We start from the raw sequence: 111,693 nt of genomic DNA, 5'->3' as shown, positions 1-111,693 counted from the left end.
TGATGCAGGACGACGACCGCGCCAGCGAGCTGGCCGAAGTGGATTCCGCGCTGCTGACGGGCGATCTCCCTCCGGCCGCCTATACCGACCCCGGTTTTGCCCAATTTCTCAAGGCCGAAAACGCCTCCGACTGAACCTTCATCGATCGAATGCGACGCCGTTCCACTTCCAGCGCGAACAGCCCCCGCCCGTTGCGCCCGCTTCCGGCGGGCGCAGTCGTTTGGGCAGGGGCGTTTGTTGTCGCGGCCTTCAGCCTGACGATTGCCTGCGCCCAGCCTCACTCCGAGGCGGCCTCGAAAGCGGCTGGGAGCTCTGCGCCGGCCTCCAGTCCCAAGGCGGTCTCCACGACCAAGCCGCTCTGGAGCGAGCTCACGGCCGAGCAACAGCAGGCGCTCAAACCCCTGGGTACCCACTGGAACACGTTGAACATCGGACAGAAGCGGAAGTGGCTGGCGCTTTCGCGCAACTTCGGGAGCATGTCCGCGGACGACCAGTCCACCCTGCATAGCCGCATGATCGAATGGGCCGCCCTGAGCAACCAGCAGCGCGCCCAGGCCCGCCTGAACTTCGCCGAGGTCAAGCGCATTCCGGCTGACGAGCGCAAGGTCAAGTGGGAGCAGTATCAAGCCTTGAGCGAAGAAGAAAAGCGCAAGCTCGCCGAGCGCGCTCCGCCCAAGCCACGCGGCGCCGCCATTCCCGTGCGGCCGGTGTCGTCCCAGAAGCTCGTGCCGGTACCCGCCATCACCCCAGGCGGGCAGCACACGCCGCGCATCCTGCTGGCCCCGCCGCCCGCGCCTGCCGCCGCGCCGGCCACGACCGTGCTGGTGTCGTCACCGCCCGAGCGTGCACCCGCCGCCGCGGCGGCGACGCCAGCGGTTTCTGTGGTGCCGGCAGCCTCTGCCCCGTCGTCCAGCTCGGCGACTCCACCGGTTCCCGCCGAAGCCCAGGTGCCGGCGCCGTCGTCGGCAGCAGAGCAGCCGCCTTCCTCCTCTGCCCCCTGACCGCAAGGCTTCGATGGTTTCCAGCTCTTCCGAAGCCTCAGGCTCCGACCAGCCCGCCTCCTCCACCCCTCCCGCAGCCAGCGCTCCTGTTTCCGTAGTGCCCGGCCTCTGGCGCCGCATGGCCTGCTGGCTGTACGAGGGCATGCTGCTGTTCGCGGTGGTGTTCGTCTCGGGCTGGCTCTTCAGCACCCTCGGCCAGATGCGCGACGCCATGGATTCGCGGCGCCATCTGCTGCAGGCTTTCCTTTTCGTGGTATTCGGCGTGTACTTCGTCTGGTTCTGGACCAAAGGCCAGACCCTCGCCATGAAAACCTGGAACATCCGCATCGTCGACATGCTCGGCCGGCCCGTGAGCCAGCGCCGCGCGCTCGCGCGCTATCTGCTGAGCTGGGTTTGGTTCCTGCCGCCGCTGGCCGCCATCGCGCCCTTCAAGCTGTCGGGCGGCGAATCGACCGTGCTGATCTTCGGCTGGGTGGCCGTCTGGGCCGTGCTGGCACGCTTTCACCCCGACCGCCAGTTCTGGCACGACGCCTGGGCCGGTACACGGCTCATCACCTCCAAACCGATGAGCCGCCGATGAGTGCCGTGCCGAAGCTTCCCGATCCCGCCGTCAACCCGCAGAAGGCCCGCAAGGGCTTCGAGCGCGTCTGGCATGCCACGCTGATCTCGCTGCACGGCCTGCGCGCCGGCTGGAGCGAGCCCGCATTCCGCCAGGAAGCCATCCTGTCGATCGTCATGATCCCGGCCGCCTTCTGGCTCGGGCGCAGCTGGGTCGAGGTCGCACTGCTCGCAGGCAGCGCCGTCCTCGTGATGATCGTCGAGCTGCTCAATACGGCCGTGGAAGCCGCCATCGACCGCATCGGGCCCGAGTGGCACGACCTCTCCAAGCGCGCCAAGGACATGGGTAGCGCCGCCGTGCTGCTGTCGCTCACGCTGTGCGGGGGCATCTGGGCCGCGGCACTGTGGCAGCGCTTCATGTCATGAGACGGCCCACCGCCTGCGGCATGATGGCGGGATGACTCCTGAATTTTCGATCTGTGTGTACTGCGGCTCGCGCCCCGGCGAGCGTCCCGAATTCACCCAAGCCGCACAGGCGGTCGGCCAATGGATCGGCCAGCATCGCGGTCAACTTGTCTACGGCGGTGGCCGAACCGGCCTGATGGGCACCGTGGCCGAGGCCACTCGCCAGTCCGGCGGCCGCGTCGTCGGCATCATCCCCAAGGCGCTGGTCGACAAGGAACTGGCCAACCCCCTGTGCGACGAGTTGCATGTGGTCGACACCATGCACGAGCGCAAGGCCATGATGGGCGAGCGCGCCGACGCTTTCATCGCCTTGGCGGGCGGCATCGGCACCTTCGAGGAGCTGTTCGAGATCTGGACCTGGCGCCAGCTCGGCTACCACGACAAGCCCACCGGCATCCTCAACACCGCCGGCTACTACGACGGCCTGCTCGCCTTCCTGGCGCACAGCGTGCGCGAGGGCTTCATGGGCGACTGGCAGATGGACCTGATCCGCACAGGCACCGACGCGCCCGAACTGCTCACCGCACTGCGCGCCGAGGTGCCGCTGCACCCGCGCGAAGACCGCCTCTCGGAAAACCTCTGACCCTCAGGTAACCCCGGAAAAGCCATTCCAGAAACACCGAGGAACCGGCTCCGCCGGGCCTCAGGTGTTGCCCCCGGGAGGGGGTTGGCGCAGCGACACGAAGTGCACGCAGCTTGGGGGCGAACCAATCAGACAGCGTTCTCGTTCTCTTCGCCGGTACGGATGCGCACGATGCGCTCCACGCCCGTCACGAAGATCTTCCCGTCGCCGATCTTGCCGGTGCGCGCGGAACTGACGATGGCCTCGATGCAGCGCTCCACGTCGGCCTCGTTGACGACCACTTCGACCTTCATCTTGGGCAGGAAATCGACCACGTATTCGGCGCCTCGGTAGAGCTCGGTATGCCCCTTCTGGCGGCCGAAACCCTTGACTTCGGTCACGGTCAGGCCGGTGACGCCCACTTCGGCCAAGGCCTCGCGCACGTCCTCGAGCTTGAAGGGTTTGACGATGGCGGTGATCTGCTTCATGGTTTTTGCGCTCCGGCGGTTTCGTTGAATTTGCTGGTGATAGGGTAACGCCAATCCTTGCCGAAGCTTCGATGGGTGACCCGGATGCCTACCGGCGCCTGGCGCCGCTTGTATTCGTTGATCTTGATCAGCCGCGCGACCCGCTCGACCACCGCGCGCTCATAGCCGGCCGAAATGATCTCGTCGATGCCCTCGTCGTCCTGCATGTAGCGTGCCAGGATTCCGTCGAGGATGTCGTAGGGCGGGAGGCTGTCCTGGTCGGTCTGGTCGGGCCGCAGCTCGGCGCTGGGAGGACGCGTGATGATCCGCTCGGGGATCGGCTCGCTGCCCGTGCCGTACGGGTCGTGGGCGTTGCGCCAGCGCGCCAGCGCGAACACCGTGGTCTTGAGCAGGTCCTTGATGACCGCGAAGCCGCCCGCCATGTCGCCGTACAGCGTGCAGTAGCCGGTGGCCATCTCGCTCTTGTTGCCGGTGGTGAGCACGATGGAGCCGAACTTGTTCGACAGCCCCATCAGAAGCGTGCCGCGGATGCGGGCCTGGATGTTCTCCTCGGCCGTGTCCTCGGGCAGGCCCTTGAATTCCTCCGCCAGCGCGCCCTTGAATGACTCGAAGGTGTGCCTGATCGAAATCTCGTCGTAGCGCACGCCCAGCCGGCCAGCCATGTCGCGCGCGTCGATCCAGCTGATGTCGGCGGTGTAAGGCGAAGGCATCATCACCGCGCGGACCTTGTCCTTGCCCAGCGCATCGACCGCGATCGCGAGCACCAGGGCGGAATCGATGCCGCCCGAAAGCCCCAGGATGGCGCCCGGAAAGCCGTTCTTGCCGATGTAGTCGCGCACGCCGAGCACCAGGGCGTCCCAGAGCTGGGCTTCGGCATCGCGTGGCGGCGCCACGGCAGCAGGGTCGGCCACGAAGCCCACGCCGCCCTGCGGCTTGCGCTCCAACTGCGCGAAAACCAGCTTCTCCCGGAAGCTCTCGGCCTGCATCGCCGTGGAGCCGTCGGCCTGCAGCGCGAAGGAGGCACCGTCAAACACCACCTCGTCCTGCCCGCCAACAAGATGCGCATAGACCAGCGGCAGCCCGACCGCGCGCGCCCGGTCGGCCATGCGCGCGACGCGCTCGCCCTCCTTGCCCACGTGGTACGGCGAGGCGTTGATCACCGCCACCACCTCCGCACCACTTTCGCGCGCCAGCTCGGCCGGCTGGTCGAACCAGGCGTCCTCGCAGATCAGCAGTCCGACCGAGACACCCTCCACCTCGAACACGCAGGTGCCCTGCCCCGGCGTGAAGTAGCGGCGCTCATCGAACACCTGGTAGTTGGGCAGCTCGCGCTTGGCGTAGGTTTCGAGGATGCGGCCTTCCTTGATGACGCTGGCGGCGTTGTGGCGCATCTGCACGGCCACCGAGCGGCTGCGCAGGCTGCCGCCGGTCGGATGCCCCACCACCACGACCATGTCTTTGAGGTCGGCCAAAGCGGCGGCGATGCCTTTCACGGCATCATCACAGGCTTCGGTGAAGGCGGGGCGCAGGAACAGGTCCTCCGCCGCGTAGCCGGCAATCGAGAGTTCGGGCGTCAGCAGGAGGCGCGCACCCTGGGCATGGGCATCGCGTGCGGCATCGACGATCTTTTTCGCGTTGCCGGCGAGGTCGCCCACCACAAAATTGAGTTGCGCGATGGCGAGCTTGAGCGTCATACAGAAGGAAGAAAAAGGCTTGGACGATTATGTCATTCGGGTTCTGCCGTCTCCGTCGGAGGTGAGCCCGCAAGCGTGGAACGCGCTGCTTGCCGCCGAGGCCGAGCCTTCGCCTTTCATGCGCCACGAATACCTCACGGCCCTGAACGACAGCCGAAGCGCGACGCCGGACAGCGGCTGGCTGCCGCAGTTCGTCACGCTGTGGCAGGGCGAGCAGCTGCAGGCCGCGTGCCCGCTCTACGTCAAGGACCACTCCTACGGCGAATACGTCTTCGACTGGGCCTGGGCCAATGCCTACGAGCAGCACGGGCTCGCCTACTACCCGAAGGCGGTGGTGGCGGTGCCGTTCACGCCCGTGCCTGGGGCACGGCTGCTGGCGCGCGATGCTGAAAGCCGCACATTGCTGGTGCAAGGGCTCATTGCGCTGTGCAAGCAACTCGAGCTGTCGTCGCTGCACCTGCTGTTCGGCGCCGATGCGGACATCGCCGCCTGCACCGAAGCGGGCCTGATGCTGCGCAACACGGTGCAGTTCCACTGGACGAACGCGCACTACGCCGACTTCGACGCCTTCCTCGCGAGCCTCTCCCACGACAAGCGCAAGAAGATCCGCCAGGAGCGCCGCAAGGTGGCCGATGCCGGCGTGAGCTTCCGCTGGTCGCGCGGCGCTGACATCCGCAAGGCCGACTGGGACTTCTTCTACCGCTGCTACGAACGTACCTACCGCGAGCATGGCAACCCGCCCTACCTCACGCGCGACTTCTTCCGGCGCATGGCGGACACGATGCCCGAGGCGTGGCTGCTCTTCATCGCCGAGCGCAACGGCAAGCCGATGGCGAGCAGCCTGATCGCGCTCTCGACGGATACCGACAGGCCGCTGGTCGCCTACGGCCGCTACTGGGGTGCGCTGGAGCGCGTCGACTGCCTGCACTTCGAGGCCTGCTACTACCAGCCGCTGGCCTGGTGCATCGAGCACGGCGCGCAACGCTTCGAGGGCGGCGCCCAGGGCGAGCACAAGATGGCACGCGCCCTGATGCCGGTGAAAACCACCAGCGCCCACTGGCTGGCGCATCCGTCCTTCGCAGACGCGGTGGAGCGCTTTCTCGAACGCGAGGGGGCGGGCATCGAGAACTACATGGACCACCTGGGCGAGCGCAGCCCCTTCAAGTCAGCCTGAGTGCCATGGCGCGCTGCTATAAAAGCGCCCGCCATCCACAACAACTCAGAGAGAAATCGATGCCATTCCTGGGACTGGGCCTGCACGTCCTCATCGCACTGTTCTTCGCCGTGCATGCCATGCGCCACGGCAAGCAGATGTACTGGCTGCTCATCCTCTTCAGCTTTCCGCTGCTGGGCAGCATCGTGTACTTCGTGGTCGAGTACCTCCCTGCCTCGCGCATGCAGCGCACCGCGGGCAAGGTGGCGAACGCGGCCATCGGCTTCATCGACCCCGAGCGCGAGTACCGCGCGGCCGCCGAGGCCTACGACCTCGCCCCCACCGCCCAGAACAAGCTGCGCCTCGCCAAGGCCGCGCTCGACAGGGGCCAGGCCTCCGACGCCGTCGGACACTACCGCGATGCGCTGAAGGGCCCGCTGGCCTCCGACCCGGAACTGCAGTTCGGCCTGGCCAGCGCCCTGCTCGCCGCAGGCGGCGCCACCGCCGGGCGCGACGCCTTGCAGGCCCTGCATACGCTGCGCTCCACGCGCGACGACTACCGCAAGGACGAAGTGGCGGTGCTCACCGCACGCGCCCTCGCCGCCGACGGCCAGCAGGCGGAAGCCCGCCAGGCCTTCGAGGACGCGCTCGGCCGCTACAACACCATCGAGGCCCGCGCCCGCTACATCGCGTGGCTCGCGCAGCAAGGCGACACCGCCGGCGCGCAGCGCCAGTGGGACGAGCTCCAGCAGGCCGCGCGCCACTGGAACTCGCACGCACGCTCGGTCAACCGCGTATGGATGCGGCTGGCGGGCGACGCCGTCCGGGGCTGAGGCTTCTCTCTGTCCAAGGGCATAGCGCCCTTGTCCGTTTGGCACATCGACGGCGTGCCGGGCCTCTCCTAGCATCGGCTTCGAGGAGATCCCCGCATGCCGACATACACACGCCGAGCAATTACGGCACTCTGCTTCATTGCCGCCGCACCGCTGGCAACGGCCGCCAGCTTCGACTGCGCCAAGGCCGGCAACGCCACCGAGAAGGCGATCTGCGCAGACCCCGGCCTCTCGCGCCAGGACGAGGCGATGGCCGCGCTCTACAAGCGGCAGGTCGAGATGCCCGATGCGGGCCAGTGGCCCACCCTATTGAAACGCGACCAGCGCGACTGGATCGTCGTTCGCAACCGCGAATGCAAGGGCAACGCCGATTGCCTGAAGCAGGACTACGAGCGGCGCATCAGCTACCTCGGCCACCCTCTTCTGCAGTGGATGGGCCGCTACGTGGAGGGCCGATGCCCCAAGGACGGCCGCTTCCTCGACGTGACGCCGGAGGTCGGCGGCACGCTGAGCATCGATCTGTACATCTGCCCCGATTCGCGCGGGAACATGCTGCTGCAGGGAAAGAACGTGCTCGACGGGCAGCGGCGCCTCGTGGTGCGCGAGGCCGGCGGCTGCACCCGCACGCTGCGGTTCGACGCCGACCGCGTCACCGTATCGGACGGACCGGGCTGCGCACCTGCGCTGGCCGGCAGCTTCGTGCGCGACCCGCGGCGCTCGCCCTTCCTGAACGAATAGGCGAGCTTGCCGCTTTCACTTTCAGTTTCTTACTTCTTGTAGTTGGCCACGCCGTCCAGGATTTCCTTCCTGGCCGAGTCGATGCCTTCCCAGCCCAGCACCTTGACCCACTTGCCCGCTTCCAGGTCCTTGTAGTGCTCGAAGAAGTGGCTGATGGCCTTCAGGCGCATCGGGTTCACGTCGTCCACCGACTTCCAGTGGCTGTAGATGGGCAGCACCTTGTCGGTGGGCACGGCCAGCACCTTGCCGTCTACGCCGGCTTCGTCTTCCATCATCAGGATGCCCAGGGGACGGCACGGCACCACCACGCCCGGCAGCAGCGGGTACGGGGCGATCACCAGCACGTCGACCGGGTCGCCGTCGCCCGACAGGGTCTGCGGCACGTAGCCGTAGTTGGCGGGGTAGTACATGGCCGTCGTCATGAAGCGGTCGACGAAGATGGCGCCCGATTCCTTGTCCACTTCGTACTTGATCGGATCGGCGTTCATCGGGATTTCGATCACGACGTTGAAGGCATCGGGCAGGTTCTTGCCGGGGGAAACTTTGTCGAAGGACATGACGTTTTTCGAGTAGTTGAAAAGTATGAGAGAGACGGGGACAAACCCTGAGTTTACTTTCCGTGTCACCGGCCGGTCGCACACGCATCTGTTTTTGCCTGTAAATTGCAACCGTTGGCCAATCGGCTCCGCCCCCCCGGTGCAGCGAGCTTCGAGGAAGCAACGCGGCGGAAATCACGGTCCCGTACGCGTTGCACGCTGAGGGCCCGTGCTGTCCGTCTCCACTAGTCACAACGAACGAATGGAGAAGCAAAGCATGATCGGCAACACCCCCCTGATACTGGCCATCGTCTGCGGTCTCGTCGCCGTGGCCTACGGTTTCTGGGCCCGAAGTTGGATTCTCTCGAAGGACGCGGGCAACGCCCGCATGCAGGAGATCGCGGCGGCCATTCAGGCCGGCGCCTCCGCCTATCTCGCCAAGCAGTACAGCACCATCGCCATCGTCGGCATCGTGCTCGCGATCCTGATCGCCGTCTTCCTCGACCTCACCACCGCCGTCGGCTTCATCGTGGGCGCAGTGCTCTCCGGTGCCTGCGGCTTCATCGGCATGAACGTGTCGGTGCGCGCCAACGTGCGCACCGCGCAGGCGGCCACGCACGGCATCGGCCCGGCGCTCGACGTCGCCTTCCGCGGAGGCGCCATCACCGGCATGCTGGTGGTGGGGCTGGGCCTGCTGGGCGTGTCGGCCTTCTACTGGGTGCTGATCGGCAGCGGCACGCCGGCCGCGGGGCACAGCCTGTCGGCGGTGCTCAATCCGCTGATCGGCTTCGCGTTCGGCTCCTCGCTGATCTCGATCTTCGCGCGGCTGGGCGGCGGCATCTTCACCAAGGGTGCCGACGTCGGCGCCGACCTGGTGGGCAAGGTGGAAGCCGGCATTCCCGAGGACGATCCGCGCAACCCGGCCGTGATCGCCGACAACGTGGGCGACAACGTCGGCGACTGCGCCGGCATGGCGGCCGACCTGTTCGAGACCTACGCCGTGACGCTCATCGCCACCATGGTGCTGGGCGCGCTGATGGTCGCGGCGGCGCCCACCAACGCGGTGCTGTACCCGCTCGCGCTGGGCGGGGTGTCGATCATCGCGTCGATCATCGGCTGCTTCTTCGTGAAGGCCTCGCCGGGCATGGTCAACGTGATGCCGGCGCTCTACAAGGGGCTGGCGGTGTCGGGCATCCTGTCGCTGATCGCCTTCTGGTTCGTCACCAGCTGGCTGATTCCCGACAACGCCATTGCCGCCAGCGGCAGCCAGCTGAAGCTGTTCGGAGCCTGCTTCGTGGGCCTCGCGCTGACGGCCGCACTGGTGTGGATCACCGAGTTCTACACCGGCACACAGTACAAGCCCGTGCAGCACATCGCGCAGGCCTCGACCACCGGCCACGGCACCAACATCATCGCGGGCCTGGGCGTGTCGATGCGCTCCACGGCCTGGCCGGTGATCTTCGTCTGCATCGCGATCCTGGCCGCCTACTCGCTGGCGGGCCTCTACGGCATCGCGGTGGCCGCCACGTCGATGCTGAGCATGGCCGGCATCGTGGTGGCGCTGGACGCCTACGGCCCCATCACCGACAACGCCGGCGGCATCGCCGAGATGAGCGAGCTGCCCGACAGCGTGCGCGCCGTGACCGACCCGCTCGACGCGGTGGGCAACACCACCAAGGCGGTGACCAAGGGCTACGCCATCGGTTCGGCGGGCCTGGCCTCGCTGGTGCTCTTCGCCGACTACACGCACAAGCTGGAAAGCTTCGGCCAGGCGATCAGCTTCAACCTGAGCGATCCGATGGTGATCGTCGGCCTCTTCATCGGCGGCCTGATTCCGTACCTGTTCGGCGCGATGGCCATGGAGGCCGTGGGCCGTGCGGCCGGCGCGGTGGTCGAGGAAGTTCGCCGCCAGTTCCGCGACATCCCCGGCATCATGGAAGGCACCGGCAAGCCCGAGTACGGCAAGGCCGTGGGCATGCTGACCGGCGCGGCCATCAAGGAAATGATGATCCCGTCGCTGCTGCCGGTGCTGGTGCCGATCATCGTCGGCCTGGTGCTCGGGCCGAAGGCGCTGGGCGGGCTGCTGATGGGCACCATCGTGACCGGCCTGTTCGTCGCCATCAGCATGTGCACGGGCGGCGGCGCCTGGGACAACGCCAAGAAGTACATCGAGGACGGCCACTTCGGCGGCAAGGGCAGCGAGACGCACAAGGCCGCCGTCACCGGCGACACCGTGGGCGACCCCTACAAGGACACCGCCGGCCCGGCCGTGAACCCGCTGATCAAGATCATCAACATCGTGGCGCTGCTCATCGTGCCGCTGGTGGTGAAGTTCCATGCGGGCGATGCGGCTGCGGCAGCTCCGGCGAAGGTGGAGACTCCGCCCGCCGCCACGGCACCGGCAGCCATGGCACCGTCGACGCCTGCAGCGGTGGTCGCATCGGGCGCCGTATCGGCCGCCGAAGCCGCCGCCGTGAAGGTGGAGAACGGCGTGGTGAAGTTCTACTTCGCGAGCGCCAGCTCCGAAGTGGCGCCGAACGCCAAGGAGGCCCTGGCCGACGTCATCAAGGCCGTGCAGAGCGGCAGCACCGTGCTCGTGAGCGGCTACCACGACGCCAGCGGCGACCCGGCCAAGAACGCCGAGCTGGCCAAGCAGCGCGCGATGGCGGTGAGCGATGCGCTCAAGGCCGCTGGCGCGCCCGAGGACAAGATCGAGCTGGCGAAGCCGGAGCAGTCGCAGGCCGACGGCCCGCCTGCCGAGGCCCGCCGCGTCGAAGTCAAAGTAAAGTCCTGAGAATGCCCACGCCCGAACGACTCGAATCATTCATCGCCGCCGTCGAAGGCGGCGCGCATGCCAAGGCCATCGAGGACTACTACACCGAAGATGCCACCATGCGAGAGAACCAGGCCGAGCCCCGGCGCGGGCGCAGCACGCTGGTGGCGCAGGAAAGCGCCGTGCTGGAGCGCACCGAGTCGGTGGCCTCCACCTGCGTGCGGCCGGTGCTGGTGAACGGCGACCACGTGGCGATCCACTGGATCTTCGAGTTCACGTTCAAGGGCGGCGGCAGGATGCGCATGGAAGAGATCGCCTGGCAGCGCTGGGAGGGCGACCGCATCGCAGAGGAGCAGTTCTTCTACGACCCCGCGCAACGAAAGCCGGGCTGACCAGCGCCTTTCTCGCGCGCCCCACCGCCATGGCGCTGCTGGTAGCCTCCTAGCCCCATGCGATACCTCCAAGCACTGTTCGCCGGCACCTGGGCCATCGCCCGGGCCGAGCTGGCGATCGTGCGGCGCTTTCCACGCATCCTGCTGGCCGTGGTGGCGGTCGGCGTGGTGCCGGCGATCTATGCGCTGATCTATCTGTCGAGCGTGTGGGACCCGGCCGGCCATACGGCCGACCTGCCCGCCGCCATCGTCAACCAGGACCAGGGCGTGACCTACATGTCGCGCACGGTCAACGTCGGCGACGAGCTCACGCAGACCCTGCTCGACAAGCGCGCCTTCGGCTTTCGCACGATGACCGACACCGAAGCCGCGCGCGCCGAGGTACGGCGCGGTACGCTGGCCTTCGCGCTGCTGATCCCGCCCGACTTCAGCGCCAACGCGGTGCCCGGCACGCAGCGTGGCGCGGGGCAGATCGTGGTCTACACCTCCGAGGGCAACAACTACAGCTCGGCCGGCCTGGCGCGGCGCTTCGCGGGCGAGCTGGGGCACCAGGTCAACGAGATGCTCAATGAGCAGCGCTGGGGGCTGGTGCTGAGCGCAGCCTCCGGCTCGCAGGCGCGGCTCGACAAGCTCAAGCAGGCCCTGCTGGAGCTGCGCGACGGCAGCCAGACGCTGGCCAGCGGCGCGGCCCAGTACAGCGCGGCGGCTCAGCAGCTGGGCAGCGGGTTCAAGCAGGTCAACGGCGGCATCCGCACCATCGAATCGAAGCTGCCGGCCGACGCCGACCTGCGCGCGCTCAAGGCCGGCTCGCAGCAGCTTGCGTCGGGCCAGCGCGAACTCGGCAGCGGGCTCGCGCAGATCGGCGACGGGCTGGAGCAGCTGGAAGGCGGCGCCGGCCAGCTCGGCGACGGCGCGCGCAAACTGCAGAAGGACACGGCCGACATCCCCTTCGTGGGCGATCGCATCGCCAAGGGCGCGGGCGAGCTCGCCACCGGCGCCGACAAGCTGCGCGGCGGCATCGAACAGGCGCAGGCGGCCATGACCAAGGCGCAGGACGGCAACCACAAGCTCGCGACCGGCGCAACGGCCCTCGACGGCGGCGTGGTCAAGCTCACCGACGGCATGACGGCGCTTGCGGCCGGCATCCACACCATGTCCGGCAAGCTGCCCCCCGACCGGAAGCTCGACGAATTCGTGCAGGGCGGCGCGCAACTCGCCCAGGGCGCGGAGCGCCTGTCGACCGGCGTGCGCACCATCGAGGCCGCCCTGCCCGCCTCGATCACCCGCATCCAGGGCAGCGCCTCGGGGCTGGCCGACTCGGTCGAGCCCAAGGTCGAAGTGGTGGCGCCGGTGGCCAACAACGGCAGCGCCTTCGTGCCCAACATGGTGTCGGTGGCGCTGTGGATCGGCGCGGTGATGGCGGGCTACCTGTTCAACATCCGCATCGTGCTGTCTGAGCACAGCCACTACCCGAAGCTCGCGAAGACGCTTGGCAAGATCACCATGCCGGCGCTGGTCGTGCTGCTGCAGGTGGCGCTGGTGCTGGCCACGCTGGTGGGCGTGCTGCGGGTGCAGGCCCCCGACGTTCCGGCCCTGGCGTTGACGATGGCGCTGGCCTCGCTGGTGTTCCTGGTGGTGCTGTTCGCGATCCTTCACGTGTTCGGCGACTTCGGCCGCATCCTCACCGTGCTGCTGCTGACGCTGCAGCTGTCGGCCGGCGGCGGCGTGCTGCCGGTGGAGCTTTCGGCGGGCTTCTTCCGCGACGTGCACGGCTGGCTGCCCTTCAGCTGGGTGGTGCAGGCCTTCCGCGCCGTGATGTTCGGTGCCTTCGACAACGGCTGGGCGCATGCCTGCGGCGCGGTGCTGCTGTCGGGCGCGGTGGCCGTCGGGCTGATGGCCATCTTCGGCAAGTGGAACGAAGTGCTGCCGGCGGACTACAAGCCGACGATCCAGGTCTAGGCAAGGCTATGTGACATCGATGATGTAACATTCAGCCCGTCACATGAACAACTCAGCCGTCACCGATGCCGCCCGGGAACTCTCCGTCGAGGAGCTGGCAACGCGCACCGGCGTGACGGTGCGCAACATCCGCGCCTACACCACCGCCGGCCTGCTGCCGCCGCCCAGGCTGCGCGGCCGCCTCGGCCTGTACGGCGACGAGCACGCGCAACGCCTCGCGCTGATCCGCGAACTGCGCGACCAGGGCTTCGGCATAGAAGCCATCCGCCGCATCTTCGGCCGCGCGCCGGCCTCGGCCTGGCGCGACCTGGTGGCCGTGGCCCGCTCCGTCTCGGGCAGCCTCTTCGCGGAGGAAACGCCGGTGGTGGTCTCGGCCGATGCGCTGGCCGCCAAATGGAAGGGCCAGATGACACCCGCCCTGCTCGCCCGCGCCACCAAGGCCGGCCTCATGCGCGAGCTGCCCGACGGCCAGGTGCAGATGCTCAGCCCCGCGCTCGGCCAGATCGCCGAGCAACTCGCCGCACTCGGCCTGCCGCTGGAGGCTGCGATCAGCATGCAGGAAACCATGGTCCGCACGCTGCGCACCGTGGCGCGCCACTGGCTGCGCGCGCTGGCGGACAACCTGCTGAGCGGCGACGCCATCGAGGCCGGGCGAACTGCCCAGTTGCTCGAACAGGCCCGAGGGCTCGCCACCGGTGCGGTGCAGGCCGCGTTCCCCGTGATCCTTCAGCAGGAACTCGACGTCCTGCTGCGCAAGACCACCTGAAACGATGACGACACGAACCTGCCACGCCGCAAGCCCCATCAAGCTGAGCCTGTTTCCGGCATTGCTCGTGCTGTGCGGCGCCGCGTTCGCACAGACCGGCGAAGACAGCCTTTCCCTGAGCTTCGACGCGGCCCGCGCCCGCATGCTCGACCGCTCCGACAAGCTGGCCGCGGCGCGCGCGGCCGTCGACGCCAAGGAACTGCAGAGCCAGGGCCTCAAGAGGCTGGGCGGCCCGTCGATCAGCGTCTCGGGGCTGGCCTATGCCTACAACGCGAACCTGAACCTCGACCTCGATCCGCTCAACCAGCGGCTTGGGCAACTCGGCTCCTCGCTGCCGACTTCCATCCAGAGCGTGATCGCGCGCGTGCCGATTCCGCAGCTGCCCAACAGCTACACGCTCAACCGCCACGACACCGGCGCCAACGCGTCGATCTCGGCCGTGTGGCCGCTCTACGTGGGCGGCGCGACCGACGCGGTGCGCGGCTTCGTCTCGGCCCAGACGCGCGAGGCGCAGGCCGACGCCGAACAGGCCGGCCACGAGGTCGACACCCTGCTCGTGCAGCGCTACTTCGGCGCGCAGCTCGCCCGTCGCGCTGCCGCCCTGCGCCTGCAGGCCGAGCGCACCATCGCACAGCACGACTCGGCGGCGCAGAAGATGCTCGCGGCCGGCGTGATCTCGCGCGTCGAGCGGCTGCAGGCCAGCGCCGCATATGAAGAAGCCCGCCGCAACGCGCGCAAGGCCGAGAACGACGCGGCGCTCGCCTCGGTGGCGCTGGCCCGCACGGTGCGCGCCGACGGCAGCGTGGCACCGCAGACGCCGCTCTTTCTCATCAGCACGCCGATCGAGCCGCTGAACTACTTCATCGACTCGGCGCTCACGCGGCACCCGGGCCTGGACAAGGTCGCGGCCAGGAAATCGCAGGCCGAGCAGCTGCACGAAGGCGAAGAGGCGCTGCGCAGGCCGCAGGTGATCGCCTTCGGCACGCGCGAGCTCAAGAGCGGCAACGCCGACTGGGTGGCCGGCGTCGGCGTGCGCTGGACGCTTTACGACTCGGTCGACCGCGACAAGCTCTCCGCCGCCTCGCTCAAGCAGGTCGAGCAGGCCGAGCGCACCGATGCGCAGGCGCGCAGCGACATCTCGCTGCTGGTCGAGCGCAACTGGCGCGCGCTGGAGAACGCGCGGCGCCAGTACCTGGAGATGAAGGCCTCGGTCGAGCTGGCCCAGGAGGTCGTGAAGCTGCGCACCGCCGGCCTGCGCGAAGGCACGAGCACGACGCTCGACCTGATCGACGCCGAGACCAACCAGGCGAAGGTGCTGACCGAACGCGCGCAGGCCGCCAACGACTACGTGCAGGCGCTCGCGCAGTTGCTCGAGAGCGCGGGGCTTTCCGAGAAGTTTTCCGACTACATCGCGCGTGCCGACGTGAAGGTGAATTGATGATGAGTGCCAAGACCCGAAAACTGATCGCGATATTCGCCGCCCTGCTCGTGCTGGCGCTGCTCGCCTGGGGCTTCTGGCGCGCCTCGCGCCCGGCGCCCGAGGTGTTCCAGGGCCAGATGGAAGCGCGCGAGACCGACGTCGCCGGCAAGGTGACGGCGCGCATCGCCGAGGTACCAGTGAAGGAAGGCGACCGCATCCAGGCCGGCACGGTGCTGGTGCGCATGGACAGCCCCGAGGTCCGCGCCAAGCTCGCACAGGCCACCGCCGCCGAGCAGGCCGCGCAGGCCGTCGCCGAGAAGGCGCAGAACGGCGCCCGCCCGCAGGAGGTGGAAATGGCGCGCATGCAGTGGCAGCGCGCCGAAACCGCGGCCCAGCTCGCGCAGACCTCGTTCCGCCGTGTCGACGGACTGGCGCGCGAGGGCCTGGTGGCCGACCAGAAGCGCGACGAAGCAGAAGCCAACTGGAAAGCCTCGCGCGACGCCGCCATCGCGGCCAAGGCGCAGTACGACATGGCCCGCACCGGCGCCCGCCCCGAGGACAAGGCGGCAGCCAGCGCGCAGGCCCGCCAGGTTGCCGGCGTGGTGGCCGAGGCCGAAGCCGCCAAGGCCGAGACCGAGCTGCGCAGCCCGGTCGGCGGCGAAGTGGCCAAGGTGCTGGCGAAGGTCGGCGAGCTCTCGCCGCAGGGCGTGGCGGTGGTCACGGTGGTCGACCTGAGCGACCAGTGGGTGGTGCTGAACGTGCGCGAAGACCGGCTCTCCCGCTTCGCGCTCGGCAACGAGTTCGACGCCCATCTGCCCGCGCTGCCCGCGCTGCCCGAAGGCAAGCGCACCGTCCGCTTCAAGGTCTACTACAGCGCCGTGCTGCCCGACTTCGCGACGTGGCGAGCCACTCGCGGCGGCACCGGCTTCGACGTGCGCACCTTCGAGGTCCGGGCACGTCCGCTCAAGCCAATCGAAGGCGCGCGGCCCGGCATGAGCGTGCTGGTCGACTGAGACCATCCGCGATGAGCCTCCGCGGCTTCTCCACCGCCAGCGCAAGGCGCGAGTTCGCGCTGCTGCGCACGCGGCCGTGGGACCTCGCGATGATCTCGTGGGTGCCGCTGCTGGCGGTGTTCCTGATCTGGTGGATCTTCTCGGCCGGCCTGCCCGAGCGGCTGCCGATCGGCGTGCTCGACCAGGACCACTCCTCGCTCTCGCGGCAGGTGGTGCGCTTTCTCGATGCCACGCCCGGCCTGCGCGTGGCGCAGCGCTACAGCGACGAAGCCGAGATGGCGCGCGCGCTCACAAGCGGCGACGTCGACGCGGCGGTGCAACTGCCGCGCGAGCTGAGCCGCGACGTGAAGCAGGGCCGCGTCGGGCAGATCGTGCTGCTGCACAACGCACAGCTCGGCACGCACTCGAGCCTGATCCAGCGCGACGTGCGCACCGCTGTGGGCACCGTATCGGGCGGGGTCGAGCTCACGGTGCGCAGCAAGCGCGGCGAGTCGATGAAGGCGGCGCGCGTGAGCATGGAGCCGATCAAGGCCAGCATGGTGGCGCTCTTCAACACGTCGACCGACTACGAGCAGTTCCTCGGGGCCGCGCTGATTCCGGCGCTGCTGCACATCCTCGCGATGACGGCCGGAGCCTGGGCGGTGGGCCGCGAGCTGCGCGACCGCAGCATCGGCGAATGGCTGGGCGCCTCTCCCCGCTGGCACGAGGCGCTGGCCGCGCTGGCGGGCAAGCTGGCACTGGCGTTCGCGAGCCTGTCGGTGGTGGCGCTGGCGGCGACGCTGTGGATCACCGCGGGCCGGGGCTGGCACCCGGCCGGCTCGCTCGGGTGGACGCTCTTTGCGCTGCTGGTTTTCCTGGCGCTGTCGATCGCGCTGGGAGCTTTCGTGGCGGCACTCACGCGCTCGCTGCGTACCGCCCTGTCGGCCACGGGTTTCATCACGGCGCCGGCCTTCGCGTTCGGCGGTGTCGGCTTTCCGCTGGTCGCGATGCCGCTGCTGGCGCAGGCCTGGGCCAAGCTGCTGCCCTACACGCACTACATCCGCGTGCAGATGGAGCAGCTGCAGATGGGCGCGCCGGTGGCGTACTCGGTGGCCACGCCGCTGTGGATGGTGGTGGGCACGGGCGTGCTGATGGCCGCATGCGCCGGGGCGCTGGTGAAGGCGGCCAAGGCGCCCGAAAGCTGGGGAGGACGCTGATGGCTGACGAAGCCCTTCGCTTCGGCTCCGCATGGCGCGAGACGGCGCTCGCGGTGCTGCGCGACAAAGGTGTGCTGCTGATCATGCTGCTCGCGCCCGTCATCTACGGTTTCTTCTATCCGTGGCCCTACGGCACGCAGGCGGTGACGCGTGTGCCGGTGGCGGTGGTCGACCAGGACCACACCGGCCTCTCGCGGCAGATCGCGCGCTTCGCGCTGGCCAATCCGAGGCTGGACGTGCGCATGGTCACGGGCGACGTGGGCGAGGCGCAGCAGGCGCTGTGGCGCGGCGAGATCGAGGGCTATGCGCTGCTGCCGGCCGACCTGAAGCGCAACGTGCTGCGCGGGACCTCGGCGGTGGTCACCATCGAGGGCAACGGCGCCTATGCGCTGCTGAACAAGGCGGTGCTGTACGGCTTCTCGGAGGCCGTGGGAACGGTCTCGGCCGGGGTGGAGATCCGCAAGCTGCAGGCCGGCGGCCAGAGCGCGGTGCAGGCGGCACGCAGCCGCAGTCCGCTCAACACACAGCTGGTCGCGCTGTTCAACCCCACCGAGGGCTACGGCAGCTACGTGGTGCCGGCGGTCGCCTTGCTGATATTGCAGCAGACGCTGCTCATGGGCGTGGCGATGCTGGCCGGCACCTGGGCCGAGGCCGGGCGGCTGCGCGCGTCGATGGGCGCCTGGCTGGGGCGGCTGGGGACGCTCTCGGGCTTCGGCTTCCTGAGCGGGATCTTCTACTTCGGCTGGGTGTTCTTCCTCCAGGACTACCCGCGCGGCGGCAATCCCCTGGGGGCGCTGGTGCTGCTGGCGTTCTATGTGCCGGCGATCTGCACGGTGGGGCTGCTGCTGGGCTGCTGGTTCCGCGATCGCGAGCGGGCCCTGCAAGTGCTGCTGTTCACCGCGCTGCCGATGGCATTTCTCTCGGGGTTCTCGTGGCCCGTGGAGGCCCTGCCGGAGCCGCTGCAGGCTCTGCGCTGGCTCTTTCCGAGCACGACGGGCATCCAGGCCTCGCTGCGGCTCAACCAGATGGGCGCGCCGCTGCATGACGTGCTGCCCTATCTGGGCGTGCTGCTGTCGCTGACGCTGGCGGGGCTGCTGGTGCTCCGCCTCGTGGCCACGGTGCCGGCGAAGCCGACCTAGCGCCGGCTCTCTGCGGCCACGGCGCGCACCAGCCGCGTGGCGGGCTCCACCAGCTCGCGCAGGTCGCCTGCGCGGTTCTGCTCGATGGCCTGCAGCACCAGTTCGTTGATGCCGCCCACCACCGTCATCGCCATCTGGTTCGTGAGATGCACGGCGGGGCCTTCCGCGTCGCCGTTGCCGCTGCTGTTGATGGCGGCCTGGATGAAGTTGGCGATTTCATCGTTCACCCTGCGGCGCACCGCGAGACCGGGAAGACCGAGTCCGAGGATCTCGACGAAGAGCGTGCGCAGCAGTACCGGGTCCTGGGCGAGATAGTCGAAATACGCCGTCATGGCCTGCTCGACCTGCGCATGCCAGGGCTGCGCCGGATCGAAGGCCTCACTCACCGCCTGCAGCGCGAGCCGGCTGGCGGCTTCATAGAGCGCGATCAGGCATTCGGTCTTGGTGCTGAAGTGCTCGTAGAAAGTGCGGCGCGACACCGCGGCCTCGCGCACGATGTCGGCGATGGTGGTCTCGGCGTAGCCCTTGGCCGCCACGGCATGCGCCATGCCCTGCAACAGGCGCGCGTAGTGCTCGCTTCCGGGGCCGTCGCCAGACTTGGAGGGCGCTGCTTTTTCGATGGTTTCGCTCATGGACGACACATTTTCCTACGCACGGGTACTTGACAGTACCAATTCACAATTGCAACATGGCAGCATGCGGTACGCAGATGTACCAGCATTCCAGCTCCACGCAATCAGTGCTTTTTCCGAGGCTTGTTCTCATGACCGATCTTGTCGTACGCCGCCTTCTGATCGACCTGCAACCGCCCTTCGCCCGCGACTGGTGCGGTGGCGACGCATTCTCGACCGCCTTCTTCAACGCCCTGTCGATGAGCTTTCCCTTCGGCGAGCAGTTCTTCATCGACGCGGTGCGCGATGCCGTCGCCACGCTGCCGCCCGAGGTCCAGGAGCAGCACAAGGCCGACGTGCGCGGCTTCATCGGGCAGGAAGCCACGCATCGGCGCATCCATTCGCTGTTCAACAACCATCTCGAGAAGCAGGGGCTGGTCGACCGCTGGACCGCCCGCGCCAGCAAGCGCATGGAGCTGATGGAAGGCGCCGATCCGCGCCACGCGCTGGCTGTGACTGCAGCCACCGAGCATTTCACGGCCATGTTCGCCGAGTGGCTGCTGGCGCACCCCGCCGTCCTCGACGGTGCCGAACCCCGGCTGCGCACCATGTGGCTGTGGCACAGCGCGGAGGAACTCGAACACAAGAGCGTGGCCTTCGACATCTACAGGGCCGCGGGCGGCTCCGACGAATGGCGCACGCGCTGGTTCCGCCGCGTCACGATGATGTTTTTGGGCGACCTGATGCGCCAGACCATCGACAACCTGCGCCAGGAAAAGCAGCTGTGGAAATGGTCGACCTGGAAAAGCGCCGCGCGCATCCTGCTGAGCCGTGATGGCCTGCTGCGCGGCAATCTCGCCGGCTGGCGCAGCTACTTGCGCCCGGATTTCCATCCGATGCAGCAGGACAGCAGCCTTTCGACGCGCTGGCTCGCGGACAACCGGGCGCAGTACACGCCGGTGGGCGCGGCACCCGAGGCGGCGGCGGCGCGCTGACGGCGCCGGACCGCGCCCAATCGCTCAGAAGAAGGTGGCGCGGGTCGTCGTGTTGCCGCCGGCCTGCTGGTGCTCGGGGCGCATCTGCAGGTCGTGCAGGGTGTCGAAGTCGGACGGGGCATCCGGCACGCGCATCACCACTTCCAGCTCGTGCATCGACGCGACCCAGCGGCCGGCCGGGGAGTCGGCTGGCTCGTCGTTGGCGAACACGCCGTCACGGATGTAGAGGGTCTCGCCTTCCGGGCGCTCGGCGTGCAGTTCGACCAGGCGGGCGATCGAGAAGTTGTACGTCACGAGCTTCTCGCGCGTCTTGCGGTCCTTGCCGCCGCAGTTGAACGAGCCTTCGGCGGCGATGACGATGCAGGAGCCGTCCACGCCGCCGTCCATCTCGATCTCGTTGCCCGAGCGCCAGATGGCGTTGGGCAGGCGCACGCGCACCTTGTCTATGACCAGGTCGCGCTGCTTGTTGAGGCTGCCCAAGGGAGGCACCAGCGAGCGCAGCTGGCGCAGGCGCTCGGCAAAGGTGTCGTCCATCAGGAATTCGACGTGGTGCGTGGCGCTGCCGGAGGAGCGCTTGACCACCTGCATGATCACGTGACGCGACTTAGCCATGGCGGAACCCTTCTGGAAAGGTCGAATTCCATGTCCCGCATTGGGTGTGGACAGCGTGGCAGCAATTCATTGGAAATCAGCTACTAGTAGAACCTTTGATTACATGCAATTACATGCATCATTTGTGTCCAACTGTATAGCGATTACCGGGAATGTGGAAGGCCAATCCGTGACTTATGCACGAGGAAATGTCTCCAAAATGCCTCTCCGATGTGGTAGCAGCCAGCCCGCACCAGAGGCAGGACGCCCTTACTCCAGGGCTTCGTCGAGCGCTTTGCAGGAAGGCGCGCAGACGGTCTGCGACTTGCCCAGCACCTGACGGGTGCGCAGTTGCGAGCGCACCCGGTGCTTGCCGCACATGAAGCACGACATGGTCGCCCCGCTGAAGGAGGCCGAGGCGCGAAATGGCGACCCCGGCGCCTTCGACTTGTAGCGCAGGCCATCCGCCACCACTGCCGTCTTCACTTCACCCTTCGCCATGCATTTGATCCTTGCTGTTCGGTTCTGCACGGCGCATCGCGCGTGCAATGGCTTCCCGGGCGCTGATTTCGGCCGCCAGGGAAGCGTCCAACGCCGAGCGGCAAAGCCCGGCGTGCTGGTAGTTGAGGTTCTCGTACACCTCTGCCGCGGCCGGATACGCATCGAGCAGGCGACCGAGTTCGGCCCCCTGCCCTATGTCCTCGAACTCGTGCACGAGGTGTTCGACCACGGAGCGGTACTGCTCTGCACCCACGGGTACAGGGCTGTGCTCGAGCTTTTCCAGCAGTTGCGCCAAAACATGGGTCACCGCCAGATCGGCCTTGGAAGACGGATTATCGGTCGTGTTCATGATCGGCATCTGGGGGCAGCATACGCCTATGCAAGTGGCTGCTCGTACAGGGTTGTCTCCGGCTGGCCGGCAGTTTCGTCCTTTCCGGCCTTCTGCTGAGCCACCTGCATCCGCTGAAGCAGGCTGTGGAGCATTTCGGTGGACAGCCCGTGGATCACCAGCCGGTGCCCCGCCCGCAGGGTCGACAGCGGCACCAGCGGGTGCTTGTTGTTGACCAGGATCAGGTGCTCCGGAGCGTTCAGGATGGTCGCCGCGTAGATGCCGATGGTCTCGTCCAGTTGCAGGGAATTGGCCGCGCGCCAGAAATCGTTGTCCGTGAGCATCAGCTGGTACAGCGGCGTGAAAAGCTCGATGGCGCTTTGCAGGTCCAGAAAGTTGAGCCTGCCCTGCGGCATGTCCTCCAGCCGCAGCCCCGGCTCCCTGATCATCGAGAAATCGACCTTTTCCGCCTTGCACAGCGCCAGCCCCCTCTCGCGCAGCGCTGTGTTCAGCCTGATCACGAAGTTGAAGAGGTTCAGGTCGTGCTTCAGGAACATCTCGTCCTTCAGCGCGTCGATGTCGGCCGGCTCCAGCGGATTGGTGGCCACGGGCGCCGGCGAATTTCGCCCAATGAAGGCCAGGATCTGCGAGCCCAGGTGAAAGTGCCGCAGGATCAGCCAGTTGGCTTCCGGCGACACGAAGCGCTTCAGCCCCCAGGCCAGCAGCCGGTGCAGCAGGATCGAATGCGACCAGTTGCGCGGCACGAACACCTTGGCGATCTGGATCAGGATGATCGTCAGCCGCGCGATCGGCCGCAGGAACGGCAGCAGGTACTGCCGCGAGCCCGAGCTCGAATCGGCCAGCCAGGCCGACTTGACGTCGTCCGGCAGCGGCGTGCTCTGGTCGAGGTACAGCGCCAGCCAGGGGCTGGGGTCGCGCTCGTCGTGGGCTTGCTTCAGGAATTCAGGCGTTCGATCCATGGGGCATCCGCTGCGTGATGTGTTGGAACTGCATCAGGTACAGCGCGGCCGTGTGGCGCGCCGTCTCGACGATCTGGCTGGCGGCGCGCGACTGCCCTTCCACCGCCATCACCATCTCCACCGCCGTGAGCCAGCGGCTGAGGTGGTTCTCGTCGTTGTGGCCGTGGTACTCCAGGAAGCGGAAGGCATCCGGCGGCAGCTTCAGGTTCGCCTTGAGCAGCGGCAGCAGCGCCGGCACGATGCGCTGGCCCGTGCCCTCGATGATGTAGATCGCGCCCAGCAGCCCGATCGGGTCGCGCGTGGCGGCCAGGCTGTGCAGGTAGGCGTTGAGCGCCTCGCCGCCGGGGTTGCGGCGCAGCTCCTCGATGTTCTCGACCGTACCGCCGGCCTTTCGGTAGTCGCTGAAGAGGATGTTGAAGTCGTTCTGCTCCTCGCCCGCGTGCACGCCGATCAGCGAGGCCAGCACCTGGTACGGCTCGCTCAGCGAGGCTGCGCCTTCGCGCATCCACTTGCTGCCCTCGCGCACCTGGGGCACCCACTGCTCCATCCAGTTCAGGTAGTCGGGCACGGCAAAGCGGCGCTCGCGGATCTGGCGGATGAGCGGCGTGCGCCACACGCGCGAACGGTAGTCGTGCCAGATGGCGGCCAGCTCGGTCAGCAGCGCGCCCAGCCCTTCGGGCGCGGCGGCGGGATCGTGCGGGGGCGCGATCAGGAGGTCGTCATCCGGCACGGCCGCGGCGCGTGGCGCCACCGCGACGGGCGCCGCATCGACGGCCTCTACTTCCCACAGCATGTACGCCGCCATGAAGCGCCCGGACTCCGGCACGTAGCAGAAGATCTGCTCGCCCGGTTTCAGCGCCTTGGTGTGCAGGAATTCGGCCAGCATCACGAGGATCGACGCCGCCCCCGTGTTGCCGCGCCACGCGAGGTTGCTCCACCAGCGTTCGCGCGGGATCGACAGGTCGGCCTTGGCCATCAGGTCCTCGACCACCGGGATGAACTTCTCCGACGAGTAGTGGCACAGGAAGTGGTCGACCCGCTTCGGATCGACCCAGCCGTCGCGTACCAGCCCCGCGTATTCATGGATGCCGATGTCGAACAGGTGCGGCAGCAGCCGGATGTCCTGCCTCAGCGACAGCGCACCCGCCGCCTCGGCCTCGGCCCAGGAGCCGAAGTCCAGATGGCCGCGCGCCCGATCCTCGGTCAGCCCCAGTTGCATGCAGACCGGGTAATCGCCCGAAAAGGCGCGCTGGTGCACCCACTTCAGCTTAAGCCGCAGGCCCGGCGAGCCGGCCAGGGCCGATGCGCGGTCGGACAGGAGCAGGGCTCCTGCTCCATCGGACAGCATCCAGCGCAGGAAGTGCGAGTCGAAGTCGGTCTCGTAGCCGCGCGCCGCGAAGCGCGAACGCTTGAAAAGGCGTGACGGCATCTCGCTGGCCACCGCCATCGCCGAGCGGTGCGCGCCCAGCTCGATGCCCTGCGCGGCGGTCTGGATCGCCGACACGCCCGCCGCGCAAATGCCGTGCACCGAGTGCGTCTCCATCGGTTGCGCCGCCAGTTCGCCCTGGATCATGTTGGCGAAACCCGGCATCAGCGTGTCGCCGCCCGAGGAGCCGCTGGCCAGCAGCGACACCCGCGAGAGCTCGGCGCCGCCGCGCTGCAGGCAGTCGCGGATCGCGCCGGCCGCCATCTGCGCGTTGGTATGCCGGGTCATGCCCTCGGCGTCGATGGCGTAGTGCCGCGTGAGGATGCCGTTCTCCGCCAGGATGCGCCGCTTGATGCGCTCCGACATGCGGTTGAGCGGCGCGATGTACGCGTCCATGTGGTCGTTGGAAACGGGCTCGCCCGGCATGAAATAGCCGGCGCTTTCGAGGTACACGCGTTGGAATGAGACAGGCATGGTTCAGAGAGTTGATGGATCGCGGGGCATCAGCGGGCGGCTGCGAAAACGCGGCCACACGGCCCCCAGCACGAAAACGCGCACCATGTACGGCACCAGCCCGCCCTCGTTGAGCACAGGGTCCACCTGCGCGCGGTAGCGCGTGCGATGCAGGCGGGTGAGCTCGGACCAGTGGGCATGCGGGTTCTCGTGGTGTGCGGTGTGCAGGCCGATGTTGAACAGCAACGGGTTCACCAGCCCTTCGAAATTGCGTGCGTAGTTCAGGCGGCTACCCGCGGTATCGCGCGGTGCCCCCGACGTCTCCCTCCGCACGGGTTTGCGGCCGTCGGCGTGCGCGTGCTGCAGGTAGTTGGTGGCCAAGAGCCAATGCAGGCCGTGCAACTGCGGCACGATGACGAAGAGCAGCGCCTTGCGCCAGTCGATCGCCAGCAGCACCGCCCAGCTCGCCAGCCACACCGCGTACTGCGCCATGCAGTAGCGCCAGGCGCCACGCTGGTGGCGCCGCAGCCGGGCCAGCCATGCGAAGAAAAGCGGCATCAGCACCCAGACGGCCTGGAACGGGTGCAGCAGGTAGCCCCACAGGTGATTGGTGTCGCCGCCGAAGCGGTAGGTGCGCGCCACGTCCTTCGGGCCATGGCGATGGCGGTGATGGTTGGCCACATGCGCGGGCCAGAACACGAAGGTCGGATGGCCCTGCAGCAGCGTGATCCAGAAATCCGTCAACCGGTTCATGCGCCGGCTGCGCCACATGCGCAGGTGCACGTGGTTGTGGTGGATCACGCCGACGCCCAGCGTCAGGAAAAGCATCAACCCGTACAGCACCACGTCGAAGCCACGGACCCACTGCCACACCGCCAGCGCGGGCAAGGCGGCGAGATAGGCGAGGCTCTGCCAGTCGCGCCAGTGACGCAAGCTCGGCACGCGGCGGCTCACCTCAAGCCGTGGTTGCGCCATGCTTCTTGCGGAAAGCCTGCAGAACCGGTTCGGCTGCGTCGGCCGCCACGCGCGTGCCGAACAGCCAGTCCATGAAGGTGAACTGGAATCCGTAGTTGCCGTTGTGCACCGCGTGGTGCAGATGGTGGCGGCGGCTCGCCGCGAACCAGTGGCTGTACGAGACGCCCGTGAAGAAGTCGTAGTTCGAATGCCCGACGCAGTTGAAGAACAGGCTGAACACCGGCACCGCCGCCAGCGACCAGAAGCTGAAGTCGTGCATCACCATCGGCAGCAGGATCACGTTGCCCAGCATCAGCGCCTCGACGGGATGGAAGCTGTAGGTCGACCAGGGCGTGGTCACGAACGAGCGGTGGTGCGGCCCATGGAAGCGCCGCAGCCAGCGAGTGTGCAGCAGCCTGTGGTTGATCCAGAAGTGCACGTCGTTCCAGATCGCGAGCACGAAGATTTCCACCGCGATCTGCCGCCACCCCGCATCGGGATCGAGCCGCGCCCAGCCCAGCTGCAGCAGCCCCCACGGAAACACCATGCCCAGCCCGAAGATCAGCACCGACAGGCCCGACTGCGTCAGCTCGCGCCGCAGCTGTCCCGGCTGCAGCGGCCGCGGATCGAGCACCCGCCCGATGCCCAGCGCCGGCAGCACGCGCTTCGTCAGCAGCCAGGTGGCGGCGCCGAAGCAGAGATAGATGCCGCCGAAGAAAAGCAGCCCCCACAGCATGACCTGCGGGGCGGACAACGAGGTGAAGGTCTGCGCCATCCCCCGAGGCTACAACAGCATTTCGGGAACGATCGGCGCGATGAGCATGTTGTAGAAGCGCTTGAAGAAGCCGGACTCCGGTTCCGTGGTCAGGATCATCTCCTTCTCGCCATCGTTGGTGAGCCACTCCAGCGTGCCGGTGTCCTTGGCCAGCCGCAGCCGGTAGGAGTTCTGCAGCTTGCTGATGTTGATCACGCGCAGCATCTCGCGCGCCAGTTGCGGGCTGTCGACCACCACGCCCATCTCGGTGTTCTGGCTGGCCGAGCGCGGGTCGAGGTTCATCGAGCCGATGAAGATGCGCCTCTTGTCTATGGCGGCGGTCTTCGCATGCAGCCGTCCGAGCGACTTGCCGAACATGCCGAAGCGCTCGCCCGCGGTGGTGCGCTGCGGGCTCAGTTCGTACAGGTCGGCGCCGCTTTTCAACAGCTTCTCGCGATAGCGCGCGTAGCCGGTGTGCACCAGCGGCTCGTCGTTGGCGGCCAGCGAGTTGGTCAGCAGCGTGAGCTTGACCTTGCGCCGGGCCAGATCCTGGAATGCCTCCATGCCGCGCTCGCCCGGCACGAGGTAGGGCGAGGTCAGGTCGACCTCCGTCCTGGCATCCATCAACAGGCCCCAGACCTGCATCGTGACGCTGGTGGAGATGGCCTCCTCGGCGGTCATCGTCTTCGGCTTGGTGGGCGGATCGGCGACCGCGCGGGCCTCGCCCCACAGCAGCCCCATGCGCCCGGCGTCGAGCTCCTCGGAAATAGGGCCGTAGCCGAGGATGTCCGACGGCGGCAGCACCACCTTCGGCGGCGGCGCGGCCATGCCCACCCAGCTGTCGAAATCGGCGCCGGTGGGCTTGCGGCCGCCCTCGCCCGTCACGATGTCGGCGATGGGCCAGACCTGCTCGCTGTTCCAGTAGGCGTCGAAGATCGACTCGAGCTGCGGCACCACCTTGCCGACCACCAGCGCGTCCATGTCGATGAAGTTCTGCGCCTCGTTCAGCACGAAATACTCCTCGGAGATATTGCGCCCGCCTACCACCGCCATCACGCCGTCGGCGATGAAGAGCTTGTTGTGCATGCGGTGGTTGAGCCGCGAAATCTCCCACGGCGAGGCCGCGAAGCGCGACAGGAAGCCGTTGCGCCCGCAGCAGAACGGGTTGAACAGGCGCACGTCCACGTTGGGCGTCTCCGACAGCGCCAGCAGCAGCTGCTGGCTCTTCACGGTGTACAGGTCGTCCACCAGCACCCGCACCTTCACGCCGCGCATCGCCGCCTCGCGCAGCGTGCGCAGCAGCAGGCGGCCGACCGGGTCGTTCTCGAGCTGGTAGTACTGCACCACCAGCGAGCGCTGCGCCCGCTGGGCGAGCTGGATGCGCGCGTCGAGCGAATACACGCCCAGCGGCATCAGCCGGAAGCCGGAATGCTCGTCGGGGGGCGTGGAAGCAGCAGCAATCCTGGCGAGCGTGGTCGAGGGATCGGCGGACGCGGCGAATTCGGCGGGCCGTTCGCGCGCGGGCGGCAGCGAGCCGCAGGCGCCGAGCGCCGCAATCAGGACACCCGCAAGCGCCATGCGCAGAAATGATGGGAGCCAGGCGTTCATGATCGTCTTTCCATGAGTTCGTGTTCTTGTGGTTTTCTGTCCTTGTGTTCCTGCAGTACGCCGGCCGGTCCGCACCGGTTTCAAGGCGCTTTTCGCCTCCTTTCCGGGAAAGCTCCGGCCTAGAATTCGATCCACACCGCTGCGGAGTTACATCATGGCCCGTTCACTCCCCCACCGCATCGCCTGCCTCGCCTTTTTTGCGGCTCTTACGAATACCACCTGGGCCGCCCTCGACATCGGTGACCCGGTTCCCAAGTTCACCGCCAACGCCGCCCTCGGCGGCAAGACTTTCCGTTACTCGCTGGCCGAAGCGCTGGCCAAGGGCCCGGTGGTGGTGTATTTCTTCCCTGCGGCCGACTCCAGCGACTGCTCCATCGAAGCCCACGCCTTCGCCGAGGCCATCGACCAGTTCACCGCGCTGGGCGCCAGCGTCATCGGCGTTTCGGCCGACGACATAGGTACCCTGTCGAAGTTTTCGGTCAAGTCATGCCAGAGCCGCTTCCCGGTCGCCTCCGACGAAGGAAAGACCGTGATCCAGGGCTTCGACGCCCTGATGCAGACCCGCCCCGACTTCGCCAACCGCCTGTCGTACGTGATCGCGCCGAACGGCAAGGTCGCCTACTACTACCAGAACCTGAATCCGGACAAGCATGTGGAGCGGATGCTGAATGCGGTGAAGGCGCTGCCGAGGACGAGCGCGGCCAAGTAGCGCCCGGGGTCTGAGCCCCGCCGGCCCACGGGGTTCGGAGTGCTTCGCGCAAAATCCAGCCCATGCAGCTCAACTACATCGCCAACGCGGACGTCCCGTCCTCCTCCGGCCGCACCCTGCCGGTCATCGACCCCTCCGACGGCCAGCCCTTCGACGAAATCCAGCGCAGCAATGCCGCCGACATCGACTCCGCCGTGCGCGCTGCGCGCGACTGCTTCGATGGCGTTTGGCACAAGGTCAGCGCCGCCGACCGCGGCCGCCTGCTCTTCAAGCTCTCGCAGAAGATCGCCGAGCACGTCGACGAGCTCGCGCTGATCGAGCAGCGCGACTGCGGCAAGCCCGTCAAGCAGGCACGCGCCGACGCGGTGGCGCTGGTGCGCTACTTCGAGTTCTATGCCGGCGCCTGCGACAAGCTGCACGGCGAGACCATCCCCTACCAGGACGGCTACAGCGTCTTCACCTGGCGCGAGCCGCACGGCGTAACGGGCCACATCATTCCCTGGAACTACCCAATGCAGATCTTCGGGCGCAGCGTGGGCGGCGCACTGGCGGCGGGCAATGTGTGCGTGGTCAAGCCGGCGGAGGACGCCTGCCTCTCGCTGATCCGCGTGGCGCAGCTGGCGGCCGAGGTGGGGTTTCCGGCCGGCGCACTGAACATCGTGACGGGCTACGGCCACGAGGTGGGCGACGCGCTCGCGCGGCACGCGGGCATCGACCACATCAGCTTCACCGGCAGCCCGAAGATCGGCACGCTGATCCAGCAGGTGGCGGCCGAGCGGCATTGCCCGGTCACGCTGGAACTGGGCGGCAAGAGCCCGCAGATCATCTTCGCGGACGCCGACCTGGACGCGGCCATTCCGGTGGTCATCAACGCCATCGTGCAGAACGCCGGCCAGACCTGCTCGGCGGGCTCGCGGGTGCTGATCCAGCGCGACATCTACGAGCCGCTACTGGAGCGCCTGGGCCACGCCTTCGAGGCGCTGCGCGTCGGCCCGGCGGCCATGGACCTCGACGTGGGCCCGCTGATCCGCCAGACGCAGCAGCAGCGCGTGTGGGACTTCCTGAGCGACGCGCAGCACGCCGGCATCCCGATGGTGGCGCAGGGCATCGTGGTCGAGGAAGCGCCCGAAACCGGCTTCTACCAGGCCCCCACGCTTTTGCGCGATGTGCCGGTAAACCACCGTCTCGCACAGGAAGAAGTGTTCGGCCCGGTGCTGGCCGCGATGCAGTTCGCCGACGAGGACGAGGCTGTCGCACTGGCCAACGCAACGCACTTCGGCCTTGTCGCCGGCGTATGGACGGCCGACGGCGCGCGCCAGTTCCGCATGGCCAAGCGCGTGAAGAGCGGCCAGGTGTTCATCAACAACTACGGCGCCGGCGGCGGCGTCGAACTGCCTTTCGGCGGCGTGAAGTCGTCGGGCTACGGTCGTGAGAAGGGCTTCGAGGCGCTCTACGGCTTCACCACGCTCAAGACGGTCGCCGTCAAGCACGGCTAGAACTGGGCTCTCCCCCAGGCTTCGCGCACCCCCTCACCGGGGGCGACACCTGCGGCCCGGCAAAGCCGGTTCCGCGGTGTCCTGCGACCGGAGCCTTACCCCAGCGCCGTGTCCAGCAGCATCATCAGCACGAAGCCGATCATCAGCCCGCTCGTCGCGAAGGCTTCGTGCCCCTTGCGGTGCGACTCGGGAATGATCTCGTGGCTGATCACGAAGAGCATCGCGCCCGCCGCGAAGCCCAGCCCCCAGGGCAGAAGCATCGCCGAGTGGCCGACCACGGCCGCGCCCAGCACGGCACCCAGCGGCTCGACCATCCCGGAGAGCATGCCGATCAGCACGGCGAACCCACGGCTGTAGCCCGCGGCCAGCAACGCCACCGCGACAACCAGCCCCTCGGGCACGTCCTGGATCGCGATACCGGTGGCCAGCGCATCGGCGCGCAGCCCGTTGTTGGCCGCGTATCCCACGCCGATGGCCAGGCCCTCGGGCACGTTGTGCAGCGCGATCGCGAAGACGAAGAGCCAGGTGCGGCGCAATTGCTTGGCGGCATTGCCTTCGCGGCCCTTGATGAAATGCTCGTGCGGCAGCACGCGGTCCATCAGCATCAGCGCGATGCCGCCCAGCAGGATGGCGCAGCCGATCACCCCGCCTGCCGCCCAACTTCCGCCGCCGAAGGTGCCCGCGTTCTTCGCGGCCTCCAGGCCGGGAATGATCAACGAGAAGGCGCTGGCCGCCAGCATCACGCCGGCGCCGAAACCGAAGAGGGTGTCCTGCAGCCGCTCGGGCAGCTTCTGCGAGAACAGCACCGGCAGCGTGCCGAGCGCGGTCGCCAGCGCCGCGACCGAGCCGCCGAGCAAGGCGTTCCACACCAGCGGGTCGGATCGCACGAACTGCCAGAACTGCAAGGCGCCGATCAGCACGCCGGCCGCGACGATGGCGAAGCCGATCCGTTCACGCATCGGTCTGGCGGGCCTCGACTGCCTGCCTTGCGCGATGGCGCCCTGTCGCGGCTCGTTCATGGGTTGCTCCTCAACCGCCGGTGGCGGCAGCGTGGCGCCGGGCCACTTCGGCCCAGTTCACGACGTTGTAGAAGGCCGCGATGTACTCGGGGCGGCGGTTCTGGTACTTGAGGTAGTAGGCGTGCTCCCACACGTCGAGCCCGAGGATCGGCGTGTTGCCCGAACCGATGCCGCGCATCAGCGGGCTGTCCTGGTTGCCGCTGCTTTCCACGGCGAGCTTGCCGCCGACACCGACGCAGAGCCATGCCCAGCCGCTGCCGAAGCGCGTGAGGGCGGCCTTGGTGAATGCGTCCTTGAAGGCATCGAAGCCGCCCAGGTCGGCGTCGATGGCCTTGGCAAGCGCTCCGGTGGGTACCCCGCCGCCGCCCTGGTCGATGGGCGCCATCACGGTCCAGAACAGGGTGTGGTTGGCGTGCCCGCCGCCGTTGTTGCGCACCGGCGCGCGCAGCGCTTCGGGCAGTTGCTCGACACCGGCGATGAGCTCTTCGACCGGCGTTCCCTCGTGCGGCGTGTCTTTCAACGCCGCGTTGAGGTTGTTCACATAGGACTGGTGGTGCTTGCCGTGGTGGATTTCCATCGTCAGCGCGTCGATGTGGGGTTCGAGCGCGTCGAAGGCATAGGACAAGGCTGGCAGGGTGTACGGCAAGGTCGGGAAGCTCCTTGGTTGAAAGAGCCCTTTGCGTTGTCGACGTGTGCGTACTCGGGCGCCCAAATGATAGGAATTCTCATTGTCTATGTCAAGACATAGAGACATCGAATGACGCAAACCCGCCAATCCCGGAAGCTTTCGGCAACGATCGATACACTGCCCTACGGCATGTTTTCCGGGAGATCTCCAACGATGAAGCTCGCACGATCCATCTTTCTTCCCCTCGCATTGCTCCTTGGCTGCGGCCTCGCCGCCGCGCAGAACGGCGCCACGCCGCCCGCCGGCGACTACATCTACGAGGGCGGCAGCGGCTCGCTGCGCATCAAGCCCAACGGCCACTTCGACATCACCACCATCGGCGCCAACGCCCACACCTGCGCGCTCGACGGCACCATCGCGCGCGGCAAGGCCAAGCTCGACGACACGGGGTGCGTGGTGAACTTCGCGGCCAATGCCGACAAGCTGCAGGTCACGACCAATGGCTCGGACGAGTGCCGCGGCTACTGCGGCATGCGCGCCGTCTTCGAAGGCACCTACATCCGCCCTGCCCCCTCCTGCACCGACAAGGCCGTGAGCAGCACGCGCAAAACCTTCAAGCGGCAGTACGACGCCAAGGACTACGCCGCCGCGCAGACCACCCTCGCGCCCGTTCTCTCGGACTGCGACAGGACACTCGACTGGATCACCAAGGCCTGGCTGCGCAACGACCTCGCGCTCACGCAGTACAAGCTCGACGACCGCGCCGCCTGCCTCAAGACGCTGCAGCCGCTGGCCGAGGACGCCGCCCGCACCGACGACGGCATCAAGGAAAACTACCCACCGGCCGACGCCGACATCTACCTGCCCGTGGTCCGCGCCACGCGCACGAACCTGAAGCTCTGCCGCGGATAGCGCCGGGCTGGTCAGGCACGGGCGGCTCCGGGACCGCCGCGCACGGTTTTCGTTTTTTCATCCACCACAACAAGACGGAGACGACACCATGAGATTCCTGAAGCGCAAGCTGCGCGCCGCAGTGCTCGGCCTGGGCCTGGCCCTTCCCCTGCTTGCGGCGGCGCAGCAACTGCCCACGGCCACGCCCGAGCAGGTCGGCCTCTCCAGCGAGCGCCTGCAGATGCTCGGCAACGTCCTCAAGGCCGACGTGGCGGCCGGCAAGATCCCGGGCGCGGTGCTGCTGGTGGCCCGCCAGGGCAAGGTGGCGTGGTTCGAGCCGGTCGGCAAGCTCGACAGCGCCGCCGGCACGCCGATGCCGCGCGACGGCATCTTCCGCATCTATTCGATGAGCAAGCCCATCACCACGGTGGCCGCGATGATGCTGGTGGAGGACGGCCGCCTGAAGCTCGACGACCCGATCTCAACCTACCTGCCCGAATTCGCGAACATGACGGTGGGCGTCGAGAAGCCCGGCGCCGACGGCAAGCCGGTGCTCGAGACCGTTCCCGCGCGCCGCCCGATCACCGTGCACGACCTGATGCGCCACACCTCAGGCCTGACCTACGGTTTCTTCGGCCCTGGCCTCGTGAAGCAGGCCTACAACGCCGCCAACCTGGGCGCTGGCGACCCTACGCTGGCCGAGTTCTCCCAGCGCCTGGCGAAGCTGCCGCTGGCCTACCAGCCGGGCACGACCTGGGACTACAGCCAGTCGACCGACATCCTCGGCCGGGTGATCGAGGTGGTCTCGGGCCAGTCGCTCTACCAGTTCGAGAAGGCCCGGCTATTCGATCCGCTGGGCATGAAGGACACCACCTATTACGTGCCCGAGCCGGCCCGCCAGTCACGCATCGCCGAGCCGCTGCCCAACGACCGCAGCTTCGGCGTCGGCGCCGACTTCAACGACCCGCGCATCGTGCGCAAGTACGAATCGGGCGGCGGCGGGCTGGTGTCGACCGCGAACGACTACGCCCGCTTTCTGCAGATGCTGATCAACGGCGGCTCGCTCGATGGCAGGCGCTATCTCGGCCCGCGCACCATCGCCCTGATGACCGCCGACCACTCCAACGCGGGCGCCGGCATCGTGCCCGGCCCGCTCTACCTGCCGGGCCCGGGTTACGGCTTCGGCCTGGGCTTCGCGGTGCGCCGCAACGACGGCGAGGCGCCCTACCCCTCGGCGGGCGGTGAATACAACTGGGGCGGCGCGGGCGGCACCTACATGTGGGTCGACCCGAAGAACGAGATGTTCGTGGTGCTGATGCTGCAGTCGCCGAAATTCAGGACACATTACAGAACATTGACCCGGGACATGATTTATGCGGCCGTGATCAAGTAGCCTGTGTTCCGCAGGCCCTTGGGGCCTGGCGCAAAATCAGGACCCGCCCCGTGAAGCCATGAAGAACAGCAGCAGCACCGTCATTCCGATCTCCAGCATCGGCCGAGCACGCCCCGCGGTGGCCGTGCCGGAGGTCGCCGTGCCCGCCACCGGCATGCTGCTCGACCGACTGGGCCGGCCGCTGACCGACCTGCGCATCAGCGTGACCGACCGCTGCAACTTCCGCTGCAGCTACTGCATGCCCAAGGACGTGTTCGACAAGGACTACAAGTACCTGCCGCACAGCGCCCTGCTGAGCTTCGAGGAAATCACCCGGCTGGCCCGCCTCTTTGCCGCGCACGGCACGCGCAAGATCCGGCTGACCGGCGGCGAGCCGCTGCTGCGAAAGAACATCGAGGACCTGGTGGAGCAGCTCGCCGAGATCCGCACGCCCGGGGGCGAGCCGCTGGCGCTGACGCTCACCACCAACGGCTCTTTGCTCGCGCGCAAGGCCGCCGGCCTGCGCGCCGCCGGCCTGCAGCGCGTGACCGTGAGCCTGGACAGCCTCGACGACGCGGTGTTCCGCCAGATGAACGATGTCGACTTCCCGGTGGCCGACGTGCTCGCGGGCATCGACGCGGCGCTGGCCGCGGGCCTGGGACCGGTCAAGGTCAACATGGTGGTCAAGCGCGGCACCAACGAGCAGGAGATCCTGCCGATGGCGCGCTACTTCCGTACCCATCACGCCGGCAAGGTGGTGCTGCGCTTCATCGAATACATGGACGTGGGCGCCACCAATGGCTGGCGCATGGACGAGGTGCTGCCTTCGGCGGAGGTCGTCACGCGCATCCATTCCGAATTCCCGCTCGTACCGCTGGGCGCCACCACGCCCGGCGAGACCGCCAAGCGCTGGGCCTATGCCGATGGCGGCGGCGAGATCGGCGTCATCAGCAGCGTCACGCAGGCCTTCTGCCACGACTGCAGCCGCGCGCGTCTCTCCACCGAAGGCAAGCTGTACCTGTGCCTCTTCGCGAGCGCCGGCCACGACCTGCGCCCGCTGCTGCGCGGCAACGCCAGCGACGAAGACATCGCTTCGGCCATCGGCCACATCTGGCAGGGCCGAGCCGACCGCTACTCCGAGCTGCGCGCCCTGCGCGGCCCCGATGGCGACAGCGGCAACGGCGACGCCGGCTCCAAGGGCCCGCGCCGCGTCGAGATGAGCTACATCGGCGGATGAGGCAGGCGCCCGCCATGCCCGCGCACGCCAGCATCGCGTCCGCCGACATCACGGGTCTGCTGCTGGCCGGCGGCCGCGGTTCGCGCATGGGCGGTGTCGACAAGGGCCTGCAGCCTTTCAACGGCGAGCCGCTGGCGCTGCATGCGATGCGCCGGCTGGCGCCGCAGGTCGGCACGCTCATGGTCAATGCCAACCGCAATCTCGCCGAGTACGAAGCCTTCGGCGCGCCGGTGTGGCCCGACAGCCTCGCGGACTACCCTGGCCCGCTGGCGGGCTTCCTGGCCGGGCTGGAGCACTGCGTCACGCCCTGGCTGCTGACGGTGCCCTGCGACACGCCCCTCTTCCCGCCGGACCTCGCCGCCCGCCTCGCCGAAGCGGCGGCGGCCAGCCAGGCCGACATCGCCATGGTGGTGGCGCCCGAGCCCGCCGATGGCGGCGGCACGGTGGAACTGCGCCCCCAGCCCGTCTTCTGCCTGCTGCGCGCCAGCCTTCGCGAAAGCCTGCTTCGCTACACCGCCGCCGGCGGCCGCAAGGTCCACGCCTGGATCGCGCAGCACCGCGCCGTGCAAGTGCCCTTCGACCGGCCCGGTGACGCGCCCGACGCGTTCTTCAACGCCAACACCCTGGCCGAACTGCACGCCCTCGAAAACCGATGAGATGAGCCGCATCGCAGAACTCGCTTCCGCCCTCGCGGGCCATGACGACGCCGACCTGAGCGTCGAGGCCGTCCACGCCTTTCTTTCCCAGCTGACGGCCACGGCCGTCGTCACCGGGCGCGAGAGCGTCTCGCTCTCTGAAGCGCTCGGCCGCGTGCTGGCCGAGGACATCGTCTCGCCCGTCAGCGTGCCCCCGCACGACAACTCCGCCATGGACGGCTACGCCTTCGACGGCGCCGTGCTGCCCGACAAGGCGCCCAGCGACGCATCCATCACGCTGCGCGTGGTGGGCACGGCGCTCGCCGGAGCCGCATGGCGCGGCGCGCTGGGGCCCGGCGATGCGGTGCGCATCATGACCGGCGCGATGATGCCGGCGGGCCTCGACACCGTCATTCCGCAGGAGTTCTGCAAGGTCGATGGCGACCGCGTCTGCTTCCCCGCCCGGGTGCTGCGCCGCGGTGACAACCGCCGGTTCGCCGGAGAAGACCTCATGAAGGGCCAGCCCGCGCTGCGCAAGGGCGAGCGCCTTTCGCCCGCCGCGCTGGGCATGGTCGCGAGCCTGGGCCTGCCGGGCGTACCCGCGCTGCGGCGGCTACGGGTGGCCTGCTTCTCGACCGGCGACGAAATCCTGAGCCTGGGCGACGCGCCGCGCGAGGGCGCCGTGTACGACAGCAACCGCTACACCGTGATCGGCCTGCTCACGCGGCTGGGCTGCGAGGTGCTCGACCTCGGCCTCGTGCGCGACGACCCGGCCACGCTCGCCGCCACGCTGCGGCGCGCAGCGCGCGAGGCGGATGCCATCGTCACCAGCGGCGGCGTGAGCGCGGGCGCGGCCGACCACACGCGCGCCGTGATGCAGCAGCTGGGCGACATGGCCTTCTGGCGCGTGGCGATGCGACCGGGCCGGCCGCTGGCGGTGGGACTGATTCCCACGGAGGAAAGCGCATCGAAGCCGCCGGCCGTGCTGTTCGGGCTGCCGGGCAATCCGGTGGCGGTGATGGTGACCTTTCTCGCCTTCGTCCGGCCTGCGCTGCTGCGCATGATGGGCTGCCACGAGGCGGCCGCCGCACCGCCGCCGCTGCTGCGTGCACGCAGCACGGGCCCGATCCGAAAGAAGCCGGGCCGCACCGAATATCAACGCGGTTTCGTGAAGGCCGTGCCCGGCGCGCTGCCGGAGGTGTGCGTGGCGGCCAACCAGGGTTCGGGCGTGCTGAGTTCGATGCTGGAGGCCAACGGGCTCGTGGTGCTGCGCCACGACCAAGGCAGCGTAGCGCCCTGCGAGGAAGTCGACGTGATGATGTTCGACGGCGTGATCTAGCCGCCGGAGAGCGGGCCCGGGGTCAGATGCGGCCCAGCGCCTTGTCCACGCCCTTGTTGGCCAGCATGTCCGCGCGCTCGTTGCCCGGATCGCCCGAGTGGCCCTTGACCCAGCGCCACTCGATCTGGTGGCCGCCTTCGTTCACCAGCGCGTCGAGCCGCTTCCAGAGTTCGACGTTCTTCACCGGCTCCTTGCTCGCGGTGACCCAGCCCTTGGCTTTCCAGCCGCGGATCCATTCGGTGATGCCCTTGCGCACGTACTGGCTGTCGAGGTAGAGCAGCACCTTGCAGGGCCGCTTGAGCGCGGCCAGGCCTTCGATGACGGCGGTCAGCTCCATGCGGTTGTTGGTGGTGTTGAGTTCGCCGCCGAACAGGTCCTTCTCGCTGGTGCCGGACTTGAGCCACGCGCCCCAGCCGCCGGGCCCGGGATTACCCTTGCATGCGCCATCGGTATAGATCACGACTTCGTTCAAGCTGACGTTTCCTTCTTCATTCGATTCCAATCGATCTTCATTTCTTCCAATTCTTGCCGGGCCCGTCGCGATGCACCTTGCCGGCGATGGGCACCGGCGCCGTGGCGCGGGCACCGGCGCGGCGCCAGTCGGCGCTCAGCAGGCGCATGCCGCGCACCCGCTTCACCGCGACCAGGAAGTAGGCCGCGCCGAAGATCGGCCACCAGCGCTCGCCGACGGAGTCCATCCAGCGCAGGCGCTCCAGCCAGGCTTCGCTGCGCACCGCCGGCCGGTAGATGCCGAAGCGACCCGACTCCACCTCGAAGCTCAGCAGGCGCAGCCAGTCGCGCATGCGCCAGTAGCCGATGAACTCGCCGCCCTCGGGCAGGTAGAGATCGCCGATGCCCAGCCTGCGGTAGACATGTGCGCGGCGCTGCCGCATGCCCCAGAGGCTGGTCGGGTTGAGCCCGCAGATGACCACGCGGCCCTCGGGCACCAGCACCCGCTCGACCTCGCGCAACGTGGCGTGCGGGTCGGGGCTCAGCTCGAGCGCGTGCGGCAGCACCACCAGGTCGAGGCTGTTGGCCGCGAAAGGCAAGGCAGCGAAGTCCGTGAGCAGCGTCGCCTTGCCGCCGCGGGCCGGGTCGTCGAGAGCCAGCCAGCGGTGCGGCATGCGGTTGGCGCGCAGGCCATCGACCTCGGCGGCGCCCAGCTGGAGCGCGTGATAGCCGAATACATCGGCCACCGCCTGATCGAACTGGGCCTGCTCCCAAGCCAGCAGGTACCGCCCCGGGGGGGTCGCGAACCAATCCTGCAAACCTATAATTTGACCGCTCATGACCCTTGTTCCGCTGCCCGCTTTCGCCGACAACTACATCTGGATGCTGCACGACGGGTCCCACGCCATCGTGGTGGATCCGGGCGATGCCCAACCGGTGTTCGACGCGTTGGCGCGCGACAAGCTGCGGCTGGCCGCGATTCTAGTCACGCACCACCATCCCGATCACACGGGCGGCGTGGCCGCATTGCATGCAGCCACCGGCGCAAAGGTATGGGGCCCCGCGCGCGAGCGCATTCCCGAGCCCTTCGCGCCGATGGCGCAAGGCGACATTGCCGAGGCCCTCGGGCTGCGCTTCGAGGTCATCGACGTGCCGGGCCATACAGCCGGGCACATCGCCTACTTCCTGCCCGCCGGGCAGGCCTCGCGCGATGACGCGCCGCTGCTCTTCTGCGGCGACACGCTCTTCTCCGGCGGCTGCGGGCGCCTCTTCGAGGGCACGCCCTCGCAGATGCTGGCCTCGCTCGACGCGCTCGCCGCCTTGCCCGGCGACACGCGCGTGTGCTGCGCCCACGAGTACACACTTTCTAACCTGCGTTTCGCGCAGGCGGTGGAACCGGCCAACGCCGAGCTGACTCACTACAACGCGCGCTGCGAGAGCCTGCGCGCGAAGGGGCAGCCCACGCTGCCGTCGCAACTGGCGGTCGAACGCCAGGTCAACCCCTTTCTTCGCAGCCGCGAAGCCACTGTCCTTAGAGCGGTGCGTGCCCACGCCGATCTGGCTGCCGATGCAGCCGAGGCCGACGTGTTCGCGGCACTGCGCCAATGGAAAAACGACTTCCGATGAAACTGATCGCTGCCACCTGCCTTGCAGGTTCACTGGTGCTCGCCGGCTGCGCGAACACGAACGACAACAGCACCTCTTCTTCCTCCTCTTCCCCCTCCTCGTCGGCGCGTGCCGGCGGCACCGGCTCCAAGGTCGCCGGCAGCGCGGCCCCCGTCTATCCGCGCGACGCGCTCTCCCCGCTGACCAGCGGCCAGGCCCACTCGCAGAGCGTCGTCACGCTCGCACCGCCGGTCGACATGTGGGACCGCATCCGCCGCGGCTTCAAGATGCCGGACCTCGACAACGACCTCGTGCGCGACCGCGAGCAGTGGTACGCCAGCAGGCCCGACTACATCCAGCGCATGACGGAGCGCTCGAACAAGTACATCTTCCACATCGTCGAGGAGCTCGAGCGCCGCAACATGCCGACCGAGCTGGCGCTGCTGCCCTACATCGAGAGCGCGTTCAACCCGCAGGCCATCTCCAGCGCCCGCGCCGCGGGCATGTGGCAGTTCATGCCGGCCACCGGCAACGACTTCGACCTGAAGCAGAACATCTTCCGCGACGACCGCCGCGACGTGGTGGCCTCCACCCGCGCAGCGCTCGACTACCTGCAGAAGCTCTACGGCATGTTCGGCGACTGGCAGCTCGCGCTGGCCGCCTACAACTGGGGTGAAGGCAGCGTGAGCCGCGCCATCGCCAAGAACCAGCGCCTGGGCCTGCCCACCACCTACAGCGACCTCACCATGCCCGCCGAGACGCGCATGTACGTGCCCAAGCTGCAGGCGGTGAAGAACATCGTGGCGAATCCGCAAGCCTTCAACACCGAGCTGCCGCTGATCGCCAACCACCCCTACTTCCAGACCGTCACGCTCACGCGCGACCTCGACGTCGAGCTCGCCGCCAAACTGGCCGACGTGCGGCTCGAAGACTTCCGCGCGTTGAACCCCGCAGCCCACAAGCCGGTGCTGATCGCCGCCGGCACGCCGCAGATCCTGCTGCCCTGGGACAACGCCGCCGTGTTCCAGCGCAACTTCGACGCCTACTCGCAAGGCCAGTACGCCAGCTGGACCGCCTGGGTCGTGCCCAACACCATGACGGTGGCCGACGCCGCCCAGCGCTCGGGCATGAGCGAGAACGACCTGCGCTCCATCAACAACATCCCGCCGCGGATGCTCATCAAGGCCGGCTCGACGCTGATCGTGCCGCGCGGCGCCCGCGTGAAGGAAGACGTGGCGGCGGTGGTGGCCGATGGCGGCCACCTGAGCTTCCAGCCCGAGATCGTCACGCGCCGCACGACGGTGAAGGCCGGACGCGCCGACAACGTCGCGAGCATCGCGCGCCGCTACAACCTCAAGCCCGCCAGCGTGGCCGAGTGGAACGACGTGAAGCCGAACCACGCGTTCAAGCGCGGCTACAGCGTGGTGGTGTACCTGCCCGTTCGCGCAACGGTGGCTGCCCGCGCCGGCACCGGCATCCGCGCAACCTCGCATGCAGCAGCGCCCGCCCCGGCCCGCCGCGGCGGCGCGCCTTCCAAGTCTGCAGCCCCGCGTGGCGCCGGCAGCGTGGTCAAGGTGCCTGCGAGCAGCAAGCAGCAGGTCGTGCGCGAGAAGCGCGGCGGCACGCCCTCCAAGAAGAAGCGCTGAGAAGCAGGCTGACGGAGGCTCAGTGGGCCTTTGCGGCCTGCTGTGCCCTGCGTCGCACGATAGCCTCCATCGCGGCGACCCCGATCATGATGGCGGTGGTGAGCGTTCCCACCACCAGCACCGTCAGGTGCGAGGCGAACACCGCGAGCACCGCCAGGAAGCCCAGCCCGAAGAGATGCGACTGCGGCAGGAAGCCGCGCACCACGCGCTTGAAGAGCGCATTGCCGAACAGGTAGATCGCCGGGCCGCCGATCAGCGCGCCCAGGTACTTGAGCTCGGCGTGGTGCGAGCCCTCGCCGATCGTCAGCTCGTCCGCCACGGCGCACACGATGATGCCGGCCACCAGGATCACGTGCGTGTAGTGGAACTTCGCGCCGATGGCGCCCGGGTCCTGCGCATGCTCGATGACGTGCGTGGCTTCCCTGGCGCTGGTGTCGAAGTACATCCACCACATCGCCAGGCTGCCCGCGAAGCCCACGAGCAGCGCGAACAGGTCGACGCCATGCCATTCGACGTGGTGCCCGAAGGCGATGCCGGTGGCCAGCACCGACTCGCCCAGCGCGACGATCACGAAGAGCTGGCAGCGCTCGGCAAGGTGGCCGCCGTCGATGGTCCAGTCGCTGGTCAGCGAACGGCCCAGGCCCGGAAAGCGCAGGCCGATCATCGGCGCGATGTACTCGCACAGCACGCCGCCGAACCACAACGCAAGGCGCGCCTGCCCTTCGGCGAAGCCGCCGGCGATCCAGAACACGCCGGCCACGCAGTTCCAGGCCAGCAGGCGGCGGAAGTTGGGCGTGAGCGGATCGTTCGGGCCGATGGCGATCAGCATGCAGAAGGTGCGCCCCGCCTGGATGCCCACGAAGCACAGCGCGAACACCAGCCCGCGCTCGGAGAAGGCGCCTGGCAGCGCCGAGGCCATCACCATCGCCAGCAGCATGATCGCGAAGAGCACGCCGCGGATGCGCAGCGTGCCGGGGTTGAACCAGTTGGTGGTCCAGGCCGTGTACTGCCAGCCCAGCCAGACGGCGAACCACATGACCAGCGTCTGCAGCGCCCCCATCAACGTGAGGTGGTCGAGCAGGTAGTGGGAAAGCTGCGTGACGGAGAAGGCGTAGACCAGGTCGAAGAACAGCTCTTCGTTGGAGACCCGTGCCGCCTCGCTGCGCGAGCGCAGGGTCGTGGCCCGCTTGTGGTTGTTGTCGTGGCTCATTGTTCGTTTACCCCCATGAATCGTTGCGGCGCCCTGCGGGTGCCGCGCGCGATCATCGCACGGGGCCGAACTAGAGCTTCTCGGTCTCGCCCGTCTTCGGCTGCCACTTCATCAGGCGCCTTTCGATGACCCCGACGATCCCGTCCAGCGCCAGCGCGAAGGCCGTGAGCACCACGATGCCGGCGAACACGGTGTTGACGTCGAAGGTGCCCTCGGCCTGCAGGATCAGGTAGCCCACGCCGCGCGCCGAGCCCAGGTATTCGCCCACCACCGCGCCCACGAAGGCCAGCCCCACCGAGGTGTGCAGGCTGGAGAACACCCAGCTGGTCGCGCTCGGCAGGTACACGGTGCGCAGCAGTTGCCGCTGGTTGGCGCCCAGCATCTTCGCGTTGGCCAGCACCACCGGGCTCACCTCGCGCACGCCCTGGTAGACGTTGAAGAACACGATGAAGAACACCAGCGTCACCGCCAGCGCCACCTTGCTCCAGATGCCCAGCCCGAACCACAGCGCGAAGATGGGCGCGAGGATCACGCGCGGCATCGAGTTGGCGGCCTTGATGTACGGATCGAGAATCAGGCTCGCCGTGGGCGCGAGCGCCAGCCACAGCCCGCAGGCCAGCCCGAGCACGGTGCCGATGCCGAAGGCCAGCACCGTCTCCAGCAGCGTGGTGCCCAGGTGCTGGTAGATGTCGGCGTTGCCCTTCAGTCCTTCGGGAAAGAGTGCGTTGGCCGGAACCTCGAACGGCAGGAACCAGCTCCAGATGCGCCCCGCAACCTGGATAGGCTCGCCGAGGAAGAAGGCGATCTGCTGATTGCGCGAGGCGACATGCCACGCCACCAGGATCAGCGCCAGCAGCGCCAGCTGCCAGAAGCGCGCATTGCGTTCGTTCAGACCGGGCCGTGCCATCACGCGGCCTTCCTGAGCTGCTGCGCATAGCCCTTGAGCACCTCGTCGCGCAGCACCTCCCAGATCTGGGTGTGCAGCTCGACGAAGCGCGGCTGCGTTCGCACCTCGGCCACGTCGCGCGGACGCGGAAGATCGATGGCGAATTCGCCGATGGGATGCGTGGCCGGGCCGGCCGACAGCACCACCACGCGATCGCTCATCGCGATGGCCTCGTCGAGGTCGTGTGTGATGAAGAGCACCGCCTTCTTCTTCGCGCTCCAGAGCTCGAGCACCTCGTTCTCCATCAGCTGGCGCGTCTGGATGTCGAGCGCGCTGAAGGGCTCGTCCATGAGGATGATGTCGGGGTCGAGCACCAGCGTCTGCGCCAGCGCCACGCGCTTGCGCATGCCGCCGGAGAGCTGGTGCGGGTATCGGTCGCCGAAGCCCGAGAGGCCCACGCGCGAGAGCCATGCCCCGGCCTGCTCGCGCGCCTGCGCCTCGGGCACGCCGCGGTATTGCAGGCCCACCATCACGTTGTCGATGGCGCTGCGCCACGGCATCAGCGCTTCGGTCTGGAACATGTAGCCCGCGCGCGCGTTGATGCCCGAGAGCGTCTGGCCGAAGACCTTCACCGTGCCCGAGGAAGGCTGCAGCAGCCCGGCGCCCACGTTCAGCAGCGTCGACTTGCCGCAGCCCGTGGGACCGACCACCGAGACGAACTCTCCGGCCTTCACGCGCAGCGTGGTGTCGGCTACCGCCGTGTAGCGCTGGCCAGGATCGTCCTTCGACAGAAAGGTGCAGCTGATGGAGAGGAGTTCGAGTGCGTGTTCGGACATGGCAGAAAAAACCCGGCCTGAGCCGGGTCGCGGGACATGCGGGGGTCAGGCTTTGAACCTGTCCTTGGCGCGCCTTGCAAAATCGTTGGTGTAGGTCCTGGCGAGGTCGATCTTGTCGGCCTTCACGGTGGTGTCGAAGCTGGCGATCGCGTTCAGCGCGGTCTTGGGGCCGTCGGTGGGCACGAGGCCATCGGTGGCGATCGACTCGCGCACCTTGTCGAAAGAAGCCAGGTACAGCGCGCGGTCGCCGAGCAGGTAGGTCTCGGGCACCGTCTTGATGATGTCGCCCGGCCCTGCCGTCTGCAGCCACTTGAGCCCATGCACGATCGCGTTCGCCAGCGCCTGGCAGGTGTTGGGATTCTTCTGGACGAAGTCGGACGACGCATAGAGGCAGGCCGCCGGCATCGTGCCGCCGAACACCTGCTGCGTGCCCTTGAGCGTGCGCGTGTCGCTGATGATCTTCACGTCGCCCTTCTGCTCCAGCATCGTCATCACCGGGTCGGTGTTGCTGATGGCGTCGATCTGGCCCGAGCGCAGCGCGGTGAGCGCGCCGGCCGCCACGCCCACGCCGATGTAGCTCACGTCGCTGGCCTTGAGCCCGCCGCGCGACAGCACGAGGTTGGCCACCATGTTGGTCGACGAGCCCGGTGCCGAGACGCCGATCTTCTTCCCCTTGAGATCCTGGATGCCGGTGTAGCCGGCCATGTTCTTGGTCGACACGCCCACCGCGATCTGCGGTGCGCGCCCCTGCAGCACGAAGGCCTGGAAGAACTGGTTCTTGGCCTGCAGGTTGATGGTGTGCTCGTAGGCGCCCGAGCACACGTCGGCCGATCCGCCCACCACTGCCTGCAGCGCGCGCGCGCCGCCGGCGAAATCGGAAATCTCAACGTCGAGTCCTTCGGCCTTGAAGTAGCCGAGCTGCTCGGAGATGGTGAGCGGCAGGTAGTAGAACGCCGCCTTGCCACCCACCGCGATGGAGATCTTCGTCTTCTCCAGTTTGGCCTGCTGCGCAAAGACACGCGGCAACGCGATGGTTGCGGCGGCGATGGCGGAAGCAGAAATGAGGGTACGGCGATGAAGCATGAAAACTGGCCTGGAACTGTTGCCTGAAGCTGTTGCCTGAACTGTTGCTTCTGGGCTCTGTGATTCGTAAGAAACTGAATCGAGCTTAGGGGCCGCAACAGGCAACTGCATCGGGGTCATCCCGTGCGGGTTTCCACGTAAGCATGAAGGCCTCGCAGAGAAGCCTTCGCCGAGGCTTCAGCGAGCCAGAAAAAGTATCGCGATATTGACCAGAAACGCGAGCGCCCAGACAGCGCTGCGCAGGCTTCCGATGCCCCTGATGTAGAGCGCGAGATAGATCACGCGCAACACCACGTAGGCCATCGCGAGCATGTCGAGGCGCGCCTGCGCCGCGCCGAGCTGGTGCGCGATGATCACCGCGCCGATGAAGAACGGCAGGCCCTCGAAGCTGTTGGCCTGCGCGCTGTTGGCGCGAGCGCGCCAGCCACTCTGCTTCGCGGCCCATTCGCGCGGATGCTGGTTGTCGCGCGGTGCAAAGCTGCCGGCCTTGGCGATCCATGCCGCGACATACGGCAACACGCAAGCAACGAGCACGCACCAGTAGGCGACCGTGAGCAGCGAGAAAGTCATGTGCGGTTGCCCTACCTGCGATCCACCAGCGCGTGCGCGATGGTGCCGAGATCGACGTACTCGAGCTCGCTGCCGGCCGGCACGCCGCGCGCGAGGCGCGTCACCTTCAGGCCGCGCTGCTTCAGCCCTTCACCGATCACATGCGCGGTGGCCTCGCCTTCGGCCGTGAAGTTGGTGGCGAGGATGACCTCGCTCACCGTGCCGTCGCGCGCGCGGTCGAAGAGTTTCTGCAGCCCGATGTCCTTCGGCCCGACGCCGTCGAGCGGACTGAGCTTGCCCATCAGCACGAAGTAATAGCCGCGGAAGGCGCCGGTGCGTTCCAGCGCGGCCTGGTCGGCCGGCGTCTCGACCACGCAGAGCTTCGTCGGGTCGCGCCGCGTGTCGAGGCAGACACTGCAGATCGGCGCTTCCGTGAAGGTGTTGCAGCGCTCGCAATGCCGCACCTGTCCCGCTGCCTGCTGCAGGGCGCGCGCGAGCAGTTGCGCTCCCTCGCGGTCGTGCTGCAGCAGGTGGAACGCCATGCGCGAGGCCGACTTGACGCCGACACCGGGCAGGCGGCGCAGCGCTTCGACCAAGGCGTCGAGCGAACTGGCGTCTGCCATCTATTCCGGCCGCCGGCTCAGAACGGCAGCTTCATGCCGGGGGGAAGACCGGGCATGCCGGCCGTGAGCTTGCCCATCTTCTGCTCGCTGGTTTCCTCCGCCTTGCGCACGGCGGCGTTGAAGGCGGCGGCCACGAGGTCTTCGAGCATGTCCTTGTCGTCCGCCAGCAGGCTGGGGTCGATGGTGATGCGCTTGACGTCGTGCTTGCAGGTCATGACGACCTTGACGAGGCCTGCGCCGGATTCGCCTTCGACCTCGATGGTGGCCAGTTCTTCCTGGGCCTTCTTGAGGTTGTCCTGCATTGCCTGCGCCTGCTTCATGAGGCCGGCCAGTTGTCCTTTGTTGAACATCGTTGGTCCTGATCTGTCGGGTTGGAAAGTGGGTGAAGGATACGGGAGACGCGAACTCAGGCCGGCTTGAGCGTGCCGGGGACGATCTTCGCGTCGAAATCGCGCATCAGCGCCTGGACTTCGGGGTCACTCATGATGGCTTCCTCGGCCAGGCGCTGGCGCTCGTCGGCCGCCTGCTTGTTGCGGCGCGCGGGGCTGTCGATCACGCCGCCGACCTCGATGGCGAGCTTGACGTTGTGGCCGGCGCCGTTCAGCGCCGCGGTGAGCTTCTCGCGGGCGGACGGCTGGTTGAGCGTCTCGCGCTCGATGCGCAGCAGCCACTGGTCGGTGTCGCGGCCGACAAGCTGCGACTGCAGGGCGAGCTCGCGCGCCAGCGCGGTGATGGCCTCGGCAGCGACCAGCTGGGTGACAGTGGCGTACCAGAAGTCGCCGTCCTCGCTGGTCGGAATCGGCGTGAAAGCGCTGCGCGGTTCGTCGGGGCGCGGGGTGTCGCGGGCGCTCGGAGGCGGCTGCACTCGGATAGGCACGCCGACGACCTTGGCGGGAGCATCGCCGTTGGCGCCGCCGGAACGAGGCTCGGCCTGCCGGGGCTCGTCGACCACTGCGAGGCGGTGGCCTGCGGGAACCGGAGTGGCGGTCTGGACCGCAGGTGCCGGGACCGGGGCCTGCACGGCCGCCGCGGGCGCTTCGACTGGCGGGCGAGCCACTGGGGCGGGAGCCTGAGCAGGCGGAACCGCACGCACCGGAGCCTGCGTCGCCGCGGCCTCGGCTTCATTCAGAGTTTTTTTTTCCGGGGTAGCCGTCGATGCGGCCGCGCTGGAAGGCTTGAAGGCCAGCAGCCGCAGCAGCACCATGGTCAGCGCGGCGTACTCGTCGGGAGCCAGCCCCAGCTCGCCACGCCCGTGCAGGCACAGGCTGTAGAGCAGCTGGGTTTCGTCTGCGGGCATCAGCGCGGCGAGGCGCGCAGTGTCGGCCGCGTCGGGGTCGGTGGCGGCGTCGGCCGCTTCAGCGCGCGAGGGCACGGCCTGCAGCACCGCCATGGCCTGCAGCACGGCCGTCATTTCTTCCAGCGTGGAGGCGGCGGACATGCCGTCGACGCGCAATGCCTCGGAAGTTTCGACCACCGTCTTGCCGTCGCCCTGGGCCAGCGCCTCGATCAGGCGGAACACATGGCCGCGATCGACGCTGCCGAGCATCTGGCGCACGCCGGCCTCCACCAGCTCGCCGTTGCCGAACGCGATCGCCTGGTCGGTGAGCGAGAGCGCATCTCGCATCGAGCCGCGCGCCGCGCGCGCCAGCAGGCGCAGCGCCTGCGGCTCGGCCGGCACGCTTTCGGTCTGCAGCACTGCGGTGAGGTGCTCGAGCACCGTCTCTGGCGCCATCGGCCGCAGGTTGAACTGCAGGCAGCGCGACAGCACGGTCACCGGCACCTTCTGCGGATCGGTGGTCGCCAGCACGAACTTGAGGTACTCGGGCGGCTCCTCGAGCGTCTTGAGCATCGCGTTGAACGCGGTGTTCGTGAGCATGTGCACTTCGTCGATCATGAAGACCTTGAAGCGCCCCTGCACTGGCTTGTAGACCGCCTGTTCGAGCAGCGACTGCACCTCGTCCACGCCGCGGTTGGAGGCCGCGTCGAGCTCGGTGTAGTCCACGAAGCGGCCCGCATCGATGTCGCGGCAGGCCTGGCAGACGCCACACGGCGTGGCCGTGATGCCGCCCTGCCCGTCCGGCCCCTGGCAGTTCAGCGACTTCGCCAGAATCCGCGAAACCGTGGTCTTGCCGACACCCCGGGTGCCGGTGAAGAGATAGGCGTGGTGCAGGCGCTGCGTCGTCAGCGCGTTCTCGAGCGCCTGAACCACATGCCCCTGGCCGACCATCTCACCGAAGGTTTTCGGACGGAACTTGCGGGCGAGCACGAGATAAGACATTGCGGGCATTCTAAAAGGCGCGGAGCACCCATCCCGATACTGGGGCGGGGCTTTCGTGGGACACCGAGGAACCGGGTTTGCCGGTCCTCCGGTGTCGCCCCCAGCAGGGGGTTGGCGAAGCGACACGAAGTGCGCGCAGCCTGGGGGGTTACAATACGCCCTGACGGGCCTCCCTGCATGGTGAAGTGGCCAACCGGGTCAGGTGGGGAACCAAGCAGCCCTAACTGCGTAGTCAGTGCCAGGGGTAAGGCTCGTCAACCTCTTCAGCGGTTTCGTTTCATTCCATGCGAAATGAAACGGGGCCCGCACAAACAAATCTCCGGCGAAAAAGTTTCAGCGATGCCAGGCCCTCAAAGGCCGAGCCGCTGGATTGCGCCGCGCGCCGCCATCGCGCCGCTGGCCATCGATGCCGTCAGCAGATAGCCACCGGTTGGCGCTTCCCAATCGAGCATTTCCCCAGCCGCGAACACGCCCGGCAGCGCCTTCGACATGAGCTGGGCATCCAGCGCGTCGAAGCGCACGCCACCTGCCGTGCTGATGGCCTCGTCGATCGGCCGCGCCGCCACGAGCTTCAACGGCACTGCCTTGATCGTCGCCGCAAGCTGCTGCGGGTCGTGCATCGCCTCGCGGCTCAGCGCCTCGTGCAGCACGCCGGCCTTGATGCCCTCCAGACCGAGCCTGCTCTTGAGGTGGCTGCTGAGCGAACGCGCACCGCGCGGATGCTTGACGGCAGCCAGCACCTGCTCGGCACTGCGATCAGGCAACAGGTCGAGCAGCAGCGTGGCGCTCCCTTTTTCGGCGATCTCGTCGCGCAGCAGGGCCGAGGCCGCATAGATCAGGCTGCCTTCGATGCCGGTGGCAGTCGCGACGAATTCGCCCTTGCGCGCGAACTGCCGGCCGTGGCTGTCGGTGAACGAGATCGCGACCGACTTGAATGGCTGGCCTGCGAAGCGGCTGGAGAAATGCTCGCTCCAGCCCGAGCCGTCGAAGCCGCAGTTGGCCGGCTCGAGCGGAGCCACATCCACGCCCTTCGCCTGCAACCATGGCACCCATGCACCGTCGGACCCGAGCCGCGCCCAGCTCGCTCCACCCAGCGCCAGCACGACGGCATCGGTGCTGGCAATGACTTCGCCGGCCGGTGTGGTGAATCGCAGCGACGCCGGATCGAAAGCCCCCTCTCCCACCCAGCGATGCCGCATGTGGAACTGCACGCCAGCCGCGCGCAGCCGATGCAGCCACGCACGCAGCAGCGGCGCGGCCTTCATGTCGGTCGGAAACACTCGCCCCGAAGTGCCTACGAAAGTCTCGATGCCCAGGCCGCTCGCCCATTCACGCACCTGCTGCGGCCCGAACTGCGCGAGCATCGGCTCCAGTTGCGCACGGCGCTCGCCGAATCGGCTCACGAACGCGTCGAAAGGCTCGGAGTGCGTGAGGTTCAGTCCACCACGGCCGGCCAGCAAAAACTTGCGGCCCACCGAGGGCATCGCGTCGTAGACGTGCACTTGCGCGCCGGACGCGCTCAGTATTTCAGCCGCCATCAGGCCGGCGGGTCCGCCGCCGATGACGGCGACGGTCGGGGAAACAGTCATTCGAGATTCACCAGTTCGCCCTGCCCGGTGAGGAACGCGACACGCACGGTGGCACCGGGATAGGCATGTTGCACTGCCGCGCGATAGCGCTGCATCTGTGCGATCAGCGCGGCGTCCTTTTCGGGGCGCGCCGCGGATTTGTAGTCGAGCACCCACCAGACGCCGCTGTCGCGCTCGCGCACCAGCCGGTCGATGCGCAGGGTCTCGCCTTCGTGCACCAGCGTGACCTCATTGCCATGCCAGTCGACCCTGCGATCGTCCCACACCCAGGCACCCTCGCCCGCGCGGATGCGGTGGGCGAGCGCCGCGGCGCCGCGCGCCTGCTGCGCATCGAGCAGGAATTCGCGGGCGGCGGCTCGTACATGGGCGGCCGCCAGTGGCTCGCCCGGCACGGCCCATTCGAGCAGCCGGTGCATGGCCTGCCCGAAGGCGGCGGCGCGCGCGTCGACCGTGGCGGTGACAGCCTTTTTCGCGGACGGCTGCTCGGCAGGCTCCGGCGCCTGCGGCATGCGCTTCATTGCAAATCTGCCCGACCCGGTTTCGGTCGGCAGCGCGACCAGCGGCTCGTCGGCCTCGGTGGGCTCGCACAGCGGCTGCAGGCGAGACCACCAGCTGCCTTCGTTGGCGCGTGCCGGCTTCACCGACGAGAGCACCAGCCGCTCGCGCGCCCGCGTGACGGCGACGTAGAGGCCGTTGAGCTCCTCGCGATGGCGCGCGCGCTGCTCTTCCTCGAGCAGCGTGACGGCGCACGCCGGCGGCGTCTTCTCGCTCGCGAGAAAGATGAAGCGCGTCGGTGCGCTGTCGCTGCCCTTCCACTCGACCAGCACGCCCATGGTCTGGGCGCGTGGTGGCGCGGCGTCGCAGTCGAGCATGAGCACGGTGTCGGCCTCCAGTCCCTTGGCGCCGTGCACCGTCAGCAACTGCACGGCCTCGGGCGCGGTCACGGTCGGCGCCCGCACGCCGCCTGCGCGCAACGCACGCACCAGCGCATAGGGCGTTGCGAAACGTGCGCCATCGATGTCCAGCGAGGCCGACAGCACGCCGCGCAGGTTGGCCAGCGCGCCCTGCCGCATCGCGGCCGGCACGGCGGCGCCGAACTTCGCGAGCAGGTCGCCATCGTGGAAGATCGCGTCGAGTGCGTCGTGGGGCGGCAGCGTCATCAGCCAACGCTGCCACCGCTTGAGCTGGACGCCCGCCTCGACGAGCACCGGCGGCAGGCTCTCGTCCTTCTGGATCAGCGAGAACCAGCTCACGGGGCCACGCTCGCGCTGGCGCAGCGCGAGCTGCACCAGGGCATCGTCGCCGATGCCGAACACCGGCGACTTGAGCGCCCTGGCCAGCGAAAGATCGTGCGCGGGCGACACCAGCGCGTCGATCAGCGCGACCACGTCCTGCACCTCGGGCGCGTCGTACAGATCGTTCTTCTCGGGCTGCTGCACGGGAATGTGGCGCTGGCGCAGCGCGTCCTGCATGGCCGAGAGCCGGCTGCGCCTGCGCGCCAGCACCATGATGCGGCTGGGCTGCGTGCCATCGGCGATGCGCTGCGCCACCCAGCGTGCGGCCTGCTCGCATTCCTTCTGCAGCAGCTGCTCCTCGGGCAGCACGCGCGGCGTGATGAGGCTGTCGCGCCAGCGCAGCATGCCGTCGTCGGCCGGCGCCGCCTCGGCCGTGTCGCCGAACGCGTCGCGGTCGATGGCCGGAAGGCGCAGCAGCTCGCCGTCGTCGCGGCGCTCGGTGGTGTGGGCGCGATAACCGTCGAACTCGCCGGCCTCCTGCGCAGCCAGCATTGCCGCGTTGACCAGCCCGACCACCGACTGCGCGTTGCGGTGCGTGTGGTCGCAGTTCAGCAGCTCGCCGTCGAGCCCCTCGCGCACGAACTTCTTCGCGGCGATGAACACCTGCGGCTCGGCGCGGCGGAAGCGGTAGATGCTCTGCTTCGGGTCGCCCACGATAAACACGCGCGGCGCGCGGCCCTGCGCACCGGTGTAGGCGCTGAGCCAGCCGTGGAGCGCCTGCCACTGCAGCGGGTTGGTGTCCTGGAACTCGTCGATCAGGAGGTGCGCGATGCGCGCGTCGAGGCGCTCCTGCACCCAGCCCGAGAGCGCCGACTGGCCCAGCAGCAGCTGGGCCGCCTGCTCGACGTCGTTCATGTCGACCCAGCCGTGGGCTCGCTTCACGTCGGCGAAGGCGGCTATCAGCAGGCGCGTGAGGCGCGTCATGCGCTGCTGGTAGAGCCAGGCGGCGTGCTGGGCCTGCGCGGCGCACAGCACCTGCAGCTCGGCCTCGGCCTCCTGCGCGGCGGGAAATTTCTGCAGGTTCTTGTTGAGGCGGTCTTCCGTCGCCACGAAGAAGTTCTTGCGCAGATGGGCGAGCGCGGCCACCAGCGCATCGCCGGCCGGCTCGCCAGTGCCGAACACGTCGATGATGGCTTCGGCGGCCTTCTGCGGCGTCTTGTTGCTCTCGCGGCCCAGCGCCGCGGCGCGGTCGAGCCAGCGCCGGCGGACCTGTTCGCCGCGCAGGGCCTCGGTCGGCTCGTCCAATCCTTCGAGCGCCGGGTACATCGCGCTGAAGTGCTGTACGGCATTCTCCGCATCGGCCAGCGAGAACTCGACGCGCTTCGACAACGCCTCGCCCAGCGCCTTGGCCGTCTGCGAGCGGCCGTGCGTGGCGACGACGGCGTAATAGTCGGCCAGCGCCTGCCTGTCGGCGGTCACGGCCTCGAAGAAGGGACGCCACGTGCGGCTGCGTGCCTCGGAGTCGTCTTCGAGCAGCTCGTAGTTCGACGGCAGGCCCAGCTCGCGCAGCACCGCGAGCGGCGCATTGCGCAGAAGGCCCGCGAACCAGGCGTGGAAGGTGCGGAACTGCACCGGCCGGCCGCCTTCGAGCAGGCGCCGGTAGAGGCCCTTGAGGCGCGGCACCGCAGCCGATGCGGCCGCCGGCGCCATGCCGCGCATCACCAGCTGGGCAACCAGCTCTTCCTGCGGGCGTTCGGCGAAATCTTCCAGCCACTGGTCGAGGCGCTCGCGCATCTCGCCCGCGGCCTTCTTCGTGAAGGTGATGGCCAGGATCTCGTGCGGCTCGCAGGCGGCATCGCCCTCCTCGAGCAGCGCGCGCAGGATGCGCGAAACCAGCATCCAGGTCTTGCCCGCGCCGGCGCATGCCTCCACCGCCACCGATCGGCGCGGATCGCAGGCGACGGTGTAGAAGGCCTCGCGCGTGACGTGCCGGCCGTTGTGTTCGTAGGCTGCGCCGTTCATTGCGTGTCGCCTCCGGTGGCTTCGACGCCCGGCGGCGGTGCGGCCTCGTCCCAGAAGTCCTTGCGGCACAGGCCGCGCGCGGCGCAGTAGTCGCAGACGGCGCCCTCGCCCAGCGGCGGCAGTGCCGCGCCCTGCCCGATGCGCCTGAAGTCCTCGATGATGCCGGCCACCAGCGCATCGCGCGCCTCGACCACGGCAGGCTGCTCGACGGTCTGCGTGCCGGCGGCCTTCTCGCCCACGTTCACGTAGGCCGCGCGCAGCGTGTCGTCGGCCACCAGCGCGGCGTAGAAGGCCAGCTGGGTATCTTCGGTGGGGTCCTTCACGCGCTCCTTGCTGACGGTGGCGGACTCGGTCTTGTAGTCGATCACGAAGGCCTGGCCGTCGGGCATGCGGTCGATGCGGTCGAGCCGGCCGATCAGGCGCAGGTCGCCCAGCGCCTGCTCCTTCCAGGGCTCGGATTCGGCGAAGACGGCGCCGGCCGCCTCATGCCCCGTGAGCCAGGCCAGGTAGCCGTCGCGCACGGCGGGCCATGCGGCGGCGAAGGGCAGGAATTCGGCATCGGAAAGCCCGAGCTCCTGCGTGGAGCGACGGGCCGCCTCCTCGATGAGGGCGATGCGCTCCTGCGCATCCTGTGTCGGGGCTTCGGCCAGTGCCACGTGGAAATGGCCGAGCACGGCATGCAGCCAGTTGCCGAAGTCGCGCTTGTCGACCTCGGCATCGAGTTCGTCGGCGCTACGCAGGCCCAGCTGGCGCAGCGCGAAGAAGCGATAGGGACAGCGGCGCAGGTCCTCGTACACGCTGGTGGAGATGTTCTGCAGCGGCAGGAGCGCGCCGGAGGGCGTCGGGTATCCGGTCGGCCTGAGGGCCACCTCGCGTGGCGTACGCGGGTCGGCCGAGGGCTGCAGCGCGTGGTCGAGCTGCAGCGCCTGCACCAGCGGACTGGGCCGCACGGGCTCACCGCTGGCGTCGGAATGGCGCCAGATGAGCTCGCACGAGGGGTTGTGCAGGGCCGCGGCCCAGGCCGCGCGCTGGGCGGCTTCGAGCGCCTCGCGCGACGGCAGGCCCAGTTCGAGGCGCTGTGCGGCGCTCCAGTTGCCGGGAGGCTCGGGCGATGCGGGCAGCCGTCGGTCGTCGCAGCCCGGGATGACCACGGCGCCGAAAGAGCGGCCCAGCAGCTGGTAGAGCGGCAGCACCACGACTCGCGGGGCCTGGTCGCCTGCGGGTGGTACGAAGCTCGCGTCCTCCAGAACGTCGCGGACCCAGGCAGTGAACTCGGCCAGGGTGTGGCGGCCGCCGGGGAATTCGTCCTCGTCGTCGCCATGGGCGCCCGCGTCGAGCCACAGCGCGCCGATCACCTTGCCGCCGGCCAGGTCTTCCTCGAGCAGGCTCCACTGGCCGCTGGCCTCCAGCAGCTCGCGCAGCGCGCGCAGCCACTCGGCCAGCGGGCGCGCACGGGCCACGGGCGCACGGCGGGCCTCGATGGCCTCGGTGAAGACGAGCAGCGCGGTGTCTTTCGACTTCTCGCTACGGGCCATCAGGGCGCACCAGGTCGACCAGTCGCGCATCGCCTCCTGCCGCAGGCGGGCCTCGAGCGAATGGACGATCGGCGAATCGCCATCGACACTGCTCTTGAGCCATTCGAGCACTTGGTCGCTGGTGGCGTCGTGGGCGCAGGCGCGCAACGCGCTCATCAGCGTGGCGGCGGCGCGGGTGGTCGAGAGCTTCCAGCCCGTTTCGTCGTGCGTGATGACGCCCTGCGCGCTCAGCTGGGCGCTGATGCGGCGCGTGAGCGCGCGGTCGGTCGCCACCAGCGCGACGGGGGCACGGCCTTCGGCGAGATGGCGCAGCACGCAGGCGGCGGCAAGCTCGGCCTCGTCCTCGGGGTCGAGAGCGACGTGGGAGGCGCAGATCCGGGTGGCTTCGCCCGAAGGCACGAGCGAAAAATGAAGGGCGTGGTCGCCCCACAGCTTGCAGAGCGACTGCGCGAGCGGGTCGGCCTGGAATCCTTCGAGCACGATCAGTGCATCGACCTGGGCGCGCGTGGATTCGCGCTGGAGCACGTCGGTGGCGTAGCCAGAAGTGGAGGTCCAAGCGACGGCGATGCGGATCAGGGCGCTTTCGATGCGGAACCACTCCGATTCGCTGCCGGCATCGGCCACGCTCGCAGCGCGCTGTGCCCATTCGCCGCCCCGCTCTTCCGGCGTCACCGCGGCCGCCAAGGGACCGAGTTGGTAGGCGAGCTCGACGACGCGGCCGGCCAGGGCGAAGCGCTCGGCATGGAAGCCTGCCTGCGACAGCAGAGCCTGGGCCGTGACCAGGTCGCGCGCCATGTCGTGGGCGATGTCGTAGCCCGTCGGCACGAAACCGCCCGCGCTGCGGGCCCAGTTGTGGGTGGTTTCGAAGCGCGGCACGAAGCCGGGGCTGCCGCAGCGCGCCCACATGGCGCGCGCCACGCCCATCAGCTGCGCATAGGGCACCAGCACCACGGTGCGGGCGGCATGCAGCTGCCGTTCGGCGAGCGCGCGGACGATCCGCGCGACGATGCCGTCGGCTGGATCGCACCACAGGGCCTGCACGGGGTGGCCTTCGTTCATTGGTTCCATCGAGGGGTTGGAGAGCGCATCGCGCAAGGGCTTTGGCTATCGCCGCCATAGCGTCTCCGCGCGGAACGCCACCCCTTGGTTTCTGTCACAATGACCAGCACTTTAGCTGCACCGAAACTCTCTGCGCACAAGGATTCACACATGGCCAGCGAACTCATCAAACACATCTCCGATTCCTCCTTCGAGGCCGACGTGCTCAAGTCCAGCCAGCCCGTTCTGGTCGACTACTGGGCCGAATGGTGCGGCCCCTGCAAGATGATCGCCCCCATCCTGGACGAAGTGTCGGCTGCATATGAAGGCAAGCTGCAGATCGCCAAGCTGAACGTGGACGAGAACCGCGACATCCCCGCCAAGTTCGGCATCCGCGGCATCCCCACCCTGATGCTGTTCAAGGACGGCCAGCTGGCCGCCACCAAGGTCGGCGCGATGAGCAAGGCTCAACTCACGGCCTTCATCGACCAGCAACTCGCCTGAGCGACATTTCAACCGGCCAGCGCGCAATGCGTTGGCCGGCGCGTTTTTCCTGTCATAATCTCCTCCAGTTCACCGGTCCTTCTGCATAGAGGCAACCGGTTCGAGTTCCCCGGTTGGTGAAGCACTTCTCGCTTCACGTTCAACCTCCCCCCGTTTCCAGTTCGATTACCCCGCGAGGGGTCATTCCATGCACTTAAACGAACTCAAGGCACTCCACGTGTCTGAAGTCCTCAAGCAGGCTGAAGCGCTTGAGATCGAAAACGTCGGCCGCATGCGCAAGCAGGAGCTGATGTTCGCGATCATCAAGAAGCGCGCCAAGGCCGGCGAACAGGTCTTCGCCGATGGCGTGCTCGAAATACTGCCCGACGGCTTCGGCTTCCTGCGCAGCCCCGACACCAGCTTCACGGCCAGCACGGACGACATCTACATCTCGCCCAGCCAGGTGCGCCGCTTCAACCTGCACACCGGCGACATGATCGAAGGCGAGGTGCGCACGCCCAAGGACGGCGAGCGCTACTTCGCGCTGACCAAGCTCGACAAGGTCAACAACGGCCCGCCGGAGCAGAACAAGCACAAGGTGATGTTCGAAAACCTGACGCCGCTGTTCCCCAAGGAGCAGATGAAGCTCGAGCGCGACGGCATCAAGGGCGACGAGAACATCACGGGCCGCATCATCGACATCATCGCCCCCATCGGCAAAGGCCAGCGTGCCCTGCTCGTGGCGCCGCCCAAGAGCGGCAAGACGGTGATGATGCAGCACATCGCCCACGCCATCAGCGCCAACTACCCCGACGTCCACATGATGGTGCTGCTCGTCGACGAGCGCCCTGAAGAAGTGACCGAAATGCAGCGCACGGTGAAGGGCGAGGTCATTGCCTCGACCTTCGACGAGCCTGCCGCGCGCCACGTGCATGTGGCTGAAATGGTGATCGAGCGCGCCAAGCGCCTGGTCGAGCTCAAGAAGGACGTGGTGATCCTGCTCGACTCCATCACCCGCCTCGCCCGCGCCTACAACAACGTCGTGCCCTCGTCGGGCAAGGTGCTGACCGGCGGTGTCGACTCCAACGCGCTGCAGCGCCCCAAGCGCTTCCTGGGCGCCGCGCGCAACGTCGAGGAAGGCGGCTCGCTGACCATCATCGGCACCGCGCTGATCGACACCGGCAGCCGCATGGACGAAGTGATCTTCGAAGAGTTCAAGGGCACCGGCAACTCCGAAATCCACCTCGACCGCCGCCTGTACGAAAAGCGCGTGTTCCCCTCGATCCAGCTCAACCGCAGCGGCACCCGTCGCGAAGAACTGCTGCTGGCCCCCGAGATCCTGCAGAAGACCCGCATCCTGCGCCAGCTCATGTACAACATGGACGAGATCGAGTCGATGGAACTGATGCTCAAGAACATGAAGGCGACGAAGACCAATGTCGAGTTCTTCGACATGATGCGTCGCGGCGGGTAGCTGTTGCTCGCCCCCAGGCTGCGCGCACTTCGTGTCGCTACGCCTCCCCCCTACCGGGGGGCGGTGCCTACTGACCGGCAGAGCCGGATCAGTGGCACCCCACGAATGAATGCCCGCCTTGTGCGGGCATTTTTTATGTGCGAATCGCTCGGCCCTCCAAGGCGCTTTGGCGGCCGAGGTCGAGCAGCTCCATCAGTGCGACAGCCTGATCGGGTGGTACCGGATTGGGTCCGTGACCCAGGATGGCATCGCGAACCGCGGCGTAGTAGTCGACGTAGTTGCCGGCCCGCGTGGGAATGCTCCGCTTGGTGAAGGTCCCGCCGGGTCCGGCCAGCGAAAGCTGTCCGTCCAGCGGATCGTCGCCCCACCCTACGGCGGGCGGCCGCTGCCCGGCGCGCAGCGCATCTTCCTGGGTATCGACGCCGTGCTTGACGTAGCTTCCGAGCGTGCCGTGGACGATGTAGCGCGGCGCCGCATGAGCCCCCAGCGTCGTCGAATGAAGCACCACGCGCAGCGGTGCGTGCGGCCCGGACTCGTATCGCAGCACGGCATGGAAGTAGTCCTCGACCACGGCGCCGTCGCGCAGCACGGCAGTGTCGAGCTGGATCGTGTCGGGACGGCCGAAAAGCTGCACCGCCTGATCGACCAGATGGGAGCCCAGGTCGACCCAGAGGCCGGAGCCGGGCACCGCCTGCTCGCGCCAGCGCTCCTTCACTTCGGGACGGAAGCGATCGAAATGGGACTCCAGGTACACGGGGCGGCCCAGTTCGCCGGACGCAAGGACATCCTTGAGAGTCAGGTAATCGGAGTCGAAGCGACGGTTCTGGTAGACCGCGAGAAGCCGATCGTTGCGCTTTGACAACAGCTCGAGCTCCCTCGCCTCGACCACGTCGAGTGTGAAGGGCTTGTCGACCACCACGTGCTTGCCGGCCTCCAGCGCCGCCTTGGCGACCGGATGGTGCTGGGCGTTGGGCGTGGCGACCACGATCAGGTCGATGTCCGGACGGGCCACGAGGGCGGCCACGTCCGGCACCACCGCCACGCCGGGCCAGTCGGCATGTACCTTGTGGGGCTGCGAACTGGCCACGGCCGCAAGTTCCAGCCCCGGAACGGCCGAAAGAACGGGCGCGTGGAAGGTCTGGCCGGCAAATCCGTAGCCGACGAGGCCCGCGCGCAAGGGTGTGGAAGTCATTGGGGAGCCTTCGGTTTGCTCGAAAATGGGGCAGTATGCGATAATCGCTGGCTTCGCGAAAAGTGCGGTCAGGCAGCTTCGCCTGGCTCCTCGGGTTTCCTCCGAGGCAGCGCGCCACTCTAGGCACGCTGGTGGCTCTCGCATCGACCGCGCATTGATTCCAAAAGCGCAAAAGGAAACACCATGGCAAAAGAAGGCATCCACCCGAATTACCGCGAAGTCCTGTTCGTCGACATGTCGAACGGCTTCAAGTTCGTGACCCGTTCGTGCGCGAACACCAAGGAAATGGGCACGACCGACGACGGTCGCGAACTGCCGCTGTTCAAGCTCGACACCACGAGCGAATCGCACCCGTTCTACACCGGTACGCAGAAGTCGGTCGACAACATGGGCGGCCGCGTCGAGAAGTTCCGCAACCGCTTCGGCAAGACCACCGGCGCCGCCTCGAAGTAAGGTACGCGCTTTTGCGTCGAGGGCAGCCCGGTTTACCGCGCTGCCCTTTTTCTTTCCCAATCCTGCCTCTTCCCGCCACTTGAACCAGCCCACCCCCGCGATCGTTGCCCAGAGCGCCGTGCGCCGGCTGCCGCGCATCGCATTGCTGCTGCTCTGTGCAGCTTACCTGCTGCCGGGGCTGGTCGGCCGGGGCCCCTGGAAGAGCGCGGACATCACGGCCTTCGGCTACATGGCCGAGCTGGCCCGCAGCACCGAGGGCATCGCGCGCTGGTTCGATCCGATGCTGCTGGGCCTGCGACCGGAAACACCAGCGCTGATTCCGTACTGGATCGGCGCCCTGGCCATCAAGATCGCCCCCGCATGGATCAACCCGGACCTGGCCGTTCGCGTCGCGTTCGCGTTCCTGCTCTGGGGCACCTTCACGGCCACCTGGTACGCCGTCTATTACCTGGCCCGCACCGCGCGCGCCCAGCCCGTGGCCTTTGCCTTCGGCGGCGAGGCCCGGCCTACCGATTACGCGCGCGCCATCGCCGACGGCGGCCTGCTGGCACTGATCGCCTGCCTCGGCCTCGCCCAGCTCGGCCACGAAACCACGCCCGCGCTGGCCCAGCTCTTCTTCGCCTCGCATCTTTTCTATGGCGTGGCAGCGCTGCCCTATCGCCGCAACGGCCCGGTGATCGCACTAGCCGTCGGCACCATCGGCATCACGTTGAGCGGTGCACCCACGGTCGGGCTCGCACTGGCCATCGGCAGCGTGCTCTACGTCGCCTACGAACGCCGGCTCGCCGCGCAATCCGCCAGCGAAGACTTCATCGACGACGAAAGCAGCGGCCCCGGCTACACGCGGGCTGCGCTGTTCACGATGATCGGCATCACCGCGCTGGCGGCGGTGCTGGTGTTCAGCCTGAAGCTGCCGACCTGGAAGATCACCGTGATCGGCAACACCCTGCTGGGCGACGTGCGCAGCCAGGCCAAGCTGCTGGTCTGGTTCACCTGGCCGGTCTGGCCGCTGGCCATCTGGACGCTCTGGCGCTGGCGGCGACAGCTCACGGCGCGCCATGTCGCCCTGCCTTTCTGGTTCGCGCTGGTGCCACTGGCCGCCACCTGGAGCACCGACTACTCCGACCGCTCGCTGCTGCTGGCCCTGCCCGCCTTCGCCACGCTCGCGGCATTCGCCCTGCCCACCTTCCGGCGCAGCGCCTCGGCGCTGATCGACTGGTTCAACGTGCTGTTCTTCAGCGGTCTCGCCGTGCTGGGCTGGATCTACTGGATCGCCATGCAGACGGGCGTGCCGCCCAAGCCCGCGGCCAGCGTCGCGCGACTGGTGCCTGGCTTCGTGCCCGAGTTCTCGCCCATTGCCGTGGTCCTCGCCGTGGCAGCGACCATTGCCTGGTGCTGGCTGGTGCGCTGGCGCACGGGACGCCACCGCGCCGCCCTCTGGAAGACGCTGGTGCTGCCGGCCGGCGGCACGGCCCTGTGCTGGATGCTGCTGATGACCCTGTGGCTGCCGCCGATCGACTATGCGCGCAGCTACGTCCCGCAGATCCGCGCCGTGGCCGAACGCGTGGGCCAGCCTCGCTGCATCGCGGAACTGGCGCTGAGCCGTCCGCACATCGCGGCACTGCGCCATCACGGCAACTTCAACGTGCAGCCGCTGCTGCTGGGCACCGACTGCCCGTGGCTGCTGGTGAGCCCTGACACGATCGAGCGCCTGCACACCATCATTCCGTTCGACCAGTGGCGCTTCGCCGGCACGCTGCGCCGACCGAGCAGCGCCGCTGACGACCTCCTGCTCTACCAGAAGATCACGCCGCAGTGAGGAGCGAACGGGCTCTGATCGCGCGGCACGCGGGCACGGTGCTCGTCGGCCAATTGGCCGTGATGGCCTTCGGCGTGACCGACACCATCATCGCGGGCCGCTACTCCGAACATGCATTGGCTGCGCTGTCGGTCGGCGCCGCGGTCTTCGTGAGCGTCTACGTGTCGCTGATGGGGGTTCTGCAGGCGCTGCTGCCTGTCTGGGCCGAGCTGCACGGCGGCGGGCGCGGCAGCGAGGTGGGGCGTTCTGTGCGGCAATCGCTGTACCTTGCGGCCATCGCCATCGTGGTCGGCATGACGATCCTGCTGCTGCCGGGCTCGGTCCTGCAGTGGACCCAGGTGCCCGCGGAGATGCGCGGCGAGGTCGAGGCCTACCTTGCCGTGCTGGCTTTCGCGCTGGCGCCAGCCCTGCTCTTCCGCCTGTTCAGCACGCTGAACCAGAGCCTGGGCAGGCCCCAGCTCGTGACGTGGCTGCAACTGGGCTCGCTGCTCGTGAAGCTGCCCCTGTCGATCTGGTTCACCTTCGGCGGCGCGGGCCTGCCGGCCATGGGCCTCGTGGGCTGCGGCTGGGCCACGCTGTGCGTGAACTGGACCATGCTCGGCTGCGCCATCTGGCTACTGCGCAACCAGCCTTTCTATGCCGACTACGGACTCTGGAAGCGCATCGAGGCGCCCGACTGGCAGCAGATCCGCAAGTTCGCCCGGCTCGGCGTGCCGGGCGGACTGGCGGTGCTGGTCGAAGTCACGTCGTTCACGCTGATGGCCCTCTTCATCGCCCGCCTCGGCACCGCCGCTGCGGCCTCGCACCAGATCGCATCGAACCTGCTGGCCGTGGCCTACATGACGCCGCTGTCCCTGGGCATCGCGACCAGCGCCCGCGTGAGTTTCTGGCTCGGTGCCGGTGACGCAGCCAAGGCGCGGCACGCCTGTCGCCTGGGCTTCGAGCTGACGGCCCTGTGCGCGCTCTTCTATGCCGCGGCCATGGCCTTGCTGCGCGACCAGCTCGCCAATGTGTACTCCGACAACCCCGCCGTGATCGCGATGGCGGGCGCGCTGCTGCTGGCGGTGGCTGCATACCACGTCGCCGACGCGGTGCAGACCTTCTGCGTGTTCGTGCTGCGCTGCTACCGGGTCACGCTGGCGCCGCTGGTCATCTACTGCACGATGCTGTGGGGAGTGGGCCTGGGCGGCAGCTATCTGCTCGCATACCGCGGCCTTGGGCCTTGGGCGGCCATGCAGTCGCCCCTGGCGTTCTGGATCATGAGCGCCGCGGCTCTGGCCCTGACCGCCCTGCTGTTCGGCGTGCTGCTGCGCTGGACGATGGGTCAGCGCGCAAGATAAAGAGACGAGGCCCGAAGGCCTACTTCGCCATCACGCGTGCTTCCCGCACACGTGCCGCCGGGAACACCAGCGCGAAGCGGGAGCCCTTGCCCACCGTACTTTCGATGCGCAGCTCCGCGCCGTGCCGCTGGGCGATGTGCTTGACGATCGCCAGCCCCAGCCCGGTGCCACCGGTTTCGCGGGAGCGGCTGCGGTCGATGCGATAGAAGCGCTCGGTCAGCCGCGGGATGTGCTCCGCGGCAATGCCTGGGCCGGTGTCTTTCACGGCGTATTCGCCGCGCCCGTCGGGCAGCACCTTCCAGCTCACAGCTACCTCGCCGCCGCCGGGCGTGTAGCGGATGGCGTTGCTCAGCAGGTTCGACATCGCGCTCTGCAGTTCGGTCGGCGCGCCCGACACCTCGGACTCGGCATCCACGACGAACGACAACTGGTGCCCCTTGGGCGTCAGCCGTTCCGACAATCCGCGCCCCTCGTCCTCGCACTGCGCGAACAGCGCGCGAATGCGGATCCACTGACTGCCGGACGGCGGCGCGCTGCCTTCGAGCCGCGAGAGCGTCAGCAGGTCGTTCACCAGCGTCTCCATGCGATGCGACTGCTGCCCCATCAGCGACAGATAGCGCGCGCGCTCGTCCGCATCGAGTGGCAGGTTCTGCAGGGTCTCGACGAAACCCGCCAGCACCGTCAGCGGCGTGCGGATCTCGTGCGACACGTTCGCCACGAAATCGCGCCGCATCGCCTCGGCCTGCTCGAGCGCGGTGATGTCGCGCGTGAGCAGCATGCGTCGGTTGCCTGCATAAGGGTGTACCTGCACCGAGAGCCGCACCGGATGGCTGCGCTGGTGACCATGGCCGAGCCCCGGTCCGTCGATGACGACGTCGCGGCTGTAGTTCCAGGACGCAAGGTATGCGACGAAAGCTGGATCGCGCACCAGATTCGCCAGATGCTGCGCCAGATCGCGCTCCGCATCGATGCCGAACTGGCTGGCCGCCGTCTGGTTGCACCATTCGATGCGGCCCTGCTCGTCGAGCAGCACCACGCCGTTGGGCGATGCCTGAATGGCCGCGAGGAACTCCTGCAGGCGGTCTTCGGCCTGCCGGGTCTGCTGCTCGCGGTCGCGCAGCAGCTTGCGGATGCGCTCGGCGAGTTCGCCCCAGACACCCGGCCAGCGAGACGGCAGGCCGGCGGCGTCGTTGCGCAGGATGCGCAGCAACCGATCAGCGCGCCATGCATCCAGCGCCAGCCAGAGCACGGAACCAAGCCAGGCCCCCAGCCAGCCGAACTTCCAGCCAAAAATGGCAACAGCGCCCGCTCCTACTGCAAGGGACGCTATTAAAAAAGTAGCAATTCGGAAAGGCATGGCGGGCGATTATCCGCGCCCGCGGCCAAAGGAAGCCACGGCGCTCAAACCGTGACTTGGGCGGTCAGGCGATAGCCCGCTCCGCGGACGGTCTCGACCATCGGCGCCGCCGCGCCCAGCGATTCACGCAGGCGCTTGACGTGCACGTCGACCGTGCGTTCCTCGATGTAGACGTGGTCGCCCCACACCTTGTCGAGCAGCTGCGCACGGCTGTGCACACGCTCGGCATGCTGCATCAGATAGGCCAGCAGCTTGAACTCGGTCGGGCCGACCTTCAGCGCGCCACCCTGCCAGGTCACGCGATGGGTGGAGGTGTCGAGGGCCAGCTCACCGATCTCGACGCGCTCCGTGACCACTTCCGGCGCCCGGCGGCGCAGCACGGCGCGGATGCGGGCCAGCATCTCCTGGGTGGAGAACGGCTTGGTGATGTAGTCGTCGGCACCGGCATCGAGGCCGGCAACCTTGTCGGGTTCGTCGCCGCGCGCGGTCAGCATCAGGATCGGGATGGCCTTGGTGCGCGGGTCCTTGCGCCACTGGCGCGCGAGCTGCAGGCCGCTCTGACCGGGCAGCATCCAGTCGAGCAGGATCAGATCCGGCAGGAAGGCGTCGATCTCTCGCTGGGCCGCGGCGCCATCTTCCGACCAGATCGGCTCGAAGCCGTTGTGGCGCAGGTTGACGGCGATCAGCTCGGCGATCGAGGACTCGTCTTCGACGATCAGGACTCGGGGTTTCTTCATGCTTTCTTGGGAGTCTTGCCGCAGCCGTTACTGCAGCGCGGACTCGATTTCCTGCATCGAAGTGTGCCGCACATCGGCACCCTTGACGATGTAGATGATGAATTCGGCGATGTTCTTCGCGTGGTCGCCGATGCGTTCGATGGCCTTGGCCAGGAACAGCAGGTCCAGGCTGGCCGAGATGGTGCGCGGGTCTTCCATCATGTAGGTGACCAGCTTGCGGACGAAACCGTCGAACTCCTTGTCGATCAGGTCGTCGTCCTTCAGGATCGACAGCGCCGCGGCGGTGTCGAGACGGGCGAAGGCGTCGAGCGCCTTGCGCAGCAGGCCCGCGGCGAGGTCGGCGGCGATGCGCAGCTCGGTCGTGGGCAGTTGGCGGGCGGCGCCGCTCTCGATGATCGACTTGACCATGCGCGCGATCTTGTTGGCTTCGTCGCCCACGCGCTCGAGGTTGGCGGTGGTCTTGCTGATGGCGATCAGCAGGCGCAGGTCGCGTGCGGTCGGCTGGCGGCGCGCGATGATGGACGACAGCTCGCGGTCGATGTCGATTTCCATCGCATTGACGCGGTGCTCGGTTTCCATCACGCGATTGGCCGCTTCCGAGTCGAACTGCAGCAGCGCGTACACGGCCTGATTGATCTGCGACTCGACCATGCCGCCGAGTTCCATCACGCGCGACGAAACGCCGTTGAGCTCGCTGTCGAACTGGCTGGAGAGGTGTTTCTCGGTCATGTTGTTGTCTCCTTTGACTTCAACCGAAACGGCCGGTGATGTAGTCCTCGGTCTCCTTGCGCTGCGGCTTGAAGAACATCTGTTCGGTGGCACCGAACTCGATCAGGTCGCCCAGGTACATGTAGGCGGTGTAGTCGCTGCAGCGGGCGGCCTGCTGCATGTTGTGCGTCACGATGACCACCGTGTATTCGTTCTTGAGCTCGGCGATCAGCTCCTCGATCTTCGCGGTCGAGATCGGGTCGAGCGCCGAGCAGGGCTCGTCGAGCAGCAGCACTTCGGGCTTGATCGCGATGCCGCGTGCGATGCACAGGCGCTGCTGCTGGCCGCCGGAGAGGCCCGAGCCGCTTTGCTGCAGCTTGTCGCGCACTTCGGTCCACAGCGCGGCCTTCTTCAGCGCCCATTCGACGCGGTCGTCCATCTCGCTGGCCGAGAGGTTCTCGAACAGCTTCACGCCGAAGGCGATGTTGTCGTAGATCGACATCGGGAACGGCGTGGGCTTCTGGAACACCATGCCGACCTTGGCGCGGATCAGCGCCACGTCCTGCTTCGAGGTCAGCAGATTCTCGCCGTCGAGGGCGATGGTGCCCTCGGCGCGCTGCTCCGGATAGAGCTCGAACATGCGGTTGAAGGTACGCAGCAGGGTCGACTTGCCGCAGCCCGACGGGCCGATGAAGGCCGTGACCTTGTTCTCGGGGATTTCGAGATTGATGCCCTTGAGCGCGTGGAACTTGCCGTAGTAGAAGTTCAGGTCCTTGACCGAGATCTTCGAGCGCGACGGTTGTGCGACGGTGTTTGGCATGTTGTTGACTTCTTCCGGATTCAATGTTTGTTGCGCGTCAGTACCCGCGCCAGGATGTTGAGGGCAAGCACGGCAATCGTGATCAGGAACACGCCGGCCCATGCCAGCTGTTGCCAGTTCTCGTACGGGCTCATCGCGAACTTGAAGATCGTGACCGGCAGGCTGGCCATGGGCTGGCTCACGTCGGCGGTCCAGAACTGGTTGTTCAGCGCGGTGAAGAGCAGCGGCGCGGTTTCGCCGGCAATGCGCGCCACGGCCAGCAGCACACCGGTGACCACACCGGCGCGGGCGGCGCGCAGCGTGATGTTCGTGATGACGCGCCACTTCGGCGTGCCGAGCGCATAGGCAGCTTCGCGCAGGCCCGGCGGCACCAGCTGCAGCATGTTTTCGGTGGTGCGGATCACCACCGGGATCACGATCAGCGCCAGCGCGATGGCCCCGGCCAGACCCGAGAAGGTCTTGAAGTAGGCCACCACCACGGCATAGACGAACAGGCCGATCACGATCGACGGCGCGGACAGCAGGATGTCGTTGACGAAGCGCGTGACCGAAGAGAGCAGTCCCTTGGGGTTGTACTCGGCCAAATAGATGCCGGCCATGATGCCGATCGGCGTGCCCACGAAGGTGGCCAGCATCACCATCACGAAGGAGCCGAAGATCGCGTTCGCGATACCGCCCGCCTCGTTCGGCGGCGGCGTCATCTGCGTGAACGTGGCGATGGCCAGGCCGCCCACGCCCTGGCGCAGCGTCTCCCAGAGGATCCAGATCAGCCAGAACACGCCGAAGGCCATCGCGGCGAGCGACAGCGTGAGCGCGATCTTGTTGACGCGGTTGCGCGCGGCGAACTTGGCCTGGCGCGTTTCGGCCAGCGCCTTGGCCACGAGAAGGTTCTGGGCGGTGCTCACGACTTGGTTCCTTCGCTCTTCTTCATCTTGGCCAGCAGCATCTTGGAAAGCGACAGCACGACGAAGGTGATGAAGAACAGCACGAGGCCGAGATACATCAGCGCGGCCTGGTGCAGCCCCGCGCCGGCTTCGGCGAATTCGTTGGCGAGTGCCGAGGTGATGCTGTTCGCAGCCTCGAACACGGAAAGGGAGTTGAGCTGGTTCATGTTGCCGATCACGAACGTGACCGCCATCGTTTCACCCAGCGCCCGGCCGAGGCCGAGCATGATGCCGCCGATGACGCCAGCCTTGGTGTAGGGCAGCACCACCTTGGAGACGACTTCCCACGTGGTGGAGCCGAGGCCGTAGGCCGACTCCTTCAGCAGCGGCGGTGTCACCTCGAACACGTCGCGCATCACCGAGGCGATGAACGGGATGATCATGATCGCGAGGATGATGCCGGCCGACAGGATGCCGATGCCCACGGGCGGGCCCGACACCAGCGCGCCGAGATACGGCACGTCGGAGAGCAGCTTCTGCAGCGGCTGCTGCACCCAGGTCGACAGGATCGGCCCGAACACCAGCAGGCCCCACATGCCGTACACGATGGAGGGCACCGCAGCCAGCAGCTCGATGGCCGTACCCAGCGGGCGCTTGAGCCAGCTGGGCGAGAGTTCGGTGAGGAAGAGCGCGATGCCGAAGCTCACCGGCACCGCGATCACCAGCGCGATGATCGAGGTGGCCAGCGTGCCGTAGATCATGACCAGGCCGCCGTACTCGTCCTTGACCGGGTCCCACACGCTGCTCGTGAGGAAGCCGAGACCGTACTTCGAAATGGCGGGCCAGGCGCCTGCAACCAGGGACAGCAGGATGCCGATGAGCATCGCCAGCGTCAGCAAGGCGGCGCCCTTGGCGGCCCAGCCGAACAGCCGGTCGGCCATGGGGCCGGAACGCGGCGCCTTCACAGGCGGCGGAGGTGCGGTGGCACGACCGCGCTCGGCCGCGAGGTCGAGAGAGGTGGTGGCGGCGGGAAAGGTGGATGACACGGGTCGCTCCGGCAAAGACGAAAGCGGCGCGTCCTCGAGCGAAGAATTGCTCATGGGCGCGCCGTTCTGGACTGGTGGGTAGGTTTACTTGAACGCGACGGCCTTGCCCGACGAGTCCTTCACCTCGCCCCATGCCTTGGCGATGGTGGCCTTCACGGCGTCGGGCATCGGCACGTAGTCGAGCTCGTCGGCCGTCTTGTCGCCGCTCTTGTAGGCCCAGTCGAAGAACTTGAGCACGGTGGTCGCGTTGGCGGGCTTGTCCTGCACCTTGTGCATCAGGATGAAGGTGGCGCCGGCGATGGGCCATGCGTCCTTGCCAGCCTGGTTGGTCAGCACCTGGTAGAAGCTCTTGTTCCATTCAGCGCCGGCGGCGGCGGCCTTGAATGCCGAGTCGTCGGGCGACACGAAGGTGCCGGCGGCGTTCTGCATCTGGGCGTACGTCATCTTGTTCTGCTTGACGTAGGCATATTCGACGTAGCCGATCGAGTTCGGCAGGCGGTTCACGAAAGCGGCGACGCCTTCATTGCCCTTGCCACCCGCGCCGGTAGGCCAGTTCACGGCCGTACCTTCGCCGACCTTGGTCTTCCACTCGGCGTTGACCTTGCTCAGGTAGTTGGTGAACAGGAAGCTGGTACCCGAACCGTCGGCGCGGCGAACCGGGGCGATGGCGGCGTCGGGGAGGTTCAGCGAACCGTTCAGTGCCTTGATGGCGGGGTCGTTCCACTTGGTGATCTTGCCCAGGTAGATGTCGCCCAGGACCTGGCCGTTGAGCTTCAGCTCGCCGGGCTTCACGCCCTGGATGTTGACCACGGGAATCACGCCGCCGATGACGGTGGGGAACTGCATCAGGCCCTTGGCCTGGAGTTCGTCGTCCTTCAGGGGAGCATCCGAAGCGCCGAAATCGACGGTCTTGGCTTCGATCTGCTTGATGCCGGCACCCGAGCCGACCGACTGGTAGTTGATCTTGACGCCGGTGGCCTTGTTGAAGTCGGAAGCCCACTTGGCGTACAGCGGCGCCGGGAAGCTGGCGCCGGCACCGGTCACGTCTTGCGCGAGGGCGGGAATGGAGAACACCGCGGCCACGAGACCGGCTGTTGCAAATTTGAACGTCGTTTTCATGAAGCTTCCTTTTAGAAGTAAGAAGTAGTCCCTTTCCGGGCTTGGGACGGACTCTAGAAAGCTTCTGTGACATCAATATGACACCCCTCTACCGAGGGAAAATGCCTTTGTTTCGCCGGTCTTGCATGTGACGCTGTCACATAACCGTCATGCGAGCCCCCTAGCCTTCCGGAACTCGCCATCGCGCGATCGGAAGGCGGCACGCCCTGTCACGGCGCTACGATCAAACACAAAGACACCGCCCTCCTTTTCAGAATCACATGCAAAACGGCACCCGCCTCGCAGCAGTCGACCTGGGGTCGAACAGTTTCCGGCTCGAAATCGGACAGGTCGACCACGGCCAGATCCACCGCACCGAATATCTCAAGGAGACGGTGCGCCAGGGCAACGGCCTGGACAGTGCCCGCAATCTCACGACCGAAGCCATGCAGCGCGGCTGGGACGCCCTAGCCCGCTTCGGCGAGCGCCTGGCAGGCTTCAAGCGCTCGCAGGTCCGGGCCGTGGCCACGCAAACGCTGCGGGAGGCGCGCAACCGCGAAGAATTCCTGCTGCGCGCGCGCACCATTCTGGGGTTCGGCATCGACGTGATCCCTGGACGGGAAGAAGCCCGCCTCATCTATCAGGGCGTGGCGCACATGCTGCCGCACAACGATGCATCCGACCGCGAGCGTCGGCTGGTGGTCGACATCGGGGGGCGCTCCACCGAAATGATCATCGGCCACGCCCTGGAGGCCGACCGCATGGAGTCGTACCGCGTCGGCAGCGTCGCCTGGTCGATGAAGCATTTCGGTGAAGGTCTTTTCACCCAGGCCGCCTTCCGCGCCGCCGAAGTCGCGGCCAAGGCCGTGCTCGACGACGCGCTCGGCAGCTACACGCGTGACCAGTGGGACGTGGCCTATGGCGCCTCGGGCACCATCGGCGCGGTCGGCGATGTGCTGGCCGCAGCGGGCGGCGAGCCCGGCCTGGTCACTCGCGAGGGCCTCGACTGGCTGCTCGATCGCCTGCTCAAGGCCGGCAGCGCCGACAAGCTGCGCATCGATGGCATGCGCGAAGACCGCAAGGCCGTGATCGGCGGCGGCCTGAGCGTGCTGCGTGCCGTGTTCGATCTCCTGTCCATCGACGAAATGAAGGTCGCCCAGGGTGCGCTGCGCCACGGCGTGCTCTATGAACTGCTTGAGCGCGACGAGAGCGTCGCCGACATGCGCACCACCACCGTCGCGCGGCTGGCCAGCCGGTTCGCGGTCGATCCGGAGCAGGCTCGCCGTGTCGGCGACACCGCCGCGGCCCTCTTCGTGCAGCTCTCGCCCGCCGCGCGCGGCGGCAGCACCACCAACCGGGCTGGCCGCGCGCTTCGCAAGCTCGGGTGGGCCGCACATCTGCACGAGATCGGCACGCTGGTGTCCCACAGCGATTACCACAAGCATGGCGCCTACATCCTCGACAACACCGACGCACCCGGCTTTGCGGTCAACGAACTGCATGCGCTGGGCCAGCTGGTGCTGGGCCAGCGAGGCAAGCTTCGCAAGCTCGAGGCGTCGCTGGACGATGAAACCTTCGTGATGCAGTTGCTGTCGCTGCGGCTCGCGGTGATCCTGTGCCACGCACGGCGCGATCCCGACCCGCAGGCGCTCCACCTGGCAGCACTGGGCGCACGGGCCTTCGCCATCGCCTGCGCTCCGGACTGGGCCGAGGCCTATCCGCAATCGGCGCACCTTCTGCGCGAGGAAGTGCTGGCCTGGCAGAAGACCAGCAACTGGCGGGTCGAGCTCAGCGGCTGCTGAGCACTCCCGACTGCGGGGCTTTTTCGCTCCCGATCAGAGCAACTCGGGCGATTGCACCGTCACCACGACGGTCTGCACGTCGCCGTCGCGCTCGCGCGTGCGGATCCACCACAGCGCGCCCTTGCGCACCGGGCAGCTGTCCTGCTTCAGCCCCAGCAGCAGCGAGATCGCCTGCCCCACCGATGGCTGGTGGCCGATCATCAGCACCACAGACTTGCCATTGGGCCAGCCGGCCGCGCCGAGCAGCGCCTCGGCGGTGGTGTCCGGAGCGAGTTCCGAGCGCAGCTTGTATTTGCGGCCCAGCGCCAGCGCGGTCTGTTCGCAACGCCGCGCCGGGCTGCAGATGATGCGCGTACCGTCGGGCAACTGGCGGTCCAGCCATGCCGCCATCCGCTTGGCCTGCTTTTCGCCGCGCGCGGTGAGCGAGCGCTGCATGTCGTCGCAACCCTCGGTCCAGTCTTCGGCTTCGGCATGACGCCAGAAGATCAAGTCCATGGTCATCGTCTTTCGATCTTCAGTTGCTGGATGCATCTCTGAGATGCCCTCGTGATGCGTAGCGGTTCATGAGCGCCGCCTGCGCGCCATGGGCTTCGACGACGGGCGACGAGCCTGCTTCGCCCGAATGCGTATCGTGGTCGACGCGCGTGTACGTGCCGTCGGCGCCCAGGTCCCAGGCGTCGCGGCCGTCGTGCAGATAGGCCACCAGGCATTCGTCGATCAGCCGCTGGCGCAGCCCGGGGTCCGTCACGGGCCATGCGAGCTCGACGCGCCGCATCATGTTGCGGTTCATCCAGTCGGCACTCGACAGGTACAGCGACTCGTCCTCCCCGTTGCGGAAGTAGAAGACCCGCGAATGCTCCAGGAAACGGCCGATCACCGAGCGCACCCGGATGTTGTCGGTGACGCCCGGCACCTGCGCCGGCAGCGTGCACGCTCCGCGCACGATCAGGTCGATCTTCACCCCCTTCTGGCCGGCGCGAACGAGCGAGGCGATGATTTCGTCGTCGGTCAGCGCATTCATCTTGGCGACGATGCGGGTCGGCTGGCCAGCTGCGGCGGCCAGGCCCAGCGCATCGATCTGGGCGATGACGTTCTTGTGCAGGTCGAATGGCGCCAGCCACATGCGGTTGAGCTTCGGCAAGCGGCTCTGGCTCGCCAGATGCACGAAGACGGCTTCCATGTCGGCCGTCAGCAGCGGATCGGCCGTGAGGTGGCTGATGTCGGTGTAGAGCCTGGCCGTGCGCGGGTTGTAGTTGCCCGTCGAAAGATGGCCGTAGCGGCGCATCTGCTTGCCCTCGCGCCGCGTCACCAGCAGCATCTTGGCGTGGGTCTTGAGGCCGACCACGCCATACACCACCTGCGCACCGATCGACTCGAGCATCTCGGCCCAGTTGATGTTGGCCTCCTCGTCGAAGCGGGCCTTCAGCTCCACGACCACCGTGACTTCCTTGCCGCGACGAACGGCCTCACGCAGCAGGTCCATCATTTCCGAGTCGGCGCCCGTACGGTAGATGGTCTGCTTGATCGCCAGCACCTGCGGGTCTTGCACGGCCTCGCGCAGGAAGGCCAGCACCCCGTCGAAGCTCTCGAAGGGTTGATGGATCAGGACATCGCCTCGCTGCAACTGCTCGAAGAACGACTGGCCGGACGACAAGGTGACGGGGTACGAGGCGCGATACGGCGGAAACCGCAGTTGCGGTTCGTCGATCAGGTCAGCCAGCTGCGTGAGCCGGGCCAGGTTCACAGGGCCGTGTACCCGGTACAGCGCCTCTGGCGGCAGATTGAACTGCGCCAGAAGAAAGCTCGCGAGCGATTCGGCACAGCTTGCCGAAACTTCGAGGCGAACGGCTTGCCCGTAGTGCCGGTGCTGCAGCCCCTGGCGCAGCGCGGTACGCAGGTTCTTGACGTCTTCCTCGTCCACGGCAAGGTCGGAATGCCGCGTGACACGGAACTGCGAGAAGTCGCCCACCTCGCGCCCCGGGAACATGCTGCTCAGATGTGCACGCACCACGCTGGAAAGCGCCACGAAAAGCGTCTTGCCCTCCGACACCTTGGCCGGCATCCTGATCAGCCGCGGCAGCACGCGCGGCAGCTTGACGATCTGGATCGGGTTTTCACGCCCGAAAGCATCCTTGCCACCCAGCCTGACGATGAAGTTGAGCGACTTGTTCGCCACCTGCGGGAACGGGTGGGCCGGATCGAGGCCGACCGGAATCAGCAGAGGGCGCACCTCGCGCTCGAAATACTCGCTGACCCATTTGCGCTGCGCCGGATTGCGCTCACCGTGGGAAATGATGCGGATGCCGTGCGTCGCGAAGGTCGGCATCAACTCATCGTTGTAAAGCGCGTACTGGCGCGCCACCAGCTTGTGGGCCGCTTCGGCCAGACGCTGGAACGACTCGACCGTGTAAGTGCCCTTGTGGTCGCCGGCGCTGCCTGCAATCAGGTGAGGCGCGGCGCGGACTTCGAAGAATTCGTCGAGATTCGACGACACGATGCACAGATATCGCAGCCGCTCGATCAGCGGCACTTCCTTGCGATGCGCCCAGTCGAGCACGCGCTCGTTGAACGAAAGAATGCTGTGGTCGCGGTCCAGCAACGTGAACGCGGGCGCCGCAACGTCAGGGGACGGGTTTGCGGGAGCGGGAGACATGGACACTGATTCTGAGGCAGGCGACACAGGAGGGAACACAGGCTGAAATATGACAGTGTCAGCCTCTCTTGTGACAGTTCCATGACTATTCCGTGACGCGCCGAGGCCGGCGGTTTGCTGGCCGAGGGCACCGGGGGGAGAAGCGAGCGGCCCGGTTCCGGGCCGGTCGGCCGCCGGCTTCATGCGCCCAGGAAGTGCTTGCGGTAACGCGCCGGCAGGTCGTCGATGCGCATCAGCATCGGCAGGTCGGCCGCGTTGAAATCGGGATCCCAGGCCGGCGCGCCGAGGACCTTCGCGCCCAAGCGCAGGTAGCCCCTGATGAGCGCCGGGGGCTCCACGTCGAGCGTGCTGTCGAGGCGTTCGACCGGCAGCGGCAGACGGGGCTGCACCTGATATTGGATGGGCGCCATGTGCTTGGCCGAAACCTGGCGCCAGATGCTGGCAGCGGCGTCACCGTTCGTGACACCGTTATGTGACATCGGGATGCTCGCGCAGCCGATCATCGTGTCGAGCTTGTTGCGGTGCATGAAGCCGGCCAGGGCACCCCAGAGCGCGAGGATCACGCCGCCCTGGCGATGGTCGGGGTGCACGCAGCTGCGGCCCAGTTCCACCATGCGCTCGCGCAGGTCGCGCAGGCGGGTGAGGTCGAATTCAGTATCACTGTAGGTGCTGCCGACCCGGCGGGCCTGGGCGGGCGTGAGCACGCGGTAGGTGCCGATGACTTGCTGGGTCAGTTCGTCGCGCACCAGAAGGTGTTCGCAGAAGTCATCGAACAGGTCGATGTCGTGACCGGCGACCGGAGAGGAAACCCGGGCGCCCATTTCACCGACGAACACGTCGTAGCGCAGGCGCTGGGCGGCCCGCACGTCGTCGACATGGCGGGCCCAGCCAACGGTGATACCTTTTTTGGATTCGACGGCCTGCGGCAGGATGACTGCGGGGGCCTGAGGCACCGACGTACGGGCCGCAGCGGCAGGAGCACCAGCCGCGGGAGCGGGCCACAAGGCCGCGCGAAGCCCGATCTGCGAAAGCGGAAACGTCGGGTTGGGCAGTTCTTTCATGGGGAAACCCTTTCTGCCGAGGGAGTCTCCGCACCTGCGATGAAGCGGGCATGTCAGGAAAATTGCAGGCGCGTGACGCTGTTACAGCCCAACGCCGCCTGCAGAACGACTGCAACCCACAGGGCCAGCTTCGTCGTCTAATGCGATGGATTCGCGAAACGGAGTTCCACACATGGCCACAACCGCCGCCAACGGCACCGACAGCAGCCGCCTCCATCAGACCTTCCCCGTCCTCAGTGACACGGAGATTGCGCGCATCGCGCGCTTCGGTACCGTGCAACAGTTCGCCCGCGGCGCCAGGCTGTTCACCGCGGGCGAAACAGGCCCCGGCATGTTCGTGCTGCTGAAAGGCGTCGTGGCTGTCACGCAACGCGACGGGCTCGGTCATGTGGTGCCGATCGTGCGGCAAGGACCGGGAGAGTTCCTGGCCGAAGTCGGCCAGTTGAGCGGCCGCCCTGCCCTCGTCGACGGCCACGCCGACGAGGATGTGGAGGCGCTGCTGGTGTCCCCTGCGCAGCTGCGCGCGCTGCTGGTCGCCGAAGCCGACCTTGGCGAGCGCATCACCCGCGCGCTGATCCTTCGGCGCGTGGCGTTGATCGAATCGGGCGCCAGTGGCCCGGTCCTGATCGGCCAGCCGCAGTCGCCCGACATGGCCCGGCTCGAGAACTTCCTGCGCCGCAATGGCTATCCATATCACCTGGTCGACGCTGCCCAGGACCCCGACGCCGCCGCCCTGCTCGCCCAGTACGGAACCTGCAAGCTCCTGGCGGTATGCCCGGACGGCTCGGTGCTGGTCAACCCGAGCGACGATGCGCTGGCGCGCTGCCTCGGCATGGTCGATACGGCGGAGCGCAACGAGCTGTACGACGTGGCCGTCGTCGGCGCCGGGCCTGCCGGGCTGGCGACTGCGGTGTACGCGGCTTCCGAAGGCCTGCGCGTGATCGTGCTCGACTGCCGGGCATTCGGCGGCCAGGCCGGTGCCAGTGCGCGCATCGAGAACTACCTCGGCTTTCCCACCGGTATCTCGGGGCAGGCGCTGGCGGGCCGAGCGTTCGTCCAGGCACAGAAATTCGGCGTCGAGATGCTGATTCCGGCCAAGGTCGCGTCGCTGGACTGCTCGCGAGAAAACGCGCTCGAGAGCCTGGCAGTCACGCTGGCGGACGGCCGCACGATCCATGCGCGCACGGTGGTCATCGCCAGCGGCGCGCGCTACCGCCGGCCCGACGTTCCGCGGCTTGCAGAATTCGAGGGCCGCGGCGTCTGGTACTGGGCCTCTGCCATCGAAGCAAAGATCTGCGCGCAGCAAGAAGTGGCGCTGGTCGGCGGCGGCAACTCGGCCGGACAGGCCGCGGTGTTCCTGTCGCGCCATGCGGCCAAGGTGAACGTGCTGGTGCGCGGGCCATCGCTCGCCGCCAGCATGTCGCGCTACCTGATCGACCGCATCGAGGCCACGCCCAATATCTCGCTGCAGCCGCACACCGAGCTCGTTCGCCTTCATGGCGGCTCCGACGAAGGCCTCACCGGCGCGACATGGCGCTGCCATACCTCCGGCAACGAACACGACTGCGCTGCGCGCAACATCTTCCTCTTCGTCGGCGCGGAGCCGGAAACCTCATGGCTCGAAGGCTGCGGTGTGGCGGTCGACAAGCATGGCTTCGTGCTCACCGGCGATGCCGCCAGCCGCGGCTTTCCGGCCCGGCCGTCCGCGGCGCTCGAATCGAGCGTGCCGGGTGTGTTCGCCGTGGGCGACGTGCGCTCGGGCTCGGTCAAGCGCGTGGGCGGCGCCATCGGCGAAGGCGCGGCCGCAGTAGCGCTGATTCACCAGCACCTGTCGCAGGCCTCGGCAGTGGCCTGAACAGCGCATCAGCTCAAACCAGAAGGAGTCCGAAGTTGCCAATCAAACCTTGTGACCACGTGCCCGCCGAGATCGCACAGCCCCACGCCCAGCAACAGCGCGGCTGCGAAGACTGCCTGAAGACCGGGGACACCTGGGTTCACTTGCGCTTGTGCGTGCATTGCGGGCACATCGGCTGCTGCGATTCGTCGAAGAACCGTCATGCGACGCGGCACTCGCACGCCGAAGGTCACCCCGTCATCCGGTCGCTCGAGCCCGGTGAAAGCTGGATGTGGTGCAACGTGCACGAGAAGCAAGTCGGTTGATATTTCCCCGAATTTCACCAACCAGACTGCGAATTCCCGCGCCGGCACGCGTTTGAATTCGCACGTATATGCTGCCGGGCTCGCATCAAACACATCCCATCACCGGAGTGCCAGGCAACATGCCCGCATCGCCCATCGAGGTCTATTCATGGCCAACGCCGAACGGCCACAAGATTCACATCATGCTGGAGGAGTGCGGGCTGCCCTACCACGCACACCCCGTGAACATCGGCAAGGGTGACCAGTTCGCGCCCGACTTCCTGCAGATCAGCCCCAACAACAAGATCCCGGCCATCACCGACCCCGATGGTCCGGACGGCAAGCCGATTTCGCTCTTCGAATCGGGCGCCATCCTCGTGTACCTCGCGGGCAAGACAGGCAAGTTCCTGCCCACCGGCGACCGCGAGCGCTACGACGTGCTGCAGTGGCTGATGTTCCAGATGGGTGGCGTCGGCCCCATGCTCGGCCAGGCGCACCACTTCCGCCTGTACGCACCCGAGAAGATCGCCTACGCCATCGACCGCTACAGCAACGAAGCCAAGCGCCTCTACGGCGTGATCGACAAGCAGCTGTCGAAGAACAAGTTCATCGCAGGCAAGAGCTATTCGATCGCCGACATCGCCATCTTCCCATGGCTGCGCAGCTGGGAAAATCAGGGAATCACCCTCACCGACTTCCCCCATCTGAAGGACTGGTTCGACGGCATTTCCGCCCGCCCGGCCGTGCAGCGCGGCGTGAAAGTGCTTGCCGATCTGCGCCAGCCGATCACCGGCGACAAGGAGCGAGAGATTCTTTTCGGCAAGACCCAGTACGAGAAACGCTGAGGCCCTTTTATCCGGGCTAGAATAGAAGGCTTGTCGGGGTGTAGCGCAGCCTGGTAGCGCATCTGGTTTGGGACCAGAGGGTCGAAGGTTCGAATCCTTTCGCCCCGACCAAAAAAATGTGAACGGTGACAGTGGCTCGAGCTGCTGTCACCGTTTTGCATTCTGCGTCACCTGACACGCGGACAGTTCGCGGGCCGATGCGCCGAGCCCCTATCGACTTCCTACACCCAGATCGCGTGAGGGCAGCCCGCAGGCAGAAAGACCCACGACCACTGCGGGAGACTGCTGAAACCGAATTCACACATCTTGTTTCATATGTAAGATTTTTCCAGCCTCGAGAAGCATTGTTTTCTGGCTTCTCATTGGGGAAACCTGCCATTAGAACAAGGAGTGATTGGATGAATTCGTGTTACAAAACGGTGTGGAATACGGCACTGGGCGCCTGTGTAGCAGCAGCAGAGAACGTGTCTTCGAAGCGGGGCGGCAAGGCGAGCGGTTCAAGGCGCACAGTTACTGCGAGCGCGGCCTTGGCGCTGGCCACATTGGCCGCCGGTGGAGCCGCACAGGCAGCGACCTTCACCGCCGCCAGCGAGGCGGAACTGATCACGGCCATCAACGACGCCAATGCCAGCCTCGACTCGAGTTCCACCATCACCGTCACCAAGGCCTTCACGGTCACGACGCAGTTGCCGCAGATCTCGTCGAAAGTGGCAGTCAGTGTCGGGTCGGCCGGCGGGGCAACGCTAGACCTCCGAGCTGGCGCAACCTATCAGACGGCCGCCGCAACCCAGGTGGGCATCGCCCCCAACACGACCGGGATCGTGGTGGCCCAGGGCAGCGGCACCGCGCTGTCGGGTACTGCCCTCACGACCGGGGCAGGTCAGAGCACGGTCAGCGTTCTGGACGGCGCTTCCGCCGTCTTCACCGGCAATCTGAACACCGGAGCTGGATCGGCCACCATCAACGTGGGCAAAGGCGCCTCGATGTCGGTTGGCAACCTGAACTCGGGCATCGGCCACACCGCGATCAACGTGACGGGTGGCGGAAAGATCACGGTCGGCACCAACGCCAACCTGGGGGGCGGCAACGGCGCCGCGAACGGAGGCATCACGGACGTCGTGGTGAGCGGCACCGGCTCTGCCATTCAGTTCGGCGGGGCCAGCGGCTACTACCACCATGCCGGCACGCTCGAAGTCTCCGCTGGCGGCTTCGTCGGGGCCAACACGGTGCAAGTGGGTTTCAGACCGGGTGACGTGTTTACCGCGATCGTGACGGGGCCCGGGTCCGTCTTCGGCAGCGTCAACAACAATCTGACCATCGGTGGAGGAGGAACTGCCACGGTCACCGTGGCCGACGGCGCCCTGCTGACCTCAGGCACCAGCGGCACCAATACGCTCTCCCTGGCCAACACGGCGACCGGCGTGACAACCTTGAACATCGGTGCACCGGTCGGGAGTGCGCCTGCCGCCCCCGGTGCCGTGACGGCGAAGAACATCACCTCCAGCAGCGGCCAGTCGACGATCAACTTCAACCACAACGCGAGCAGCTACGAATTCGCGGTGCCGATCGGCGGAAATGCCATCGTCAACCAGATCGGCAGCGGCACGACCACGCTGACGGGGGACAACAACTACAGCGGCGGCACCACGATCACCGCGGGCACGCTGCAGCTGGGCAACGGAGGCACCACCGGCTCGATCTCCAGCGCTGTCGTCAACAACGCCACGCTGGCCATCAACCGCTCGAATGCCGTCAGCTTCCCCGACGCCATCAGCGGCAGCGGTGTCGTCCAGCAACGGGGCACGGGCACCACGACGCTGAGCGGAACCAACACCTACACGGGCGGCACTGTGGTGCAGGCCGGCCGGCTGCTGGCCGGCAGCGCGGGCGCGTTCGTGCAGAACACCGCCTACACGGTCAACGGCGGCACGCTCGACCTGGGCATCTGGGACCTCACCACCTCCAACCTCTCCGGCACCGGCGGCACCGTGGCGCTGAACGCCCAGACACTCACCGCCAACCAGGCCGGCGACAGCACCTACGCCGGCGCCATCACGGGCACGGGCGGCGTCGTCAAGTCCGGGGCCGGCGTGCTGACGCTCTCCGGTACGAACAGCTACAGCGGCAACACCTCCGTGACGCAAGGCACCGTGCGCGCCGGGGCTGTGAGCACCTTCAGTTCGAAGAGCGCGACTACCGTCGCCAGCGGAGCAACGCTCGACCTGGCGGGCCACAACCAGACTCTGGCATCCGTGAACAACAGCGGCACGGTGAGTCTCGCCGGCGCAGCGCCTGGCACCACGCTGACCGTCACCGGCCCGTGGGTGGGCAACGGCGGCACGCTCCGGCTGGGCACTGCACTCGGCGACAGCAGCAGCGCGAGCGACAAGCTCGTGCTCAGCGGCGCGACCGCCATCGCCAGCGGCACGACCAACGTGCAGATCACCAACCTCGGCGGCCTCGGCGCGCTGACCACCGGCAACGGCATCGAGGTCATCAGCGCGATCAACGGCGCCACCACCACCGCGCAGACCACGAAGAACGCCTTTGCGCTCGCGGGCGGCCACGTCGACGCCGGCGCCTACGAGTACCGGCTGTACGCCGCCGACGCGAGCGGCGCGGGCGAGAACTGGTATCTGCGCTCGACCGTCGCGGCGGTGCCTCCGACCAACGGAGGTGGCACAGGCGGCGGCGTGGTCGTGCCGGCCTACCGTACCGAGGTTCCACTCTACGCAGTGCTTCCCGAGCAGTTCCGCCAGGCCAACCTGTCGATGCTCGGCAGCCTGCACATGCGCATGGGGGATAACGTCCGCCCCGCCGCCAACGACGCAGGCCCTGCCGTCGCCGGCCAGAGCTACCGCCAGGCGTGGGGCCGCCTCATCAGCACCGACCGCACCACCAGCCAGACCGGTACCGTGAGCCCTACCAGCAGGGGCCGCCTCACCGGCGTCCAGGCCGGCACCGACCTCTGGGCCGATACCCACTGGCGCGCCGGCGTCTATGTCGGTCAGCTCGACGGTGACATGCGCGTCAACGGTTTCGCCAGCGGCCTGCTCGATCTCGGCGTCGGCATCAACGACCTCAAGAATCAATACTTCGGCGTCTACGGCACCTGGAAGAACGACAGCGGCCTCTACATCGACGGTGTGCTGCAGGGCGGCCGCCACCGCTATACGGCATCGCCGGTGCTGGGTCTGGGCAGCGGTGGCAAGGGCAGCAGCCTGCTGGCCTCCGTCGAAGTAGGCCAGTCCTTCGGCATCGCTGCCGGCTGGACCATCGAGCCGCAGCTGCAGCTGGTGCACCAGCGCGTGAGCCTGGACGACGCGAGCATCGTCGGTGCACTGATCCACCAGGACAGTGACAGCGGCTGGCTGGTGCGCGCCGGCGTGCGGGTCAAGGGCGAGATCGACACCGGCGCGGGCCCGCTGCAACCCTATGCGCGGCTGAACCTCTATCACACGGGCAGTGGCACCGATGTGGCGCGCTTCATCGGTCCGGCCGGCTTCGCCGACATCGCCACGCGCACTGGTGGAAGCAGCGGCGAGCTGGCGGCGGGCGCATCCTGGCAGTTGAGCCGCAGCACCAGCCTGTACGGCGAACTTGGCAAGCTGTGGGACATGAGCGGCGATGCACGCAACAGCAGCGGCGTCAACGCCAGCGTGGGTGTGAAGGTGCTCTGGTAAGAGCCGGAGATGCAGGCGGTCGGACACGCATGACTGCGGTCTGTCGCCTGCCTCGAAACCGCCCCGCGCGCCAAATCAGGACGCGGAACTCGGTAGAATCCGCCGCTGCCGCTTGAGAGCAATCGCACTCAAGTCATTGATTTTCCAGGCATCTCTTCAGCCTGGAATCTGCCCGTAGCTCAGTTGGATAGAGCACCTGCCTTCTAAGCAGGTTGTCGGGGGTTCGATCCCCTCCGGGCAGGCCAATCCAGTCCTTCACGCAGCCTCGCAAGATATGAGCTGGCCGGCGCGGTCCCGGACGGTCTCATGCCGCCGTGCGCCGGACGGGCCTTGAAAACGCCGAGATAACAACCCGCAGCTTTCGCGCAATGGCACTCGATCACGGTCGAGCAAAGGATGCCGAGCCCAAGGCGATCGGAGACCTGGCCAGCGCCTGTTGCGGGTTGATCATCAGCGCGCAACATGCTGTCACTTTTTGGCTGCCCAACAATGAAAACAAAAGGGCTACACTGCACCCGGGCAGCCAATCTCTCCCTCTACCCTCCTCCTATGGCTGCTCATTTAGCCCGCTTCGGCGGGTTTTCTTTTTGATGCGATGGGCTCGCGGCGCCAGCGCCTCGAGCGCTATTGGTCGACCGAAGCCCACCCGGAGCCATCAAGCGCCCTCTCCTGCAGCCACGAACCGCCGCTCCCGCATCCACTTCGTCATGACCCACTTGTCCCCCCGGGTCACCGCCGCGCTCGCATGCAGAGACCGCGCATCGACGCGGCCGCGGTCGTCGCAATATTCGAAGTAGCAGGCATTCCCGCGAATCGGCGATACCGCGAGGCCGAGCTGCGGAAAGACGGTCTGGCCGCCTTCGGGCACGTCGTCGAGATAGGTCACCAGCGTGCTCACGCGCTGGCCGCTTCGCGCGACGGATTCGCGGTTGGCGGCGTTGGTGGGTGCCAGGTAGTCGTAATGAGGCTCGCTGCCGGCGCCGGTCGGATAGTGCAGCACCTGCAGTCCCTCGCCGTTTTCCAGCGGAAGGTTCATCAGCGCCGAGAGCCGCCGGTCGAGACGGGCGACCAGGTCGTTCTCGCCCGGACGGAAGAACATGCCCCAGCTTGCGCGCTTGTCGCTCACCACGTCGCGGCCGCTCATCGGGTCGACCAGGGTGGAGGGCTTCAGCCGCGGTCGCGCCATCTCGATGATGGCCTTGCACTCCTCGGCGTCGACCACGTTGCCCAGCACGGCAAAGACCGGATCTTCGCCGCGCGAATGCACGACGATCTCGCGACCGGCGGCCAGTATCCGAGTGCCCGGCGCGAGCCGCGCCACCGGCCTGGACGACGCTTCGTCCGGAAGTTCGACGGCGCCGTCCGGCATCGCCCCGCCCTGCCGCCGCGCATCGACAAACGCCGCGACGATGGCGTGCGCGGCCCGCTCGCTCATTCCCTGCTTCAGCATCGTGGCCAACACCGCCTGCGGCGCAAGACCCGCATCCAGGTTGTGCGTGAGCCAGCGGCCCAGATCGGGCGAGAAGCGGACGATGGTGCTCATGGGAACCCGTGTGTTCGCCGTACCGCGCCTCAGACCGGCCCCATCTGGGCGACCCAGCCCCTGTCGTCGCGCCGGAAGCCCTGGCGCAGCTGCAGCGGGCCACCCGCGCCGTTCATGATGCGCGTGATCATCGGAAACACGCGCTGCGCGTCGGCGTTGCGCATCCACGGCGCCGTATCGACCTGGTAGGTGTAGCTGACCACCGCCAGTGGATGCCGTGCGTCGGAGGCGTCGACCTTGACGTCGACGATCTTCTCGCGCTTGAGATGCGCCACGCAGAAGTCGCTGGCGTGTTCGGTGCCATGGCTCGCGTGCGGATGCGGCTTGTAGAACTGGCGGCCGGCTTCGGTCAGATCGAATCGCTTGATCGCACCGTCGGGGTTTTCCTTGCTCTTCGGTGCAGCGACGATGGTGCTCTGCACCAGCCCCAGTTGTTCCATCACCGGAAACTGGACTGCGTGGCGCGCACCGGAGCCGGCTTCGGCTTCGGTCAGGTCGATCGGCCAGTCGAACATGGCAAGGCAGATGTCGCCGCGCCGGGCGAGGTAGTCATCCAGCGGGGCGGCGAGATTCTCGGCGGTGGGCGCATTGGCGTCACGGCCGGCACTGCACGCGGCCAGTGCACAGATGACGGCGAGGCCCGCCAGGGTCTTGAGCGAATTCAGGATGCGCAGGCTCGGTTCGATGAAACGGAGATTCATGGGATTTCTGGTTGGCTTTCTTGAATGTCAGTGGCGAATCGCCGGCTCAGTGCTCGTCGAGTTCATCGGCAACCCAGCCGTGTCGCGTCAGGTGAACGCCGAGGCGCACCTGCATCGTTCCCTCGCGCTGGATGGCACGCGCCAGCAGCGGGAAGGCTTGCAGCACTTCGGGCGTCGAGGCCCACGGCTCGAGCGCGATGCGGTAGGTGAACAGCAGCGAGGTCGCGGTGCGGCCATCGCGCGTTTGCGGCGGATCCCAGCCGATCAGACGATCCAGGCTCAGGGTGGCCACGCAGAAGTCGGCCGGGTGCGTGATCGTCTGCGTCGTCGTGCGTATCACCACGGGCACCTGCAGGTAGTACTTGCGCCCCGCCTCGGTCAGCGCGTATTCGCGGGCTGGGGGCTGAGCGGCGACGACATCCTTGCCGCTTACCAATCCCAGCTTCTCCAGCACCGGCATCTGCTGCGCATCGGGCTCGTGCGATCCGGCAGCCACGGTGATCGGCCAGGCGTACTTGGCCAGGCACACATGGCCGCGCTGCGCGAGGTAGTCGTTGGTTGTCGCGGTGAAGTTGTCGCGGCTCGGAAAGCGCGCCTCTTCGTTGTCGCAACCGGCCAGGAAGACCGCGAGCAGCATCGCCAGCAGGACCTGGATGCCGCCGAGGCGGCGCATCGCTCGACGATCGGCTTTCATTTCGTGCACCTGTCGGTGGCCGATGCCCTGGCGGAAGGCTGATAGCCATCGCTCAGCGTGCCCAGGAAGCAGACCAGGTCGGCGATCTGCTGCGGCGTCATCGCCGGGGCGGAGCCAGGCTGGCGCGGGCGCGTGCCGCTGGCAAGGGTCTTTTCGCCGCCCTCGCCGGTGCCCAGCGGCACTTCCTCGTCGAGGCTGCCGTGCTGCGATTGCGGCAGGTCGTTGTACTTGTCGAGCGTCGCACCCGGCACGTGCGTGGGCTGCAGCGCCCAGGCCGGGTTGGCCTGCGGCGCGCCGCTGCCGTCGTTGCTGACGGGATACCAGTACTCCGGGTTTGTGTCCCGCGTGTTGTAGAAATTGACGACCTGCTCCAGCGAGTGGAACACGCCGTTGTGGAAGAAAACGCCTCGCGACGCCACGTTGCGCAGTACCGGCACCTTGAACATGCCGCAGTACGGATTCGCCGTATCCGGCGTGGCGGGCATGTGGTCGGTGCGGAATGGGCCGCACAGCCCCATGTCGAAGTACTTCGGATCGTCGTTGGCCGGAATGGGATCCGGGTTGTTGGGAATCGACCTGTCGTTGCGCGGCGCACCCAGGGCCTGGTAGGTGAAGTCCGTCATCAGGCCCGTGTTGCCGTTGAAGTTGGCGCCGGTGTAGTGGCAGCCCGAACAATTGGCGACGGCGCTGCTGTGGAACAGCACTTCGCCACGCCGCTCGGCCGGCGTCAGCGTGCCGCCGGCCTTGTTGAAGACATACAGGTCGTACTTGCTGCTGTACGGGTGGAAGCTCAGGTCTTCCGTCTCGAGCGCCTGTATCGCGGTGCCAAGGGCGTTGAAGGCTGCATCGGTGTCGTTGAACACATCGGCACCGAAAGCCTGCTTGAACAAGCCCGCATAGGTGCTGGCCTGAACCACCTTCACGACAGCTTCCTTCGAGGTGTTGTTCATCTCGACCGGGTTGAGCAGCGGCATGCCGGCCTGTATCGCCAGTGTTGCCGCACGGCCGTCCCACATGAGGCCGCCGCCCGGCGAGCTGGATGTCACTCCGTCGGGGTTGGGTGCGTCGTCGCTGTAGGGCGGCGTCGCCGAGCTGTAGCGCAGCGAAGGCACGGCACGTGCGCCCATTTTTGTGACGTCGGAGCCCAGTTGCACTGAAATGCTGTTCGGCGGGCCATAGGCGTATTGCGGGTCGTGGCAGCTTGCGCACGACATGTTCCGGCCACCCGACAGGTTCTTGTCGAAGAAGGCCAGTTGCCCCACCTGGGCCGCCGGGCTCAGTGTGGGCGCGCGCGGGACGGTGTTGCCCGCCTTCGCCGCGCCCTTGTCATCACAGGCCACGAGACACCACAGCGCAACCGAGAGCGCCATGGCGAGCGGGACCACTTTTTCCATTGCCGGATTCATCATTCGCTGTTGTTCCCCAAGAGCGGCAAGTCGCGCCGGACCTGCTCACCTTGCGGGATTCGAGGAGCCTGCGGGACGGCGGAAGAAACCTCTTCCAACCGTCCCCCCGGGCTTGCTGCCGCAATCCGGCTACCTGGTTGCCCAGACGTTGTTCTGGCTCGTATCAGGACCGACCTGAGGAGTGATCTGGCCTTCCAGCTTGCCTGTGACGGGGTCCTGCACACCTACGATGTCGTTCGCGTACAGCTTCTGGGTGTAGTTGGCCGGGATCACGTAGGCATGGTTGATCGGCCGCACCGAGTCGAAGTGCGTGTCCGCGCTGCCCTGGTATTCCGGCAATGCAAGGATGTTGGCCGTGATGAACGCTTCCGTGTATTTGGTGCGGTTCAGGTACGACGCATCCACGGCCGGGTCGGCGATCTGGAACATGTCCTGCAGGGTGCGCAGGAAGGAGAAGTGGCTGTACGAGTCGCTGTCCGCCACCTGCTTCTTCGCCGTGCCGACGTCCTGCTGGTTGGTCATGATGCCGAAGATCGAGTTGCCGTGGCCGAAGTTGCCCCCCGCATAGTTAGGCGGCGGCGTGGTGGCCGTCGCCTTGCCGCTTGCATCCACGGTCACCGGCGCCGCGCCCGAGTTCGGGCCACCCGCGTTCCAGCCGCAGCAGGAGCCATTGCTGCCACCTTCGCCTTCGTCGTACATCACGACGATCGCGACGCGCTTCTGCGGGTTCTTCCACAGCGCCGAACTCCGGATCTTGTTGATCACCATGCCCAGGTAGATGTCGGCGCGCGTGGTGCCGGCGGCCTGGCCGTCGTTGTTGGTGTTCGCGCAGCTGGTGTCCTTGCCAACGCCATGCATGTCGTCGCACTGGTCAGGAACGATGAAGTTGATGTTGCCCACGTCACCGACGTCCAGGTCCTTGCCGAACTGGTCGTAGATCCAGCCTTTCGGAACCGGGTAGATCGACGAATTGAGCCAGTCCGCTTCCTGGTACTGCGTGCCGAAGATGGTGCGGTTGTTGGCCACGAAATCGGGCAGGCTGCGCGCGCCCTGGAAGGCGATCGAGGGACCGTGCTTGACCTTGTAGAGGCCGCCTTGCGCGGGGAAACTGGGCGAGCCGACAAGGGTTGGCGGTGCCGAGCCGTCGAGGTTGGTGGCGCCCTTGAGCTTGCTGGAGTCGTAGGTGGCGGTGACGGAGTTGTCCAGGATGCTGTCGGCGCGCACGTCCTGGCCGGGGTTCATCGACTCGCTGTAGGTGCGGATGGTGAGGCCCGCCTTGGACATCGCCGTGAACAGGTTGCTGCCCGGGACGTTGTGCACGGTGCCCCCGGTCGGGTGGTCGCCGCAGATCAGGTCGTTCGGATCGCTGTAGCCGGAACGAGCCTTGCTGTTCGCCGGCGGAAGTGCGCCCTGCGTGGGCATGACCTGGCCGTCGGAGGCCGTTCCGCCGGCGAATGCAACGTCCTTGATGTCGTAGGGGGCGGCGGCGCCGCAGCCGAACCAGTTGTCGTCGTGGATGCCGAAGTCGTCGCCGCCGCCCAGCGCGGTGTAGTTGGGCTCGGACGGATTGCCGGTCGAGTAGTACGTCTTGAGCTGGTTGTAGTTGTTCAGGATGTAGTTGATGTTCGCCGCACGCGGATTGCCGACGATCACGTCGGTCGACTTGTTCTCCTCGACGATGATGAAGATGTTGTCGTAGGCCGGAACGCCTTCCACATTGAAGGCCGCCTGCTGTGCCTGCGCGAAGGTGATGGGCGCCTGCTTCTGCGAGGGCAACGTGGGAGTGGCCTGGCTGCCGTCCCTGTTGGTGAGCGTCACGCCCGACAGGCCGACGAGGCGCGGGTCGCCGCCCGCGACGGCCAGGTTGTCGGGGAACAGGTCCTTGCGGTCGAGCTTGGCCGTCGCGTAGGTGTAGCGGTTGGTCAGCTGGTTGTCCTCGTACAGCGCCGCGTACTGGGTGGCGCCGCTCAGTGTGTTGACGTCCGCCAGCGGATCGGTGAAAGCGGCCGTGCCGAGGTTGAAGGCCGGCCCGTTGAGACGGGCGACGAGGTTGGCCTTCTCGGCCGCGTAGCTGCTGCCGTTGGCTTCCACGAGGCGCTGGGCCTCGCTCGACATCGGGCTGATGACGATCTTGTCCGTGCCCTGGTCGGCGACCTGGGCAGCCGAAGCGCGCAGGATCAGGTGGCTGCCCGCGGCCGCGCCGGTCGCGGTGTTGATCGCGGAGGCGCCGATGTCGGCCACCAGCTGCCCGGTCTGGGTGGTCGTCAGCGTGAACTTGCCGCTCGCGTCGGTGACGGTCGAGGCTTCGCCGCTGTCGAGCACGCCGTTGCCGTTGGCATCGACGAAGACCGTTGCCTTCTGGTAGTAGCCGGCCTTGAGCGTCGGATTGCCCGTGCTGCTGCCCGGCACATAGCCGCTGGCCGCGACCACGCCGCTGAAGGTCGTGGGGGTGGCGCCCGTCGTGCTGGTGGGCGGGGTGGTGATCGGGAAGAAGCCGCTGCTTCCGCCGCCACCTCCTCCGCAGGCGGCGAGCACGCAGGCCGCGACCGTCGTCAAGGACGAGAGCAGGATTTTCTTGTCGAATATCGTCATATCGTGGGGCAGTGAGTTATTGATGGTTTTGAGCAAGCTGCGAGAGAAAACTTGGGAGATGCTGCTTTCCCATTAAGAAAGCGCGGATCAGGGAGGAATGTAGAAATGGCCGGTGACATTTATGTGTCAATCGCCGCCAGTGCACCGTCAATAACTCAAAAACAGATCAATCCAATTCCCGCTCAAATAAACCTGACCACAGACTGACTTCAGAATTAGAAGAAAATTAGCAATACCCATTGAAAGAATATTGAAAGCAAACCCCGGCGACAACAGACCGGGCGTCCGTGGCGGCGCTCCGTGCGAGCCCGAGTCGACGAGGCACGGCGCCCAGCGGCCGGACACATCGATGCAATTCCGGAAAAATCGATGTCCCCTTGAAATTTCCAGGCCACCCGGAAAATTGATTGCCTTGTTTATCGATGCAATGAGGAACGAATACCTGCATTTTTCGCGGCAATAAATTCACGAGAACATCATATTCAATGCATAGAGTCTGCGCTTTCCGAAGTTGCCGGCAATTTCAGAAAAGAATTTGATGCACTACGAATTCAAATACCATGAAAAAGCAGACTCTTTCCAATGAAGAAAAAATCGACTTGGCTCAATTGGCTTCCGTTCCGGAGAACAGGCGCCGGGAATTGCTGAAGCTGATGCTGGCGGGCTCGGTCACGGGACTCGCGGTCGCGCTGCCCGGGTGCGGCGGCGGCAGTGGCGCCGGTGCCGGGGCGTTCCCGGTGTCAGGGACGAACGGGCCTTCGACAGCCGGATCGCCCACCGGCGCGCCGCCGCCGGCGAGCCAGGGCGTCACCGCCCAAAAGATTTCGAGCTTCACGATCTCGGTGCTTCCCGATACCCAGTTCTATCCGCGCTATGCGTCGGAAAAGATGGGCGAGCTCTACCAGAAGCTCTACTCGGGCATCGACCCGAAATACGACAACCCCTTCAAGACCCAGACGCAGTGGATTGCCCAGAACGCCAGGCTGCTGAAGATGCCGTTCACCATGCATCTGGGCGATATCGTCGACCAGTCGTGGTACTACACATCGGAAGGCTCCTCGCCCTGGAGCGCCTCCACCGATCTCGTGGGCAACGGCCAGATCGGCAACGGACAGGTCACGAAGGAATGGGAGCTCGCGAGCCAGGCGATGCAGGTGCTGGAGGCGGCCAGGTGCCCTTACTCCATCTGCGCGGGCAATCACGACGTGGGAGCCATCGATTCCGACATGCAGTGGGGTCCCGACTGGGGCGTGGGGGTCACCGGTTTCGCCAACAACGACGGCTACCAGGACGGAGGCAGCCACCGCGTCGGCCTGTTCGAGCCCTACCTGCAGGTGTTCCCCCCGGAGCGCGCGAAGCGGCAGGCCACCTTCGGAGGAAGGCACTCATCGGGCTTTCACGAGTACCACGTCTTCGAAGCCGAGGGAAACAGGTTCCTGGTGCTGTCGATGTCGTGGCGGGCGTCGGACGACGCGATCGGCTGGGCCAACCAGGTCATCCAGGCCAACAAGACGACCCCGGTCATCCTCGTCAATCACCAGCTGGTGGGCATCGGCAGCGACGGCAAGACCGCCGCGGACACCGCCTACTCGAACTACATGTGGGACAAGCTGATCAAGGACAACGACCAGATCTTCATGGCCGTCAGCGGCCACTACCACGGCTCGTGCACCAGCACGAAGAAGAACTCCCGCGGCAACGACGTGCACCTGATGGTGGTGGACTACCAGATGGCCTACATGGGCGGCAACGGCCTCATGCGCATGTTCGAGTTCGACCTGACCAACAGGAAGATCACCGCCAGCTCGTTCTCCCCGTGGGTGCCCCTGAAGCCAGCCGCAACGCTCAACGAGTTCGACGCCGCATGGCTATCGGATTCGAACCAGTCCTTCGCGCTGGACATGGACTTCGTCAAGAGATTCGCCTCCTTCAATCCGGATTTCTCGGTGCCCGACGGTTCCTCGGACAGCAGCCTGACGGACGTGGCGAAGAAGCTCATCCTGACGAACTACAGCCAGCCGCCGCAGAAGGCAGCCGCGCTTCCTTCCGGCCCCGACGACTATCCGAAGGTCGACAACACGCTCGCCCACTGGCGCTTCTTCAATGCGGCGGCGGCCGAGGGAGATCTCTTTCCCTATCAGCCTGGGCAGCAGATCCAGGACGTTTCCCCGGGAGGCAAGAACCCCGTCTCGGTGAACACGTGGGCGGGGCAATCCGGCGACCTGGTCTGGTCGAAGAGCCATCATCCGCTGTCGGCCGCGCCCGGCAGCCTGCGCTTCCTGAACGCCACCAAGACCAGGTTCTCCTACTTCACGACCGACGCGAATTCGGCACTGAACGTGGAGACCTTCGCCAAGGGCTACACCATCGAAGCGTTCGTGTACATCGACGCCGGCTTCGACGCGACGAAGAATGGATGGATGGGCATCCTGTATCGCCTGGGGGCACGCTCGAACCTGCCCGGCTTCGCCTCGGACGATGGCGACTGCGCCCTGATGTTCGCCTTCTCGAACCTGATGGAATTCCAATGGGAGGTCGCTCCCGTGAATCAGGCAACCAACCTCACCTGCTGGTCGGGCGGCGTATCGGCCGGCCAATGGCTGCACGTTGCCATCGTCAACGATCCCGCGGCTTCGTATGCGACCACCATGTACGTGGAGGGAGCGCCCGTGCTGCGCAACAACACGAACATGCAGGGCATCCAGTACGTCGCCCCGACGCAGCAACTCGCCATCGGCTGCGGGCAATGGGCCGGGAACATGTCCACGGGCTTCCTTGGAAGCATCGGCGAAATCCGCATCGTCGGCGTACCCCTGACTTCCGACAAGTGGCTGACGGCCCGGGCGAGCTGAGCTGAAATGAGGAGGCCGGCGACGATGGGCCCGTCGCCGCCGGTCCTTTCCCGCCCTCCCAATTTCTCCCCAGGTCGCGCCTTAGGCTGGGCTTCTTCAACGTCGAGGGAAGCCGCCCCGAATGCGATACCCCACCCGGAAACTCACCACTGCCACCACTGCCACCCTCGTCGCCCTGTCGTGCGTACCCGGCGCCTTCTTCAGCCACTGCGGCCATGGAGAGCCGGGGCCGGGCTTCGGCCTTCGCTGACTCGAAAAACGAACGGCCTTTCCGGCAGGACACCGAATTTGCTCGACGCACTACGGGCCTTGTGGGCCGCACTGGTTGCCATCGGCCACTTGCTGGCCTGGCTGCTGACGCTGCTGTCCTGAGCGTGGAGGCTCAGCCGCCCGAAGGCTGCTGCGGCTCCCCCAGCGACAACATCAGCCGATTCGCCCAGTTGAAGAACGCCGCGCCATGCACGACATCGGCAATCGCGAGGTCGTCCAGCCCCTGTGCCCGCAGCTGTGCCACATGCTCCGCCCCGAACGCCGAGGGCGTGGACGACAGCGCGACCGAAGCCGCCACGATCGCGTTCCAGCGCTCGCCCAGGTCGGCCTTCACGCCTTCGTCGAGCAGCCTCTGCACGTCCTGCGTGCGCTGCGAGAAATGCGAGGCGAAGCGCGCGTGCACCGACGCGCAGTAGATGCAACCGTTGTAGCGCGAAGCCGCCGCGGCCGAGAGCTCGCGCTCGGCGCGCGGCAGGCCGGCTTCGGGGTTGTAGAAGATGTCCTTGTCGGTGCGCGTGCGCGCCCCGAGGATGTCCGGGTCGCGCGCCAGCAGGCGGAAGTACGGCGACTTGGCGCGCGCTGCATCGACCAGGCCTTCGAAATGCCGCGCTGTCAGTTCGGCCTCGGGCAAAGGCTCCAGCCAGGGCAGCCACTCGAGCTGCGCCTGCGTGAAGGCGTTCGGATGGTGGTTCTCGGGGTGGCTCAGCACGGATTCGGCGCTCATGGCTGTGTTTCTCGCTCTCTTTCTCTGCTCAATCGACAAGGGTGACGGGCCGCTGTGCCAGTGCCCGCAGGCCGGCGACGACGCGGATCTGGAAAGCAAGGAAAGCCACGAGTTGCGACAGCGTCACGGCCTCGGTGCCGGTCCATCCCGCATCAAGCAGCGATTGCAGCGCCGCGGCGCTCGCGTCGCGCGGATGGAAGACGAGCAGGTGCGCATGCGCCAGCGCGGCGGAGAGCTTCTCGCCCAGCACCGCGCGCCCGGCTTCGCTCACCTCGTATGAAGGCCCGCTTGCATCCTCCGCGCTGAGCGGCCCCGGGGGATAGCGGCCATAGGGTCCATCGGGGCCTTGCGCGGCGCCTCGCCGCGTTTCGATGGCGATCGCATCCGCCACGCCGGCGCGAGCGCCTTGCCCCGCCAGCGCATCGGCATAGAAGCGCGCCACGTCGGCCTGTCCGTGCAGCCCCGTGACGAAGGCCGCGACGGCGAACCTGTCCGCGGTCCCGAAATTCCCGAACACGGGCGGCGCCGGCGCAAACAGCGCGAGATAGCTCTGCTGCGCATGGGTGCGTGACTGTTCACGATGCGCACGGATGCGATCGAGATGGCTGCCGGGCTCGATGCCGACGAGCCGGTCGATGACATCGGGCACCACGGGTGCGATGGGAGAAGCGACGATGGCGTTCATGACAAAAAAGGGGAAAAAAGAGTGCACCTAGAGAAGCGCAAGCGATCGCAGGTCGGACGCGCTCGCTCCGCTCGTCCAGCCAAGGGCAGGCGCGACTGCGGTGGCGGTCAGTTCGATGGAGCGCAGGATTGCCTCGTGCGGCGGATCGACGGAGTGCACCTGGCACACGAGATCGGTCACGCGCGCGAGCGTGCTGTCGGCACGCAGCGAGGCGATCACGTCGTCGGGCGAGCCGACGTGCACGTCGTAGGCGGCAATCAGCTCTTCGAGCGGCGCATCGGGCCCGGCCCGACCGGCGAGGCCGGCCTGCCCTGAAGCGGCGAAGCGCGCGGCCGAGCGGCGCAGGCCGATGTCGGCCAGGCGCAGCGCTTCCTTGCGCGTATCCGCCACGAAGACGCTTCGTGAACCCACGATGCGCGGCGTGCGGCCCGCCGGCAATGCGGCCAGATAGGCATCGACGATCGGGTTCTGGATCTCGGCGAGCGATGCATGCGGCGCATGCTCCGGGCGAGGCTGCGTGCGCGAAAGCATCAATCCGTCGCCGGCCTCCCCTGCCCGCGTACCGCCGCTCACCGAGAACGTAGCCTGCCAGATGCGCCCGAGCAGCTGCTCGCCCGAGGGGTACAGCGCGTCGCCGCCCGCCAGCGGCCGGCCAGCCCAGGCCGAGCGCACCGCGGCCAGCTGCTTCGCGAAGATGGCCGAGCGGTCGTTGCCGTCCAGCCCGAAGGCAGCGAAGGACTCTGGCGTGCCGCCGGTTCCCACGCCCACCTCGAGCCGGCCGCCCGAGAGAAGATCGAGCACGATCGCGTCTTCGGCGACGCGCACGGCGTTCTCCAGCGGCAGCGTGACGATGCCGGTGCCCAGGCGGATGCGCCGCGTGCGCGACGCCACGTAGGCCAGGAAGACGAATGGCGACGGCAGGCCGCCCTCGTGCTCGTGGAAGTGATGCTGCGCCACCCAGGCCGAATCGAAGCCCGCGGCCTCGGCATGGGCGATCTGCGCCGCGACGAGGCGGTAGCGTTCCGCGGCTGGCACGTCGTCGAGCAGGCGGCTGAAGAAGCCGAGGCGAAGCGGGCGCGGTGGTTTGCGGGAAAGGCCGGGCATCCGGAAGAGAAGGCTGCGTTGTGACTGGCCTTCGAGTCTTGCGCGGGATGCCGCCCGAGGGAAATCCGGTTATCGCGCTTGCTTATGCGCTTTGCGCGTATCGCCCGTTCATTCGGCCGTTCATTCGGCCGTTGGCCGGTCTGCGGCGGTGCAGACGCGGTTGCGCCCATTCATCTTGGCCGCGTACAGCGCCCTGTCCGCAGCCTGGATCAGTTCCTTCGGCGGCTGCCGGGTGCCGGCAGGGCTCAACGCATCCACCCCGGCGCTCAACGTGACGAAGCCGTCCGGCGCACCGGCGTGCACGATCTCCAGGTCGCGCACCGCGCTGCGGATCTTTTCCGCGAGCACCGCCGCGGCCGCCACGTCGGTATTCGGCAGCAGCACGGCGAGTTCCTCCCCGCCGTAGCGGGCGGCGAGGTCACCCGGGCGCCGGGCCGCGAGGTTCGAGATGGTGCGGCCGATCGTCTGCAGGCACTCGTCTCCGGCCGTGTGGCCGTAGATGTCGTTGTACTGCTTGAAGCAGTCCACATCGAGCAGGATCAGCGCCAGCGTGCTCGCGTCGCGCATGGCGCGGCTGAATTCGGTGTCGAGCGTCACGTCGAACTGCCGGCGGTTCGCCAGGCCGGTGAGGCCGTCTTCCATGGCGAGCGTGTTCAGCGTCTTGTTGAGCTTTTCCAGCGCGTCGCGCGCGCCCCGCAGCTCGGCCTCGGTCTTGTTCTGCAGCTCCATCTGCCTGACCAGCCGCCAGCCCACGAAGCCGACGATCAAGACCAGCAGGACGACGCCGCCTGTGTGCCAGAGCGTTTCGTTCCACCATTCGGCCAGGATCTCGTCCTTGGAGAGAGCCGCCCCGACGAAGAGCGGATAGTTGGAAAGGCGCCTGAAGCTGTTCAGCCGCGTGACGCCGTCCTGCGCCGACTTGATCTCGGCCGTTCCGACCGGCCCCAGGGTCCTGTAGGCGCGGTAGAGCGAGGTGTCCAGCATGTTCCGTCCGACCATCTCGGGGCTGAACGGGCGGCGGGTCATCATGGTGCCGGTGTCGAGGATGAGCGCGACGGCGCCGGCCTGGCCGATGTCCAGGCTGTCGTAGAACCTGGTGAAGAACTCGACGTCGATGGTCGCGAGCGCCACGCCGCCGAAGCTGCCGTCGGGGTTGTCGATGCGCCGCGAGACGGGCACGAGCAGCTTGCCGTTGGTGCGGCTCTTCACCGGTATGCCGATGTGCGGTCCGCGGTCCTCGTGGTCGCGATGGAAGATGAAGTATTCGCGCTCGGCGTTGTTCAGGTTCTGCGGCTGCACCTTCCGCGAGTTCACGACCCAGTTGCCCTCCTTGTCGTAGACGTGGATCGCATCGAGCTGCGGGAGCTCGGCCACCCGCATCGCGAGCACCTTGTGGAGCCTCTCGAGGGCCGCGGGCCCGGTGCCGTCGTACTCGACGCGCTCGACGACGCCGATCAGGGCGGTGTCGGTCTCCTTGATCGTGTCGTCCGCCTGCTGCGCCATCGCACGAGCCAGGTTCGCCGTGGCAACGCTCATCTGCTTGAGCTGGACCGTGCGCGACTGCCAGCTGTTCCAGCAGTCGAGCGCGACAAGGGCGAGACAGACGACGGCGACGAAGGCCGTGGTCCGGAAGATGATGGAAGGTCGACGAAACAAGATCTGCTTTCGAGGCAACGATGTCTGAAGCGCCTCGCCGACTTTGACACATCTGGGGCCGGATATGCAGCAACCCGGTGCGGCCGCCTGCTGCCGGCCCCGAAGGAAGACCCGGCCGGCTCAGACCGGCCGAACGTCGAAGAACGCCTCGTCCGTGTCGCCCAGGTCGCGAAAGCCCGCCGTGCGCGCCGCGTCGTAGGCCTTGGCCCATCGCTTGGCCAGGGCGATCTCCGCCTTCGAAAGATCGCTCTCGCTCGATTCGCTCGCGTTCTGGAACGCCCGCAGCGCCTCGACTACGTCGCCGCCGAGCTGCCGGTCGATCTCGCGCCTGAAGCGCTGCTGCGCCACCTTCACCGCATCGGCCGCCGGGTGCGAATAGTCCGCAAGCCTCACGGTGTACGCGACCCGCTCCTCGACTTCGACGTCCTCGAAGCGGAACGGCTCCTCGGGCTGCGCGCGCGAAAACGAGGGCTCCGGCAACAGCACCGGCGCATGCGGTTGCGGCTGTGGCTGCGACAAGGCAACCGGAAAGGCTGAGGCCGCTGCTGCAGCAGCACCCCGCGGAAAGAAAAGCTCGAACTGGTTCATGGTTCATCGCCCCGGCGCGCAGGTACGCGCCGATCCGGGCTCGTGGCCAAAAAACTGGATGAATATACAGTCTTTGGCAACTGTTAACCAGCCTGCGAAGGCTCGGCGTTGCCGATCGTCCGACGACTCAACGGCGGTCGTGGATCATTCGCCACATGTTGCATCCGCTCGGGCACGCGGGCGCCACCGGGCCGGGGTTCGCCTGTGCGGCCACGACGGATGATGCGAGGAGGGAAAGATCGGCAGGATCGCTGCCCGGCGACGGAGTGCCGCCGATGACGAGTGCAGTCACGCTGACCGCCACCACTTTTGTAACCATCAACATGATCGTCTCCAGCAGTTGGTCACCAATTCAAGATAGACCTGCCGAAGACAAAAATCGCGGGGATTTACCCTCAATGAATTCAGGGCACCGACGGCCTTCTGCCTGTTTGGCAGATCGGATCTCTTCATATCATTCCGGCCAAATCAAAACCGGCGCCGGCAGGGCCTGCGCAAACCAAGGGAAATATGAAGCACCGTTCAGCAACACCGTGGAAGAAGAGCCGGACCTATGGCGACCTACATGGTGGACGCACACGTCGCCGGTTCACGGACAACATCGTCGCTCGCGCGCACTCGCTTCAACGGCCTGCGCCGGGGCAGAAGCTGCCCATCCTGCTTCAGGACAATCCATCGCGCGAGTTCTTCTTTCCCGTATCGGTGGAAGAGTGTGCGGCGGCCCTTCACGCGCTTCCTGAAGGTCATGGGGACGGCATCACGCACATCTGGCTGCGGCGCAGACCCGAGCGCATGACAGGACTGAATGCATCGCTGGCCGAGTTCATCTACGGCAGCGGTGTCCGCGTTGTCATCCTCTATCCCTGGCGTGCCGACGGACGCCTCTATGTCGGACGAAAGAAGCCCAAGCCGCAGCACGTTGCAGCGTACGTGCGCTTTGGCGCGACGATCCTCAACGAGCATGGCCGGTGGTACGCCGCGTTTTCGGCTTCCGACCTCAAGCGCTTCTACATCGAGCACCTGTTCTGCCACGAGGTCGGCCATCATGTCGATCGCTACTCGAGACGTGGCCGGCGGGCCGAAGAGTTCGCAGATCAATACGCGGTGCAATGGGGGCCGCTCGCCACGACGGCCATGACATTGCCCTACTCTGGCGGGAGTCTCGTGGCTCCGTCTGGAGGCAACGAAGATCCAGGCTCTGCCGCCTCCCCCGCCTCGACATAGTTGAGCTCGATCGGATGAACGATCGACGCCGCCGGCTCGCCGTCGAAGCGCACCAGCAGATACTCGCCGCTGGCACCGGTGATGGCTCCGAACCTTCCCCGAAGCTCGACCCTGCCGCCACGCCGTGCGGGCACCCTGAAGCGCATCCGGATGTACGGGAGGCCCACGCGGAAATACTCGACCATGCGAAATCCCTGACTTTGTTTGTAATCGTTCGATCAAGGTCGCCGCGGCCCGCTCGACAAGAGCGGAAGACGCAACGTCGTTGACCTTTCGACTCAATCTCGTCGGAGGCGTGTCGGTCGCGTGTCAGTCGAAATCGCTCGCAGCTGACAGCCGCCGGGCATTCGGCGGGTGTGCCGAAGCCGCTCAGCGGATGCCGCCGAAGGCGTTTTCCTCTTCCGCGGCGATGGTGTCGTCGACCTCCTCCCGAGGTCCGACATTCAGGTCTTCCGAGAGCCCCTTCAGGACGACGTAGCCCGCCTGCAGCGCCTCGGCGTAGGTGTGGAAACCCTTGGCCGCCTCCATCAGCGGCTCGAACTCCATGGAGTTGTCGAAGGACTCCAGCAGCACCCAGAAGTAATGGCCCTCGTCGTGTTGGTCGACGGTCAGGGCGATGGAGATAAGTTGGCCAGCCATGCCGCGCATGGTGGCGCGCTCGAATGACAGGCCCAAGAAGTAAACATGAACGTTCGGCTTCGTGTTCGACTGCTCGAAAACACTACATCCTTTCGTCCGGAAGGCCTTCACGCGGCGGCGGGGGATCGGCGATGCTCAGGGCATGCCGATCGCAAATTCACGTTCACCAGCGCGCTCCGGATGGCGCGTCGCCGCGCTGATCTACACGGTCGCCGGCGTCGTCTGCATCCTGGGCTGCGCCGTCGCCCCCGACAGCGACGTGAGCCTTCTGATCGCCATCGCGGGCGGGCTGCCTTGGTCGCTGAGCCTGCTGACGCTGGGCCTGTCGCCCGGGGTGGCCGACACGGCCCTGCTGATGCTCGCCGCGAGCTGGTCGGTGAACGCCGCGCTGCTGTGGTGGCTGGCGCTGCGGCGGCCGGGGCGGCACGGGCCCTCGCATCCGGCCTGACCCGGCCTGATCGGTCCGGGCGAATCGGTGCGATCATCTCGCCCCGGAACACCGGGCGCCCGGTGCCTGTCCCACAACAAGAACCGAGACAAAGGCTTTTCCCCGATGCCCCAAGCCCTGCAGCAAGTCAACACGCCGCTGATCGGCGTCCCCGGCGGCCGCCATCTCCTCGACACCCCCGCCCTGCTGATCGACCTGCCCGCGATGACGCGCAACATCGAACGCATGGCCGCTTTCGCCAGGTCGCGCGGCGTGAACCTGCGCCCGCACGTGAAGACGCACAAGTCGGTCGAGATCGCGCGCCGCCAGGTGGCCGCGGGTGCCATCGGCGTGAGCTGCGTCACGCTGGGCGAGGCGGAAGTGATGGTCCAGGGCGGCATTCCGGGTGTGCTCATCACCTCGCCGGCGGTCACGCCGAGCAAGATCGCGCGGCTCATCAGGCTGGCGCAGCAGGCGCGCCCGGGCGACGTGATGGTGGTGGTCGACAACCCGCAGAACCTCGCCGACCTGGCGCGCGCCGCGAGCGAACTCACCCATCCGCTGGACGTGCTGGTGGACTACGGCGCGGGCTACAACCGCACCGGCGCCGCCACGCAGGCCAAGGTGCTCGAGCTGGCCGCACTGGCCGCCGCCGAGCCGCGCCTGCGGCTGCGCGGGCTGCAGGCCTATGCGGGCAACCTGCAGCACATCGTGGCGCGCGAGGAGCGCAGCGCGGCGGCCGCCGGCCTGCGCGAGACCGTGGCGGGCATCGTCGCGGCGGCGCGGCGCCAGGGCCTGAACTTCGACATCGTCACCGGCGCGGGCACCGGCACGCACGACCTCGATTCGCAGGAAAACGCCTTCACCGAGCTGCAGGCCGGCTCGTACGTGTTCATGGACGCCGAGTACAGCCGCGTGCTGGCCGACGGCGACCGGCCCTCGCCCTTCGAGACATCGCTGTTCGTGCAGACGGCGGTGGTCAGCACGAACGCGGCCGACTGGGTGACGGTGGACGGCGGCACCAAGTGCTTCTCCACCGACAGCGGCGTGCCGCTGGTGGCCAAGGGCGCCGACGCCGCGAGCCGCTACGCCTTCTTCGGCGACGAGCACGGCAAGCTGATGCCGCCAGCGGGCTCGCAAGGTTCGCAGGTGCAAAAACCCGCGCTTGGTGCCAGGGTGGAGTTCGTCACCCCGCACTGCGATCCGACGGTGAACCTGCACGACGCCTATCACGTGGTCGAAGGCGGCACGCTGGTCGCCATCTGGCCGGTGGACGCGCGCGGCAGGCGATAGAGGCATAAGAAAACTCGAAAAGCGTATTTCACAAGCGCCGTGCCGCGGGGGACAGTCGGGCGCTGTCCCTCTTCTCCCGGGTGTGCCTTTCGGGGCCGCCCCGCCCCATGGAATCCATCCAAGCAACGACGCGCCCCGCGGCGCACGCGCCAGGCGCTCAGGCGCCGTCCTTCCGGCAGCTTGCCGCCCGCTTTCGTCCTGTCTTCCAGCGCATCGCCGAGCGCTCCACCCAGCGCGAGAACGAACGCGAGCTTGCCTACGAGCCCGTGACCTGGCTCAACGCCGAGCGCTTCGGCGCGCTGCGCGTGCCCATCGAGCATGGCGGCCTGGGCGGATCGGTGGAGCAGCTCTACGACCTGCTCATCGAACTCGGCGAGGCCGACTCCAACCTGCCGCAGATCCTGCGCGCGCACTTCGGCTTCATCGAACGGCTCTTCGCCGAGATCGACCCCGCGCTGCACGGCCCGTGGATGCGGCTGGCGGCCGAGGGCGTGATCTTCGGCAACGCCACCACCGAGCTCGGCGAGGGCCCGCTCGGCGAGCTGCGGACCACGCTGCGGCGCGACGGCGACGCCTGGCGGCTCGACGGCGACAAGTTCTACAGCACAGGCACGCTGTATGCCGACTGGATCTCGGTCTCGGCCCAGCGCCTGAACGACGACGGCAGCAGCGACCGCGTGATCGCGCTCGTGCCGGCCGAGGCGCAGGGCGTGGAGCGCGTGGACGACTGGCGCGGCTTCGGCCAGCGGCTGAGCGCATCGGGCACCACGCGCTTTCGCAACGTGCGCGTGAAGCCCGAGAACGTGCTGCTGTACGTGCGCGACCAGCCCACCCCGCTGACTGCGCACTTCCAGCTCTTCCACCTGGCAACGCTCGCGGGCATCGCGCGCGCCATCGTGCGCGACGCGGTGGCCTTCGTGCAGCCGCGCAAGCGCATCTACAGCCATGGCAGCGGCGACACGCCGCGTGAAGACCCGCTGGTGCAGCAGGTCGTCGGACAGCTCGCGAGCACGGCCTTCATCGCGGCATCGACCGTGCAGGCGGTGGCGCGCGGCCTGGACGAGGTCGACCGCTTCCGCCAGCGCGGCGAGGCCGTGCCCGAGAGCCTGCTGTTCGAGGTGGAGCTGAACACCGCCAAGGCGCAGGCCGGCATCGTCGATGCGGTGCTGCAGGCGGGCACGCGTCTCTTCGACGTGGGCGGCGCTTCGGCGCTGCAGGAAGACCGGCGGCTCGACCGGCACTGGCGCAACGCGCGCACACTCGCCTCGCACAACCCGACCATCTACAAGGGGCGCGTGGTGGGCAACCACCTGCTCAACGGGGCGAGGCCGACTTTCTACTGGGCGGTGGGGAGCGCTTAAAGTCTCGGGTTCTCCAACGGACCCGTTTGCTTCATGCGCCGCCTGCTGCCAGCCTTTCTCCTATTGCTCATCGTCAGCTGCGCAACGCCGCAAGCCGGCGTGCAGCGTCTCAACGATGGTGTCTTCAGGGCTGCGAGCCAGCAGGAAGCAGAGGCCTATTGCCGTATCGACGGGAACCCGATCCGGTTCCTGACACAGGCCGACGCACCGACCACGCCGGGCAGCGGCGTGCTCTTCAGGTGCGACTGAAGAAGGATCGAGGGGATTGAAGGCTCTGCGGCGTCTTCAGACGCGCGGGAGCGCCGCAAGGAAGGTGGACACGACGATCGCCGCGGCCCGGTCGAGCTGCAGAATGTCCGCGACGTCGAAGGCGTGCGGCGCCGTGCGTCCACTCGAGCCGAGCGGCTTGCGGATCTCGACAAGGACTTCGGCCGCCAGTTCGCGGTCGCTGCGCGGCCGGCCGTCGGGGTGCATCACCCATTCATCGACTTGATCGAACGGAATGCTTCGGAAGACTCCCACGATGGGGACGTACTTGTAGCGATCCTCGCCCACCAGGATGGGCACGCTGAGGTTACAGAAAAACGTGGTCGTCGACATGCAGGATCGCCGTCGCTAGGCAAAGCGTTCAATTGTTAATGAGTGAGCTGTCTGGAGCCATCCTCCGCAGGAGCTATCAGCGGAGGAGACGTGACCTTCTGCACACAAATTGTCTCCATCCGCATGGTTTTGCCCCATAAAACAACCACTTTATTCTTACATAAAGATACACCGAGTGGGATTTTTGATGTTTTCGGCTGTTCCGGCCCGAATTGAAGGGTCGGCCGAACAGAAGGCGCAGATGTAACCGCGCCCGCGCAAGACGGGGGATGCGAGGGTGCGCGAAGAACGGCGTTGGCGGGCTGGGGAATACCCGCCCGGCCGTTCACCTGGCAGCGATGGATTTCATGCGGGGCGCCCCGCCGGCCGTCAACCCGGCGCGCTGAAGCGCGGCGCGCGCCGCTCGATGTTGGCCTTCACGGCCTCGACCTGGTTCGGGCTTCCGATCAGCGCCTTCTGCTCCACCGACTCGGCCAGCAGCAGTTCGGCCGCGCTCTGCGAGAGCGATGCGTTCAGCAGCCGCTTGCCCGCGCGGATCGCGTCGGGGCTCTTGCCGGCGATCTCGTGCGCCATCTGCAGCGCCTCGGCCAGCGGGTCCGCGCTGACCCGGGTGGCGAAGCCCAGGCGCAGCGCCTCTTCGCCTGAGAAGATACGGCCGGTGAAGGTGAGTTCGCGCACCACGTCGCTGCGCGCGAGTTCGCGCATCAGCACCATGCCGGCCATGTCGGGCACCAGGCCCCACTTGATCTCCATCACCGAGAGCTTGGTGTCGGGCGCGACGATGCGGATGTCGGCCCCCAGCGCCACCTGCAGGCCGCCGCCGAAGGCCACGCCGTGCACTGCGGCAATCACCGGCACCGGCACCTCGCGCCAGACCATCGCGACCTGCTGCGCGGCATTCGAGATGCCGTGGGTGCGCCCCACCAGGTCGGCGCCGGCAGCGCCCTGGCCCAGCACGCCGGCACCCGCGTCCTGCTGTTGCATGCGCTCGAACGAGGCCATGTCGAGCCCCGCGCAGAAGGCCTTGCCGCGGCCGGAGATCACCACCGCCCGCACCGCCTCGTCGTCGCGCAGCGCCTCGCCGGCCTCGATGAGCGCATCGAACATCGCCGGATCGAGCGCGTTCATCTTGTCGGCGCGCGAGAGATGCAGTTCGACCACGCCGTCGGCGTGGCGGGTCCGTTCGATGCGGTCGGTCATTCGATGTCTCCTGGGCGGTTGCCGCGCCAGTATCGCCGGGCACGGGCTCAGGCGATGATGGCGGCTGTCGCCAACACAACACCGAAGCCATGCCCCTGGACCGCCGCCACTTTCTCATTCAATCGGGCTCCGCCGCCGCCGTGGTCGCGCTGTTCGGGCAGGGCTGCGCCTCGACACCAGCGCCTTCATCCCCAGGCCCCGGCGAGGCGCTGGGCTTCACCGGCGTGCCGGCGTCGCTGCGCGACGGCATCGTGGTGCCGCCCGAATACGAGTGGCAGCTGCTCTACCCCTGGGGCACGCCGACCGGCGTCGCGGGCCGCATGCCGCCCTTCGCACCCGACGCGAGCAACAGCGCCGACGACCAGGCGGTGCAGGCCGGCATGCACCACGACGGCATGCATTTCTTCGCGCTCGATGCGGCCGGCGAACGCGGCCTGCTGGTGATGAACCACGAGTACACCGACGAGCAGCTGCTGCACACCGACGGCGTCAAGGAATGGACCGCCGGCAAGGTCCGCAAGTCGCTGCACGCCATGGGCGTCTCGGTGATCGAGATCCGGCGCAGCGGCCAGGGCTGGCAGCAGGTGCTGCCCTCGCCCTTCGCGCGCCGCGTGCACGGCAACACGCCGATGCGCATCGCCGGCCCCGCCGCCGGCACGCCGCTGATGCGCACCGCGGCCGATCCGGCCGGCGACGCGGTCTTCGGCACCTTCGCCAACTGCGCGATGGGCGTCACGCCGTGGGGCACCTACCTCACCTGCGAGGAGAACTTCCACGGCTACTTCGGCGGCCCGAAGGACGCGGCCCGCAACGCCACGCCAGCCCAGCGCCGCTACGGCACGGTGGCCGGCTCGCAGTGGGTCGAATACTGGCGCTTCAACGAGCGCTTCGACCTCAACCGCCACCCGAACGAGCCGCACCGCTTCGGCTGGGTGGTCGAGATCGACCCCTTCGACCCCACGGCCACGCCCGTCAAGCGCACCGCGCTGGGCCGCAAGCGCCAGGAAAGCGCCACCTGCACCGTCGCGAAGGACGGCCGCCTCGTGGTCTACATGGGCGACGACTCGCGCTTCGAATACATCTACAAGTTCATCAGCCGCGACAAGGTGCGCCCCGGCACCGACGCTGCCGCGCGAGCGGCCAACCGCCACCTGCTCGACGAAGGCACGCTCTATGCCGCGCGCTACGACGCCGGCGGCCGCGGCCAGTGGCTCGAGCTCACGCACGGACGCGACGGCCTGGACGCGGCCAACGGCTTCGCCGACCAGGCGGAGGTGCTGATCCACGCGCGGCTGGCGGGCGACCATGTCGGCGCCACGAAGATGGACCGCCCCGAATGGATCGCCATCCATCCGCAAAGCGGCGAGGTCTACGTCACGCTCACCAACAACAGCCAGCGCGGCGACGCCGGCAAGCCCGCTCCCGATGCGGCCAACCCGCGTGCCAACAACCTCTTCGGCGGCATCCTGCGCTGGCGCGAGGACGCGGGCGATGCCGCCGCCACGGGCTTCGCCTGGGACCACTTCGCGCTGGCGGGCGACCCCGCGCAACCCGGCAGCGGCGCGCGCTACCCCTCGGCCAGCGCCGACGCCTTCGGCGCCCCCGATGGCCTGCACTTCGACCGCGGCGGCCTGCTCTGGATCCAGACCGACATGAGCGGCCAGGTGATCGGCAAGCCGCCCTACACCGCGCTGGGCAACAACCAGATGCTGTGCGCCGACCCGGCCTCGGGCCGCATCAAGCGCTTCCTGACGGGGCCCAACGGCTGCGAGATCACCGGCTGCGTGGTCACGCCCGACCGCCGCACGCTGTTCGTCAACATCCAGCATCCGGGCGAGGCGCGCGACGACGGCGACACAAAACCCAACAGCGCCTGGCCCGACGGCACCACGCCGGGCAGCGCCCGGCCGCGCTCGGCGACGCTGGCGATACGGCGGCGCGATGGCGGTATCGTCGGCACCTGAGACAAGCACCAGCAGAGAAAAGGGAAACCCACCATGAGCATCCGCATCGTCCGCCTCGGCACTCCCCGCGCTCCCGGCGAAGGCTTGCGCGTCGGCACCGTGCGCCGTCCGCCGCGCGGCGTTCCGAAGACCGAGTTCGCTTCGCAGGACTGGTACGACGTGTGGTATCCCAACCTCGCGCCCTCCGTCGAGGCGATGAAGCAGGCACAGGAAGCCCAGAAAGAGGAATCGCCCGCGCAGTGGAACGCCTTCGTGCGCAAGTTCAAGTCCGAGATGGCCGAGCCCGATGCGAGCCGCAGCCTCGACCTGCTGGCCGCGCTGTCGCACGGCGCATCACTCTCGGTGGGCTGCTACTGCGAGGAGGAGTCGCGATGCCACCGCTCGGTGCTGCGCAGCCTGCTCGCGGAGCGCGGCGCGAAGATCGTCGACTGATTCCGCTCAGACCATCGGCGCGCCGACGAAAACCGGCAGCCGCTCTGCCTGCGCGGAGTACGCAGCCAGCACAGGGAAGCCGGTCGGCGAAATCGCATCGGGCGTCAGCAACTGCGTGAACGCCCAGGCCACGGCCGTCGAGACGCCGGCCTGGGTCATCGTCTCTTCGCTGGCCGGCAGCGGCTCGGCAGCGATCTCGCGTTCGAGCGCCGAATACGCAGCGGCGAGCTGGCCCTGCACACGGTCCATCCACGGCTGGTGCAGCTTCTCGGCCGGACGCAGCTTGCGCTCGTAGACGATCTGCACAGTCTTCTCGCAGGCCGCGAGCGCGAGCCCCGCGAGGCGCAGCTCGCGCAGCCGCCGCGCCGGGTCTGCCGGCAGCAGGCTGCGCCCGCTGAGCGCCTGGGCGTAGTCGATGATCAGCGTCGAGTCCATCAGCACCGAGCCGTCGTCGCAGACCAGCGTGGGCGCCTTCACCACCGGGTTGATGGCGCTGAACTGCTCGAAGGTGCTGAAGACCGAGATCGAGCGGTGCTCGAAGGGAACGCCGAGCAGGCGCAGCGAGATGGCGGTGCGCCGCACGTAGGGTGAGTCGAGCATGCCGACGAGTTGCATTGGGTGTTCTCCTGAAAGACGGGCCTCACGATAGCGGCGCCGCCACGATCGTTGAATGGCAATCCATCGAAAATCGCGCTCGCGAACCGATCAAACATCGGCCGCGCCCCTCCCCACCGACCTCTTCCATGAACATCGACAAGAAAGACCGCCTGATCCTCGAAGCGCTGCAGACCGACGCGCGCCAGAGCCTGGCCGCCATCGGCAAGCGCATCGGCCTGTCGCAGCCGGCCATGAGCGAGCGGGTGCGCAAGCTCGAGGAAGCAGGCGTGATCGAGGGCTACGGCGCGCGCGTCAACCTGCGCGCGCTGGGCGTAGGGCTGCAGGCCATCATCCGCATCGACACCACGCATGCGGGCATCGCCAGGTACCTGAAGCTGTTCGAATCGATGCCCGAGGTGCTGAGCGCCGACCGCGTGACCGGCGAAGACTGCTTCTTCGTGCGCTGCGCGATCGCCGAGCCGGCCGACCTGGAGCGCGTGGTTGACGCGCTGGCGGTCGATGGTTCGGTGACGACTTCGCTGGTGCTGTCCAGTCCGGTGAACAAGCGGGTCACCGTGCACGCGGCCAGGCCGCCGAAGAAATAAGCAATAGACGGCCGCCTTCAGCGCTGCGCCTTGTCCTTCTGGTTCTGCGCCTCGATGCGTTCGCGCGCGGCCAGCCAGTCGGCGTCGCTCCACTGGCGCAGCTCGTAGAAGTTGCCGCCAGTGGCCAGCGCGTTGCCGCCGTCCATCATGATGCTCTGGCCGGTGAGCCAGTCGCATTGGCCCGGCGCCATCAGGAAGGAAGCGAGGTTCTGCAGCTCGCTCATGCGGCCGGTGCGCGCCATCGGGTTGTTCTGCTTGCTGCGCGCGCCGGGCTCCTCGCCGGGGTTCAGGCGCTTGCTCATGCCTTCCGTCGGAATCTCGCCGGGCCCGACGGCGTTCAGGCGGATGCCGTGGCGCGCCCATTCGACCGCGAGCGACTTGGTCATGACCTCGATGCCGGCCTTGCTCATGGCCGAGGGCACCACGTACGGGCTGCCGTTGTCGACCCAGGTGACGATGATGCTCATCACGCTGCGGAAGGCATCGCCGGGCTTCCATTCGCCCGACTTGGCCTGCGCCACCCAGCGCTTGCCCACCGCCTGCGTCACGTAGAAGCTGCCGTGGAACACGATGTTGGCGATGGCGTCGAAGGCGCGCGGCGAGAGGGCCTCGGTGGGCGAGACGAAGTTGCCCGCCGCGTTGTTCACCAGCCCCGTGAGGCCGCCGCTCTGGAACAGGCTCTCGACCATCTCGTCGACCTGCTGGGCGATGCGGATGTCCACGCCGAAGGTGTCGATGCGTCGCTGCGGAAACTGCTTGCGCCATTCGGCCGCGGTCTCCTCGCAGACCGACTGGCGCCGGCCGCAGATGGCCACGTCGGCGCCGAGGCTCAGGAAGCGCTCGGCCATTGCCCGGCCCAGGCCGGTGCCGCCGCCGGTCACCAGGATGCGCTGGCCGCTCATGAGGGAAGCTTCGAACATGATTCGTCTCCTTGGTCGATGAGAGGCGGCACGCGCCGCCACCGGCACATGCTACGCGTGCCGTGCTTTCGCGGCTTGCGTGAGGTGGCTCCGCCCCTCGGGCGAGAATGCGCGAAACGATTCTTCCGGAGACGACGACCGATGCCGAGCCCCGCCGACGATCAAGCCTTCGCACCGCTGGAGGGCGTTCGCGTCCTCAGCCTCGCGCTGAACCTGCCCGGGCCCGCCGCGCTGCTGCGCTGCCGCCGAATGGGTGCCACCTGCCTGAAGCTGGAGCCGCCGGGCGGCGATCCGATGGGGCTCTACAACCGCCCTGCCTACGCCGCGCTGCACGAGGGCATCGAGATCCGGACCCTCGACCTGAAGACCGAGGCCGGCCAGCAGCTGCTGCACGCCGAGCTTGCCTCCACCGACGTGCTGCTCACCTCGTTCCGCCCCTCGGCGCTCGCCAAGCTGAAGCTCGACTGGGCCGCGCTGCAGGCGCGCCATCCCTCGCTGTCGCAGGTGGCCATCGTCGGCGCGCCGGGCGAGCGCGCCGAGGAGCCGGGCCACGACCTGACCTACCTCGCCGAAAGCGGCCTCGTCACCGGCACCGAACTGCCGCCCACGCTCTACGCCGACATGGGCGGCGCCTTGCTCGCCAGCGAGGCGGTGCTCAAGGCCATGCTGCTGCGCTCGCGAAAGGCGGGCGGCGTGTACCTGGAGGTGGCACTGAACGCCTCGGCCGACTGGCTCGCCCTGCCGCGCACCTGGGGCCTGACGCAGCCTTCGGGCACGGTCGGCGGCGCGCACGCGGGCTACCGCGTCTATCCCTGCGCCGACGGCCGCGTGGCGGTGGCGGCGCTGGAGCCGCATTTCGCCGACCGGCTCTGCGAGGCCGCGCAGATCGCCTCGCGCGACATGCTGGCGCCGGCCACGCGCGAGGCGCTGGCGGCCTGGCTGCTGACGCGCACGCGCGCCGAACTCGAGGCCATGAGCCGCGAGCGCGACGTGCCGCTGCTCACGCTGGCCGACTGATCCGGCCGATCGGGCTCAGCGGGCGGCGCCGTCGCGCTGCCGGTCTTCGCGCTTGAGCGCGAGATACGTGTCCAGATCGATCTCGTGCAGCTGGCGCGGGTACTGCTCGGCACCCGCGAACCAGCGGCGCTGGCGGCGCTCGGCCTGGTCCGGCCCCGGCGCCGAGAGGTAGGCGTCGAGTGTCAGGAAGTAGCGCATCGCATTGCGCTCCACCAGCCCGCGCAGGCCGCGGATGTAGTCGGGCTGGCCCTCGGGCGTCTTGCCGACCACGGTGAAGCCCACCTTGTCGCTGCCGAAGGTCGCCAGATAGGCCATGGTGCCCAGCCGCACCATCGTGTTGTGGTCGTAGCTGTAGCTGAAGTGCAGGAAGCTCTTGCGCTCGTCGAGCGCCACGGCCTCGAGTGTCACGCGGTAGTTGCTGGTGCCCAGCGGGCCGCTTTCGGCGGAAAGCTCCACCAGCAGGTGATCGGGCGAATTGCCGCTGACCCGGTAGACGAAGGGCAGCTCGAAGGCCTGGTCGACAGGCTTGTCGTAGCGCCGCACCACATAGAGCGTGAGCATCTCGCTTCCCTGAGGGCCGCTGGCGACGCTGCAGCGCCGGTTGTTGACGTGCAGGGTCAGCACCTCGCACCAATGCGCGGAGCCTTTGAGTGCAGTGCTGATCTCGGCGAGCGGATGCTCGACGACGGCGTAGACGTCGCCCTGGAGGCCGTCCGCCGTCTCCATGGAATCGAGCTGCACGGGCCGGCCGAAGCTGCTGCGGTTCAGCTTGTCGCTCAGGCGCTGGTAGGTGGCGCGCAGCGCCTGGGCGGAAGAGTTCTCCGCCGGGGCCGCGAACGAAGACTGCATCGGGCAGGCCGCGAAAAGCAGCAGCGCCGCAGCAGCCAGGATGCGTGTCCATGGAGCCGGCGGGTGGGGCGAACTGCTCACGGTGCTCATGGTGCTGCTCATGGGGCCACACCATACAACGGACCGCCCCGCCCTCGCCTTCAGTCGGACTGCGCGGGCTTGCTGCGCCGCACCAGCAGCAGCATCGCGCCGGCCAGCAGCAAGGCCCCGGCCCACTGGCGCAGCGTCATCGCCTGCGAGAACAGTGCCGCCGCCAGCAAGGCGGCCACCAGCGGCTCGATCAGCGTGCCGACCACCGCCGCCGTCGGCGACAGGCGCCGCGCGCCCCAGGCGAAGGCCAGGTAGGCCACGGAGGTCGTCACCACGCCCGTGTAGCCCACGCCCAGCCATTGAGCGCCGCCGGACGGCCAGGTGATGCCCGAAGGCAGCGCCACGGCCAGCATGCAGAGCGCCGCGGCCGTCATCCCCCAGGCCGAGGCCGTGACGGCCGGCACCCGCGCCGGCATGCGCGCGTTGCCCAGCACCACCATCGCGTAGCAGAAAGCCGAGCCCAGCGACCAGGCGACGCCGGCCGCATGCTCCGGGGCCAGCGGGCCCCATCCTCCGGCGGGCATCACCAGCAGCAGCACGCCGGCCAGCGCGAGCAGCAGGCCGGCGATCAGCCTGCGGCCGAGGCGCTCATAGCCGCGCAGCACCGACACCAGCGTGACGATCACCGGCGCGCAGCAGATCGAGATGACGGTTGGCAGCGCCGCCCCCAGGTGCACGATGCCGGCGAACCAGCAGCTCACGTTGAGCGCCATTGCGGCGCCCGTGGCGAGCATCTGCGATCGCTCCCGGCTGCTCAGATCGGCCCAGCCGGCACCGGGCATCGCCGGCGCCCGCCAATGCAGCCACCACAGCAACGGCAGCCCGAGGGCGAAGCGCGCCAGCGACAGGCTCTGCGGCGCGATGCCGCCATCGATCAGGAATTGCGCCACCAGCGCACCACCGCCCCAGAGGGCGCCAGCCAGCAGCACGCCGCCCCAGGCCAGGGCGGCAGACGTTCTTGCGTTCATTGATGAAAGTTCTTTCTCCATGACGCCCCGCCATGGCCGGTCGCTTCAGGACCGGGGTTCAGGCAGCGGGCGTGACCATCCGAGCCGCCGGCCGGCCGAGGAGGCACGGGGCTGGCGGCAACCGCTTGGGTCTGAGCGCGAGGCGCGCTTCAGCAGCAGACGACGGACGGGGGAGAAAGATGGCGGACCATGTCGCGTATCTTATGCGTCCAAGACTTTTTCAAGGAACAGCACATGCCACTCGTGCGGATCGAGCTTTCCAGCGACAGCCCCGAAACCCTGGGCCCGGCCATCGGGGACCTCGTCTACCAGGCCATGCGGGACACCATCAACGTGCCGGAGCACGACAAGTTCCAGGTCATCACGCGGCATGCCCCGCACGAACTGGTGCATCCGGCGAGCTACTTCGGCGTGGCGTATTCGCCGGGCTTCGTGCTGATCCAGATCACGCTGAACCAGGGGCGCACCACCGAGATGAAGAAGGCCTTCTACAGGCGCGTGGCCGACGACCTGCACGGCCAGCTGGGCATCCGGCGCGAGGACGTGTTCATCAACCTTGTCGAGGTGGCGAAGGAGAACTGGTCCTTCGGCAACGGGGAGATGCAGTACGCATAGCGGCGAGAATCCCGGCGATGAAACGCCAGGGCACGCTCGTTCGATGGGAGAAGGACCGGGGCTTCGGCTTCATCCGCTGTCCCGAAATCTCCGCCGACGTGTTCGTGCACCTGCGCGACTTCTCGGAACGTGGCACCGCGCCGCAGGTCGGCATGCGGCTGGACTTCGAGGAGATCCATGTGGGCGGCAAGGGGCCGCGCGCGGTGGCGGTCCGAGCAGCCGGAGCACAGCAGCAGCGCCCGCAACGACGCCAGCAGCAGCAACCGCAACGTCGCTCTCCCCGTTCAGCCTCGTCCTCGCTGCCGATGGCGCTGCTGCTCGCCGGGTACGCCGCGCTGCTCGGCTACGGCGTGTGGACCGGGCGAATCCCGCCGATCGCGCTCGGCGTGTTGCTGCTGCTCAGCCTGCTGACCTTCTTCGTCTACGGCTTCGACAAGAACGCGGCTCAGGCGGGCCGCTGGCGTACTGCGGAGAACACCTTGCACCTGCTATCGCTGGCCGGCGGCTGGCCGGGCGCGTGGATCGCGCAGCGGCTGTTCCGCCACAAGGTGAGCAAAACGAATTTCATGGCCATCTACTGGGCCACCGTGCTGGCGCACATGGCGGCCGTCGGAGCCTGGGTCGGCAAGCTCGTGCCGACGCTGTAGGCGCCGCTCAGCGCGGCTTGCGGATGTTGCCGCGCACC

The 111,693-nt window shown here is 67.5% G+C and carries 105 protein-coding genes, 2 tRNA genes, 1 other RNA gene and 1 pseudogene (2 of these 109 only partly in view); 52 read left to right on the top strand and 57 right to left on the bottom strand.

The features are described 5' to 3' along the window. The 5 genes in view from ABL844_RS14595 to ABL844_RS14575 are tightly spaced (at most 31 nt apart) and all read left to right on the top strand, a layout consistent with a single transcriptional unit that may run on beyond the window. Nucleotides 1-134 carry the 3' end of a DUF3619 family protein gene (locus ABL844_RS14595; RefSeq protein ID WP_369658326.1) on the top strand. Its footprint begins 292 nt before the window's first position, so the window shows 134 of its 426 coding nt (coding positions 293-426); the start codon falls outside the window, past its left edge; the stop codon is at nt 132-134. Between the two features lie 15 nt (nt 135-149). Continuing rightward, the gene (locus ABL844_RS14590) at nt 150-1,001 is read left to right on the top strand and encodes a DUF3106 domain-containing protein (protein WP_418131733.1); all 852 of its coding nucleotides are present in this window, start codon (nt 150-152) and stop codon (nt 999-1,001) included. 13 nt (nt 1,002-1,014) lie between these two features. After that, nucleotides 1,015-1,581, top strand: a complete 567-nt coding sequence (locus ABL844_RS14585; RefSeq protein WP_418131731.1) for an RDD family protein — start codon at nt 1,015-1,017, stop codon at nt 1,579-1,581. Further along, nucleotides 1,578-1,985 (top strand): diacylglycerol kinase, encoded by a 408-nt coding sequence (locus tag ABL844_RS14580; RefSeq protein WP_418131729.1) that lies wholly within the window; start codon nt 1,578-1,580, stop codon nt 1,983-1,985. Before ABL844_RS14585 ends, ABL844_RS14580 begins: the two co-directional genes overlap by 4 nt. A gap of 31 nt (nt 1,986-2,016) precedes the next feature. After that, complete coding sequence (locus tag ABL844_RS14575; protein WP_418131727.1) at nt 2,017-2,607, top strand: TIGR00730 family Rossman fold protein; 591 nt, start codon at nt 2,017-2,019, stop codon at nt 2,605-2,607. 128 nt (nt 2,608-2,735) lie between these two features. On the opposite strand, the gene ABL844_RS14570 is transcribed toward ABL844_RS14575, so the two are convergent. Both ABL844_RS14570 and ABL844_RS14565 read right to left on the bottom strand, forming a co-directional pair. Continuing rightward, nucleotides 2,736-3,074 (bottom strand): P-II family nitrogen regulator, encoded by a 339-nt coding sequence (locus ABL844_RS14570; RefSeq protein ID WP_093054409.1) that lies wholly within the window; start codon nt 3,072-3,074, stop codon nt 2,736-2,738. Next, a complete protein-coding gene (locus ABL844_RS14565) occupies nt 3,071-4,768 on the bottom strand; it encodes an NAD+ synthase (RefSeq protein WP_126019142.1) in 1,698 nt (565 codons plus the stop codon). Before ABL844_RS14565 ends, ABL844_RS14570 begins: the two co-directional genes overlap by 4 nt. 19 nt (nt 4,769-4,787) lie before the next feature. On the opposite strand from ABL844_RS14565, the gene ABL844_RS14560 reads away from it, so the two are divergent. The 3 genes from ABL844_RS14560 to ABL844_RS14550 all read left to right on the top strand — a co-directional run bounded on the left by ABL844_RS14560 (nt 4,788) and on the right by ABL844_RS14550 (nt 7,492). Continuing rightward, entirely contained in the window at nt 4,788-5,942 is a 1,155-nt protein-coding gene (locus ABL844_RS14560) for a GNAT family N-acetyltransferase (RefSeq protein ID WP_418131724.1), read from the top strand. 59 nt (nt 5,943-6,001) lie between these two features. Beyond that, entirely contained in the window at nt 6,002-6,754 is a 753-nt protein-coding gene (locus ABL844_RS14555; protein WP_418131722.1) for a hypothetical protein, read from the top strand. Between the two features lie 96 nt (nt 6,755-6,850). Next, nucleotides 6,851-7,492, top strand: a complete 642-nt coding sequence (locus ABL844_RS14550; protein ID WP_418131720.1) for a lysozyme inhibitor LprI family protein — start codon at nt 6,851-6,853, stop codon at nt 7,490-7,492. A gap of 29 nt (nt 7,493-7,521) precedes the next feature. Here the strand turns inward: ABL844_RS14550 and ppa are convergent, their stop codons facing one another. Beyond that, entirely contained in the window at nt 7,522-8,049 is a 528-nt protein-coding gene (gene ppa / locus ABL844_RS14545) for an inorganic diphosphatase (RefSeq protein WP_126019134.1), read from the bottom strand. A gap of 256 nt (nt 8,050-8,305) precedes the next feature. Here ppa and ABL844_RS14540 point away from each other — a divergent pair, with 256 nt between their 5' ends. From ABL844_RS14540 to ABL844_RS14505, 8 genes are read left to right on the top strand one after another with little or no spacing between them, the layout of a single operon-like run. Continuing rightward, on the top strand, nt 8,306-10,822 hold the full coding sequence (locus ABL844_RS14540; RefSeq protein WP_418131718.1) for a sodium-translocating pyrophosphatase: 2,517 nt from the start codon (nt 8,306-8,308) through the stop codon (nt 10,820-10,822). A 2-nt stretch (nt 10,823-10,824) separates the two neighbouring features. Further along, entirely contained in the window at nt 10,825-11,193 is a 369-nt protein-coding gene (locus ABL844_RS14535) for a nuclear transport factor 2 family protein (RefSeq protein ID WP_418131716.1), read from the top strand. Between the two features lie 57 nt (nt 11,194-11,250). Continuing rightward, nucleotides 11,251-13,152 carry a YhgE/Pip domain-containing protein gene (locus ABL844_RS14530; protein ID WP_184638391.1) on the top strand — a complete coding sequence of 634 codons (1,902 nt, stop codon included), beginning with the start codon at nt 11,251-11,253 and terminating at the stop codon, nt 13,150-13,152. Between the two features lie 43 nt (nt 13,153-13,195). Further along, nucleotides 13,196-13,918 carry a MerR family transcriptional regulator gene (locus ABL844_RS14525; protein ID WP_418131714.1) on the top strand — a complete coding sequence of 241 codons (723 nt, stop codon included), beginning with the start codon at nt 13,196-13,198 and terminating at the stop codon, nt 13,916-13,918. Between the two features lie 4 nt (nt 13,919-13,922). Then, nucleotides 13,923-15,356 carry a TolC family protein gene (locus ABL844_RS14520; RefSeq protein ID WP_418131712.1) on the top strand — a complete coding sequence of 478 codons (1,434 nt, stop codon included), beginning with the start codon at nt 13,923-13,925 and terminating at the stop codon, nt 15,354-15,356. Continuing rightward, nucleotides 15,356-16,351: an HlyD family secretion protein gene (locus ABL844_RS14515; protein ID WP_418131711.1), complete on the top strand. Its 996-nt coding sequence runs from the start codon at nt 15,356-15,358 to the stop codon at nt 16,349-16,351. The genes ABL844_RS14520 and ABL844_RS14515 overlap by 1 nt, the downstream gene beginning before the upstream one ends. Nucleotides 16,352-16,362: 11 nt before the next feature. Continuing rightward, nucleotides 16,363-17,547 carry an ABC transporter permease gene (locus ABL844_RS14510; protein ID WP_418131709.1) on the top strand — a complete coding sequence of 395 codons (1,185 nt, stop codon included), beginning with the start codon at nt 16,363-16,365 and terminating at the stop codon, nt 17,545-17,547. Further along, nucleotides 17,547-18,686 carry an ABC transporter permease gene (locus ABL844_RS14505; RefSeq protein WP_418131707.1) on the top strand — a complete coding sequence of 380 codons (1,140 nt, stop codon included), beginning with the start codon at nt 17,547-17,549 and terminating at the stop codon, nt 18,684-18,686. Before ABL844_RS14510 ends, ABL844_RS14505 begins: the two co-directional genes overlap by 1 nt. Here the strand turns inward: ABL844_RS14505 and ABL844_RS14500 are convergent. Next, nucleotides 18,683-19,318, bottom strand: coding sequence for a TetR/AcrR family transcriptional regulator (locus tag ABL844_RS14500; RefSeq protein WP_184638402.1), 636 nt, complete (start codon nt 19,316-19,318; stop codon nt 18,683-18,685). The genes ABL844_RS14505 and ABL844_RS14500 overlap by 4 nt on opposite strands. Before the next feature lie 131 nt (nt 19,319-19,449). On the opposite strand from ABL844_RS14500, the gene ABL844_RS14495 reads away from it, so the two are divergent. Further along, on the top strand, nt 19,450-20,292 hold the full coding sequence (locus ABL844_RS14495; RefSeq protein ID WP_126019114.1) for a metal-dependent hydrolase: 843 nt from the start codon (nt 19,450-19,452) through the stop codon (nt 20,290-20,292). Nucleotides 20,293-20,316: 24 nt separating this feature from the next. Here ABL844_RS14495 and ABL844_RS14490 read toward each other — a convergent pair whose 3' ends face one another. From ABL844_RS14490 to ABL844_RS14455, 8 genes are all read right to left on the bottom strand, one after another. After that, nucleotides 20,317-20,904, bottom strand: coding sequence for a hypothetical protein (locus ABL844_RS14490; protein ID WP_184638407.1), 588 nt, complete (start codon nt 20,902-20,904; stop codon nt 20,317-20,319). A 249-nt stretch (nt 20,905-21,153) separates the two neighbouring features. Next, nucleotides 21,154-21,384, bottom strand: coding sequence for a hypothetical protein (locus ABL844_RS14485; RefSeq protein ID WP_019653008.1), 231 nt, complete (start codon nt 21,382-21,384; stop codon nt 21,154-21,156). Continuing rightward, a complete protein-coding gene (locus ABL844_RS14480) occupies nt 21,371-21,742 on the bottom strand; it encodes a hypothetical protein (RefSeq protein ID WP_126019109.1) in 372 nt (123 codons plus the stop codon). Before ABL844_RS14480 ends, ABL844_RS14485 begins: the two co-directional genes overlap by 14 nt. Before the next feature lie 17 nt (nt 21,743-21,759). Then, nucleotides 21,760-22,692, bottom strand: coding sequence for a DUF6999 family protein (locus ABL844_RS14475; RefSeq protein WP_418131704.1), 933 nt, complete (start codon nt 22,690-22,692; stop codon nt 21,760-21,762). After that, on the bottom strand, nt 22,676-24,592 hold the full coding sequence (locus ABL844_RS14470; protein WP_418131702.1) for an iron-containing redox enzyme family protein: 1,917 nt from the start codon (nt 24,590-24,592) through the stop codon (nt 22,676-22,678). Before ABL844_RS14470 ends, ABL844_RS14475 begins: the two co-directional genes overlap by 17 nt. Before the next feature lie 3 nt (nt 24,593-24,595). Further along, nucleotides 24,596-25,546, bottom strand: a complete 951-nt coding sequence (locus ABL844_RS14465; RefSeq protein ID WP_418131700.1) for a fatty acid desaturase family protein — start codon at nt 25,544-25,546, stop codon at nt 24,596-24,598. Next, nucleotides 25,527-26,300, bottom strand: coding sequence for a sterol desaturase family protein (locus ABL844_RS14460; protein ID WP_418131699.1), 774 nt, complete (start codon nt 26,298-26,300; stop codon nt 25,527-25,529). The genes ABL844_RS14465 and ABL844_RS14460 overlap by 20 nt, the downstream gene beginning before the upstream one ends. A gap of 9 nt (nt 26,301-26,309) precedes the next feature. Beyond that, nucleotides 26,310-27,887, bottom strand: coding sequence for a phospholipase D family protein (locus ABL844_RS14455; protein WP_126019097.1), 1,578 nt, complete (start codon nt 27,885-27,887; stop codon nt 26,310-26,312). 154 nt (nt 27,888-28,041) lie between these two features. Here ABL844_RS14455 and ABL844_RS14450 point away from each other — a divergent pair, with 154 nt between their 5' ends. Further along, entirely contained in the window at nt 28,042-28,596 is a 555-nt protein-coding gene (locus ABL844_RS14450; RefSeq protein ID WP_126019095.1) for a peroxiredoxin, read from the top strand. Between the two features lie 62 nt (nt 28,597-28,658). After that, a complete protein-coding gene (locus tag ABL844_RS14445; RefSeq protein ID WP_369658345.1) occupies nt 28,659-30,092 on the top strand; it encodes an aldehyde dehydrogenase family protein in 1,434 nt (477 codons plus the stop codon). Nucleotides 30,093-30,187: 95 nt separating this feature from the next. Here ABL844_RS14445 and ABL844_RS14440 read toward each other — a convergent pair whose 3' ends face one another. Beyond that, a complete protein-coding gene (locus ABL844_RS14440; RefSeq protein ID WP_126020380.1) occupies nt 30,188-31,051 on the bottom strand; it encodes a ZIP family metal transporter in 864 nt (287 codons plus the stop codon). Nucleotides 31,052-31,121: 70 nt separating this feature from the next. Further along, a complete protein-coding gene (locus tag ABL844_RS14435; RefSeq protein WP_418131697.1) occupies nt 31,122-31,757 on the bottom strand; it encodes a superoxide dismutase in 636 nt (211 codons plus the stop codon). A 195-nt stretch (nt 31,758-31,952) separates the two neighbouring features. Here ABL844_RS14435 and ABL844_RS14430 point away from each other — a divergent pair, with 195 nt between their 5' ends. The 5 genes from ABL844_RS14430 (at nt 31,953) to glp (ending at nt 37,213) form a co-directional block, all read left to right on the top strand. Further along, on the top strand, nt 31,953-32,651 hold the full coding sequence (locus ABL844_RS14430; RefSeq protein ID WP_418131696.1) for a hypothetical protein: 699 nt from the start codon (nt 31,953-31,955) through the stop codon (nt 32,649-32,651). 88 nt (nt 32,652-32,739) lie between these two features. Continuing rightward, entirely contained in the window at nt 32,740-34,023 is a 1,284-nt protein-coding gene (locus tag ABL844_RS14425; protein WP_418131694.1) for a serine hydrolase domain-containing protein, read from the top strand. Between the two features lie 58 nt (nt 34,024-34,081). Then, complete coding sequence (moaA, locus tag ABL844_RS14420; RefSeq protein WP_418131693.1) at nt 34,082-35,239, top strand: GTP 3',8-cyclase MoaA; 1,158 nt, start codon at nt 34,082-34,084, stop codon at nt 35,237-35,239. A gap of 14 nt (nt 35,240-35,253) precedes the next feature. Then, nucleotides 35,254-35,895: a molybdenum cofactor guanylyltransferase MobA gene (gene mobA, locus ABL844_RS14415; RefSeq protein ID WP_418131692.1), complete on the top strand. Its 642-nt coding sequence runs from the start codon at nt 35,254-35,256 to the stop codon at nt 35,893-35,895. A gap of 1 nt (nt 35,896) precedes the next feature. Beyond that, on the top strand, nt 35,897-37,213 hold the full coding sequence (gene glp, locus ABL844_RS14410) for a gephyrin-like molybdotransferase Glp (protein WP_418131690.1): 1,317 nt from the start codon (nt 35,897-35,899) through the stop codon (nt 37,211-37,213). Between the two features lie 22 nt (nt 37,214-37,235). On the opposite strand, the gene rnhA is transcribed toward glp, so the two are convergent. Next, the gene (rnhA, locus tag ABL844_RS14405) at nt 37,236-37,685 is read right to left on the bottom strand and encodes a ribonuclease HI (RefSeq protein ID WP_126019079.1); all 450 of its coding nucleotides are present in this window, start codon (nt 37,683-37,685) and stop codon (nt 37,236-37,238) included. 37 nt (nt 37,686-37,722) lie between these two features. Then, nucleotides 37,723-38,481 (bottom strand): class I SAM-dependent methyltransferase, encoded by a 759-nt coding sequence (locus tag ABL844_RS14400; RefSeq protein WP_369662450.1) that lies wholly within the window; start codon nt 38,479-38,481, stop codon nt 37,723-37,725. 19 nt (nt 38,482-38,500) lie between these two features. Here ABL844_RS14400 and gloB point away from each other — a divergent pair, with 19 nt between their 5' ends. After that, nucleotides 38,501-39,289: a hydroxyacylglutathione hydrolase gene (gene gloB / locus ABL844_RS14395; RefSeq protein ID WP_418131689.1), complete on the top strand. Its 789-nt coding sequence runs from the start codon at nt 38,501-38,503 to the stop codon at nt 39,287-39,289. Further along, on the top strand, nt 39,286-40,914 hold the full coding sequence (locus tag ABL844_RS14390; RefSeq protein ID WP_126019075.1) for a transglycosylase SLT domain-containing protein: 1,629 nt from the start codon (nt 39,286-39,288) through the stop codon (nt 40,912-40,914). Before gloB ends, ABL844_RS14390 begins: the two co-directional genes overlap by 4 nt. 19 nt (nt 40,915-40,933) lie before the next feature. Here the strand turns inward: ABL844_RS14390 and ABL844_RS14385 are convergent, their stop codons facing one another. From ABL844_RS14385 to dnaX, 8 genes are all read right to left on the bottom strand, one after another. Beyond that, on the bottom strand, nt 40,934-42,124 hold the full coding sequence (locus ABL844_RS14385) for a low temperature requirement protein A (RefSeq protein WP_126019072.1): 1,191 nt from the start codon (nt 42,122-42,124) through the stop codon (nt 40,934-40,936). Nucleotides 42,125-42,194: 70 nt separating this feature from the next. Then, nucleotides 42,195-43,031, bottom strand: coding sequence for an ABC transporter permease (locus ABL844_RS14380; protein WP_019653029.1), 837 nt, complete (start codon nt 43,029-43,031; stop codon nt 42,195-42,197). After that, nucleotides 43,031-43,846, bottom strand: a complete 816-nt coding sequence (locus tag ABL844_RS14375) for an ABC transporter ATP-binding protein (protein ID WP_184638440.1) — start codon at nt 43,844-43,846, stop codon at nt 43,031-43,033. Before ABL844_RS14375 ends, ABL844_RS14380 begins: the two co-directional genes overlap by 1 nt. A 45-nt stretch (nt 43,847-43,891) precedes the next feature. Next, on the bottom strand, nt 43,892-44,929 hold the full coding sequence (locus ABL844_RS14370; protein ID WP_126019066.1) for an ABC transporter substrate-binding protein: 1,038 nt from the start codon (nt 44,927-44,929) through the stop codon (nt 43,892-43,894). Between the two features lie 177 nt (nt 44,930-45,106). Further along, complete coding sequence (locus tag ABL844_RS14365; protein WP_126019064.1) at nt 45,107-45,499, bottom strand: MAPEG family protein; 393 nt, start codon at nt 45,497-45,499, stop codon at nt 45,107-45,109. Between the two features lie 11 nt (nt 45,500-45,510). Continuing rightward, nucleotides 45,511-46,101 (bottom strand): recombination mediator RecR, encoded by a 591-nt coding sequence (gene recR / locus ABL844_RS14360; protein ID WP_184638442.1) that lies wholly within the window; start codon nt 46,099-46,101, stop codon nt 45,511-45,513. A 17-nt stretch (nt 46,102-46,118) separates the two neighbouring features. Continuing rightward, nucleotides 46,119-46,451: a YbaB/EbfC family nucleoid-associated protein gene (locus tag ABL844_RS14355; protein WP_012747441.1), complete on the bottom strand. Its 333-nt coding sequence runs from the start codon at nt 46,449-46,451 to the stop codon at nt 46,119-46,121. 56 nt (nt 46,452-46,507) lie between these two features. Next, a complete protein-coding gene (gene dnaX / locus ABL844_RS14350) occupies nt 46,508-48,379 on the bottom strand; it encodes a DNA polymerase III subunit gamma/tau (protein ID WP_418131688.1) in 1,872 nt (623 codons plus the stop codon). 162 nt (nt 48,380-48,541) lie between these two features. Here dnaX and ffs point away from each other — a divergent pair. Continuing rightward, nucleotides 48,542-48,638, top strand: an RNA gene (gene ffs, locus ABL844_RS14345) — signal recognition particle sRNA small type. 91 nt (nt 48,639-48,729) lie between these two features. Here ffs and ABL844_RS14340 read toward each other — a convergent pair. Genes ABL844_RS14340 through ABL844_RS14330 form a run of 3 tightly spaced genes read right to left on the bottom strand, consistent with a single transcriptional unit; the run spans nt 48,730 to nt 55,819 of the window. Then, nucleotides 48,730-49,968, bottom strand: a complete 1,239-nt coding sequence (locus ABL844_RS14340) for a TIGR03862 family flavoprotein (RefSeq protein WP_418131686.1) — start codon at nt 49,966-49,968, stop codon at nt 48,730-48,732. After that, entirely contained in the window at nt 49,965-53,225 is a 3,261-nt protein-coding gene (locus ABL844_RS14335) for a UvrD-helicase domain-containing protein (RefSeq protein ID WP_418131685.1), read from the bottom strand. Before ABL844_RS14335 ends, ABL844_RS14340 begins: the two co-directional genes overlap by 4 nt. Continuing rightward, entirely contained in the window at nt 53,222-55,819 is a 2,598-nt protein-coding gene (locus ABL844_RS14330; protein WP_418131683.1) for a PD-(D/E)XK nuclease family protein, read from the bottom strand. The genes ABL844_RS14335 and ABL844_RS14330 overlap by 4 nt, the downstream gene beginning before the upstream one ends. 150 nt (nt 55,820-55,969) lie before the next feature. Between ABL844_RS14330 and trxA the strand changes: the two genes are divergently transcribed. Beyond that, nucleotides 55,970-56,302, top strand: coding sequence for a thioredoxin TrxA (trxA, locus tag ABL844_RS14325; protein ID WP_093431992.1), 333 nt, complete (start codon nt 55,970-55,972; stop codon nt 56,300-56,302). Nucleotides 56,303-56,489: 187 nt separating this feature from the next. Then, nucleotides 56,490-57,755, top strand: coding sequence for a transcription termination factor Rho (gene rho, locus ABL844_RS14320; protein WP_126019051.1), 1,266 nt, complete (start codon nt 56,490-56,492; stop codon nt 57,753-57,755). A 133-nt stretch (nt 57,756-57,888) separates the two neighbouring features. Here the strand turns inward: rho and ABL844_RS14315 are convergent, their stop codons facing one another. Further along, nucleotides 57,889-58,947: an oxidoreductase gene (locus ABL844_RS14315; RefSeq protein WP_418131681.1), complete on the bottom strand. Its 1,059-nt coding sequence runs from the start codon at nt 58,945-58,947 to the stop codon at nt 57,889-57,891. Nucleotides 58,948-59,130: 183 nt separating this feature from the next. Here ABL844_RS14315 and ABL844_RS14310 point away from each other — a divergent pair, with 183 nt between their 5' ends. The 3 genes from ABL844_RS14310 to ABL844_RS14300 all read left to right on the top strand — a co-directional run bounded on the left by ABL844_RS14310 (nt 59,131) and on the right by ABL844_RS14300 (nt 62,559). Further along, nucleotides 59,131-59,400 carry a type B 50S ribosomal protein L31 gene (locus tag ABL844_RS14310; protein ID WP_126019047.1) on the top strand — a complete coding sequence of 90 codons (270 nt, stop codon included), beginning with the start codon at nt 59,131-59,133 and terminating at the stop codon, nt 59,398-59,400. A 79-nt stretch (nt 59,401-59,479) separates the two neighbouring features. After that, nucleotides 59,480-61,219: a hypothetical protein gene (locus ABL844_RS14305; protein WP_418125606.1), complete on the top strand. Its 1,740-nt coding sequence runs from the start codon at nt 59,480-59,482 to the stop codon at nt 61,217-61,219. Next, entirely contained in the window at nt 61,216-62,559 is a 1,344-nt protein-coding gene (locus ABL844_RS14300) for an MATE family efflux transporter (RefSeq protein WP_418131680.1), read from the top strand. The genes ABL844_RS14305 and ABL844_RS14300 overlap by 4 nt, the downstream gene beginning before the upstream one ends. Before the next feature lie 19 nt (nt 62,560-62,578). On the opposite strand, the gene phoR is transcribed toward ABL844_RS14300, so the two are convergent. From phoR to pstS, 7 genes are read right to left on the bottom strand one after another with little or no spacing between them, the layout of a single operon-like run. After that, nucleotides 62,579-63,916 (bottom strand): phosphate regulon sensor histidine kinase PhoR, encoded by a 1,338-nt coding sequence (gene phoR / locus ABL844_RS14295; RefSeq protein WP_126019041.1) that lies wholly within the window; start codon nt 63,914-63,916, stop codon nt 62,579-62,581. Between the two features lie 44 nt (nt 63,917-63,960). Beyond that, on the bottom strand, nt 63,961-64,653 hold the full coding sequence (phoB, locus tag ABL844_RS14290; RefSeq protein ID WP_007836652.1) for a phosphate regulon transcriptional regulator PhoB: 693 nt from the start codon (nt 64,651-64,653) through the stop codon (nt 63,961-63,963). Nucleotides 64,654-64,680: 27 nt separating this feature from the next. Then, on the bottom strand, nt 64,681-65,382 hold the full coding sequence (gene phoU / locus ABL844_RS14285) for a phosphate signaling complex protein PhoU (protein ID WP_126019038.1): 702 nt from the start codon (nt 65,380-65,382) through the stop codon (nt 64,681-64,683). Nucleotides 65,383-65,401: 19 nt separating this feature from the next. Continuing rightward, the gene (gene pstB, locus ABL844_RS14280) at nt 65,402-66,181 is read right to left on the bottom strand and encodes a phosphate ABC transporter ATP-binding protein PstB (RefSeq protein WP_021007056.1); all 780 of its coding nucleotides are present in this window, start codon (nt 66,179-66,181) and stop codon (nt 65,402-65,404) included. 20 nt (nt 66,182-66,201) lie between these two features. Continuing rightward, entirely contained in the window at nt 66,202-67,086 is an 885-nt protein-coding gene (gene pstA, locus ABL844_RS14275; protein ID WP_019653049.1) for a phosphate ABC transporter permease PstA, read from the bottom strand. Beyond that, nucleotides 67,083-68,165, bottom strand: coding sequence for a phosphate ABC transporter permease subunit PstC (gene pstC, locus ABL844_RS14270; protein ID WP_126019034.1), 1,083 nt, complete (start codon nt 68,163-68,165; stop codon nt 67,083-67,085). The genes pstA and pstC overlap by 4 nt, the downstream gene beginning before the upstream one ends. Before the next feature lie 30 nt (nt 68,166-68,195). Beyond that, complete coding sequence (gene pstS, locus ABL844_RS14265; RefSeq protein WP_418131678.1) at nt 68,196-69,230, bottom strand: phosphate ABC transporter substrate-binding protein PstS; 1,035 nt, start codon at nt 69,228-69,230, stop codon at nt 68,196-68,198. A gap of 260 nt (nt 69,231-69,490) precedes the next feature. Here pstS and ABL844_RS14260 point away from each other — a divergent pair, with 260 nt between their 5' ends. Beyond that, a complete protein-coding gene (locus tag ABL844_RS14260; RefSeq protein WP_418131676.1) occupies nt 69,491-71,011 on the top strand; it encodes an exopolyphosphatase in 1,521 nt (506 codons plus the stop codon). Nucleotides 71,012-71,044: 33 nt separating this feature from the next. Here ABL844_RS14260 and ABL844_RS14255 read toward each other — a convergent pair whose 3' ends face one another. The 3 genes from ABL844_RS14255 to ABL844_RS14245 are packed head-to-tail and all read right to left on the bottom strand — an operon-like array spanning nt 71,045 to nt 74,725. Further along, nucleotides 71,045-71,506, bottom strand: a complete 462-nt coding sequence (locus ABL844_RS14255; protein WP_171022539.1) for a SixA phosphatase family protein — start codon at nt 71,504-71,506, stop codon at nt 71,045-71,047. 19 nt (nt 71,507-71,525) lie between these two features. Further along, nucleotides 71,526-73,847: a polyphosphate kinase 1 gene (gene ppk1 / locus ABL844_RS14250; RefSeq protein WP_418131675.1), complete on the bottom strand. Its 2,322-nt coding sequence runs from the start codon at nt 73,845-73,847 to the stop codon at nt 71,526-71,528. Next, complete coding sequence (locus ABL844_RS14245; RefSeq protein WP_418131674.1) at nt 73,844-74,725, bottom strand: GNAT family N-acetyltransferase; 882 nt, start codon at nt 74,723-74,725, stop codon at nt 73,844-73,846. The genes ppk1 and ABL844_RS14245 overlap by 4 nt, the downstream gene beginning before the upstream one ends. Before the next feature lie 172 nt (nt 74,726-74,897). Here ABL844_RS14245 and ABL844_RS14240 point away from each other — a divergent pair, with 172 nt between their 5' ends. From ABL844_RS14240 to ABL844_RS14210, 7 genes and pseudogenes are all read left to right on the top strand, one after another. Continuing rightward, a complete protein-coding gene (locus tag ABL844_RS14240; RefSeq protein WP_221297484.1) occupies nt 74,898-76,580 on the top strand; it encodes an FAD-dependent oxidoreductase in 1,683 nt (560 codons plus the stop codon). Between the two features lie 35 nt (nt 76,581-76,615). Continuing rightward, nucleotides 76,616-76,885: a UBP-type zinc finger domain-containing protein gene (locus tag ABL844_RS14235; RefSeq protein ID WP_126019022.1), complete on the top strand. Its 270-nt coding sequence runs from the start codon at nt 76,616-76,618 to the stop codon at nt 76,883-76,885. A 119-nt stretch (nt 76,886-77,004) separates the two neighbouring features. After that, on the top strand, nt 77,005-77,709 hold the full coding sequence (locus ABL844_RS14230; protein WP_418131673.1) for a glutathione binding-like protein: 705 nt from the start codon (nt 77,005-77,007) through the stop codon (nt 77,707-77,709). A 34-nt stretch (nt 77,710-77,743) separates the two neighbouring features. Continuing rightward, nucleotides 77,744-77,820 (top strand) — tRNA-Pro (locus ABL844_RS14225). A gap of 86 nt (nt 77,821-77,906) precedes the next feature. Continuing rightward, nucleotides 77,907-78,197 (top strand): annotated as a pseudogene (locus ABL844_RS14220) (ESPR domain-containing protein); the annotation flags it as partial. Nucleotides 78,198-78,236: 39 nt separating this feature from the next. Beyond that, nucleotides 78,237-81,392 carry an autotransporter outer membrane beta-barrel domain-containing protein gene (locus ABL844_RS14215; protein ID WP_418131904.1) on the top strand — a complete coding sequence of 1,052 codons (3,156 nt, stop codon included), beginning with the start codon at nt 78,237-78,239 and terminating at the stop codon, nt 81,390-81,392. Nucleotides 81,393-81,560: 168 nt separating this feature from the next. Further along, nucleotides 81,561-81,637 (top strand) — tRNA-Arg (locus ABL844_RS14210). Between the two features lie 410 nt (nt 81,638-82,047). Here the strand turns inward: ABL844_RS14210 and ABL844_RS14205 are convergent. From ABL844_RS14205 to ABL844_RS14185, 5 genes are all read right to left on the bottom strand, one after another. Further along, nucleotides 82,048-82,935, bottom strand: coding sequence for a 2OG-Fe(II) oxygenase (locus ABL844_RS14205; protein WP_418125601.1), 888 nt, complete (start codon nt 82,933-82,935; stop codon nt 82,048-82,050). 29 nt (nt 82,936-82,964) lie between these two features. Beyond that, on the bottom strand, nt 82,965-83,636 hold the full coding sequence (locus ABL844_RS14200; protein WP_369658420.1) for a hypothetical protein: 672 nt from the start codon (nt 83,634-83,636) through the stop codon (nt 82,965-82,967). Nucleotides 83,637-83,682: 46 nt separating this feature from the next. After that, nucleotides 83,683-84,330: a hypothetical protein gene (locus ABL844_RS14195; RefSeq protein ID WP_418125600.1), complete on the bottom strand. Its 648-nt coding sequence runs from the start codon at nt 84,328-84,330 to the stop codon at nt 83,683-83,685. After that, nucleotides 84,327-85,724 (bottom strand): cytochrome-c peroxidase, encoded by a 1,398-nt coding sequence (locus ABL844_RS14190; protein ID WP_418131672.1) that lies wholly within the window; start codon nt 85,722-85,724, stop codon nt 84,327-84,329. Before ABL844_RS14190 ends, ABL844_RS14195 begins: the two co-directional genes overlap by 4 nt. A gap of 141 nt (nt 85,725-85,865) precedes the next feature. Continuing rightward, nucleotides 85,866-88,328 carry a phosphoesterase gene (locus ABL844_RS14185; protein WP_418131671.1) on the bottom strand — a complete coding sequence of 821 codons (2,463 nt, stop codon included), beginning with the start codon at nt 88,326-88,328 and terminating at the stop codon, nt 85,866-85,868. Nucleotides 88,329-88,969: 641 nt separating this feature from the next. Between ABL844_RS14185 and ABL844_RS14180 the strand changes: the two genes are divergently transcribed. Then, nucleotides 88,970-91,180, top strand: coding sequence for a LamG-like jellyroll fold domain-containing protein (locus ABL844_RS14180; RefSeq protein ID WP_418131670.1), 2,211 nt, complete (start codon nt 88,970-88,972; stop codon nt 91,178-91,180). A gap of 382 nt (nt 91,181-91,562) precedes the next feature. Here the strand turns inward: ABL844_RS14180 and ABL844_RS14175 are convergent, their stop codons facing one another. From ABL844_RS14175 to ABL844_RS14150, 6 genes are all read right to left on the bottom strand, one after another. Further along, a complete protein-coding gene (locus tag ABL844_RS14175; protein ID WP_418125595.1) occupies nt 91,563-92,174 on the bottom strand; it encodes an alkylhydroperoxidase domain protein in 612 nt (203 codons plus the stop codon). Nucleotides 92,175-92,202: 28 nt separating this feature from the next. Beyond that, nucleotides 92,203-92,859 (bottom strand): CMD domain protein, encoded by a 657-nt coding sequence (locus ABL844_RS14170; RefSeq protein WP_418120183.1) that lies wholly within the window; start codon nt 92,857-92,859, stop codon nt 92,203-92,205. A gap of 27 nt (nt 92,860-92,886) precedes the next feature. After that, entirely contained in the window at nt 92,887-93,963 is a 1,077-nt protein-coding gene (locus ABL844_RS14165) for a putative FMN-dependent luciferase-like monooxygenase (RefSeq protein ID WP_418131669.1), read from the bottom strand. 120 nt (nt 93,964-94,083) lie between these two features. Then, nucleotides 94,084-95,619: a diguanylate cyclase domain-containing protein gene (locus ABL844_RS14160; RefSeq protein WP_418131668.1), complete on the bottom strand. Its 1,536-nt coding sequence runs from the start codon at nt 95,617-95,619 to the stop codon at nt 94,084-94,086. A gap of 120 nt (nt 95,620-95,739) precedes the next feature. Then, on the bottom strand, nt 95,740-96,207 hold the full coding sequence (locus ABL844_RS14155; protein ID WP_126018929.1) for a hypothetical protein: 468 nt from the start codon (nt 96,205-96,207) through the stop codon (nt 95,740-95,742). A 127-nt stretch (nt 96,208-96,334) separates the two neighbouring features. Continuing rightward, nucleotides 96,335-96,532, bottom strand: a complete 198-nt coding sequence (locus ABL844_RS14150; protein ID WP_418131667.1) for a hypothetical protein — start codon at nt 96,530-96,532, stop codon at nt 96,335-96,337. Between the two features lie 185 nt (nt 96,533-96,717). Here ABL844_RS14150 and ABL844_RS14145 point away from each other — a divergent pair, with 185 nt between their 5' ends. Continuing rightward, nucleotides 96,718-97,431 (top strand): hypothetical protein, encoded by a 714-nt coding sequence (locus ABL844_RS14145; RefSeq protein ID WP_418131665.1) that lies wholly within the window; start codon nt 96,718-96,720, stop codon nt 97,429-97,431. A gap of 369 nt (nt 97,432-97,800) precedes the next feature. Here ABL844_RS14145 and ABL844_RS14140 read toward each other — a convergent pair whose 3' ends face one another. Then, the gene (locus tag ABL844_RS14140) at nt 97,801-98,070 is read right to left on the bottom strand and encodes a hypothetical protein (RefSeq protein WP_369658432.1); all 270 of its coding nucleotides are present in this window, start codon (nt 98,068-98,070) and stop codon (nt 97,801-97,803) included. A 142-nt stretch (nt 98,071-98,212) separates the two neighbouring features. Here ABL844_RS14140 and ABL844_RS14135 point away from each other — a divergent pair, with 142 nt between their 5' ends. The 4 genes from ABL844_RS14135 to ABL844_RS14120 all read left to right on the top strand — a co-directional run bounded on the left by ABL844_RS14135 (nt 98,213) and on the right by ABL844_RS14120 (nt 101,400). Continuing rightward, nucleotides 98,213-98,518 carry a hypothetical protein gene (locus tag ABL844_RS14135; protein ID WP_126018922.1) on the top strand — a complete coding sequence of 102 codons (306 nt, stop codon included), beginning with the start codon at nt 98,213-98,215 and terminating at the stop codon, nt 98,516-98,518. A gap of 105 nt (nt 98,519-98,623) precedes the next feature. Next, complete coding sequence (locus ABL844_RS14130; RefSeq protein WP_418131664.1) at nt 98,624-99,790, top strand: DSD1 family PLP-dependent enzyme; 1,167 nt, start codon at nt 98,624-98,626, stop codon at nt 99,788-99,790. Nucleotides 99,791-99,897: 107 nt separating this feature from the next. Continuing rightward, complete coding sequence (locus ABL844_RS14125) at nt 99,898-101,151, top strand: acyl-CoA dehydrogenase family protein (RefSeq protein ID WP_418131663.1); 1,254 nt, start codon at nt 99,898-99,900, stop codon at nt 101,149-101,151. A gap of 33 nt (nt 101,152-101,184) precedes the next feature. After that, the gene (locus ABL844_RS14120; RefSeq protein ID WP_126018915.1) at nt 101,185-101,400 is read left to right on the top strand and encodes a hypothetical protein; all 216 of its coding nucleotides are present in this window, start codon (nt 101,185-101,187) and stop codon (nt 101,398-101,400) included. A gap of 36 nt (nt 101,401-101,436) precedes the next feature. On the opposite strand, the gene ABL844_RS14115 is transcribed toward ABL844_RS14120, so the two are convergent. Together ABL844_RS14115 and ABL844_RS14110 are read right to left on the bottom strand one after the other, a co-directional pair. Then, nucleotides 101,437-101,751, bottom strand: a complete 315-nt coding sequence (locus ABL844_RS14115; RefSeq protein WP_019653070.1) for a hypothetical protein — start codon at nt 101,749-101,751, stop codon at nt 101,437-101,439. A 369-nt stretch (nt 101,752-102,120) separates the two neighbouring features. Further along, entirely contained in the window at nt 102,121-102,951 is an 831-nt protein-coding gene (locus ABL844_RS14110; RefSeq protein ID WP_418131662.1) for a crotonase/enoyl-CoA hydratase family protein, read from the bottom strand. Between the two features lie 89 nt (nt 102,952-103,040). Between ABL844_RS14110 and ABL844_RS14105 the strand changes: the two genes are divergently transcribed. Both ABL844_RS14105 and ABL844_RS14100 read left to right on the top strand, forming a co-directional pair. Continuing rightward, nucleotides 103,041-104,915, top strand: a complete 1,875-nt coding sequence (locus tag ABL844_RS14105; RefSeq protein WP_418131661.1) for a PhoX family protein — start codon at nt 103,041-103,043, stop codon at nt 104,913-104,915. 33 nt (nt 104,916-104,948) lie between these two features. Further along, complete coding sequence (locus tag ABL844_RS14100; protein WP_126018909.1) at nt 104,949-105,347, top strand: DUF488 domain-containing protein; 399 nt, start codon at nt 104,949-104,951, stop codon at nt 105,345-105,347. A gap of 6 nt (nt 105,348-105,353) precedes the next feature. Here the strand turns inward: ABL844_RS14100 and ABL844_RS14095 are convergent, their stop codons facing one another. After that, nucleotides 105,354-105,962: a glutathione S-transferase gene (locus ABL844_RS14095; RefSeq protein WP_418131660.1), complete on the bottom strand. Its 609-nt coding sequence runs from the start codon at nt 105,960-105,962 to the stop codon at nt 105,354-105,356. 128 nt (nt 105,963-106,090) lie between these two features. On the opposite strand from ABL844_RS14095, the gene ABL844_RS14090 reads away from it, so the two are divergent. Continuing rightward, a complete protein-coding gene (locus ABL844_RS14090) occupies nt 106,091-106,549 on the top strand; it encodes an Lrp/AsnC family transcriptional regulator (RefSeq protein WP_176668894.1) in 459 nt (152 codons plus the stop codon). Between the two features lie 17 nt (nt 106,550-106,566). On the opposite strand, the gene ABL844_RS14085 is transcribed toward ABL844_RS14090, so the two are convergent. Beyond that, on the bottom strand, nt 106,567-107,469 hold the full coding sequence (locus ABL844_RS14085) for an SDR family oxidoreductase (RefSeq protein WP_184638528.1): 903 nt from the start codon (nt 107,467-107,469) through the stop codon (nt 106,567-106,569). Nucleotides 107,470-107,610: 141 nt separating this feature from the next. Here ABL844_RS14085 and ABL844_RS14080 point away from each other — a divergent pair, with 141 nt between their 5' ends. Then, complete coding sequence (locus tag ABL844_RS14080; protein WP_418120172.1) at nt 107,611-108,486, top strand: CoA transferase; 876 nt, start codon at nt 107,611-107,613, stop codon at nt 108,484-108,486. Between the two features lie 15 nt (nt 108,487-108,501). Here the strand turns inward: ABL844_RS14080 and ABL844_RS14075 are convergent, their stop codons facing one another. Together ABL844_RS14075 and ABL844_RS14070 are read right to left on the bottom strand one after the other, a co-directional pair. Then, nucleotides 108,502-109,437, bottom strand: coding sequence for a hypothetical protein (locus ABL844_RS14075; RefSeq protein ID WP_369658442.1), 936 nt, complete (start codon nt 109,435-109,437; stop codon nt 108,502-108,504). 38 nt (nt 109,438-109,475) lie between these two features. After that, on the bottom strand, nt 109,476-110,393 hold the full coding sequence (locus tag ABL844_RS14070) for a DMT family transporter (protein ID WP_418131659.1): 918 nt from the start codon (nt 110,391-110,393) through the stop codon (nt 109,476-109,478). A 234-nt stretch (nt 110,394-110,627) separates the two neighbouring features. Here ABL844_RS14070 and ABL844_RS14065 point away from each other — a divergent pair, with 234 nt between their 5' ends. Next, complete coding sequence (locus ABL844_RS14065) at nt 110,628-111,008, top strand: tautomerase family protein (RefSeq protein ID WP_418131658.1); 381 nt, start codon at nt 110,628-110,630, stop codon at nt 111,006-111,008. 17 nt (nt 111,009-111,025) lie between these two features. Then, nucleotides 111,026-111,655, top strand: a complete 630-nt coding sequence (locus ABL844_RS14060; RefSeq protein ID WP_418131657.1) for a DUF1294 domain-containing protein — start codon at nt 111,026-111,028, stop codon at nt 111,653-111,655. Between the two features lie 7 nt (nt 111,656-111,662). Here ABL844_RS14060 and ABL844_RS14055 read toward each other — a convergent pair whose 3' ends face one another. Beyond that, nucleotides 111,663-111,693 carry the 3' portion of a YgiQ family radical SAM protein gene (locus tag ABL844_RS14055; protein ID WP_418131656.1) on the bottom strand. The gene runs 2,378 nt beyond the window's last position, so the window shows 31 of its 2,409 coding nt (coding positions 2,379-2,409); its start codon lies beyond the right edge, outside the window; it ends in the stop codon at nt 111,663-111,665.

Origin of the sequence: Variovorax sp. 278MFTsu5.1, assembly GCF_048305045.1 — a bacterium.
Classification (GTDB): domain Bacteria; phylum Pseudomonadota; class Gammaproteobacteria; order Burkholderiales; family Burkholderiaceae_C; genus Variovorax; species Variovorax guangxiensis.
This window is presented reverse-complemented; position numbering and strand designations above follow the sequence as displayed.

Excerpts from the sequence above, each read along its gene's own strand:
- ABL844_RS14590 (WP_418131733.1), top strand. The coding sequence starts at position 150 with ATGCGACGCCGTTCCACTTCCAGCGCGAACAGCCCCCGCCCGTTGCGC.
- ABL844_RS14585 (WP_418131731.1), top strand. The coding sequence starts at position 1,015 with ATGGTTTCCAGCTCTTCCGAAGCCTCAGGCTCCGACCAGCCCGCCTCC.
- ABL844_RS14580 (WP_418131729.1), top strand. The coding sequence starts at position 1,578 with ATGAGTGCCGTGCCGAAGCTTCCCGATCCCGCCGTCAACCCGCAGAAG.
- ABL844_RS14575 (WP_418131727.1), top strand. The coding sequence starts at position 2,017 with ATGACTCCTGAATTTTCGATCTGTGTGTACTGCGGCTCGCGCCCCGGC.
- ABL844_RS14570 (WP_093054409.1), bottom strand. The coding sequence starts at position 3,074 with ATGAAGCAGATCACCGCCATCGTCAAACCCTTCAAGCTCGAGGACGTG.
- ABL844_RS14565 (WP_126019142.1), bottom strand. The coding sequence starts at position 4,768 with ATGACGCTCAAGCTCGCCATCGCGCAACTCAATTTTGTGGTGGGCGAC.
- ABL844_RS14555 (WP_418131722.1), top strand. The coding sequence starts at position 6,002 with ATGCCATTCCTGGGACTGGGCCTGCACGTCCTCATCGCACTGTTCTTC.
- ABL844_RS14550 (WP_418131720.1), top strand. The coding sequence starts at position 6,851 with ATGCCGACATACACACGCCGAGCAATTACGGCACTCTGCTTCATTGCC.
- ppa (WP_126019134.1), bottom strand. The coding sequence starts at position 8,049 with ATGTCCTTCGACAAAGTTTCCCCCGGCAAGAACCTGCCCGATGCCTTC.
- ABL844_RS14540 (WP_418131718.1), top strand. The coding sequence starts at position 8,306 with ATGATCGGCAACACCCCCCTGATACTGGCCATCGTCTGCGGTCTCGTC.
- ABL844_RS14535 (WP_418131716.1), top strand. The coding sequence starts at position 10,825 with ATGCCCACGCCCGAACGACTCGAATCATTCATCGCCGCCGTCGAAGGC.
- ABL844_RS14530 (WP_184638391.1), top strand. The coding sequence starts at position 11,251 with ATGCGATACCTCCAAGCACTGTTCGCCGGCACCTGGGCCATCGCCCGG.
- ABL844_RS14525 (WP_418131714.1), top strand. The coding sequence starts at position 13,196 with ATGAACAACTCAGCCGTCACCGATGCCGCCCGGGAACTCTCCGTCGAG.
- ABL844_RS14520 (WP_418131712.1), top strand. The coding sequence starts at position 13,923 with ATGACGACACGAACCTGCCACGCCGCAAGCCCCATCAAGCTGAGCCTG.
- ABL844_RS14515 (WP_418131711.1), top strand. The coding sequence starts at position 15,356 with ATGATGAGTGCCAAGACCCGAAAACTGATCGCGATATTCGCCGCCCTG.
- ABL844_RS14510 (WP_418131709.1), top strand. The coding sequence starts at position 16,363 with ATGAGCCTCCGCGGCTTCTCCACCGCCAGCGCAAGGCGCGAGTTCGCG.
- ABL844_RS14505 (WP_418131707.1), top strand. The coding sequence starts at position 17,547 with ATGGCTGACGAAGCCCTTCGCTTCGGCTCCGCATGGCGCGAGACGGCG.
- ABL844_RS14500 (WP_184638402.1), bottom strand. The coding sequence starts at position 19,318 with ATGAGCGAAACCATCGAAAAAGCAGCGCCCTCCAAGTCTGGCGACGGC.
- ABL844_RS14495 (WP_126019114.1), top strand. The coding sequence starts at position 19,450 with ATGACCGATCTTGTCGTACGCCGCCTTCTGATCGACCTGCAACCGCCC.
- ABL844_RS14490 (WP_184638407.1), bottom strand. The coding sequence starts at position 20,904 with ATGGCTAAGTCGCGTCACGTGATCATGCAGGTGGTCAAGCGCTCCTCC.
- ABL844_RS14485 (WP_019653008.1), bottom strand. The coding sequence starts at position 21,384 with ATGGCGAAGGGTGAAGTGAAGACGGCAGTGGTGGCGGATGGCCTGCGC.
- ABL844_RS14480 (WP_126019109.1), bottom strand. The coding sequence starts at position 21,742 with ATGCCGATCATGAACACGACCGATAATCCGTCTTCCAAGGCCGATCTG.
- ABL844_RS14475 (WP_418131704.1), bottom strand. The coding sequence starts at position 22,692 with ATGGATCGAACGCCTGAATTCCTGAAGCAAGCCCACGACGAGCGCGAC.
- ABL844_RS14470 (WP_418131702.1), bottom strand. The coding sequence starts at position 24,592 with ATGCCTGTCTCATTCCAACGCGTGTACCTCGAAAGCGCCGGCTATTTC.
- ABL844_RS14465 (WP_418131700.1), bottom strand. The coding sequence starts at position 25,546 with ATGGCGCAACCACGGCTTGAGGTGAGCCGCCGCGTGCCGAGCTTGCGT.
- ABL844_RS14460 (WP_418131699.1), bottom strand. The coding sequence starts at position 26,300 with ATGGCGCAGACCTTCACCTCGTTGTCCGCCCCGCAGGTCATGCTGTGG.
- ABL844_RS14455 (WP_126019097.1), bottom strand. The coding sequence starts at position 27,887 with ATGAACGCCTGGCTCCCATCATTTCTGCGCATGGCGCTTGCGGGTGTC.
- ABL844_RS14450 (WP_126019095.1), top strand. The coding sequence starts at position 28,042 with ATGGCCCGTTCACTCCCCCACCGCATCGCCTGCCTCGCCTTTTTTGCG.
- ABL844_RS14445 (WP_369658345.1), top strand. The coding sequence starts at position 28,659 with ATGCAGCTCAACTACATCGCCAACGCGGACGTCCCGTCCTCCTCCGGC.
- ABL844_RS14440 (WP_126020380.1), bottom strand. The coding sequence starts at position 31,051 with ATGCGTGAACGGATCGGCTTCGCCATCGTCGCGGCCGGCGTGCTGATC.
- ABL844_RS14430 (WP_418131696.1), top strand. The coding sequence starts at position 31,953 with ATGAAGCTCGCACGATCCATCTTTCTTCCCCTCGCATTGCTCCTTGGC.
- ABL844_RS14425 (WP_418131694.1), top strand. The coding sequence starts at position 32,740 with ATGAGATTCCTGAAGCGCAAGCTGCGCGCCGCAGTGCTCGGCCTGGGC.
- moaA (WP_418131693.1), top strand. The coding sequence starts at position 34,082 with ATGAAGAACAGCAGCAGCACCGTCATTCCGATCTCCAGCATCGGCCGA.
- mobA (WP_418131692.1), top strand. The coding sequence starts at position 35,254 with ATGCCCGCGCACGCCAGCATCGCGTCCGCCGACATCACGGGTCTGCTG.
- glp (WP_418131690.1), top strand. The coding sequence starts at position 35,897 with ATGAGCCGCATCGCAGAACTCGCTTCCGCCCTCGCGGGCCATGACGAC.
- gloB (WP_418131689.1), top strand. The coding sequence starts at position 38,501 with ATGACCCTTGTTCCGCTGCCCGCTTTCGCCGACAACTACATCTGGATG.
- ABL844_RS14390 (WP_126019075.1), top strand. The coding sequence starts at position 39,286 with ATGAAACTGATCGCTGCCACCTGCCTTGCAGGTTCACTGGTGCTCGCC.
- ABL844_RS14385 (WP_126019072.1), bottom strand. The coding sequence starts at position 42,124 with ATGAGCCACGACAACAACCACAAGCGGGCCACGACCCTGCGCTCGCGC.
- ABL844_RS14380 (WP_019653029.1), bottom strand. The coding sequence starts at position 43,031 with ATGGCACGGCCCGGTCTGAACGAACGCAATGCGCGCTTCTGGCAGCTG.
- ABL844_RS14375 (WP_184638440.1), bottom strand. The coding sequence starts at position 43,846 with ATGTCCGAACACGCACTCGAACTCCTCTCCATCAGCTGCACCTTTCTG.
- ABL844_RS14370 (WP_126019066.1), bottom strand. The coding sequence starts at position 44,929 with ATGCTTCATCGCCGTACCCTCATTTCTGCTTCCGCCATCGCCGCCGCA.
- ABL844_RS14365 (WP_126019064.1), bottom strand. The coding sequence starts at position 45,499 with ATGACTTTCTCGCTGCTCACGGTCGCCTACTGGTGCGTGCTCGTTGCT.
- recR (WP_184638442.1), bottom strand. The coding sequence starts at position 46,101 with ATGGCAGACGCCAGTTCGCTCGACGCCTTGGTCGAAGCGCTGCGCCGC.
- ABL844_RS14355 (WP_012747441.1), bottom strand. The coding sequence starts at position 46,451 with ATGTTCAACAAAGGACAACTGGCCGGCCTCATGAAGCAGGCGCAGGCA.
- dnaX (WP_418131688.1), bottom strand. The coding sequence starts at position 48,379 with ATGTCTTATCTCGTGCTCGCCCGCAAGTTCCGTCCGAAAACCTTCGGT.
- ABL844_RS14340 (WP_418131686.1), bottom strand. The coding sequence starts at position 49,968 with ATGACTGTTTCCCCGACCGTCGCCGTCATCGGCGGCGGACCCGCCGGC.
- ABL844_RS14335 (WP_418131685.1), bottom strand. The coding sequence starts at position 53,225 with ATGAACGGCGCAGCCTACGAACACAACGGCCGGCACGTCACGCGCGAG.
- ABL844_RS14330 (WP_418131683.1), bottom strand. The coding sequence starts at position 55,819 with ATGAACGAAGGCCACCCCGTGCAGGCCCTGTGGTGCGATCCAGCCGAC.
- trxA (WP_093431992.1), top strand. The coding sequence starts at position 55,970 with ATGGCCAGCGAACTCATCAAACACATCTCCGATTCCTCCTTCGAGGCC.
- rho (WP_126019051.1), top strand. The coding sequence starts at position 56,490 with ATGCACTTAAACGAACTCAAGGCACTCCACGTGTCTGAAGTCCTCAAG.
- ABL844_RS14315 (WP_418131681.1), bottom strand. The coding sequence starts at position 58,947 with ATGACTTCCACACCCTTGCGCGCGGGCCTCGTCGGCTACGGATTTGCC.
- ABL844_RS14310 (WP_126019047.1), top strand. The coding sequence starts at position 59,131 with ATGGCAAAAGAAGGCATCCACCCGAATTACCGCGAAGTCCTGTTCGTC.
- phoR (WP_126019041.1), bottom strand. The coding sequence starts at position 63,916 with ATGCCTTTCCGAATTGCTACTTTTTTAATAGCGTCCCTTGCAGTAGGA.
- phoB (WP_007836652.1), bottom strand. The coding sequence starts at position 64,653 with ATGAAGAAACCCCGAGTCCTGATCGTCGAAGACGAGTCCTCGATCGCC.
- phoU (WP_126019038.1), bottom strand. The coding sequence starts at position 65,382 with ATGACCGAGAAACACCTCTCCAGCCAGTTCGACAGCGAGCTCAACGGC.
- pstB (WP_021007056.1), bottom strand. The coding sequence starts at position 66,181 with ATGCCAAACACCGTCGCACAACCGTCGCGCTCGAAGATCTCGGTCAAG.
- pstC (WP_126019034.1), bottom strand. The coding sequence starts at position 68,165 with ATGAGCAATTCTTCGCTCGAGGACGCGCCGCTTTCGTCTTTGCCGGAG.
- pstS (WP_418131678.1), bottom strand. The coding sequence starts at position 69,230 with ATGAAAACGACGTTCAAATTTGCAACAGCCGGTCTCGTGGCCGCGGTG.
- ABL844_RS14260 (WP_418131676.1), top strand. The coding sequence starts at position 69,491 with ATGCAAAACGGCACCCGCCTCGCAGCAGTCGACCTGGGGTCGAACAGT.
- ABL844_RS14255 (WP_171022539.1), bottom strand. The coding sequence starts at position 71,506 with ATGGACTTGATCTTCTGGCGTCATGCCGAAGCCGAAGACTGGACCGAG.
- ppk1 (WP_418131675.1), bottom strand. The coding sequence starts at position 73,847 with ATGAAGCCGGCGGCCGACCGGCCCGGAACCGGGCCGCTCGCTTCTCCC.
- ABL844_RS14245 (WP_418131674.1), bottom strand. The coding sequence starts at position 74,725 with ATGAAAGAACTGCCCAACCCGACGTTTCCGCTTTCGCAGATCGGGCTT.
- ABL844_RS14240 (WP_221297484.1), top strand. The coding sequence starts at position 74,898 with ATGGCCACAACCGCCGCCAACGGCACCGACAGCAGCCGCCTCCATCAG.
- ABL844_RS14230 (WP_418131673.1), top strand. The coding sequence starts at position 77,005 with ATGCCCGCATCGCCCATCGAGGTCTATTCATGGCCAACGCCGAACGGC.
- ABL844_RS14205 (WP_418125601.1), bottom strand. The coding sequence starts at position 82,935 with ATGAGCACCATCGTCCGCTTCTCGCCCGATCTGGGCCGCTGGCTCACG.
- ABL844_RS14200 (WP_369658420.1), bottom strand. The coding sequence starts at position 83,636 with ATGAATCTCCGTTTCATCGAACCGAGCCTGCGCATCCTGAATTCGCTC.
- ABL844_RS14195 (WP_418125600.1), bottom strand. The coding sequence starts at position 84,330 with ATGAAAGCCGATCGTCGAGCGATGCGCCGCCTCGGCGGCATCCAGGTC.
- ABL844_RS14190 (WP_418131672.1), bottom strand. The coding sequence starts at position 85,724 with ATGGAAAAAGTGGTCCCGCTCGCCATGGCGCTCTCGGTTGCGCTGTGG.
- ABL844_RS14185 (WP_418131671.1), bottom strand. The coding sequence starts at position 88,328 with ATGACGATATTCGACAAGAAAATCCTGCTCTCGTCCTTGACGACGGTC.
- ABL844_RS14175 (WP_418125595.1), bottom strand. The coding sequence starts at position 92,174 with ATGAGCGCCGAATCCGTGCTGAGCCACCCCGAGAACCACCATCCGAAC.
- ABL844_RS14170 (WP_418120183.1), bottom strand. The coding sequence starts at position 92,859 with ATGAACGCCATCGTCGCTTCTCCCATCGCACCCGTGGTGCCCGATGTC.
- ABL844_RS14165 (WP_418131669.1), bottom strand. The coding sequence starts at position 93,963 with ATGCCCGGCCTTTCCCGCAAACCACCGCGCCCGCTTCGCCTCGGCTTC.
- ABL844_RS14155 (WP_126018929.1), bottom strand. The coding sequence starts at position 96,207 with ATGAACCAGTTCGAGCTTTTCTTTCCGCGGGGTGCTGCTGCAGCAGCG.
- ABL844_RS14150 (WP_418131667.1), bottom strand. The coding sequence starts at position 96,532 with ATGTTGATGGTTACAAAAGTGGTGGCGGTCAGCGTGACTGCACTCGTC.
- ABL844_RS14145 (WP_418131665.1), top strand. The coding sequence starts at position 96,718 with ATGAAGCACCGTTCAGCAACACCGTGGAAGAAGAGCCGGACCTATGGC.
- ABL844_RS14140 (WP_369658432.1), bottom strand. The coding sequence starts at position 98,070 with ATGGCTGGCCAACTTATCTCCATCGCCCTGACCGTCGACCAACACGAC.
- ABL844_RS14135 (WP_126018922.1), top strand. The coding sequence starts at position 98,213 with ATGCCGATCGCAAATTCACGTTCACCAGCGCGCTCCGGATGGCGCGTC.
- ABL844_RS14130 (WP_418131664.1), top strand. The coding sequence starts at position 98,624 with ATGCCCCAAGCCCTGCAGCAAGTCAACACGCCGCTGATCGGCGTCCCC.
- ABL844_RS14125 (WP_418131663.1), top strand. The coding sequence starts at position 99,898 with ATGGAATCCATCCAAGCAACGACGCGCCCCGCGGCGCACGCGCCAGGC.
- ABL844_RS14120 (WP_126018915.1), top strand. The coding sequence starts at position 101,185 with ATGCGCCGCCTGCTGCCAGCCTTTCTCCTATTGCTCATCGTCAGCTGC.
- ABL844_RS14115 (WP_019653070.1), bottom strand. The coding sequence starts at position 101,751 with ATGTCGACGACCACGTTTTTCTGTAACCTCAGCGTGCCCATCCTGGTG.
- ABL844_RS14110 (WP_418131662.1), bottom strand. The coding sequence starts at position 102,951 with ATGACCGACCGCATCGAACGGACCCGCCACGCCGACGGCGTGGTCGAA.
- ABL844_RS14105 (WP_418131661.1), top strand. The coding sequence starts at position 103,041 with ATGCCCCTGGACCGCCGCCACTTTCTCATTCAATCGGGCTCCGCCGCC.
- ABL844_RS14100 (WP_126018909.1), top strand. The coding sequence starts at position 104,949 with ATGAGCATCCGCATCGTCCGCCTCGGCACTCCCCGCGCTCCCGGCGAA.
- ABL844_RS14095 (WP_418131660.1), bottom strand. The coding sequence starts at position 105,962 with ATGCAACTCGTCGGCATGCTCGACTCACCCTACGTGCGGCGCACCGCC.
- ABL844_RS14090 (WP_176668894.1), top strand. The coding sequence starts at position 106,091 with ATGAACATCGACAAGAAAGACCGCCTGATCCTCGAAGCGCTGCAGACC.
- ABL844_RS14085 (WP_184638528.1), bottom strand. The coding sequence starts at position 107,469 with ATGTTCGAAGCTTCCCTCATGAGCGGCCAGCGCATCCTGGTGACCGGC.
- ABL844_RS14080 (WP_418120172.1), top strand. The coding sequence starts at position 107,611 with ATGCCGAGCCCCGCCGACGATCAAGCCTTCGCACCGCTGGAGGGCGTT.
- ABL844_RS14075 (WP_369658442.1), bottom strand. The coding sequence starts at position 109,437 with ATGAGCAGCACCATGAGCACCGTGAGCAGTTCGCCCCACCCGCCGGCT.
- ABL844_RS14070 (WP_418131659.1), bottom strand. The coding sequence starts at position 110,393 with ATGAACGCAAGAACGTCTGCCGCCCTGGCCTGGGGCGGCGTGCTGCTG.
- ABL844_RS14065 (WP_418131658.1), top strand. The coding sequence starts at position 110,628 with ATGCCACTCGTGCGGATCGAGCTTTCCAGCGACAGCCCCGAAACCCTG.
- ABL844_RS14060 (WP_418131657.1), top strand. The coding sequence starts at position 111,026 with ATGAAACGCCAGGGCACGCTCGTTCGATGGGAGAAGGACCGGGGCTTC.